Below are 110,802 nucleotides of genomic sequence, written 5' to 3'. Positions count from 1 at the left end.
GTACCAGGGCCAGTGCGGCCAGCGATTTGCCGATGACAATGATGGCCACGACGGCGACCACCTGCCAGGGCTGTTCGACCAGGATGGCCGGATCGAAGAGCATGCCGACGGCCACAAAAAAGAGCACCGAGAAGGCGTCGCGCAAGGGCAGCGATTCCTCGGCGGCGCGGTGGCTGAACTCCGAGTTCCGCATCACGGTGCCGGCAAAGAAAGCGCCAAGCGCGAAGGAAACGCTGAACAGTTGCGCCGCGCCGTAGGCAATGCTGATCGCTGCAGTGATCACGGCCAGCGTGAACAGCTCGCGCGAGCCGGTGCGCGCCACCTGCCAGAGCAGCCAGGGCAGGGCGCGGCGGCCGCCAATCAGCATCAGGGCAATGAAGGCGGCCACTTCGAGCAAGGTCTTGCCGATGGCCTGCCAGAGCGGGTCACTGCCTTCCGCCGCAGCACTGCCGCCAAGCACCCCGGCGAGCGGTGGGAGCAGCACCAGAATCAGCACGGTGGCGAGATCCTCGACGACCAGCCAGCCGACGGCAATGCGGCCGTTCATCGTGGTCAGCAGGCCACGCGCTTCGAGTGCCTTGAGCAGGACCACGGTGCTGGCACAGGACAGCGACAGGCCGAAGATCAGCGACGGCCCGATAGCCCATTCCCACCAATGGCCAATGGCCATGCCGAGCAGGGTGGCCAGGCTCATCTGGACGATGGCGCCGGGCAGGGCGATGCGCTTGACGGAGAGCAGGTCGTCAATCGAGAAATGCAGGCCGACACCGAACATCAGCAACATGACGCCGATTTCGGAAAGCTGTGAAGCCGTGCTCAGGTCGGCGACAAAGCCCGGGGTGGCCGGGCCGATCAGGATGCCGGCAACAAGATAGCCGACCAGGGCGGGGGTTTTCAGGCGCTCGGCGACGAAGCCGAGGATCAGGGCAAAGCCGAAAGCGGCCGCGATGGTGGTGATCAGGGAAATATCGTGGGGCATTCAGTGCTCTGGGGATTATTGAATATCAAGGTTTGGCCGACTTGGAGTCCGCTTTGGCGGGAATAGTGCCGGTGCCTGGCAAAAAAAGAATATGAATCAGTTTGCCTGCTCCTGCGTTGTAGCGCTTGGCCAGCGTGCTTTCCAGATGAGCAACGGCAACCTGGTATTCGCCAAGCTGCTTTTCCCGCGCCCCGCTTCCCACCCGGCTCAACGGCCGCCACAGGGGTTCCGGGATGCCGGCCAGCGTGGCGTGCTTGCCGATCAGTTCGGTCGCCGGGATTGGGGTCAGATCCCCTGATGGCGTCAGCGCAGCCGCTTCGATGCCAACGTGAGCGGCCAACAGGAATAAATGGCGCAGCCGCAGAGAGCTGACCTTCTCGACGCGACCGGCAAGGCCGGCCGGGTCTTCTTCGATGCGCTGGGTCAGTTGGCTGAAATCGGCCGCCGTTCGCACCGGCAGGCGGGCCGCCGGGGCAACGCCGAGTTGTTCGGCCAGTTCGTTCAGGCGCTGGATGTGTGCGGAGACCGGGCGCGACAGTTGCTGCATGTCTGCCTCGGTCTGTTGTCCGTAGCCGCCCAGCCACTGGCTCAGGTAGCCGTATTCGTAACCCAATTGAAAAACGCGTAGGGGAACTTGTGGATTGAGGCTTGCCTCACGATGACGGGATTGTTCGGCCACTGTCGCAGCCTCGGCTGCGTAGGTTTCGGCGGGATCATTGAGTGTCCAGCCGATGTGGGCCAACTGGGCCGCACCCCACATCCAGACCGCCTGAATGCCGAGGTAGAGCAGGGTTATGGCCACCGTCGCCAGCAGGAATCGGCGTCGTTCGCGCCAGCGGGCCTGGCTGTTCGGGGCACTGATGTTCGGGCTGTTCAAAATCGGTCCCTGAGCATGATTTGGAGTAGGCTAGCATCATTCCGGTATGTCAGGAGCAAGCGATGAATGGCGGCGAGTTGAGTCTCCACTTCACGAACAGCGTGCTGGTCACTGTCGTTGTCGCCCTGTTTGTGCTCTGGCGTTACCGGCAGGCCATTCTCGGCGGCATGATGCAGGGGGACGACCTGGCGCTGCCGGTGCCGGTGCCGGCCGTAACTCTACACACGCCGAATGGGGGTGTGGCCGGCGATCCTGCGGCCTACGAACGATCAATACGCTGGCGGATTTCGGCGGCCTGGCTGCTGACGACGGCCATTTGCGGCCTGCCGATGGCAATCGCCTATCAGTGGGCGGGAAATTTCGGCTTTTCGCCGGCCTATTCGCTGGGGCTGACGCTTTGTTACATGATTGCCGCCCTCCCAATGATTGCCGTATCGCTGGCTTTGCCGCCACTGCGCATCGTTGGTGGCTTTATCGTCATGATGCTTGGGTTTGCGGTGACCTTCCTGATCGCGGGCATGGTGCAGCGGGCAATCATCGGGCGACCCTTCAGCTGGCAGATCTTCGGCATGCTGCCGCTGTTCTTCGAAATCGCCAGGAACCAGCTGTGGATGGCTGGCCTGTTCTGGCTGTTTTCGTGGCCGGTCCGCCTGCGCGGCGTCGTGCCGATCACCTTTGCCGCCTTGCTGGTCTTCGGCTTGGCGCCCTTGGCCGGGTCGCGCCTGACCGCGGCTCTCGCGGCGACCGATTTCGGGACGCCCTGGGTCATGACGCTGGGGCTGGATGGCGTATTCATGCTCATCGCCCTACCGGCTGGCTGGCTGGCCTGGTTGCGTTTGCGCCGACTGGCTGGCGACTATGAAGCCAAGCGTTTTTCCGATGCGCAACTGCTGGCCAGAACCTGGTGGCTGATGTTGGTGGTGACCATCGGCTTCGACATCTTCATCGCCAGAGAGCATCGGCTTTTGGCGCTACTGGTGGTGCTTGGCGAGATCGCGATCTTCGGGCCGGTCAATCATTGGGTCATGCAATGGCTCGGCGTGGTCCGCCTGGCAGTAAGCCGGCCTGCACCGACGCTATTGTTGCTCCGGATTTTTGGCTACACGGTACGTACCGAGCGACTGTTCGATCGGGTGGCGGCCCGTTGGCGGCTGATTGGCCCGGTCACGATGATCGCCGCGCCCGATGTGACCGCCCGGACCATCGATGCCGGCGATTACCTGCGTTGGCTGATCGGGCGGGTGGATGAACTCTTTGTCACCTCGCGCGACAGTCTCGATGCGCGGCTGGCCAGCCTCGATCTGCGCCCCGATCCGGATGGACGTTTTCGCATCAATGAGTTCTGCTGTCGGGATTCGAGCTGGCAGGCGACGGTGGTCGAGTTGATGTGTCGCGCCGACGTGGTGATCATGGATGTGCGTGGCATCACCGCAGCCCGGCGCGGCTGCGAGTTCGAATTGCAACAGTTGGCGCAGCGATTGCCGCCGCAGCGGCTGGTGTTGGTGGTCGATGTTCAGACCGATAAGTCGATCCTTCGGGCTGCTTTGGGCCCAGCCTTGAGCGAGGTGCGTATGGTCGAGGTGCGTCGTGGCTGGCAGGCAGACCGGGCGTTTAATGCCTTGCTTGAGGCGGTATCCGCCTGATCAGCAACCCCGGCCTGGACCTGACCGACTGAAGCCAAACCCGCCTTCCCCGGCCCGTGGTGGCAGGATGCAGATGCGCATGGTCAGTCCGCGCGCGGCCTTGTTGATGTCCTCCGGGAATGGCGAGAACGGGATCGAGCGTTCGACCACCGATTTGACGAAGGCGATTTCCTCGGCCTGATCGCCTTCGTTGACCACCTTGAAAAACTTCATCGTCCCGTCCGGATTGAGTTTGAACTCCACTGCGGCGGCGCGTATTCCCTTGTTCCGCGGATCGTTTTTGACGAAAGCGGCGCTCCGGTTCAGGCGCTTGACCAAACCGTCGACATACATTTCCAGGCTGAATGGATCGGGCGGGGCTGCATTGGGCCGAAGTTCGAGGCTGGCACCGTCGGCGGCTTCCTGGCGGGCTTGCTCTCTGGCCTGATCCCGGGCCATCGCCAGCGAGCGTTGGGCCAGCGTCGGTTTGGGGGCGGCCTTGGCCTGAGTGTCCAGTTCGTCGAGAAAGCGGTTCATGTCCGCCTTTTCGGCGGCGGACCATTTCGGGGTAGCCGCTACCGTTGTTTTTCCCGGTTTGTTGGTGGTCAGTATCCTGGCTCGCTCGGGTTTTGTTTTGGCCGCTTTGGCCGAACTGGCCGGTGCGCTCACGGCCTCGGGCGCAGCGGTTTTGGCCAGGCGGGCCTCCAGTCGAGGCGGGCTTGCCGTGCCGCTCGGATCATGCCGGGGGATCATCAGGACCAGGGCATGAATCAGGAGCGATACGGCGAAGGCAAAAACTTGTGCGCGCCGGGTGGCAGGAAGGGATTGCAGAAACATCGGCGGCATTCTAGATGGCAAAGCTGACGAATGTCTGTCCTGATGTGTTCTTTGCTACGGCTGTGCTGACTTATTTACCGCGTTCAGGCGGCTAGTCGGGGCGCGTTTGTCTGGCGACAATACGCTGCATCTGGCGCCGATGTGCCATGGTATGCATGGCGGCCAGCGCGTGCCAGCCGCGCAGATCGAGCTGGCCAAACCAGGGATGGGCGTGGCGCAGGGTGGTGCGCAAGCCACCCAGTCCGTCGATCAACCGGGCATAGTCATCGACCGCAGCTCGCAGCAAGGCGTGCTGTTCAAACCCGGCGCTTGGCACCGGCTTGACCTCGGCGATCCGCAGTTCTCGCCCAAAGGACGTGTCGTCCGATAGCGCTTCAGCCAGCTCCCGTATGCCGGTATCCACGATGACCAGATGCTGCAGCACCATGTTGGCCGACCAGCAACGGCTGCTGTCTTCCAGCCCGGTTACGCGCGGCAGCAATACCGGCTGACTGGCCAGCAATTCGGGCAGGCTGGCCGCCAGCGCAAGGGTGGCTTCGGTTTCCCGGCGTAGCCAGCGGGTCAGGGTATCTTTGCTCAAGAAAATGCTCAACGCCTTGAGCAGCGCGCTGGAAAACCAGCGTTCCAGCGTTGGTAGGCCGGCACCGGGAGGGGCAAGGTTAGTGGGTTTGGTCATGCTGAGTATTGACTGAGTCCCAGCAAATTAGGCTAGAAGCGCTCAAACCAAGGCTCGTCGAAACTTCGGAGGACATGAATTACTGCCCGCGTAGGAAAAGCTTGTCGAGCTGATCCATCGTCAGTTCCGTCCATGTCGGCCGACCGTGGTTGCATTGGCCGGCGCGTTCGGTTTCTTCCATCTGGCGGAGCAGGGCGTTCATTTCCGGCACGGTCAGCTGGCGGCGGGCGCGGACGGCGCCGTGGCAGGCCATGGTGGCCAGCAGTTCGTTGCGGCGGGCGGTGGCGAGCTGGGTGATGCCGTGTTCGCGCAGTTCGGCAATCAGGGATTTGGCCAGTGCAGCGGGGTCGCCGGACTGGAGCAGGGCGGGAACGGCGCGGACGCCCAATTGGTTGGGGCCGAGCGGAGTAATCTGGAAACCGAGGTCGGCCAGCGCGTCGGCGTGTTCTTCGACGGCGGCGATGTCGAGCGGGTCGGCCGAGAAAACGGCCGGGATCAGCAGCGCCTGGGTGGCGATCTGGCGGTTGTCGAAGGCAGTCTTCAGTTTTTCGTAGAGGATGCGCTCGTGCGCGGCATGCATGTCGATCAGGATCAGGCCGCGGGCATTCTGGGCGAGGATGTAGATGCCATGCAGCTGGGCAAGCGCATAGCCGAGCGGCGGGCCATCGCTGCCGGTGCTTTCAATGGGCTGGAATTGCGGGGCGACTTCACTGCGCGGGGCCGGTGACTGGCCGATGTCCTGCGCGGCACGGGCGAAGGCGAGATAGGCGGCAGCGGCCGGTTCGGCGACGCCGAGGCTGCCTTGATGGCGCAGCGGCGGGGCGTATTCGACATTTGGCCGATTTTCCGGGCTTAGTGCAGGCGCTTGGTATTCGCTGCTTGGCGTAGCGCGCTCGATCAGTGCGGGAGCAGCTTCTGCCTGCACCGGCGCGGCCAGCGTGCGCTGGATGGCGTGGAAGACGAACTGGTGCATGGCACGCGAATCGCGGAAGCGGACTTCGGTCTTGGCCGGGTGCACATTGACGTCGACCAGTGCCGGGTCGATATTGACGAACAGGCAGACGGCCGGCTGGCGGCTTCCATGCAGTACATCGCGATAGGCTTCACGCAGGGCGTGGCTGATGATCTTGTCACGGACGAAACGGCCATTGACGAAGACATACTGGCCGTCCTTGGCATCGGTAGCACGGGTCGGGTCGATGGCGAAGCCGCCAATCGACAGCGCGCCGGTACCGGCATCGACGGCGCGGGCTGCGCCGAGGAATTCGTCGCCGAGGATGTCGGCGATGCGCCGGGGGGCATCGGCCGGGGCGAGCTGGAACAGGTTGCGGCCGTTGTGGGTCAGACTGATCGCGACATCCGGGCGGGTCAGCGCCAGGCGCTTGACGGCGTCGGCGCAGTGGGCGAACTCGGTACTTTCCGATTTTAAAAACTTGCGGCGGGCCGGGGTGTTGAAATAGAGGTCGCGCATTTCGACGACGGTTCCGGCCATCAGGGCGGCCGGTTCCGGTTCGGCACCAGGTTCGCCGCGCAGTTTCCAGGCATGCGCCGCACCGCGTTCGCGGCTGGTGATGCTGAGGCGGGCGACGGAAGCGACCGAAGCCAGTGCCTCTCCGCGAAAACCGAGGGTGCCGACGCGCTCAAGATCGTCGAGGCTGGAAATCTTCGAGGTGGCATGGCGGGTCAGGGCCAGCGCCAGTTCATCCCTGGCAATGCCGCAACCGTCGTCGGTGATGCGGATCAACTTGACGCCGCCTTCCTCCAGATGGACCTGGATGGCCTTGCTGCCTGCATCGAGGCTGTTTTCGAGCAGTTCCTTGAGGACGGAGGCGGGTCTTTCGACCACTTCGCCAGCGGCAATCTGGCTGATCAGCAGGTCGGGGAGGCGGGCAATGGTCGGCATCGGCGCATTATAATGCGGCCACATTCAAAGCCCGGCGTCACACATGGAACTCCTGCCTCAATTCTTCGATATCGTTCTGCACCTCGACAAGCATCTGGCCATTCTGGTGCAGCAGCATGGGCTGTGGATCTACGGCATCCTGTTCTTTATTGTTTTTGCAGAAACCGGTTTTGTCGTGACGCCCTTCCTGCCTGGCGATTCGCTGCTCTTCGTGGCTGGCGCGCTGGCTGCCATCGGCGAGGGCGGCATGGATATCTTCACGCTGATCGGCGTACTGACGGCGGCGGCAGCGATTGGTAACACGGTCAATTACCAGATCGGCCGCTTCCTCGGGCCGAAGGTCTTTCACTGGGAAAACTCGCGTTTCTTCAACCGCGATGCGCTGGTCAAGACACACGCTTTCTACGAGAAACATGGCGGCAAGACGCTGGTCATCTCGCGCTTTCTACCGCTGTTCCGCACCTTCGCCCCCTTCGTGGCCGGCATCGGTTCGATGAGCTATACCCGCTTTACGCTGTTCAACCTGATCGGCGCGCTGGGTTGGGTCGTTTCGCTGTGCCTGGCCGGCTACTGGCTGGGCAACATGCCATGGGTGAAAGCCAATCTGTCGTTGATCATCGTCGGCATCATCGTGTCTTCATTGATTCCCATCGGCTGGGGTTACCTGAAGAGCAAGGAAGCCTGATGCGCTGGCTGGCCATCTTTTTCGCAGCCGTGGCGATGATGGCCTGCTCGACCAAACTGGGCAAGGACGGTCGGATCGAGTCCACGGTCGACGTCAAATATCTGGTCAAATCCGAAGTGGATCGCATCGCCGATACCAATCGGGGCGAGGTGGTGAATGGACTGCTGCTGATCGCCGACAAGCTCTACAAGCGCAATCCCAAGGAATGGAAAAAGAGCGGCGCAGCCAGCCGCGAGGCGGCGGTCGAACGCCTGCGTCAGCGCCAGTTCCGTAGCTGGCCGGAGTTCAACGGTCAGCGCGAGGGCGCGGTGGCCTCGCTGGCCTTCACCGAGGCTTATGCCGGTGACCGTGTCATGGCACTGGTTTTCGGGCTGCTGACCATGGTTGATGCGGCTTTCGAGCACAAGGAAGAGTTCTATATCCTCGACAGCCTGAACGAAATGAAGCTCTATAACAGCGCCCGCAACATGGATGTCGCGGTCTGGAAGCTCGGCCATGACCGTAACGCGGCGGGCGAACTGTTCCTGCTTTCCAACGAGCTGGACCCGGCCAACCGCAATCTGTCGTTCGAGCGCGAATTCGGCCGCGTCATGGGCTTGCTCGATTTCATGGCCCAGATCGTGGCCGACCGCAATGGGCGCGGTCTTTCCCGGCTGACCCATGCGGTGGTCAGCACTATTTTCTTACCGGTGAGTTTTTTGAAATGAAGAATATCGTCATCCTGATTTCCGGTCGTGGCAGCAACCTGGAGGCGCTGATTGCCGCCCGGGAGGCTGGAAGTCTGCCCGTCAACATCGCCGCCGTGATCAGCAACCGGCCTGAGGCCATGGGGCTGGAGACGGCAGCCAAAGCCGGGATTACCACCCACTTCATCAACCATAAGGCCTTCGCCGGGCGCGAGGCTTTTGATGCTGCGCTGGCCGAATGTATCGACACCTTCGCGCCCGATCTTGTGGTGCTGGCCGGCTTCATGCGCATCCTCAGTGATGGCTTCGTGCGCCACTACGAGGGGCGGTTGATGAACATCCACCCGTCGCTGCTGCCGTCCTTCCCCGGCCTGCACACGCATCAGCGGGCGCTGGAAGAAGGCGTGCGCATCCACGGCTGCACGGTCCATTTTGTGACGCCGACGCTGGATCACGGTCCGGTGATCATCCAGGCGGCCGTACCGGTACTCGACAACGACAGCGAAGAAAGCCTGTCGGCCCGTGTGTTGCGCCAGGAGCACCTGGTTTATCCGCAGGCGGTGCGCTGGTTTGCCGAGGACAAGTTGACGCTGGAAAACGGCCGTGTCCGGCTGGCGGCGGAACTGGCCGACCATGCGGTTTTGATCTCGCCCGAGATCCGCTAAGACGTCATGCCCCTGGCGTTCGTTCTCGCGCTGGCTGCTTCGCTGGGTATTCATGCCGCCGCGCTGTTCGGGACGGATATTGAACTGTTTGGTGGGGCAAGCGACGAGCCGGTTGTGCTGCGCGCCGAGTTGCAGCCGCCACCGGCAGTCGCTCCCAAGCCAGCGGCCGAGAGCAAACCGGTGGTCAAGCCTGTGGCAAAACATCGTCCAAAACCGGCCAGGCCCGGGCCGCTGACCAGCAGCAAGGACGTGGCCGATACGCCGGTAGCGCCGGCCACTGAAACGCTTCCCGAAACCGCGCCGGAAACGCCAGAGACGACTGCCGTGCCCGTCCCGGAGCCGGTCAAGCCGCTGCTGCCGGCCAAGGGCACCATCCGCTTCATGATCACCATGGGCGCGCAGGGCTTCCAGATTGGTCGAGCCGAGCACACCTGGGAGTTCACCGAAGACGGTCACTACCACCTGAGCGGCATGACTGAAACCAGCGGCTTGGTCGCCCTGTTCAAGTCGGTGCGCTTCGAGAACGAAAGTCGCGGCAAGCTGGTGGCCGGCGGCTTGCAACCCGAACAATATCTGACGCGCAAGAACGGCAAGGATGCCAACGAAAATGCCGATTTTGACTGGCCCAACGCCGCCGTTCGCCTCTCCCGTGACGGCAACGTGCGCCCATTGGCACCCGGCGCTCAGGACATCCTGTCGCTGAACTACCATCTGGCTTACATCAAGCAGCCGGAAGCCGGGGCCACCCTCGGCGTCGTGACCGGCAAGAAATATGACCGCTACGCCCTCGATTCGCTGGGCGAAGAGGAAATCGACACGCCGGCCGGCCATTTCCGCACGCTGCACCTGCGCGCCATGACCGATACCGTCACTGAAATCTGGATTGCACTCGATCGGCACCGCCTGCCGGTTAAAATCCGCTTTACCGACAAGAAGGGCGACATTTACGAACAAGTCGCCACCGAGATAGGAACACCATGAAAGCCCGTTTCACACCCGCCCTGTTTGCCCATGCCGAAGCTGTCCTCGGCCAGTTGCTGCGTTTCGATCATCCGGCCGATGCCGTGGTTTCACGCTATTTCCGCGATCATCGCGAACTTGGCCATGCCGACCGCGCCTTCGTCGCTGAAACGGTCTTCGCTGTGCTGCGCCGGGGGCGGAGCCTGGAAGCGCGCTGTGGTGGCCAGATGTCCGACCGTCACCGCCTGCTGGCGGCGCTGGCCGTGGCGCGTGGCTGGAGCCAGCGCGAACTGGCACCGGTCCTCAAGGCAAGCGAAGAGGAATGGTTGTCCGGGGTCAAGGCGGTGCGCGAAGAAGACTTGCCGCCAGCCGTTCGCTGTGATCTGCCGGACTGGCTCTACCAGCGCCTCGAAGCCCAGTTTGGTGCTGAAGAAACGCTGCTCCTGTCGAAAGCGCTGAATCAGCCGGCCCCGCTCGATCTGCGCGTCAATACGCTGAAAATGAACCGTGAGGTGCTGCTGGAAAAACTGGCAGCCGACGGTATTGCCGCTGAAGCCGCCCCCTTGTCGCCGATGGCCGTCCGCCTGCGCGACAAGCCGGCCCTGGCCAAGACCGCATTATTCCTCGAAGGCGCTTATGAAGTGCAGGACGAAGGCAGCCAGTTGCTCGGCTACCTGATGGAGCCCAAGCGCGGTGAAATGGTGGTCGATTTCTGCGCCGGTGCCGGCGGCAAGACGCTGCTGCTCGGCGCCTTGATGCGCAATACCGGGCGCCTCTACGCCTTTGATGTTTCTGACAAGCGCCTCGCCAACCTGAAGCCCCGACTGGCCCGTTCCGGCCTGTCCAACGTCCATCCGGCCCGCATCGAACACGAGCGCGACACCAAGATCAAGCGCCTGGCCGGCAAGGCTGACCGGGTGCTGGTCGATGCGCCGTGTTCCGGTCTCGGCACGCTGCGCCGCAATCCCGACCTGAAATGGCGGCAGAGCGAAACTTCGGTCGCCGAACTGACGGTCAAACAAGCCTCGATTCTCGAAGCGGCAGCCAAGCTGGTTCGCCCCGGCGGCCGTCTGGTCTATGCCACCTGCAGCCTGCTGAGTGCGGAAAACGACGAAATCATCGCCGCTTTCCTGGAAAAGCATCCCGATTTCACGCTGACTCCGGCTTCGGCCGTGCTCGCCAAGCAGGACATCGCCTACGAGGGTGACGTGCTGCGTTTGCTGCCGCATAAACACAATACCGACGGTTTCTTCGCGGCCATTCTGGATAAAAAGGCATGAGTGAAAAGAGTCCGGCCCTGCGCCTGATCAACGATCTGCTGGCAGATTTCCGCGACCCGGAATTCATCTGGCAGGTGGTCGCACTGGTTGCGTGTCTAGGCTTGGCTTTTCTGGTGGCGCGCTGGTGGCAGGGGCGCCATGCCGAAGGCGCCGGCCGTTTCTCCGACGCCGGTTCCCGACTGGCGTTTCCGATAAGCGGCATGGTGCTGGCCGGCCTGACCATCGCCACGCTGGGTACGCTGATTCACGTCAATCTGCTCAAACTGGCCATGCCGCTGCTCGGTTCGATGGCCTTGGTGCGCGGTGTCATTTTCGTGCTACGGCAGGCCTTTCCCCGGGCGACCTGGCTGACGGCGTGGGAGCGCATCATCGCCGCCACGGTCTGGGTCTGGCTGGCGCTGTACATCACCGATCTGGCGCCGTATGTCATTGATGCCATGGAAGGGGTGGAATTTCATGTCGGCAAGCAGCACGTCGATTTGTGGACCATCCTGCGGGCCGTGGCGACCATCTTCCTGACCGTGGTTTTCGCCCTGTGGATTGCTGGCGTGATCGAGGCGAAGCTGATGCGCCTGCATACGCTCGATGCCAATCTGCGCATCGTCGGTGTTCGGGTCGCCAAGGCTGGCCTGACGGTCATTGCCATCCTGACCAGTCTGGCCCTGGTCGGCATCGACATGACGGCGCTCTCGGTGTTCACCGGTGCCCTTGGTGTAGGACTCGGCCTGGGCTTGCAGAAGATCGCCAGCAATTACGTCTCCGGCTTCATCATCCTGCTTGATCGTTCCATCCGTATCGGCAATATCGTGCAGGTTGGCAGCGACAGCGGCGAAGTCACGCAAATCACCACACGCTACACTGTGCTCAAGCATTCGGGCGGCACCGAATTCATTGTGCCGAACGAAACGCTGATCGGCACCACGGTACAGAACCAGACCTACTCCAATACGCAAATCCGCCTGGCGACGACGCTTGGCGTCGCCTACGACAGTGATCTGGATCTTGCCTGCCGCCTGATGACTGACGCCGCCGCCGCCCATTCCCGCGTGCTGGTTGAGCCGGCACCCAAGGCCTTCCTGACCCAGTTCGCCGATAGCAGCATTAACCTCGAACTTGGCTTCTGGATTGGCGACCCGGAAGAGGGCAAGGGCAACATCGTTTCCGACGTCAATTTCGCCATCTGGCGGGCCTTCAAGGCGCATGGTATCGCCATTCCCTTCCCGCAACGGGAAGTGAGAATGCTGAACGAGACGAGGTAATACCCTAGGCGTCAGGGACGGAGGGGGAAGGTAAATCTTTGTTAAAATCCAGCCCTTCGCAATCGACAAGTCCTTGTTTTGTTTCAGCCTGGGTGAGTGTTTAGCCTCCTCGCTGGGTTGTTCTGGCAGAAGAGCTAAGTGAAAAAACCTGAAACGCGAATTCCGCTGTGCCTGCGACAGGCGACTTTGCTCGTCGCCACGGCGCTCGCCTTCCCCGCATGCGCCGAGGAAAACCTGTTTTTCAGCGAGATGCCGATCATCGCTTCGGTCAGTCGTTTGCCACAACAGCTGTCCGAAACACCGGCCTCGGTCACGGTGATCGATCAGGAAATGATCCGGGCTTCCGGTATGCGGACGGTTGAAGACCTGCTACGGCTGGTGCCCGGCTTTCAGGTGACTTCGCATAATCAGGATCCGGCCATCGTCGCCTATCACGGGCTGAACTATGGCTTGTCCAGCGAGGAGTACGGGCCGCGGGTCCAGGTGCTGGTCGATGGTCGTTCCCAGTACTCCCCACTCTTCAAGTCCGGGGTGAACTGGAATCTGTTGCCGGTGGCGCTGGAGAACATCGAACGTATCGAGGTCATTCGCGGTTCGAACACCGTTTCCTACGGTTCGAATGCCTTCATGGGGGTGATCAACATCATCACGATGGACCCTGCCCTGACCAAAGGCTGGATGGTTTCGGCCAACCACGGCAACAACGGAATTCGTGATGAAGTCTTGCGCTGGGGCGGCAGCCTCGGTGACGCCAATCTCCGCTTCACGGCGCGCTCATTTCAGGATGACGGTTTTCAGTATGGCTACTACAGCGGCCGATGGACTTATTCTCCGGATAACCGCCAATCGCAATTATTCGATCTGCGGGCAGATATTCCGCTGACTGATCGTGACGAACTGCAATTGACAGGAACCTTTGCGCGCGACATGTCGCAGTATGGCCGGCCCGGCAGTCCGGTCAACGACCCCATCCGTAATCTCGAACAGTATTCGGCAGCCTTCGGCATCCTGTGGCGCCGAACCCTCTCTGCAACCGAAGAAACCAAGCTGCGCTATGGCTATAACGATGATCGGGCACAGGGGCCATTCCGTACCAGGGTGAACTTCACGACCAATCGCGTTGCGCCGGCATCGGTCACCTTTTTTCCAGGCGTTGATCCGGGGGGGCGCTCGCAGCAGCATGAGCTTGAGTTCGAGCATCTGCTTTCCCCGCGTAAGGATCTGCGATTCATGTGGGGGCTTGGACTCAAATCCACTTCCGTGCAGTCGTACGAGCAGTTCTCGTCAACGGAGTGGAAGAGCCGGTTCGCCTATCGTGCATTCGGAAATCTCGAATACCGCCTGATGGACCCCCTGCTCTTCAATCTGGGGGGCAGTTACGAACACGACAATATCAGCGGCGATATGTTTGATCCGAGGGCGAGTGTGAGCTTTCACGTGATGCCCGGGCATACCATCCGCCTCGTTGCCTCGCGGGCGCATCGCAACCCCAGCCTGTATGAGGCGGCAGGGCACTCGGAGCGACGCGATATCGGCGGGACTGGCCTGGTCGACATTCTCTACTATGCCCAGGGCGTCAAACCCGAGCAGATCGACACACTTGAACTCGGCTATCTGGCCGAGTTGAAGGAATATCGGGCCACTGCGGATGTCAGGGTATTCAGCGAGAGGATTCCCAATTACATCCAGATATTGCCGCTGGCATTGCCCGCCAGCATGCCTGATGACAGAGAAACCTCCGCTCCGTTCGGAGGTCTGCGGATGAATGCGGTGAATTACGCCGTGTTTCCCAACGGCCGTGCCGACAGTGCCGTCAACCTGGAAAATGTCCGTATCCAGGGTTACGAATATCAGTTGAACTGGCGCCCCTTCGAAACGACCCGGTTGATGTACGGTAATTCACTGATTTGCGTGACAGCTGACTTTACCGATATTTCACGGATTGCCGATGACTTCAACAACGGACCCAAGATCATTCGCCAGACCCGCGATTCGGCACCCACCCACTCGCAAACGGCCATGCTGATTCAGAAGCTGCCCTACGACCTTACCGCGTCAATCATGTATTTCCGGGCTTCGCCCATGCGTTGGCGGCGGAACGACGATTATCCGATCGAAGCCAGCGAGCGGATCGACTGGCGCCTGGCCAAAGCCTTCCGTTTAGGCCCGATGGGCGGAGAACTCGCCTACATTGCGCAGATGGTCAATGAGCAGCAGCAGGGACGGACGATCAATCGTTTGGCGGATCGCGTTCACTGGTTGTCGCTGCGCCTCAATTTCTGATCGACAGCAAGCTCAGAACAACGTCGTTGCCTGCACCCAGGCATCAGGGAGCAGTGAAACGACCTGTGTTTCCAGCCACTTGTCAGCGCCGGAAAGAATGGCTAGCCCGGTCAGCAGGATCAGCACGCCAAACGCCTTCTTGATTCCGTCGATGCGGGCCAGTACCCAGCCACGTGCCGCACTGAAACCACGGCGGGATGCATAGGCGACGGCAATCAGCGGGATTGCCGCACCGATACCAAACAATCCGAGGACGGTGCCACCGCGCAGCGCACCGCCTTCGCTGGCCACCAGCGTCAGGGCCGAGGCGAGCAGTGGGCCTGAGCACGGGCTCCAGACCAGACCGAGCACACCACCCAGCAATAGTGCGCCGCTCAGTGAACCGCCGTCGAGCCTGGCTGAAGCGGCGTTGGCACTGGAGGCGATGGGCAGCATCCATTCCGTGAAGCGTCGATTCAGTGCCGGGACCAGCATGACCAGGCCGAAGGTGATCAACAGCCAGGCGCCGAACAGGCGCACGCTGTCGGAATCGATGCCAAGCGCCGGGCCGAGAGCGCCGAGTAGTACGCCGATCAGCGCGAAGGAAATGGCCATGCCGAGGCCCATCGCCAGCGGCGCCAGCCGGTTGGCCTGCACGGCACCACCGATGACCAGCGGCAGGATGGGGAAGACGCAGGGGGAGAGCGTCGTCAAGCTGCCGGCAACGAGGCTGAGGCCAAGGTGAGCAAGTGGGATGTCCATGATGCTTGTCCGGTACCTATTTGGTGCTGTCGAGCAGGGCGCGCAGCGCCTTGGGATCGGTCTCGCCGGCCAGCCTGGCCTTTTCGACAGCACCCTTGTAGGCGATCAGCGTCGATTGCGTGCGAACGCCGAGCTGACGCTTCAATTCGCGCTCCTTGTCGTAATCGACCAGCAGCAAGGTTCCCGGTACAGATGCATCACCCTTCCAGCTATTGAGCACTTTGTCCTGTGCCCTGCAGGTTGGGCACCAATCGGCATGAAAGTGCAGGGTGACCGACTCACCGGCTTTCTGCTTGGCGGCCAGGGTATCAGCCGAGTAGGGCTGGATGTCGAGCGCGAAAGCGAGATTCGCCGCAGCGGACAGGGCAAGGATGGCGATGGTTTTCATGATTATTCTCCGTTGGGATTGGGTAATCATTAGTCGCCAATGCAGCGAAAAACTTACAGCCCAACTGAGGTTTTTCAGGCGAGGCTGCCGAGAATGATCCCTTGCCGGCGCAGGTCGTCGAGCAGTGCGGCGCCGTGGGTCAGTAGTTGCTCAGGGGCGGGGTGTTGCAATTCGCCGGCGATCTGGCGGATCGCCGCCTCACCGCGGCTCGGCGCGGCGGCGAGCAGGCTGAGCAGGCGGCCGGTAACGGCGTTGATCTGGCTGAACTGCACCTTGTCGTCTCTATCGCGATAGACGACGAGGTGGGTCGCCTGCGGCTTGCGCGGTCGGTAATCCTGGCAGATGCGGTGCACCGGCCAGCCATAGGCCAGGTTGAGCATTGCCGGGTTGAGAGCGACAGTATTTCTCAGTAAATCCCCTGCTGGGTCATAGGCCGGTGTCGGGTGGTCCATCACGTCGACCGCCAGCTCAGCCCATTCGTAATGCGTCAGTTCGGCCAGCCAGGCCGGCCGCGGCTGGCTGATCTCGCCTTCGGCCAGGTAGCGGATGAATTCACGGGGGATTTCCCTGAACCAAGGCGTATGCAGCGGCCAGTCGCGATAGAAAGTCCGGATTAGCCGGCGCCAGCGTTTTTCGCCCAGCATCGTCCGGCTGACCGGGAAGCAGGCGTCGACAAAGCCACCAATGTTGTTGAACAGCAGTTCCGTATAAACTGCCATTCGCCTAGCCGGGATACCCGTCGGGCGCGGCGCATGATGCGGATCGCGCAGGTGGCGGGCGAATTCGCGCTGAAATTGCTGGAAGTCGGCGTTCATCAAGCGACTCTCCGGCCAATGGCGGCGGCCTGAAAACGGGTGATCTGCTCGACTTCTGCGGTCAAGGCCGACAAATCGGGAATGTTGAAGTCACGTTCCAGGCAGGTCGGCACTGTGCCGCCGATGCGGGTGTAGGCCGCTTCAAGCAGCGACCAGACCGGGTCGATGACTTCGGCGCCATGGGTGTCGATCAACAAGCCATCCGGTTCGACGTAATGGCCGGCAACATGCACGTAGCAGGTGCGTTCGAGCGGCAGGGAAGCCATGAAGGCCAGCGGGTCGAAGCCAAAATTCCGGCTGTTGACGTAGATGTTGTTGACGTCGAGATGCAGCAGGCAGTCGGCCTCACGGACGATGGCATTGATAAATTCTGCCTCGGTCATTTCGGCCCCCGGCGGCGAGAGGTAGTAGGAGGCGTTCTCGATGCCGATCCGCATGCCGAGAATGTCCTGAGCCCGCTTGATGCGGTCGGCCGTCCATTCGACCGCTTTTTCCGTCAGTGGAATCGGTAGCAGGTCGTAGAGGTGGCTATCGTCCGCACACCACGACAGATGTTCGGTGTACAGCGTCATGCCGTGTTCGGTCATGAAGGCCTTGATGCGCCGGAGCAGGCTTTCGTCCAAAGGCCCCGGTCCGCCGAGCGATAGCGACAGGCCGTGGCAGACGAAGGGGTAGCGTTCAGTGAATTGGCGCAGATCCTTGGTGGAGCGCCCGCCCATGCCGGCCCAGTTTTCCGGGGCGATCTCGAAAAAGCGGATGGCCTCCGGCACGCCGGCTTTCAGTGCTGCGATCAGTTCGCGGCGAAAGCCGAGACCGGCACCGTGAGCGTGGCGTGGCAACATTCGATTGATTCCCATTGAGCAGAAAAGCGGGCAGGGCGAACCCTGCGCCGCAGCCGATCAGCGCAGCCTTATTTGTTGGCGCCGCAGGAGGCGTCTTTTTTCTTGTCCGCGCCGCATTTGGCTTCAGTCGATTTCTTGGCTGCGCCACAGGAGGCATCCTTCTTTTTGTCGGCGCCACACTTCGCTTCGGCTGCCTTTTTTTCGGCACCGCATTTGGCCTCCATTTTCTTGTCGCCGCCGCAGCTACCGTCCTTCATCTTGGTATCGGCCTGGGCCAGTTGATAGCCGGCTTCCAGCTTGGTGGCGCCAAACGGATTTTCGCCGGCGTGGGCAGCCGGACTCAGGGCAATGGCAGCAAAGGCGGAACCGACGGCCAGGGAAACGATATTTTGCTTTTTCATGATTTTCTCCGTTGTGATTGAGGTGCTTGGATCAGTCTTTTTGACTCATCCAGGCGCCCATTGCCTGACGCATGAACGCAAACTGTTTTTCAGCCCGTCGGCAGCCGACACACATCGCCAGGTGCAAACGATATTGGAGGCGCTCGCCAAAGCTGAGCTGGCGTTCCAGTTGAAGCGAGGCGAGGCGGGTGGCTTCCTTGCAGCTGATCATTTCAGTTCCTGTGTTACGTCGAGGCTTTGGGGGCCTGCTCAATTAGTCGGCGGAAGCATCAAAACCTTACAAAATATTTTCCAGTATGATCCCCGGCCAGCAACCTCATCGAGTGGACACGCCCTTGGACCCCCTGCACGACCCCGAGTTTCTCACAGACCTGCGTCGCGACATGCTGCGCTTTGCCGAGATGCAACTGCGCAATCGGGCACAAGCCGAAGACGCAGTTCAGGAGGCGCTGACCGGCGCCCTGCTGGGGCGGGAAAGCTTTGCCTCGCGGGCTTCCTTACGCACCTGGGTGCTCTCCATCCTAAAGAACAAGATCATCGATGTGCTGCGGGCCAAGGTTCGCGAAAATGTGGTCGCGGATGTCGAAAATGATGACGATCTGAACGCCTATTTCAATGATCGCCAGCACTGGGCCGAAGATACCCGGCCATCGGAATGGCAGACGCCGCAGCAGGCGATGGAGAACAAGCGTTTCTGGGAGGTTTTCGAGGCATGCCTCTACCGCCTGCCGGATGCCAGCGCCCGCATCTTCACCATGCGCGAAGTGCTTGGTTTCGATACCGACGAGATCTGCCAGACCCTGGCAATCACCAGCAACAACTGCTGGGTTCAGTTGCACCGTGCCCGGCTGGCGCTGCGCGCCTGTCTCGGCGCCAACTGGTTTGGCGAGGCAGCCTAAGCGGCTTCAGTCAATCGCCCACCGCAAGCAGCCACTTGTCTGAATGCGGCAGCCCGGTGAGAACGGCTTTGACTGCTGGTCTTTTTTTTCCACGGTCATTTCCCGGTAATGCCTGGCGTCGATAATCGGAAGATGACTTGGCGAAGATTTTTCATCCATGATTAGAAATGCCGTTGCATTGTGGCGCGGCTACGTCATGCTGGTGCGCCGCCTACCGCAGGCAACAGGCTTTATGTTCGCGGCACGCTCACGCTGGGGCCGCGCGTTCAAGGTTTTTCTCTTCGCGGTTGGCGTTGTCCTGCCCCTCGGATCTCTCATCTGGGTCTTGCTGTTCTGGCATGGCAACGGTGTTCTAGGCGCCTATGTTTCAGGGCTCGCCGGGAAACCGGCTGCCGTACATCACGCGCCTTCTCCATTGCCTGCCACGGCTGATTAGGCGGCTAAGGGCATCAATTCGGCCGGACAAAAAAGACCCCGCCACGAGGGCGGGGTAACAGGGAGGTCTCGAATCGGGGGGTATTCGAGAGGAGGGTAAACAGGTTCAGCGCTTGTTTGGGCGCTTCAACAGCTTCCGGGCAATGGCAATTATTGCCCCGGCGGCGATGGCGGCAACGGCTGCCTTGAGCGGTTCCGCCTGGCCTTCGGCCAGCCAGTCGAAGCCGGTGATGCCGACGAATACACCGAGCGATTCGCTGATCGGCAGGTTGTCGGCAAAGGCCATTAGCGATCCTCGCCGACGGTGGCGGTGGCCAACAGCGCTTGGGCTGGAGCCAACTCGAACAGGTACTGGCGGGTAGCTTCGATAAATTGTTTGATATTCATTTTGATCATTTCCTCGTTATCCTCTTGATGGGATTGCTTTTCTTCCATGCCTTGCATTCTAGAGGGGCGATGGCCAGCCGTCTGTTGCGCGAGCGTTGCGCCGAGGTAACGGGTTTTGATCTTCTGTAACGCTTTGTGACGAAGCGGGAAAGCCCTACTGCTGCGCCTTCCAGGACAGCGTAAAGCGGGCGCCGCCGAGAGGAGAAGCGTCGGCAATGGCGGTGCCGCCATGCAACTCCAGTACGCGACGGGCAATGGCCAGACCCAGGCCGTAGCCGCCCGTCGATCGGTCGCGTGAACGGTCGAGGCGGGTAAAGGCTGAAAAGATGTGTTCGCGCTCTTCCAGCGGAATGCCGATGCCATCGTCGTCGACGTGGATCTGTATATTTTCGCCAACCAGCTCCGCGTTGACCGAGATACGCTTGCTGGCGTATTTGAAGGCATTGCGCAGCAGGTTGCGCAGGGCGTAGGGCATCGCCTTGCGGTCAAGATCGACGAACAGGTTTTCTGGCAGTTTTCCGGTATCGACGACCACCTCAAGCTGACGGCCCAGCAGGCGGACCGCGTCGACTTCGTCGCTTAGCCACTCGGCGAATTTGACGCTGGAAAAGTGCGCTTGCGGCGCTTCGCGCTCGAAGCGGGCGTAGGTCAGACTGGTATCGATCAGCTGGTCGAGCTCGTCGAGGTCAGCTTCCATCATGGCCCACAGGCGTTCGCGCTCATCGCGTTGCTCGGTTTCGGACAGCATTTCCAGGGCAAAACGCATGCGGGCAATCGGCGTGCGCAGCTCGTGCGAGATACCGCAGGAAAGTTCGCGATGAGTGGCCAGCAGCTGTCGTATACGGTCTGCCATGCTGTTCATGGTGTCGGAAAGCGGGGCAAAGAGCTGCGTGCGGGCGGCCGGTGAGCGGGCATCGAAATGGCCGTCACCGAGATCGCGGGCCGTCTGGCGCAGCGCTTCAAGGTCACGCCAGATGGGGCGAATCCAGAACCAGAGAGCGATGGCGAAAATGACGCCAATCAGGCTCCAGGTCAGCAGGCGCAGCCGTAATTCGAGCGGCAGGCGGTCTTTTAGTTCGGGATTACGATTCGATGCCAGCGGGCCGACGACGAGAACCTGGCTCGATGTGCCGAGTCGGTGATACATGATGTCGCCATCATGGTCGATGGCGATATCGCCGGCGTCGAGCTTGATCACCTGAGAGGGGGTCAGTTTGCTATCGAGCGTGATCCGTTCGACGATGCCCAGGTTGTAGGAGAATTTCTCGTCGATATCCTTGATCTTTTTCTGCCATTCCCGGCGCGGATGGTGGAACAGTTCATCTTCAATCAGCGTAATCGTGCCGCGCATGAAGCGCCGCGCGTAATCATCGGTAATGCCGCGCTGGGCGGTAGAGATGACGAAGTCGGCGGTAAAGGCGATGGCGACGAAGGAGCCCATCGCCAGCAGGTAGAAATTGAAGAACAGCTTGGACAGGCTGTAGCGACTGCCACGCCAGCGCGGTAGCGAGACCCGGAATAGTGAGCGGGCCAGTCCCTGATTGTGCTCCTTGGCGCCTGAATCTTCAGGCGTCGGTTCAGTTCCAGTCATGCTTGCTGAACAGGTAACCCTTGCCACGGACGGTCTTGATGCGGGTCGGGTTTTCCGGGTCGTCGTTCAATTTCTTGCGCAGACGTGAAATTCGGGCGTCAATGGAGCGATCCAGGCCATCGAAACCGATACCGCGCAATTCCTGCAGCAGGTCGTCGCGTGACAGTACGTTGCCGGCGTGGGAGGCGAGTAGCCACAGCAGATCGAATTCGGCCGTGGTCAGGTCGATGGTCTGGCCGGCCAGTGCGGCGGTTCGCGTTGCCTGGCTGATCTTGAACTGGCCGAACAGCATGCTCTCCGATTCTCCGCTGCCGCCTTCGCCGGCCACAGGCAATCGACGCAGCAGGGCCTTGATGCGAGCAAGCAGGACGCGCGGCTGGACCGGCTTGGCAATGTAGTCGTCGGCACCCATCTCCAGGCCGAGAATCTGGTCGAAATCCTCATCACGGGCGGTCAGCATCAGGATCACGCCGCGGAATTGCGAGCGAACCGCCCGACAAACCTCGAAGCCGTCCTTGCCGGGCAACATCACGTCGAGAATCACCAGGTCGGGCTGTTCGGCGAGAATGCGCGCTTCGGCGGTGTCGCCGCGGGGCTCGATGCTCACTTCCAGATCGTTCTTGGTCAGATATTCGGCCGTCAGTTCGGCCAGGCGTTCGTCGTCTTCGACAAGCAGTATGCGTGTGTTCATCCGGTAATCTTAACGGGCTGCCGGGCGCCGGTCCAGAGTGCTATCGTCCGGAGTGCATGTTCTGTAGTCGCCGCCATGCGCGGCATCGCTTAGAATCTCGGCTGACTGTTCATTTGAAAGTGTCTTGATGATTTGCTCGAAAGTGCCCGTCAGGGCGTGGTTTGCGACGCTGGGGTTGGGATGCCTCGGTTTGGTTGCTGTTGGTATGGCGCTGCAAACTCTGTTGCACCTGGCGCCTTGCCCGCTCTGTATTTTTCAGCGCCTGCTCTATATCATGATTGGCTTTGTTGGCCTGCTTGGCTTCGTCTTGCCCGCAGGGCGGCTACTTTGGTCGACGCTGGCTGCCGGGCTTGGCGTTCTTGGCTTTGGCGTGGCTGCTTACCAGACCTGGATGCAGGCTTTTCCGGACCTGGCGCCGGAATGCGGCTTCACCGATCCCAATGCCATCGAGCGTCTGGTTGACTGGCTGGGCATGGAGTGGCCCTCAATGTTCCTGGCAACCGGTTTCTGTACCAGTCGCGATTGGGAGTTGTTGGGTTTGTCGATGGCCAACTGGTCGGTGCTGATCTTTGCTGGCATCGTGGCCTATGCGGTCTTGCTGTTTGTTCGTAAAGACCGGGCCTGAAAAAACAAAACCCGCCAGAAGGCGGGTTTGTCGAATGCTGGAGGTGGCTGAATTACTTCAGCTTAACTTCCTTGTAAGCAACGTGCTTACGTGCCTTCGGGTCGTACTTCATAAACTCCAGTTTTTCAGGCGTCGTGCGCTTGTTCTTGGAGGTGGTATAGAAGTGCCCGGTGCCAGCTGTAGATTCCAGCTTGATTTTTTCGCGACCGCCTTTAGCCATTTTATTTATCCTTCTTTATCAGACTTCGCCGCGAGCACGCAGATCGGCTAGGACGGCGTCGATGCCGTTCTTGTCGATGAGGCGCAGGCCGGCGTTGGAAACACGCAGACGCAGGAAGCGGTTTTCAGATTCGACCCAAAAACGACGGTACTGCAAGTTCGGCAGGAAGCGGCGTTTGGTTCTATTGTTGGCATGGGAAACCTTGTTCCCAACCATCGGGGCTTTACCCGTTACTTGGCAGACTCGCGCCATGATGGTGCTCCAGAATTCGCTAGAAGAGAGCCCACAAGTATAACTAAAATCCCTGGGGTATTTCAAGAGGTTTTATGAACTTTATAGCAAACCCCGTTCGGCAAAGGACAATGGCGGGGTGTTGCCGGCAACGATGAAGTGGTCGAGAACCTTGACGTCGACCATCGCCAGCGCCTCTTTCAGTGAACGTGTGAGCATTTCGTCAGCCCTTGACGGTTCGGCAATGCCGGACGGGTGATTATGGGCCAGGATGACTGCCGCTGCATTGTGGGCGAGTGCTGCCTTGACGACTTCACGCGGGTAGACCGAGGTCTGGGTCAAGGTGCCGGTGAATAACTCTTCTGCTTTCAGCAGTTGATTCTGGGCATCGAGCCATAGTGCCATGAACACTTCGTGGCCACGGCTCGCCAGTTTGAGGCGCAACCAGTCCCTTACCTTGCCGGGCGAGGTGAAGCTGTCACGGGTTGCCATCTCCTGTGACAACGCACGGCGGGTCAGTTCGAAGCTGGCTTTCAGCTGTGCCGCCTTGGCCATGCCGATGCCGGATACGCTGGCCAGTTCTTCGAGCGAAGCTTCGGCCAGTGTGCCGAGCCGACCATCGAAGCGGTGTAAGAGATCGCGTGCCAGATCGACGGCACTCTTGCCGCGCACGCCGACTCTTAGATAGATAGCCAGTAATTCGGCGTCGGACAGTGCGGCCGGGCCGTGTGCCAGCAGCCGCTCGCGTGGTCGCTCGCCTTCTGGCCAATCGGTAATCGCCATATTCTTTTCCAGTAGAATGTGCGGACACCAATTCTAATGGTAAGACAATGGAATTATTGGGAAAACGCATCGTTCTCGGCGTGACCGGCGGTATCGCTGCCTACAAGGCGGCTGAGCTAGTTCGCTTGTTGCGCAAGCAGGGTGCCGATGTACAGGTGGCGATGACCGAAGGGGCGACTCACTTCGTGACGGCGACCACCTTTCAGGCGCTGTCCGGCCAAGCGGTCTATCTCGATCAATGGGATGCCCGGATGCCGAACGCGATGGCTCACATCGACCTTTCGCGCTCGGCCGATTTGATTCTGGTTGCGCCGGCTTCGGCCGATTTTCTTGCCCGTATCGCCTGCGGCATGGCTGACGATCTGCTGGCGACCATGGTGCTGGCTCGCGATTGCCCCTTGCTGGTGGTGCCGGCAATGAACCGCCAGATGTGGGAAAACCCGGCGACGCAACGCAATGTCAGCCAATTGCAGGCCGACGGCGTGCAGGTGCTTGGCCCGGCCAGTGGTGAGCAGGCTTGTGGTGAAGTCGGCGCCGGGCGCATGCTGGAGCCGGAAGAAATTCTTGAAGAAGTGCTCACCTTCTTCATGCCCAAGGTGTTGCTCAGCCAGAAGCTGCTGATTACTGCCGGGCCGACTTTTGAGGCAATCGACCCGGTGCGTGGCATCACCAACCTGTCTTCCGGTCGCATGGGGTATGCCGTGGCGCGCGCCGCACGGCAGGCCGGAGCGGAGGTGACCCTGGTTTCGGGGCCGGTTGGCTTTGCCGCACCGCTGGGCGTTGAGCGCATCAATATCAGGAGCGCGCTGGAAATGCATGCGGCGGTGATGGCACGAGCGCCAGCAGCCGATATATTTATCGGCGTTGCTGCCGTGGCCGATTATCGCGTGGCTAATGCTGCCGAGCACAAACTGAAGAAGGACACTGGCGGCATTCCGCCGATCGAACTGATCGAGAATCCGGATATCCTGGCTGAAGTAGCTGCGCTGAAGGATGGCCCGTTCTGCGTTGGATTCGCAGCCGAAAGCCGTAGTCTGGAAGAGTATGCTCAGGCCAAGCGACGCAAGAAGAATATCCCGTTGATTGCCGGTAACCTGATCCAGGATGGTTTTGGTGGTGACGATAACCGACTGGTGTTGTTTGACGATGCCGGCACCCATCCGCTGACACCCGCACCCAAGTCGGTGCTGGCGCGGCAACTGATCGAACACATTGCCAAACTGACAGGAAGAAACTGATGCATCAGATCGACGTAAAAATCCTCGATAACCGCCTGCGTGAAACGCCCCCGCATTACGCGACGCCGGGATCAGCCGGGCTGGATCTGCGCGCCTGCATTGAAGCGCCGTTGCATGTCGAGCCGGGCCAGACGACGCTGGTGCCGACCGGCATGGCCATCCACCTCGCCGACCCGGGGCTGGCGGCGATGATCCTGCCGCGCTCCGGCCTTGGTCACAAGCACGGTATCGTGCTTGGCAACCTGGTCGGGTTGATCGACAGCGACTATCAGGGCGAACTGATGGTGTCGGTCTGGAATCGCGGGCATGCGAGCTTTACGCTGAATCCGCTGGATCGCATCGCTCAATTGATTATCGTGCCGGTCTTGCAGGTTGGCTTCAATATTGTCGATGACTTCGATGCCAGCCATCGTGGTGAAGGTGGTTTCGGCAGTACGGGGAAGGCATGATTCGACGTTTTGTCGTTGCCGCCGCGGCACTTTTTGCGGTGGCCGCGCAGGCCGTGGAGGATCAGGCGCTGATGCAGCGTGGCGAAGAGCAGGTCATGGGCAAATGTTTTCTGTGCCACGGTGCGACCGGTGACAGTTCCAGTCCGCTCTATCCGAAGCTGGCTGGCCAGAACGAGGCCTATCTGCTCAAGCAGTTACGTAACTTCAAGTCGGGCGAGCGCGAGAGTAGCGACATGCGCAAGATCGTGGCCGACATGGACGATAACGACATGCGGGCGGCGGCGCATTATTTCAGCCACCAGGAGCCGAGCCGGGGCAAGTCGGCTTACGGGGAGATGCGCGCTATCGGCGAGCAGATCTACAAGCAGGGCAACGCCGCCAAGGGGCTGACGCCCTGCCGCGAGTGCCACGGCGAGACCGGGACCGGATCGGACGTGCTGCCGCGCATCGCTGGCCAGCATACGCTCTATATCGAAACCCAATTGACGCTGTTCGAGGAGCGCAAGCGGACCAACGACAATGCACTGATGCAGGACATTGCCAAGCGTCTGACCACCGATGAAATTCGCGCCGTGGCCGAGTTTCTGCGCGCCCTGTGAGCTCGTTGCTTTTCGAATAGAAGAAAATTAATATTTGATTATTATCAAATATAAGGGGGTGGTGATGTTTCGGCTGGTTCAACGAGGTATTGCTTTGGGGCTGTTGGTTGGGTCAAGTGTCGTGCTGGCGGCCGATGCTGCACCTGTCGATCTGAAGCGGGCGGAAGAAATCGTCGGGGGACGTTGCTTCCTTTGTCATGGCCTGAATGGCGAGTCAGCCAGTGCGGTCTTTCCGCGTCTGGCCGGCCAGCACTCCGAATACATCGCCAAGCAACTGGGTGACTTCAAGTCCGGCAAACGGGCCAGCGACACCATGAAGCCGCAGGCGGAGGATCTGACGCCAGCCGAAATGCAAGCACTCGGTGCCTTCTTCCAGGCCAAGGTGGTCGGGCCGCGCCCGGCCAGGGATGCCGAATTACTGGCAGTCGGTAAGTTTATTTTCAATCGTGGCAACCAGTTTAGCGGCTTGCCGGCCTGTTCGACCTGCCACGGTGCCAAGGGGTTGGGGACGCCGCAGTTGCCGCGCCTGGCCGGCCAGCATCCGCGCTATATCGAGGACCAGCTCAAGCAGTTCAACAAGCGCGAGCGGACCAATGACAACGCAGTGATGCACACCATCGCGTCCAAGTTGTCCGAGCTGGAAACCCATGCCGTGGCTGAGTACATCGCAACGCTGGATTGAGCCATGAGCTCATTGAAATGACAAAAGGCCGCAAATGCGGCCTTTTGTCATTGCTGCAGATAAAAATCAGGTCAGCATGTCGGCCCAGATGTTCTTGGCCCAGCCCATGGCGACCTTGGCTTCCAGTTCGTTGCGAGCGACGGAGACCCCGCCGGCGCCCTTGACCGGTTGCACGGTCTTGGTGGCAGCATCGTACTGGTGCACCGACGACACGTGGATGACGTTCTTGCTATCGACGAAGCTGTAGCAGGTGTTCATGACCACCGGTTCCGGGTTCGGTTCCTGGCCGGAGAGCAGGTTCAGGATTGCAGCTGCGGCGAGCTTGCCGTGCTGGTTGGCCATGTGGCCGGACTTAGGCATGGTCGGCGCCGGGAAGACGGCGTCGCCCAGTACGTGGATGCCCGGTGTGCTGGTCGATTCCATCGACAGCCAGTTGATGTCCACCCAGCGGTTGTTGATCAGCTTGATGCCCGATTTGGCGGCGATGTCGCCGGCCCGGTGCGGCGGGATGACATTCAGCACATCGGCCTTGAACTTGTCGAATTCCAGCACGGCAGTGTTGGTGCCGACTTCGACATCCTTCACTTCGCTGTTGTTGCGGTATTCGATGATGCCCTTGTAGAGATCAGTCCATGCCTTGGTAAACAGGGCTTTCTTGGACATCACGTCTTCGTTGGCATCAAGGATGACGACCTTCGATTTCGGCTTGCTCTTCTTGAAGTAGTCGGCGACCAGACAGGCGCGCTCGTAAGGTCCGGGCGGGCAGCGATAGGGGGCCTTGGGGATGGAAATGGCGTAGGTGCCACCATCCTTCATCGACTCCAGTTGCTTGCGCAGGGCGACGGTCTGCGGGCCGGCCTTCCAGGCATGCAGAATCTTCGACTGGGCATCGGCGTTGTTCAGGCCGGGAATCTGGTCGAACATGAAATCGACGCCCGGCGACAGGACCAGACGGTCGTAGCTCAGGGCGCTGCCGCCCTTCAGGGCAATCGTTTTCTTGGCCGCATCGACCGAGACCACGTCGTCTTGGATAACGCGGACGCCCCATTTGCTGCGCAGGCCTTCGTAGCTGATCGTGATGTCTTCCATGGTCTTGGTGCCACCAATGACCAGGTTGGAGATCGGGCAGGAGATGAAGGTCGGGTTGCGCTCGATCAGCGTGACCTGCACGCCGCCTTCACTCCACATGCGCAGGTATTTGGCAACCGTCGCACCGCCGTAGCCGCCACCGACCACGACGACATGGCCGCTCGCCTTGTTGCCGCCGGCACAGCCGTAGAGGGAAGCCATCGCGCCGGCTGCCGCGCCCACTTTCAGGAAATCACGTCTTTTCATCAGGATCATGGTGGTCTCCCTTATTTTTGTGCGGCGAAATAGCCGGCGATCAGATCAAGTTGCGCTTCGGTGTAGCCCTTGGAGATCTGATGCATGATCGAGGCAGGCTTGTCGCCGCTCTTGTAGTCGGCCAGTTTCTGCAGGATCTTGGCTTTTTCCATGCCGGCCAGGGCATCCATGCCGGAGCCCTTGACGGCATTGCCGTTGGTGCCATGACAGTTGGCGCAAGTCGCAGCCAGGTTGCGGGCCAGATAGGGGTCAGCCGCCTGCGAGGTGCCGGCGGCAGCCAGCAGGCACACGGCTGCGATGGGAGCAAACAGTTTCATCGAGACATCTCCTCTAGTGTTGTCGATAGTTTATATAGCCGATTTTATGGGCGATCGGTCCAGATCAGCTTAGTACCAAGGGTATAAGCCTTTTGGATAAATTGCATGCTGCATTGCAACAATATTAGTGGTTGACTATATAAGTGAGCAGTTATACATTGATTCTTTGATTGAGGTCAAAGAGTGATATGGACGAAGCAGAACAGGTCTTTGCGCAGGTAGCTAGTTACTTCGGATTACTCGCTGATCCGACGCGCTTGCGCATTCTCTCCTGTTTGTGTGGCGAAGAGCGCCCTGTTCATGACGTCGTGGAAAGAATCGGCCTGACGCAAGCCAACATTTCGCGTCATCTGAACATCCTTTACCGGGCCGGCGTGGTTGATAGGCGGCGGGAGGGGAGTTCGGTCCTGTACAAGGTGGTCGATCCGAATTTTGTCGACATCTGCCGGACGGTCAGCATCACGGTGGCAAGCCGCGATCTGGGCGACGAGTTGGGTATCGGAAAGTGATTTGCAGTAATTGACTCAAATAGTGGAGGGGTGTTTCCAGATGGGTGATATCACTAAAAAGCCGGGGCGTTTGCGACCAGCGCCGGAGAACTTCCTGTCGGAAGATCAGGTCAAGGCCGTCGGCGCCGGGCGTCGCGATTTTTTGCGCAAGAGCTTCCTGGCGGCCGGCGCGGCGATGGCAGCACCGCTCGCCGTACGCGCCAGCGAAGGCGATCCGAATATTCTCAATCTGCCGGCCTGGAGCACGTCTCTCGGCATGCCGGTGGCAACCAATCCGTACGGTATGCCATCGAAATTCGAGAGCCAGTTGGTGCGTCGCGAGTCGCCGGGTCTGGCCCGTGTCGGCGGCGCCTCGGTGTCGTTTGCGCCGCTGCAGGGCCTGTTCGGCATCATCACGCCGTCCGGCCTGCACTTTGAGCGCCATCACCAGGGCTGGCAGGATGTCGATCCGACCAAGCATCGCCTGATGATCAACGGTTCGGACGACTCGCTGCTCAAGAAGCCCAAGGTCTACACGATGGACGAGTTGATGCGCCTGCCCTCGGTGTCGCGCATCCATTTCATCGAATGCGGCGCCAACACCGGTCTCGAATGGGGCAATGTCGCCGTGCCGACTGTGCAATACACGCACGGCATGCTGTCCTGCTCGGAATTTACCGGTGTACCGCTCAAGCTGCTTCTGGAAGACTGCGGGGTCGATTACAAGAAGGCCCGCTATGTGCTGGCCGAGGGGGCTGACGGCTCCTCGATGACACGTACCATTCCGATGGAAATGGTCGAGTCCGGGGAAGTGATCGTCGCCTACGGCCAGAACGGCGAAATGCTGCGCCCGGAAAACGGCTACCCGCTGCGCCTGGTCGTGCCGGGCGTGCAGGGCGTGTCGTGGGTCAAGTGGCTGCGTCGCATCGAAGTCGGTGACATGCCTTACGCCACCAAGGACGAGGCCGTGCATTACATCGACCTGCTGCCGAGTGGCCTGCACCGCCAGTACAGCTCGATTCAGGAGGCCAAGTCGGTCATCACCACGCCGTCCGGCGGCCAGACGTTGGTTGAAAAAGGCTTCTTCAACGTTTCCGGCCTCGCCTGGTCAGGTCGCGGCCGCATCAAACAGGTCGATGTCTCGTTTGATGGTGGCCTCAACTGGCAGACGGCCCGTCTCGAAGGTCCAGTCCAGAACAAGGCGCTGACCCGCTTCAATATCAACTGGGTATGGGACGGTTCGCCGGCCATCCTGCAGTCGCGGGCCACCGACGAAACCGGCTACGTGCAGCCGAGCTACGGCCAGTTGCGCAAGGTGCGCGGCACTAAGTCCATCTATCACAACAACGCCATCCAGTCCTGGAAAGTCGTCGAAAGCGGGGAGGTCACCAATGTCCAGGTTCTCTAAAACGATTCTGGTCCTGGCGCTACTGGGGGCGTCGAGCACCGGTTTTTCCTTTGAAAACTTCAAAGGTGTCGGTCGACAGGCGACCCCGGCCGAAGTGAAGGCCTGGGACATCGATGTTCGCCCCGACTTCAAGGGCCTGCCCAAGGGCAAGGGCAATGTCGAGCGCGGCAACGAGCTGTTCGAGGAGAAGTGTGCGTCCTGCCACGGCTCCTTCGGCGAGTCGAATGAAGTGTTCACCCCGCTGGCCGGCGGCACAACCAAGGACGACATCAAGACTGGCCGCGTCAAGGGCCTGTCCTCTGGTGAACTGCCGCAGCGTACGACCTTCACCAAGGTGGCGACGATTTCGACGGTCTTCGACTACATCCAGCGCGCCATGCCATGGACGGCGCCGAAGTCGCTGAAGCCGGACGATGTTTACGCCATCCTGGCCTACCTGCTCAATCTGCAGGAGATCGTGCCGGCCGACTTCGAACTGTCCGACAGGAACATTGCCGACGTCCAGAAGCTGCTGCCCAACCGCAACGGCATGACGACCGACCACGGTCTGTGGCCTGGCGCCTCGGCCAAGAAGGGTGGCATTGGCAACGGCGGCATTCCAGACGTGAAGAACGTGGCGTGCATGAAGAACTGCAAGCCGGAAGTGCAGATCGGTTCGACCCTGCCTGAGTACGCCCGCACCGCGCATGGCGAGCTGGCTGACCAGAACCGCAATTTCGGCGCTGTACGCGGTACCCGTACGCTCGGCCCGGAAGCAGCGAAGAAGGCGGCCGATGCCGGCACGCTGGAACTGGCCACGAAGAGCGGCTGCATGGCCTGTCACGGCATGAAGAGCAAGATCGTCGGCCCCGGCTACAGCGAAGTCGTTGCCCGCTACCAGGGGCAGCCCGACGCCGAATCCCGCCTGATCGCCAAGGTCAAGGCCGGTGGTCAGGGCGTCTGGGGCTCGATCCCGATGCCGCCGAACGCTCACGTCAAGGATGAAGACCTGAAGACACTGGTCCAGTGGATTCTGGCTGGTTCCAAGTAATTCCCATTTCTACAGAGGAGAAGTCATGAACAATCAACGTCGCACCGTACTCAAATCCGGCTCCGGCGCCGCCCTGCTGGGCATGCTGGCTGCTGCCGGCATCATCACCCCGGGCATGGCCCTGGCCGACTGGAACAAGGCTGCCTTCGACGCCAAGAGCATGGCCGACACGCTGAAGGCACTCGGTGCCGGTTCGCCGGCCGACAGCAAGGACGTTCAGGTCACCGGTCCGGATATCGCCGAAAACGGTGCCGTGGTGCCGGTCGGCGTCGCTTCCTCGCTGCCCAACATCAGCATGGTCGCCATCCTGATCGAGAAGAACCCGAACGCGCTGGCCGCCACCTTCGTGCTGCCGGAAGGCACCGAAGCTAACGTCCAGACCCGCGTCAAGATGGGCCAGACCTCCAACATCTACGCGCTGGTCAAGTCGGATGGCAAGTTCTTCATGGCGACCAAGGAAATCAAGGTCACCCTGGGCGGCTGCGGCGGCTAAAACGGGGTTATGGCTACTGCGCTCGGCATAGCTGCGTTGCGCCCGGTCGCCGTGCAATTTGCACTGTCTCCCGGTCGCGCCTTGCTCTGCCATCGCTCGCTACGCCATCCCTCCCGTTTTCATACACACAGAATTTAGGAGAAATACTCATGGGCAATCCAATGAAAATCCGCGCCGCCAACAAGGACGGCGTTACCGAAGTGAAGGTTCTGGTCAGCCACGAAATGGAAACCGGCCAGCGCAAGGATGCGGCTGGCGCCATCGTGCCGGCCTGGTTCATCACCGAACTGATCGCCAAGCATGGCGACAAGGTCGTGCTGAGCAGCGAATTCGGACCATCCGTGTCCAAGAACCCCTACCTGGCGTTCAAGTTCAAGGGCGGCGCCAAGGGTGAAAAGATCACGGTCAGCTGGAAGGACAACAAGGGCGACAGCCGCAGCGACGAAGCCACCATCGGCTGATTTGCCGATGAATTGCGGCAGCTAGGCGGCACAGACCGCCGCTGTCGCCGCAACACGTACCCCGTGGAGGAGTAATTCATGATCCAACGTTTGTTGAAAACGCTGGTTGGCGTGGCCACCATTGCCGCTTTTGCCGGCAGCGTCCTGGCTCAGGACAGCAAGGTGGCCGACGAACTGGCCAAATACCGCGAAGCGCTGGCTGATGGCAATCCAGCCGATCTGCTCGAAGTGAAGGGCGAAGGCTTGTGGTCCGAAAAGCGCGGGCCGAAGCAGGTGTCGCTCGAACAGTGCGACCTCGGCCTCGGGCCGGGCAAGCTGGAAGGCGCTTACGCCCAGTTGCCGAAGTATTTCAAGGACACCGGCAAGGTGATGGATGTCGAATCCCGCCTCGTACATTGCATGGTGACCTTGCAAGGCTTCAAGCAGGAGCAGGTGACCCGCCAATGGTTCTCGAAGCCGGGCCAGGATTCGGATATCGAGGCGTTGGTCACCTTCATCGGTGCCAAGTCGAATGGCAAGCCGATCAATGTGCCGGCAAGCCACCCGGAAGAAGCCAAGATGGCCAAGATGGGCGAGTACATTTTCTATCGCCGCTCCGGCCCGCAGGACTTTTCCTGCGCCATCTGCCACGGCCAGGAGGGCAAACGCATCCGCCTGCAGGATCTCGGCAACCTGACGACCAAGGACGGTGCCGGCACGGCGATGAAGACCTGGCCATCCTACCGGGTGTCGCAAGGCGCCGTGTGGACCATGCAGCGTCGCCTGATCGACTGCATGCGCCAGGCTCGCTGGCCTGAACCGAACTATCTGGCCGATTCGATCATCGCGCTGGAAACCTACCTGCAAAAAAATGCGACCGGCACCGTGATGGAAACGCCGGGGATCAAACGCTGAAAAGGGAGATGACCATGAAATTGAAATTTGCCCTTTTCTTCGCGCTGAGCGCAGCTTTCGGTGCTTCGGCCCAGGCCGACAAGCCGGTCGATGCGCCGGGCGGAAAATTTGCCAAGGACGCCGAGCAGATGTTTCGTTCCTCGTTCCGGACCGACAATTCGAAATACTGGATGGCGCGTCTGGACCAGGATGAAACGATGAAGACCTGTGGCCTCTATCGTGACAACCCGCCGCGCAAGCTTGGCGAAAAACTGGAAAAGCTGAACGCGGCGACCATCCGCTACCCGGTCGAAGGCAAGCTGATCGGCGACTGGAAGGAAGGAGAGAAGTTGGCGGCGGTCGGCACCGGCGGCCATATCGGCTTCATCCAGCCCGACCCGGCCGGCAAGCTGCGTGGTGGCAACTGCTACGCCTGCCACCAGCTCGCCAAACAGGAAGTTGCCTACGGCACGATCGGACCGAGCCTGCAGCATTTCGGCAAAATCCGCGGCAATTCGGAAGAGATCATCAAGTACGCCTACGACAAGATCTACAACTCCAACGCTTTTACCGCCTGTACCAACATGCCGCGTTTCGGCCTGCACAGCTGGCTGACGCCGGAGCAGATCACCCACATCGTGGCTTTTCTGATCGATCCGGAATCGCCGGTCAACAAAGACTAGAACTTGCGTGATTAGCCCGGCCGGGAAACTGGTCGGGCATTTTTTGGCTTCGCCGAAATACCGTTTTCAAGGATTAAAAAATGAGCATGAATCGTCGTGAATTCCTTCAGGTCATGGCCGTTGCCGCAGCCGGCGGCATGTCCCTGCACAGCGAGCTGGCCATGGCCGAAAAAGGCGCCGCCAAGCTGTACGACCTGCCCAAATTCGGCAATGTCAGCCTGTTGCATATCACCGACTGTCATGCCCAGTTGCTGCCCATCTACTTCCGCGAACCGAACGTCAATCTCGGTTTCGGCGACCAGTTCGGCAAGGTGCCGCACCTGGTGGGTGACAACCTGCTCAAGCATTTCGGTTTCAAACCGAACACCATCGAGGCGCACGCCTATACCTATCTGAATTTCGAGCAGGCCGCCAAGACCTACGGCAAGGTCGGCGGCTTTGCCCACCTCGCCACGCTGGTCAAGCGCATGAAAGCCAATCGGCCCGGCGCGCTGCTGCTCGACGGCGGCGACACCTGGCAAGGCTCCGGCACGGCGCTGTGGTCGAACGCGCAGGACATGGTCGACGCCTGCAAGGCGCTCGGCGTCAATGTCATGACCCTGCACTGGGAATCGACCTACGGCGAGGCCCGGGTCAAGGAAATCGAGGAAAAGGATTTCGCCGGCCAGATCGACATCGTCGCCCAGAACGTCAAGACCACCGATTTCGGCGATGCCGTCTTCAAGCCCTTCGTGATGAAGAACATGAACGGCGTGCCGGTCGCCATCATCGGCCAGGCCTTCCCCTACACGCCGATTGCCAACCCGCGCTGGCAGACGCCGAACTGGAGCTTCGGCATCCAGGAAGAGAACATGCAGAAGACCGTCGACGAAGCCCGCGCCGCCGGTGCGCAGGTCGTTGTCGTGCTGTCGCACAACGGCATGGACGTGGACCTCAAGATGGCTTCGCGCATCAAGGGTATCGACGCCATCCTCGGCGGCCACACCCACGACGGCATGCCGGCACCGGTCGTTGTCAAGAATGCCGGTGGCCAGACTCTGGTCACCAATGCCGGCTCCAACGGCAAGTACCTCGGTGTGCTCGATTTCGACGTCAAGAATGGCAAGATCGCCGACTTCCGCTACAAACTGCTGCCGGTCTTCGCCAACCTGCTGCCGGCCGACAAGGACATGCAGACGTTGATCGACAAGGCGCGTGCACCGTACCTGTCCAAGCTCAACGAAAAGTTGGCCATCTCCGAAGGCACGCTGTATCGCCGCGGCAATTTCAACGGCACCTTCGATCAGGTCATTCTCGATGCGCTGATGAAGGTCAAGGACGCCGAAATCGCCTTCTCGCCCGGCTTCCGCTGGGGCACCTCGCTGCTGCCCGGCCAGCCCATCCTGATGGAACACGTGCTCGACCAGACCGCGATCACTTACCCATGGACGACGGTGACCAACATGAGCGGCGAGATGATCAAAACGGTGCTCGAAGATGTCTGCGACAACCTGTTCAATCCGGACCCGTACTACCAGCAAGGGGGCGACATGGTGCGCGTTGGCGGCCTGCAATGGACCTGCGAGCCGACCGCCAGGATGGGCCAGCGCATCCAGAACATGATGCTCAAGGGCAAGCCCATTGACCCAGCCAAGACCTACAAGGTCGCGGGCTGGGCGCCGGTATCCGAGGAGGCCAAGGGGTCTGGCGCGCCGATTTGGGACGTTGTGGCCGAATACCTCCGCGACATCAAGACCGTCAAACCGGTGAGTCTCAACCTGCCGACCCTGAAGGGCGCGGCGAACAACCCGGGGATTGCATGATGGACAAACGTCAGTTTTTCAAGCGTACGTTGGCCGTTGCCTTGCTGGCAGTATCCTCGCTGAGCTTGGCGGCCGACTGGGCGCCGGGCAGTACGGACTGGGACAAGCTGCCGGAGGCCAAGAAATCCAAACTCGGCCTCTATCTGACTCCGCAACAGGCCTACGACATGAAGAAGAAAGACCCGAAAGGCGTTGCCTTCTTCGATGTCCGGACCCGGGCCGAAGCGATGTACGTCGGCTGGCCGAGCGATGCCGATGCGCTGGTGCCCTATGTTGAACATCCTGAACTGATGACCGAATGGGACGACAAGCGCTTCATGTACAAGCTGGAGCCGAATCAGGACTTCGTGCCGGAAGCGGAGCGTCGTTTGAAGGAAATGGGCCTGGGCAAGGACGCCACCATCATCCTGATCTGCCGCTCCGGCGACCGCAGTTCAAAGGCGCAGGATCGTTTGCAGATGGCCGGTTACAGCAAGGTCTACAGCGTTGCCGAAGGCTTTGAAGGCGATACCGTCAAGGATGGCCCGAAAAACGGGCAGCGTGCGGTCAATGGCTGGAAAAACGCCAATCTGCCATGGACCTACAAGCTGGATAAAGCGAAGATGTATTTCGCCAAGTAAGGCACAAATTCAGGTGAAGGCCCGCCGCAGTTGTTCTGCTGGCGGGCTTTTTCCCTTTTGGGCCAATCCACTGCTCAAGGTTGATAGGCAGTAGGGATAGACGTGCTGGCTTTCGGGCGGTCGATCAAGGCATTGGTCAGCCCGGCGCCGACCCACATGCCGATCAGCGAAATCCAGGCGGTCAGCGCGAAGATGGCCGCACCGGAGACGCCGGCACCCACGGCACAGCCGCCGGCCAGCATGCCGCCAAAGCCCATGCAGACAGCGCCTGCAATATAGCGGCGCATGCTGTGCCCATCCTTGAAGCCTTCAAGTTTCAATTCACGCCCCCAAAGCGCAGCGAGGAATGAACCGAGAACGACGCCCGGGACCAGGCCGATATTGAAATCCCAGGGTTGCCCCGGCGGCGATAGCACCAGCATCAGTGTGTCCGCCGAGGGACCGGTGAAACTCAAGCTCTGGACCGGGATGATCTCGAAGGATTGGGTGCCAATCTGGTAGGTGACCAGCCAGGCCAGCCCGACCATGATGCCGACGCCGGTGGCGCCGAGGCATTCGCGGGCGCCAAGCCTGGCTCGCCGGGCAAAGATGATGGCCGCAGCAAGCCAGATCAGACCGAACAGCAGCCCGCCGGAATGCCCCATGTGCAGCGTGGCGAGAAGGTCTCTGGTTCCGCCGCCCTGAATCGTCCACCAGCCGGAAATCCAGGTTCGCACCGGGGAAAGCAGGCCGTTCAGCGAAGCCTGGGCGGCGACGGCGAAAATCAGTCCAGTCAGCAAGGCGCGCAGGTTGCCATTGGCGGCGAGGACCAGCATGCGCGATGAACAGCCCCGGGCCAGGATCATGCCGATACCGAACAATAGCCCTCCGACCAGCGCGCCCGAAATGCTGCCGGTGGCGGCCAGTTGGCGGGCCTGCGAAACGTCCAGCCAGCCCTGGGTAATGAACAGTTGTGTTGCGATGACGGCAGCCGAAAAGGCAAAGAGCCAGACGGCCAATCTGCCACTGCCAGCACGATTCCAGAATTCGACCACGGCGGAGCGCAGGCAGAAGCGGGAACGCTGGGCAAACAGGCCGAAGAGTAGTCCGATCAGCAACCCGGCCAGCGTGACTGTAGTCTTTTCACCGAGGGTTTCGATCAGACTGTTCAGATCCATCATTCATGCTTCAAATTACAGCGTTACATGCCGAGCGGATTAGAATAGCTCGATTTCTCCATCGCTGCTCGATTTGGCATGGCTGGCAGCGTTGGTCGAGTGGATCGCATCACTCTTGACGTGGGAATTGACCAGCAACTCGACCAGTTTCTGGCTGCGCTTGCGGAAACGCTGGAGGCCATCGGATTCGTTGTCGTGCTGCAGGGCGAGGAAGGCATGCATGTATTCACCCACATTGACGGTACGCTGACTGATGCGTCCCATCATCTGCGTCACGATGTCTTCGAACTGCATGGCCATCACGCCTTCCTGCGTCAGATTGTGCATCTGCTCGGTGACTGCCGTGATGTGGTCGGAGTGTTCGCGCGCCTTGCCGGTCAGTTCCAGTAACTCGCTGCCCAATTCGTGCAGGGTTGTGCGGGACTTCTCGGCGATACTCATGTCGATGTTGGTCGCATCGGCGATGCGGACGCCCACCGCCTGAAGTGATTTCAGGATGTCGTTCAGGCCAACGCGAATATCGACGTTGAATTCGCCGGTACGGGCGGCGAGATTGCGCACTTCATCGGCGACCACGGCGAAGCCACGGCCAGCTTCGCCGGCACGAGCGGCTTCGATGGCCGCATTGAGGGCCAGCAGGTCGGTCTGCTTGGTGATGCCGGCGATATCGTTGAGTGAGCCGGTGATGTTCTTCACCTGATTCTGCATCTGATCGAAGCTCTGCGCGATACCCTGGCTGGTTGTTTGCAGTTGGGTCATCTTGCTGACGAATTCCGCAATCAGTGCATTGGTTTCGTCGAAGAAGCGTTGCAGGCTGACCTGCGAATTGGCCTGGCTGTGATCCGAGTCGGTCATTTGCAGCATCTGATCGATCAGCGAACGCAGTACCTGGCGCTGATCGGATGACTGCGATTCAAGACCGGTCAGGCTGCCGGAGATCTTGTTGACCGACGCGCGAATAACTTCCTGCGCTTCCTGCATGTCCTTTTCCAACGAGGTGAACTGCAATTCGGCATGGGCCATAGCCTCGTTGGAAAGCACATGGTATTCGGACATCACGTCATTTAGTTCATTAACGTGATTCTGCTGGTGCGCTTTCCAGCGTTTCCGCTCACGAAATGAAAACAGGATCGAGGCAATGACAAGCCCGGCAAGCAGCAGGAAGAAGTGTGCCGAGATCGGTCCGCTGACCGCTGACCAGACCCACAACAGGAGGCATGTTGCTGCGGTAAGCCAGATCAGCAGGTCGTCGATTCTTTTCATTGGTGAGATCCTGAAATGCAATAACGAGCGATTGTAAGGTTTCTGATATTTTTGGTATAGCTAAAGAAGTTGCTCACCCCATCGTCTTCAGGTTCTGAATGATCTCGCCGGCCATGGGTTGTGCATCGCCATAGAGCATGCGGCAGTTGTCGGTGAAGAACAGCGCGTTCTCCACGCCGGAGTAACCGGTGCCCTTGCCGCGCTTGATCACTATCACGTTCTGCGCCATGTCGGCATTGAGGATCGGCATGCCGTAGATCGGGCTGGACTTGTCGGTGCGGGCGCTTGGATTCACCACATCGTTCGCTCCGATGATCAGCGCCACATCGGCCTGACCGAACTCGCCGTTGATTTCCTCGAGGTCGAAGATCTTGTCGTACGGCACCCCGGCCTCGGCCAGCAACACGTTCATGTGGCCCGGCATTCGCCCGGCCACCGGGTGGATGGCGAACTTCACCTCGACCCCGACTTCCTCGAGCATCTCGGTCATTTCCCAGACCTTGTGCTGGGCATGGGCCACGGCCATGCCGTAGCCCGGCACGATGATGACCTTGCTGGCGTAACGCATCATCGCCGCCGCATCAAGCGCACTCAGTTCCTTCATCGTGCCGCTGATCGCTTCACCACTCGAAGCCGCCACCATCGGCGTGAAGAGAATGTTCGAGATCGGCCGGTTCATCGCCTTGGCCATTAGCTGCGTCAGCAGCGTACCAGCGGCACCAACCACGATGCCGGCGATGATCAGTGCCGGGTTCCCCAGCACGTAGCCTTCAAAGCCCACCGCCAGGCCGGTGAAGGCATTGAACAGCGAGATCACGACCGGCATGTCGGCCCCGCCGATCGGCAGGGTGACGATCAGGCCGAGGATCAGCGAGATGGCGAAGAAGAAGTAGATCAGTTCCGGCTGGGCCGGGGCCATCACCACCATGGCGATCCCCAGGCCGACGGCGTTGAGGGCGAGGATGACATTGACCGCATTCTGGGCTGGCAGGCGGATGGCTTTCTTCAGCACGCCTTGCAGTTTCGCCCAGGCGACACAAGAGCCGGTGAAGGAGACCGCACCGATCAGCGCGCCGATCACGGCGAGGATGGTCGTGATGGTGCTGTGCGTATCGCCGCGGGCGAACTCGATGGCGGCAATCGCCGCGGCGGCACCGCCGCCCATGCCGTTGTAGATGGCAACCATCTGCGGCATGTCGGTCATCTTGACCTTCTGGCCGGAGATCCAGGCGGCGGCGCCACCGAGACCGAGGGCGAGGATCATCAGGCCGATGTTCTTTAATCCCGGAACGAGGAAGGTGCCGGCAATGGCGATCAGCATGCCGTAACCGGCGATAACGATACCCTTGCGGGCGGAGGCCGGGGAACTCATGCCCTTGAGGCCGAAGATGAACAGGGCGGCGCCGAGGAACCAGGCGCCTTGAACGTAGAGGGGCAGACTCATCATGCTTCCTTCTTCTTGAACATGGCGAGCATGCGTTCGGTCACGACATAACCGCCGGCGGCATTGGCCGCCCCGAGGGCGACGGCGAAGAAGCCGATGGCCTGTTCGACGACGGTATCGGCATTGCCCAGCGCAATCATGGCGCCGACGACGACCACGCCATGAATGAAGTTGGAGCCGGACATCAGCGGGGTGTGCAGGATGACCGGCACCTTGGCGATGATCTCGTAGCCGGTGAAGGCGGCGAGCATGAAGATGTAGAGGGCGAGCAGACCGTCCATTACGCATTTCCTCCCGTGGGTTCACCCATCACTTGTTTGACCACCGGATGCACGGTGGCGCCATCGCGGCACAGCACGGTGCCGGCCAGTACTTCGTCGCTCCAGTCGAACTGGAGACTGCCGTCCTTGATCCACGGCGACAGGAAGTTGTAGAGGTTCTTGGCGTAGAGTTCGGAGGCGTGGGTGGGCATGCGCGAGGGAAGATTCAGGGGGCCGTGGATGTTCACGTCGTTGGCGATGACGTGTTCGCCCGGCTGGGTGAGTTCGCAGTTGCCGCCGGATTCGGCGGCCATGTCGACGATGATGGCGCCGTATTTCATGCGACCGACCATCTCGCGGGTGATGATGACCGGGGCTTTTTTGCCGGGGATGGCGGCGGTGGTGATCACGACATCGGCCATGGCAATCACTTTGGTCAGCTTCTCGACCTGCGCGGCTTTCTCATCCAAGGTGAGTTCGCGGGCGTAACCGCCGGTGCCATCGGCGGAGACGCCGGTGTCGACGAACTTGGCGCCGAGGGATTCGATCTGCTCCTTGGCAGCGGCCCGGACGTCGTAGGCTTCGACCATGGCACCCAAACGTTTGCAGGTGGCGATGGCTTGCAGGCCGGCGACGCCAGCTCCGATGATCAACACGCGGGCCGGACGGATGGTGCCGGCGGCGGTGGTCAGCATGGGGAAAAACTTGGTGCAGCGGGCGGCGGCAATCAGGCCGCACTGGTAGCCGGCGCAGGCGCCCTGGCTGGACAGGGCATCCATGCTCTGGGCGCGCGAGATGCGCGGCAGCAGTTCGAGCGAGAAGGCGGTGATCTTCTTCGCGTTCAGGGCGGCCAGGCGTTCCTTGGACTCGAAGGGCTTGAGCAGACCGATCAGCACCGAGCCTTCGGGCAGGGCGGCAATCTCGCCCAGGCTCGGCGGAGTCACGCGCAGGATCAGGTCGGCTTGGGCGTAGGCTTCACTGGGGCCTGGCAGGAAGTCGATGTCGGTGTAATCCGAATCGAGAAAGTGGCTCTGGATGCCCGAACTTTGTTCCATGCGTAGTCGGGCGCCGAGGGCGGCAAATTTCTTGGCTGTCTCGGGCGAGAGGGCGGTGCGGCTTTCGCCATCCGTACTTTCGCGAGCAACCGCCAGGGTCAGCGGCATTGAAGTTCTCCTAGAGGTACTAATTTGAATATTTGGCGTATTGGTGCCGATACCCTGGGTATCGGTCATTGTTGTATTAATGCTGTTGCGCGAAAGATAAGTGATTTGTTATGACGTGAGTAGTCAGGATTTCTGACCGCTCATTCAGCAATTCTTTAACTATTGCTCCTCCGTCAGGTCTGTCTGGCGATTGATGAAGCGCAGTTCTTGCGGGTAGGGGAAAAAGTCTTCGACGTAGCCGCTGCGGATTTTCTCCTGCGCCTCTAGCCAGAACCTGGGGCTCAACAAATCCTTGTGGTACTTAATGAAAATCTTGCGGACCTGCGGCGAAGTGAGCAGGAAGGTCGCGAATTCTTCCGGGAAAACGTCGTTTCTGGACACCGCATACCAGACCTCGCCGGACATTTCCGTTTCAAAGTCCGGCGCTGGCGGGATCTGGCGGAATTTGATGTCGGTCATGTATTCGATTTCGTCGTAGTCGTAGAAAACGACCCGGCCGAAGCGGGTGACGCCGAAGTTCTTCCACAGCATGTCGCCCGGGAAGATGTTGGCCTGGGCCATTTCGCGGATGGCGCTGCCGTATTCGCGGATCACGTGCTCCAGCCTTTCGACATTGTTGGCGCGCTCCATCCGGTCGAGGTGGATGTTAAGCGGTTCCATGCGGCGCTCGATGTACAGGTGCTTGATGATCAGCTGGTCGCCATCGACTTCGAAGCAGGAGGGGGCCAGTTGTTGCAGTTCGGCCAGCACCTCGTCGTTGAAGCGCTTCAACGGGAACATCACGTTGGAGAATTCCAGCGTGTCGGCCATCCGCCCGACGCGGTCGACCTGTTTGACCATCATGAACTTCTTCTTGACCGTGGCGCGGTCCATCTCCTTGGAGCTGCCGAAGACATCCTTGATCAGCTTGAAGACGTAGGGATAGGAGGGCAGCGTGAAGACCAGCATGACCAGTCCGCGGATGCCGGGGGCCATGATGAATTTGTCTTCCGAGTGGTGGAGATGATAGATGAGGTCGCGGAAGAACATGGTTTTGCCCTGCTTGCCGAGGCCGAGCATGATGTACAGCTCGGAGCGTGGCTTGGCGGGCAGGATGGAGCGCAGGAACTGCACATAACCGGAAGGTACTTCCATGTCGACCATGAAATAGGCCCGCGACAGCGAGAAGAGCAGGCCGATCCGCCAGGCATCGAGCAGGATGGTGTCGAGGTAGAGCTGTCCGGCCTCGTTTTGCAGCACCGGAATGGTGAAGGGATATTCGGTCGCTCCGTTGATTGCCTTGCCGATGATGTAGGCGGCCTTGTTGCGGTAGAAGGCTGAGCCGAGTACCTGTATCTGGAAATTCACCTCGCGGGGTGGCATGCCGTTCAAGAAGTGACGAACAGCGTGATAAACATGCTCGACGTCGTGCTCAAGATCGACAAATGGCCGATGCCAGTCGAAGTCCTTGACGATCTTGAGGACCGTGCCACGCAAGCCATCCTCCTTGGCGTAGTAACTGCGGTAGGTCTGGGTGTCGTCGCCCTCTATGTTTTCCGTGGAAATGCTTGGTCGGACGAAGATGAAATCGTTGTGGAAATAATTGCGGTGCAGGATTTTGGTCGTCACCGAGTTGAAGAAGGTTTCGGCCAACTCCGGCTGCTTGTGATTGAGCAGCAGCCCGATGTAGAGCAGCTTGACCTGCTGCCACGTCGTGTCGTCGATCGAGGCGGCATCGAATTGGTTGCGCAGGCGCTCGACGCATTCGTCGACGCGATCATCGTAGAAGCGGATGCGCTCCTTGACGGCCTTGTGCACACCCAGCCAGTCAGCCTGCTCGAACCGTGTCTTGGCCTCGCGGCTGGTCTGGCGGAACAGGGTGTAGTGCTTGTTGAAGCCCTGGATCATGGCCAGGGCGATCTGGTGCGCGTTGGTGCCGTAGAGGCCGACGGATATTTTCATGGTCGAAAAAGCCTGGGTTCAGCGGTAAATATTAGCACCAGCGAATAGCGTCGATGTCCATGAATTTTCAGCGAAATCGCAATGTGAAAAGGCATTTCGTTGACTGAGATGCAATGGGGGCCGATACTCTCAATGTTTTGCTTCAGCAAACCGGTTCACAAAGGGCTGAGCGTGACCCTCAGCTCCAAAAATTCAATCCAACGCAAGGGGATATTCATGGCTGGTGGAAAGTCGAAAATCATTTACACACTGACTGACGAGGCGCCGCTGCTGGCGACTTGCGCATTTTTGCCGATCATCCGCACCTTTACCGGTCCGGCCGGCATCGAGATCGAAAAGGCCGACATTTCTGTGTCCGCCCGTGTCCTCTCCGAATTCTCCGAGTTTCTGACTGACGAGCAGAAGGTTCCCAATACGCTGGGCGAACTGGGCAAAAAGTGCCTGCTGCCGGAAACCAATATCATCAAGCTGCCGAACATCTCTGCTTCCGTTGCCCAGCTCAAGGCTTGCGTCAAGGAGCTGCAGGAAAAGGGCTACAAGATTCCCGATTACCCGGAAACGGCCAATACCGACGAAGACAAGGCCCTCAAGGCCCGCTTTGGCAAGTGCCTCGGTTCCGCCGTCAACCCGGTCCTGCGCGAAGGCAACTCCGATCGCCGCGCCCCGGGCGCCGTCAAGAATTACGCCAAGAAGCGTCCGCACTCCATGGGTGAATGGAAGCAATGGTCGCAGACCCACGTTTCCCACATGGAACACGGCGACTTCTACCACGGTGAAAAGTCGATGACCCTCGACAAGCCGCGCGAAGTGCGCATGGAACTGATCGCCAAGGGCGGCAAGACCACTGTGCTGAAGCCGAAGCTCTCGCTGCTCGAAGGCGAGATCATCGACTCGATGTTCATGAGCAAGAAGGCCTTGTGCGATTTCTACGAAGCCCAGCTGGAAGACTGTCGTGAAGCCGGCATCCTGTTCTCGCTGCACGTCAAGGCGACGATGATGAAGGTCTCGCACCCGATCGTTTTCGGCCACTGCGTCAAGATCTATTACAAGGAAGCCTTCGAGAAGCACGCCAAGACTTTCGATGAGCTCGGCATCAACGTCAATAACGGCATGGTCGATCTGTACGACAAGATCAAGAACCTGCCGGAATCCAAGCGCGATGAAATCATCCGCGACCTGCACGCCTGTCAGGAACACCGTCCGCGTCTGGCGATGGTCGATTCGGCCAAGGGCATCACCAACTTCCACTCGCCGAACGACATCATCGTCGACGCCTCCATGCCGGCCATGATCCGTCAGGGCGGCAAGATGTGGGGTGCTGACGGCAAGCAGTACGACAGCAAGTGTGTCATGCCGGAATCGACCTTTGCCCGCATTTACCAGGAGATGATCAACTTCGTCAAATGGCACGGCAACTTCGATCCGCGGACCATGGGCACCGTGCCGAACGTCGGCCTGATGGCCCAGCAGGCCGAGGAATACGGTTCGCATGACAAGACCTTCGAAATCGCCGAAGACGGCATCGCCAACATCGTCGACAACGCCACCGGCGAAGTGCTGCTGACGCAGAACGTCGAAGCTGGCGACATCTGGCGCATGTGCCAGGTCAAGGACGCGCCGATCCGCGACTGGGTCAAGCTGGCCGTTACCCGTGCCCGCCAGTCCGGCATGCCGGCCATTTTCTGGCTGGATGCCTACCGTCCGCACGAGAACGAACTGATCAAGAAGGTTCAGAAGTACCTCAAGGATCACGACACCAGCGGTCTCGACATCCAGATCATGTCGCAGGTCCGTGCCATGCGCTTCACGCTGGAACGCGTCGCCCGCGGTCTGGACACCATCTCGGTGACCGGCAACATCCTGCGCGACTACCTGACCGACCTCTTCCCGATCATGGAACTGGGTACCTCGGCCAAGATGCTGTCCATCGTTCCGCTGATGAACGGCGGCGGCATGTACGAAACCGGTGCCGGCGGCTCGGCCCCGAAGCACGTCCAGCAGCTGACCCAGGAAAACCACCTGCGCTGGGATTCGCTCGGCGAGTTCCTGGCCCTGGCCGTCTCACTCGAAGAGCAGGGCATCAAGGATGGCAACAAGCGTGCCGTTCTGCTGGCCAAGACGCTGGACGCTGCGACCGGCAAGCTGCTTGACAACAACAAGTCGCCATCGCCGAAGACCGGTGAGCTGGACAACCGCGGCTCGCAGTTCTACCTCGCCATGTACTGGGCGCAGGAACTGGCTGCGCAGAAGGAGGACGCCGAACTGGCTGCCCATTTTGCCAAGCTGGCCAAGGCGCTGTCCGACAACGAAGGCCAGATCGTTGCCGAAATGAAGTCGGTGCAGGGCCGGCCGGTCGATATCGGTGGCTATTACAAGGCCGATGCGGAAAAGTGCAAGGCCGTCATGCGTCCGAGCCCGACGCTGAACGCTGCGCTGAAGGCTGCCCGCATCTAAGCTCCGGCTGAGACTTGCGGCCCGGCAGACCCCGAGGGGTTTGCCGGGCCGTTTTCTTTGGCGGGTCGAGCATGGCTGACATCAGCCAGCGTTTTGCCGCATAATCAAAAATGCTGCCGGCCCAAGGAAGCATCGGGCCAGGTGTTCCCGTCGAGGGGTGTCCGAGGCGAAAGCGCTCGTCCGATAACAAAGCATGGAGTGGATATGACTTCTCACATCAAGGTTCCGCAAGGTGGTTCGAAAATCGTTCCGGGTCAGGCGATTCCGGATAACCCGATCATCCCGTTCATCGAAGGCGATGGCATCGGCATCGACATCACGCCGGTCATGATCAAGGTCATCGATGCGGCAGTTGAGAAGGCCTATGGCGGCAAGAAGAAAATCCACTGGATGGAAGTCTATGCCGGCGAAAAGTCTACCCGCCTGTACGGTTCGGACGAATGGCTGCCCAAGGAAACCTTCGATGCCCTGAAGGAATACTCCGTCTCCATCAAGGGGCCGATGACGACGCCGGTTGGTGGCGGCATCCGTTCCCTGAACGTGGCGCTGCGCCAGGAACTGGATCTCTACCAGTGCGTCCGGCCGGTGCGGTATTTCAAGGGCGTGCCATCCCCGCTGAAGCACCCGGAACTGACCAATATGGTCATCTTCCGCGAGAATACCGAAGACATCTACGCTGGTATCGAATGGGCCTGTGGCTCTGAAGGCGTCAAGAAAGTCGTCAAGTTCCTGCAGGAGGAAATGGGCGTCAAGAAAATCCGGTTTCCGGAGACTTCCGGTATTGGCATCAAGCCGATTTCCATCGAAGGAACGTCGCGCCTGGTCCGTGCTGCGATCAAATACGCCATCGACAATGATCGCAAGTCGGTGACCATCGTGCACAAGGGCAATATCATGAAGTTCACGGAAGGGCTGTTCCGTGATGCCTGCTACAAGCTGGCTCAGGATGAATTCGGGGCCGAACTGATCGACGGTGGCCCGTGGTGCAGGATCAAGAACCCGAAGAACGGTCGTGAGATCATCATCAAGGATTCCATTGCCGATGCCTTCCTGCAACAGATCCTGCTGCGTCCGGCCGAGTACGACGTGATCGCTACTACCAACCTGAACGGCGACTACATCTCCGATGCGCTGGCGGCCCAGGTCGGTGGCATCGGTATCGCGCCAGGGGCCAACATCTCCGACCGGTACGCCTGCTTCGAGGCCACCCACGGCACGGCGCCGAAGTACGCCGGCCTGGACAAGGTCAATCCGGGTTCCTTGATCCTCTCGGCCGAAATGATGCTGCGCCACCTCGGCTGGGGCGACGCCGCCAATCTGGTGCTCAAGGCCATGGAAGCGGCGATTGGCGACAAGCAGGTGACCTACGACTTCGCCCGCCAGATGGAAGGCGCCAACGAGTTGTCCTGCTCCGAATTCGGCGATGCGATGATTGCCCGCATGTAATCTCGCCGGGAGATTTCACCTGAATGAAGCCCCCGCCTGGGGGCTTCTGTCTTTTTTGGGCACGCAAAGTCAGAGGGAGGCGTATGCTGTGCTCAGCCAATTGGCCATGCAGTCGTCGCCGTCAGGCGCGAATGAAAGGATAGCCCTGTGAGCCCAGCAAAAATTGAAGAACTCTTTGAACTCCTCCGTGCGGCCTGTGCCCGCCAGTTCCGCTTCAATCCCCGACGGGTCACCGCCGGCATGCGCTATGTTGGCAAGGAAGGGCATGGCAAGGACATGGTCCATGTTTTCCGTGATGCCTCGACGCATTCGCAGATCGCACTGGACAGCACCTTCGCCACCCTGCGCGAAAAGCATGGTGAAAAACCGCACTGGACCGAGGCCGAGAAGGCCCATTACCAGAATACCGACGCCGAGATCGACGCCGAGATTGCTGCCAAGCAGGCCGAACTCGAGTTTGTACAGAATTCCGCGCTTTATCAGGACCACAAGGCCGAGCTGCTGACACACTACAAGGACTGGCCCGGCTACGTGCCCGGCGGGACGAATCCGCGTGAAGCGGCACGGCTGCTGATCGCCGCGCTGGCCGAGGCGAACGATGCCCGGCTTGCCACATTTGTCGAACGCTTCCATTCGGCTGATCCGGAAAATCTGGTCCATCTACTGCTGTCCCCGTGTCATCTTGAAATCGAAGCGAGCCGGGCCGCCGCTACGCCGTAATCCAACGCTTCGGCAAGCGGCTGCCCCTCGGCGGGCAGTACAATTCGGGCATGACATCCAATGTAATGAATGAGGCCATAGAGCCCGAAGAATCCGCTGACATCAACGAGCCACGATTGTGGCGCAGCAACGGCTGGACTGCCCGCGTCATCAAGAACGAAGAGGACGAAGGCTGGGCCGTCGAAATGATCAAGGACGGCGAGTCCGAGCCGGCCTTGGTCGGCCCATGGACCATGGGGCGCGACAAGAAAAGCCCCAAGCCGCTTGATGTTTCGGCTTTCCAGACCCTGATCAAGACCGCTTCCGAAGTCCTGCGTCGCCACGAACATCAGCTGCACGCGATGCTCCACAAGAAACTCACGGTCGACCGGGAAAACGGACCAGTGTTGATCAGTCTCGACATCGTTCCCGACGAGGACGACCCCTACGCCACGCTCTCCGCCAAAGATGTCGACGGTGAACAACTGGCCAGCGTCCGCGTCGGGCCGAACTTCAAGCTCAGCGCTGCCAGCGCCAACGCCTGGATAGACGACGAATTCCGCCAGCCCGAATAAGGCCAACGATGAGCATCGAAACAATCACTAGAAAACAGGCCGTCCAGAGCTACACCGGCTACTCCTGCATCGGCCTCTACAACCCCAAAGGCCCGGAAAACGTCGGCTCCATCATGCGCGCCGCTGGCTGCTATGGTGTCAATACGGTGTTCTACACCGGCAAACGCTACGAGCGCGCCGTCGAGTTTCGCACCGATACCAAGCAGGTTCATTTGCAATTGCCGCTGATTGGTGTGGAAGACCTGCAGCAAGTCATCCCCTTTGGCTGCGTCCCGGTCGCCATCGAAGTCCACCCGGATGCCAAGCCGCTCACCGAATACCAGCACCCCGAACGCGCTTTCTACATCTTTGGCCCGGAAGACGGCAGCCTGAAAAAGAACGTCACCTCATGGTGCAAGGACATCGTTTACATACCGACCCATGGCTGCATGAATCTGGCGGCGACGGTCAACGTGGTGCTTTATGACCGGATGCTGAAGGCGGGGTGGCCGATTGCCAAATGATGCTGGCTCGTGTTGCGTTTTGGCGCTCGCACCAATGCATCGCTACTCGATGCCTTCGGTAACGATGATCGGATGCCTTTGATGCACGCACTACGGCGGGCCCAACGAGCCATCGCAAGGCGGTTTTTTTTTGCGTTAGAATTTGCGCCATTCCCCCATTTTCCGGTGTTTTACGATGAGTGCAGATTTGGAACCCGCCGCTTTGACCGCCCACGAGTTGTTGAAGCGGAAAAAGGAAGTTCGCAAATGGGTGTTGGTGCGCGGCTTCTTGTTGGGCGTGCTGGTTGCTGCCTGGTGGATTCTGTTCGTGCCGGAATCCATCGTCGCTTCGACCCTGAAATACGTGCTCGGCGTTGTCGTCGGCTTGGTGGCAACGGGCGGCTATCTCTACCAGTTGCGCAGCGTATTCCAGCCACCGGCCAGGGATTGAGCACGAGCGCCCGGCAACGATGCCTGCGCCCCGGGGAATCCTTCTGAACAACCAGCCCATCGCCGTTTTCGACTCCGGCCTCGGCGGCCTGACGGTATTGCGCGCTTTGCGCGATCGATTGCCGCAGGAAGACTTTTTCTATTTTGCCGATACCCGGTTTTTGCCTTATGGCGACCGGCCGGAGGTGTTTCTTCGCGAGCGTGGGGTCTTGATTGCCAAGGCGCTGGCCAAGCAAGGGGCAAAAGCCCTAGTCATTGCCTGCAACACGGCGACAGCGGCTGCCGCGGAGGCGATTCGCGCGGCGATTGATTTACCGGTGGTGGCGCTGGAGCCGGGGGTTAAGCCGGCGGTGGCGCTGACCAGGAGTGGTGTCATTGGCGTGCTGGCGACGACACGGACTTTGGCGAGCGAGCGCTTTCAGCGGCTGGTTGGCAATCATGCCAATCATCTGCGCGTGATCGCCCAGGCTTGCCCTGGGCTGGCCGAGGCGATTGAGGCACAGGGGCCGGATAGCCCACAGGTAGCGGCCTTGCTTGATGCTTTTGTGACGCCCCTGGCTGCGGCGGACGCTGATGTCGTGGTGCTCGGTTGCACCCATTACCCGTGGGTCGCTGGGGCGATTGCCCGGCGCATGCCGGTCGGGACAAGCTTGCTCGATACCGGCGAGCCGGTGGCCCGCCAGCTGGAACGACTGCTGGCGGCCAGTCATCTGCTCGGTGGCGGACATGGTCGGCTGACGGTAGCGACGAGCGGCGCGCCGGCCGCGGTGAGTGCCACGGTTGAGCGTCTGTGGGGGGCGAACCTTCACGTTGAACACTGGGAGCCCTGAAATGAGCGAAGTGCAACGACCGCTGTCCGGACTCAAGGTAATCGAGCTAGGTACGTTGATTGCCGGGCCGTTCTGTACGCGCATCATGGCCGAGTTTGGGGCCGAGGTGATCAAGGTGGAGTCGCCCGACGGTGGCGACCCGCTGCGCAAGTGGCGCAAGCTTTATGAAGGCACCTCCCTGTGGTGGTATGTCCAGGCTCGCAACAAGAAATCGGTGACGGCCAACCTGAAGCATCCGGAGGGCCGTGAATTTGTCCGCAAGCTGATTGCCGAGGCGGATATCCTGGTTGAAAACTTTCGCCCTGGCGTCCTGGAAAAGCTTGGCTTGGGCTGGGAGACCTTGAAGGCAGATAATCCCGGGCTGGTCATGGTTCGCTTGTCCGGCTTCGGTCAGACCGGGCCATACAAGGATCAGCCTGGCTTTGGCGCAGTCGGCGAGTCGATGGGTGGTTTGCGCTACATCACGGGCTTTCCCGACCGGCCGCCGGTACGCACCGGCATTTCCATCGGTGATTCGATTGCCGCGCTGTGGGGAGCGATTGGTGCGCTGATGGCGCTGCGTCACAAGGAGGTCAATGGCGGGGCCGGTCAGGTGGTCGATGTCGCGCTCTACGAGGCGGTGTTCGCGATGATGGAGTCGATGGTGCCGGAGTTCGATGTTTTCGGATTCGTCCGCGAACGCACCGGCAACATCATGCCCGGCATCACGCCGTCGAGTACGCATACCACCCGGGATGGCAAACATGTGACCATTGGCGCCAATGGCGATGCAATCTTCAAGCGTTTCATGCTCGCCATTGGTCGCTCGGACCTGGCCAATGATCCGACTTTGGCCGATAACACCGGCCGCGATGCGCGACGCGACGAAATCTATGCCCTGATCGACCGCTGGTGTGCCGAACACGATGAGGCTGATGTGCTGGCGATACTGGCTGCAGCAGAAGTCCCGTCATCACGTGTGTATTCGGTGGTCGACATGTTTGCCGATCCGCAATTCATTGCCCGTCAAATGTTCGAAGCAGCAAAGTTGCCGGATGGCAAGGAATTCTGCGTCCCCGGCATCGTGCCAAAATTATCTGAAACGCCGGGCGCAACCCAATGGCTCGGCCCCGAACTCGGCGCGCACACCGATGAGTTGCTGGCCAATCTAGGGTATCGGCCTGAGCGGATTGCCGAATTGAGAGCAGCCGGCGCGGTCTGAATGTTGCCTCGCCGGCCGCCCCTGGTTTCAGGTCTTGAACTGGCTGATCAGTTCTTTCAGATTGCCGGCAATGTCTTCGAGTTCGTGTGCCGACTCCGCTGTGCCGCGAATGGTCGCCGTGGTTTCCTCGACCATGTTGGCAATTTGTTCGACGCGTTGAGCAATGGAAGTGCTGGCCGTGCTTTGCTCCTTGGTGGCGTCGGCAACCTCCCCAACACGCTCCAGGGTCCGCCGCGAGCCGTCCTCAATCGCCTGCAGTGACTCGGATGCCGATGTTGCGAGTGCAACGCCTTCCTGTACCTCAGGCAGGGCCGCGTTCATGGCTTCAACCGCGCCAACCGTGTCTTGCTGGATGCCGCTGATCATCTGCTCGATTTCCAGGGTCGCCGAGGAGGTGCGTTCAGCCAGCTTGCGAACTTCATCGGCCACGACAGCGAAGCCTCGGCCCTGTTCGCCAGCGCGTGCTGCTTCAATGGCGGCATTGAGCGCGAGCAGATTGGTTTGCCCGGCAATATCCTTGATGACGCTGGCGATGGTCGATACCTGATTGGCACGTTCTTCCAGGGCGTGAATGCGGCCAGATGCATCGGTGACCGTGTCGGCAATTTTCTGGATGGCCATACTCGCCTGATTGACTCGCTCAGTGCCGCGTCCTGCCAGTTCTGCGGCCTCTGAGGTTTCGCGGGCTGTTTCACGGGCACTGTCGGAAATGTGGTTGGAACTGACCGTCAGTTCTTCGATGGCGGCAGCCATGGCCGAGGTAGAGTCAGCCTGATGCTCGGCCGCCTTGGCGACCTCGTCAGAGGCGCGCGCGATGTGGTCGGCATTGGCCACCAGTTTGTTGGCATCGACGTTGATGGCAGTGACCATTTGCCGCAGCGAGCCGACCATGGTGCCAAGTGCATGGAGCAGGCTGCCGGCGGGGGCGTTGTCGAGGCGTGCAGTAAGGTCGCCACCGGCAACCCGCTGCATGATCTCGGTCGCTGCCTGCGGTTCTCCGCCCAATTGACGCAGGATGCTGACGCTGATTTGCCAGCCGATCAGGCTGAGGAGCACGAGCAGGGCGGCCGAGATGCCGCCGAGCAGCATGGCCCCTTCCTTGTATTCGCGGTCGATATCATCAATATAGATGCCTGTGCCGATTGCCCAGCCCCAAGGCGTGAAAAGTGCGGCATAGGAAAGCTTCGGCTCGGACTTTTGTTGACCGGCCCGGGGAAACCAGTAATCGACAAAGCCGCCACCAGACTGGGCAGCGCCGATCAGTTCCTTGATAATCAGTTTGCCGTTGGTGTCCTTGAGGTCGATCTTGTTCTGACCTTCGGCTGCCGGATTGGCGCCATGCAGGACATAAACCCCGTTGGTCTCAATACCGAAGAAGTACTCCTCCTTGTTGAAGCGTAAGCCGCGGAGGATGTCGCGAGCGGATTTCTTTGCCTCTTCGTCGCTCAGCTTGCCATCAATGGCCAGCTTGTGCTGCTGGTCGACCACGCCGACAGCGACCTCGACGAGGTTGCGCAGCTTCATCTTACGATCCTCCATCATGCTGCCCTTGAGCTGATAGAGAGAGGTTAAACAGAGTGTCAGCAGACCAAGCAAGGTGAGCCCGATGAGCAGATATATTCGAGTCGATACACGAGCGCTGGAGAGTCCCATGATTATTCCCCCAATAAAACTATGGTTATTTTATCCGTTCATGATAACGCCAAAAATAACAAAATAGCAAATTGATTATTGTTTGAGACGGAAGCGTAACCACAATAAAGTGTCGCGGGGGCTGTCGGCGGGAATGCTGCTCAGGGAGCGGACGGCCTTGAGCGCGGCATCGTCAAGCAAGGCGTGGCCGCTGCTTTGCTCGACGCGGGCGGCGACAACCTTGCCTGATTCGTCCAGGACCAGCAAAACCTGGACATCGCCTTCCAGACCGCGGGCAATGGCTTCGGCCGGATAAAACTGCCCGGCCGCATCCAGTCTCTTCAGGTGTTCGCGAACCGCCTGGCTCAGTGTTTTTGGGGGGGCTGCCGGCGCCGGCTTCTGCGGGCGTGGCTTTGCATTCTCGGCGGGCTTGGGCGGCTCGGGCAGCTTCAATGGAGGCGATGGCTGATCAGCTGGCGGTGGATTGCGAAGTTCCGCTTGCAGCGGTCGGGCACTTTCGGGCTGGGCTGGATGGGTGATGAAATATGGCAAAAGTGGCAACAAATGCAGCGTGACGGACAGCGCCAGCGCCGCAAAAAGCCGGTAATCGGTCCGTGTCATGAGAAAATGAGGGCTGGCCTGTGGCAATGGAAACGCAATGAGACTAACTGCAAGACGACGGCTTGCCATGATAATCGGGATGGGACTGTTGCTAACAGCAACGACCCCGGTATTTTCAGAGGATAGGGCGAGATTGCCTGATCCGGTAGCCTTCACCAACAGTATGGAACTTGGTGACGTGCGCCAGGCCGAGGCATGGCTTGATGCCGGAATGTCGCCGGATTTCATGGGTAGTCGGGTTGGATCCGGTCTGATGATCGGCGCCTGGGAGGGCAAGATTGACCTGATGCGCCTGTTTATTTCGCGCGGGGCCGATATCAACAAGCTGAATGCCAATGGCGAAACGGCCATTGCCCTGGCCGCGTGGCGCGGCAATCTGGAGGCGGTGAAATGGCTGCTGGAACGGGGGGCAAGAATCAATGCCCCGAAGCGCCAGTGGTCGGCACTGCATTACGCCGTGTTTGCCGGGCATGCCGAGGTGGCGGATTACCTGATCGAGCAGGGAGCGGATATTGATGCTCAAAGCACCAACGGTTCCAGCGTGCTGATGATGGCTGTCTATGAAGGGCATCAGCAACTGGCGCGCAAACTGATCGAGAAGGGGGCTGACCGGACTCCGAAGAACGAGTGGGGGGATGGTGCCCTGGATTGGGCAATGCGGCACAACCGCCTGGAAATCGCCCGCATGGTCAGCAACCCGGACGAGTTCAATATTGCGGTCAGCCAGCCGAAGGAGAAGTGGGGCGAGCCGACCCGTTCGCTGCGGACCTCGAAGGATCTGGAGAGTTTGCTCAATATTCGCGAGACGCTCGTCAAGCGGGGCATGGATACCGCCGCGGTCGACAAGCGGATTTCCGTCGAGCGCATGCGTATCGTCCGGGCCGAACTGGATCGCCAGTCCCCATCCCGGGCGGCGACCATGGAAATCACGGCCAGCCGCAAGAAGCCGCAGGAACAATCAGCGCAGATCATCTACGATGACAAGGGCAAGGCGGCAGGCTACAAGGCGCCGGCAGCCACCTATTTCGGCACGCCAAAAATGCCGCCCAAGGGGCCGGTGAAGAACTACTGAGCCGCGACTGGACGGAGGTCCAATTGCCAAGCCAGGTGGGCTGATGCAGACTGCCTGGAACGACAGAAAGAGGAGCCGGCATGCTTTATGTGACGAGGGATGGCAACGGGCGGATCAGCGAGCTGCATTCGATGTCCGTTGGCGAAAATCAGGAGGCGCTGCCGGCCGATCATCCGGAAGTTCTGCAGTTTCTGCATGACCGCTGGCGGCAGAGCGAACTGGATCAGCTCGACCGCAATTTCGTTCGGGCCATCGAAGATCTGATCGAACTGCTGATCAACCGGGAGGTGATCATGTTCACCGACCTGCCGGCCAAGGTGCAGGAAAAGTTGCTACGCCGCAAGGAGGTGCGCCAGCAGACGCACTATCTGGGCGACATCGGGGTTGGCGGCGACGACATCATCCCGATCTGAGCCGCGCCGGCCGGCGCGGCTTTGGATTCAATTCACCATCATGACCGCCTTGACCAGTTCGGCCAGGGTTCGGACGCCCATTTTTTCCATGACTCTGGCCCGATGCGCTTCGACGGTTTTCATGCTGATGTTCAGCTCGTCGGCGATCTGTTTGTTCAGCTTGCCGGCGACGACCAGTTGCATGACCTCTCGCTCGCGTTGAGTGAGCTGATCCAGTCGATGCGAAATGACGCCATCGCGCTGGCGGCGGGCTGATAGCTGATTGTCCAGTTCAAGTGCACGCTGGATGCGTGACAGCAGGTCTTCGTTGTGGAACGGCTTTTCGATGAAATCGCAGGCGCCCCGTTGCAGGGCTGAAACGGCCATCGGCACATCGCCGTGGCCAGTGACGAAGATGACCGGGAGCTGCGAGCCAAGGGCGTCCAGCTTTTCCTGTAATTCCAGGCCGCTCATCTCCGGCATCCGGACATCAAGCACCAGGCAACCGCGCATATCATCGCGCCGGGCTTTCAGGAAGTTCTCTGCCGAGTCGAAGCAGGCGACGCGATAGCCTTCGCCTTCGAGTAGCCAGGTCATCGAGTCGCGCATGGCCTCGTCGTCGTCGACGACAAAAATGGTTTGCGTCGGATTACTCATGGGTCACCTCGACAGTTTCCTCGATTGGTACGGTGAAATGGAACACGGTGCCGCCTTCTCGTCGTGGTTCGACCCACAGCCGCCCCTGATGGAATTCGATAATAGAACGGCAGATGGCCAGGCCGATGCCCATGCCTTCCGGCTTGGTGGTGTAGAAGGGGGCAAAAATCTTTTCAATGTCTTCCTCGGCAAGTCCGTGTCCCTGGTCGGTTACTGAGATTTCCAGCATTCGTTCGTCGACCACCTTGGCCTGCAGGGACAGCTGGCGGCGTTCGAACGGCACATCGCTCATGGCCTCAATGCCGTTCTTGACCAGATTGAGCAGCACCTGCTCGATCATGATGCGGTCGACGACAATCCGCGGCAAGTTCTCCGGGAGGTCGACGATGATCTGTGTGCCGGTGCGCTGAGCCTCGATGTCGGCGAAGGCGCGGGCTTCGTCGACCAGTTCTTCGAGGGCGATTGGTTGCCGGTTCGGATCGCCTTTTTTAACCATGTCACGCATCCGGCGGATGATCTTGCCGGCCCGCTCGGCCTGACTGGAGGCCTTCTGCATGGCAGCCAGCAGGTCATCCAGCCGGTAGTTGCCGGCCTGCATGCGTTTGACGCAGCCGGCGCAATAATTGGCGATGGCTGACAGCGGCTGGTTCAGTTCGTGGGCCAGCGATGAAGCCATTTCGCCCATGGTGATCAGGCGCGAGGTCTGTTCGAGGCGCTTTTGCTGTTGCAGATTGACTTCCTCGATGTGCTTCTTGTCGGTGATGTCGGCGCCGATCTGGACGCGCACGGTGCGGCCGTCAACCCAGCGGATGGCGCGTTCGTGCAGGTGGTACCAGTGGCCGGACAGGGTGTGCTGGATTTCGCCATCGAACAGTTCGCAAGGCAATTCCTCGGCGCTGATCTGTAGCGGGTCGCGGGCCAACCATTCCGGATTGGGGCGGCAGGGGGCAGTGACCTGGGCCGAATTGCGGCCAACGGTATCGAAGCCGAAAATATTCTGGAAAGCCCGGTTGGCAAAGAGAATTTCACCGGTTTGCACATCGGCGACGTGGACCGCCGAGTCGAGGCCGTCGATCACGGTGACGAAACGTTCATGGGCCCGTTCGAGTTCGACGCGGACTCGCTTGGGCTCGGTAATGTCGTTCATCGAGGCCATCCAGCCCATCTGCTGGCCATCGGTGCCGATCAGCGGCGAGAAGTAGAGGCGGACGTCGAAACGATCACCGTTCTTGCGCATGATACGCATCTCGAAGCCGCTGGCCGGAGCCTTCCCGGCCAGCGCAGTGTCGATGTTGTGCTGCAGGCGGTTGAACTCTTCCGGCGGCCAGTAGGGATAGGGTGGCTTGATGCCGACCAGTTCGCTTTCGTCGAAGCCGGTCATCCGGCAGAAGGCGGCGTTGACGAAGGTGATCCGACCTTCGAGGTCGATGGCGCGCAGGCCGGTGATCAGCGATTCGGACATGGCTTGCCGGAAGGCGTAGGCGGCGCGCAACTCTTCTTCCGTTGCAGCCCGGTGTCTGGCGTGCTGGCGCAACTTGATCAGGGTGATCGTGGCGATCACGGTCAGGATGATGATCAGGCCGGCCGGGACGAAGGGGAGCCAGGCACCGCCGACCCGATAGGCCACGATATTCAGGCCGAGGCGATTGTTCGGCAGTTCGAGGCTGATGGTGCCTGAAAGCTGGCGGTCGGTGGGTTTGACCGACGAGTTGCTGAGCACCTCCCGGTTGGCTGCATCGAGCACGGTCAGGCTGTAGCGGGCTGTGAAGACGGTGGGCAGCGTGGCGCGGAGCAGGGTCTCCAGGGATTGCAGGGCAATGAAGGCGCCGATGTCGGCACTACCCCGCTGGACTGGCAGGATGATGTCGTGGGTGGGGCGTTGCGTATCATCCCGATAGTCGGGCGAGACGACCGTACGCCGTACGCGCAGGGCTTCCTGCAGGGCAGCCAGGCGGACGCCGCTGAGTTGTTCGCCGACGAAGGTGGCCGTCGATTCATTGGGGGCGACCCATTCCACTTTGCCATCGGTATCGACCCAGATGATGGCCTGGATTTCGGGGGCATCGCGCACATAGCGCGTGGCCTTGACCTGGAACGATTCATAGGTCAGTTGCTTGAATTCCTGTTCGCGGCCAAGCTCGCTGAGCAGATCCTGATGGGCGTGCAGGCGGTTTTCGATGGTCCGTTCCGCCCAGTGCATGTCGCCTTCCAGCGCGGAGCGAGCCGTGTCCAGTTCACGCCATTGCAGCAGCCCGGTCAGGATCAGCATGGCCATGGCGAAAATGCCAATCGCAACATACGGTGCAAGCCATAACCAATTCTGGCGGGGGGCGGCATTGGGGAGGAGCGGGAACATGAGCCAATTCTTGGTGGTAGGCGTGCGCTCGGCCATTGGTACTTACCCTAAGTGCATTGGGTATTGGCACAAATCAACCCGGATTTGGGGGGATTTATGCCGTTGGCCGAGGTGGCGGGGCAACGAGCTTAGCGCAGCAGCGGCAATAAGATGGGCAGGCAGATTGCCGTGACAACCGCATTCATGCCCATGGCCAGCGCGGCAAAGGCGCCGCTCTGCTCATTGACCTGAAAAGCCCGGGCCGTCCCGATGCCATGCGAAGCGATGCCGATGGCGAAGCCGCGGATGGCCGGGTCGCGTACCTTGATGGCATCGAAGACATAGCGTGCGCCAACCGCGCCGAGGATGCCGGTGACAATGACCAGCACGGCTGTCAGCGATGGGATGCCGCCGATCCGCTCGGCAATGCCCATGGCGATCGGTGTGGTGACCGACTTGGGGGCGAGGGAGAGTTGCGTCGAGATGCTGGCACCGAGCAGGCGGGCCACCATCACGGCCGAGATGATGGCGGTCAGGCTACCGGCGAAGAGGCCGGCAATGACCGGCAGAAGCATCGAGCGCACTCGCTTGAATTGCGTGTAGAGCGGGATGGCCAGTGCCACGGTGGCGGGGCCGAGCAGGAAGTGTACGAACTGCGCCCCGGCGAAATAGGTTTCGTAGCTGGTTCCGGTCAGGGTCAGGAACAGGACCAGAGCCAGCACCGCGATCAGCACGGGGTTGGCCAGCGGGTTGTTGCCCGTGCGCTGGTAGATCCAGAAGGCGCCCTGGTAGGCGAGTAGCGTGATGGTCAGCCCGAGCAGTGGCGAGGCTGAAAGATAGATCCAGATCTGGGCGATGTCCGGCGTCATTGCGCTTCTCCCGTGGCAGCCGGCGCGCGCTGGCAGAGCTTCATGACCAGTGCGGTGACGACCAGTGTGGCCAGTGTGCTGATCAGCAACGACAGCACGAGCGGCAGCCATTCGTCGGCCACCCTGTGCAGATGGACCATGATGCCGGTGCCGGCGGGCACGAACAGCAAGGAGAGGTGTTGCAGCAGGTTCTGGCTGGTTGTCTGCAATTCGCGTTCCGGGCCGCCGCGGAGCATCAGCGCGACGAACAGGAAGAGCATGCCGAGCACCGGGCCGGGAACCGGCAGGGCCAGGCCGCGGGCGATAACCTCGCCAGCCAGTTGATAGATGAGCAGTTGGGTGAGTGCGGACAACATGGGGGCAAAGCTCCAGAGAAGAGACCTGAAGTCTATTGCTTAGCGCAGGTCTTTAATAGATGGCAAAACGTCTATGGATTGTTTATAAAAAGTATCGACTTGGCGTTTCAGGCGAGCAGCGCGTGCCCGAGCGTGCGCAGGGCAATGCCGACACAGGCACCAATGGCGGCTGGTTTCCAGACGGCAGCGACCCGCCGGCCGGCGGAGATCAGCACGGCAACACCGGGCAGGTCGAAGGGCGAAATCAGGAAGCCGGCGCTGGCGTTGAGCAATTCGACACTGACCTGGCCGGCCCGGCGCATGTCATCCATCACCCCCATCATCGCCGTGCCGCCGGCCAGATATTTGGTCAGGGCGGGCAGGATCAGGATCGGGTCGATGCCGGCCAGCGCCAGTAAAGGCGTCAGCCATTGGGTGATCAGGTCAATGGCGCCGAAGCGCTTGAGGGCGGTGACGGCGACCAGTGACAGCACCAGCATCGGGATGGCGCCGACGGCGATCTTGAAGGCCTCGGCACCCGCTCGGTTGATCACGTCGAGTACGCCCTTGGCACTCTCGGCGACCGGGTGGTGCAGGGTTTCGTCGAGTTGAGCTTCGTCGGCCGACAGATGGCGGCCGAACAGGTAGTAGGTGGCCGCGGCTGCCGCCAGGCCGCCGAGTAGCGAAAAGATTAGTAGCGGGCCGAACTGCAGGCCCATGGTCAGCATCGGAAAAGCGGCATTGGCCTGAGCCATGGCAAAGACCATGGCCAGCGTGGCGGCGAGGTGGCGATCTGAGGTGCCACGCTGGTCCATCATGGTCAGCGTAGCCATCGGCGCGGCGAAGCTGACGAAATTGATCTGCAGGGCCGCGAACACGCCGAGGCCGGTCAGTCCGAACGGGCGCAGCAGGGGGGCGAGCAGCGCAACGAGCCGATCCAGCGCCCCGCGCGCTTCGAGCAGCCGCATCAATGACAGCATGACGACCATCACCGGCAGCAGCACAAACAGTGAAAGCTCGACCGCCGAGCGGCCGGCCTTGAGGATGATGTCGATCAGTATTTCCATGATTCTTTTGACTCTGAGGCGCTTTGGGGGGGAACTGTCCGGTCTGTCGGGACTCTATCTTTTCAGGCAGGCCCTAGCTTGTCGGCATTCTGAACGGAGAGCAATCATGGATTTCCATTACCACAGCCTTCCTGACCTGTTCGAGCAACTTGGCTTGCCCGCCGAGATGCCGGCGGTGGAGCATTTCATCGAACGCCACCATCCTCTGCCTGCAGCGATGCTGTTGGCTGATGCCTCGTTCTGGTCACCGAGCCAGGCCAGTTTCCTGCGCGAGGAAGTGCTGGGAGATGCCGATTGGGCTGAGGTGGTCGATGACCTGAATTCCCGTTTACACCACTGAAGCGGCTGCCCCGAGGCAGCCACCATGCACTTTCAGCGGGGAGCCGGATGAATTCCGGCGGTTGCCGTGTTACATGCCCAGCGACTTGAGCAGATCGTCGTGTTCGTCAGAGGTCGTTGGCTGCGAAACCGGGGCGGCCGCCGCATTGACTTGGGCAATCAGTTCATCCGGATCCGGTGCCTCGCGAGCCTCGAAATCATTCAGCTTGATGAATTCGGTCCGGTCGATGGCCAGTTCGAGATAGAAAATGTTGTTGCGGCCGGTGAAGAAGGTGACGCGGCGGGCTTCGGGCTGGTCGAGATTGGTATCGACACTGAGCATCACCTGCTTGTTGATGACCAGCATCTTCGGCTGGTTCTGCGTGATATGGGTCTGTAATTCACGTGCCACCGTGCCGGTGAAGTCGCCGACGATCTGGTTCATCAGTTCGCCCATCACATTGCTGACTTCATCTGCCGTGTGGGAACTGGCCAGTTCATTCTTGGCCATGCCCATGTGCAGCATGTAGCTCTCGTAGAGTTCCATCGCAGCCTGGGCCGAAAAGTTGATCACGACAAGTCCTGAGAATCCGCCGTCGAACAGCACGAAACAGCCGATGTCCGGCTTCAGGCAGGTTTTGGTAATGCGCTGGACCATGCCGGAATAGTGAATGTTGCTCTGGGTGGCGATGGTCAGGACCTTGGTCACTGAATTACACAGGCTGCGCAGGATATCTTCGGTGCCGAAGACGGCGGGGGTTTCATGTTTACTCATGGTTTCGCGATGGTAATGACGTATACGATTGCCGATATGTATCACAAAGTCTTCGATTGGCGCTGGAATTTGGTACCAATCGGGGTGTGGACGCTTTCTCGATGCCAATAAAAAACGCCGGGATGTCCCGGCGCTTTCGTGTTGCCTTTACTTCCAGTGCTGCTTAGGCCATTGCTTCGTACAGCGGCAGGGTCAGGAACTCCGGATATTCCGGGGTCAGCGACATTTCGTCGAAAATCACGGCAGCCTTGTCGTAGCTGGCGGTGTCTTCGCCCTGGGCGGTGACAGCGGCCTTCACCTTGGCCAGTTCCTCGGCGATCATCGGGCGGACCATTTCAACGGTGACCTTACGGCCGTCGTCGAGGATGCCCTTCGGCGAAACTACCCACTGCCAGACCTGCGAGCGGGAGATTTCGGCGGTGGCGGCATCTTCCATCAGGTTGTGGATGGGCACGCAGCCGTTGCCGGCCAGCCAGGAGCCGAGGTAATGGATACCGACGTTGATGTTGTTACGCAGACCGGCTTCGGTGATCGGAGTGGTCGGGCGGAAGTCCAGCCACTGTTCCGGGCCAAACTTGCCTTCGACCTGCTTCTCGAACTGGTTCGGCTTGTCGCCCAGTACCTTGACGAACTCTTCCATGGCGATCGGTACCAGGCCCGGGTGGGCTACCCAGCCGCCGTCAAAGCCGTCGTTGGCGTCGCGGGTCTTATCGTGACGGATGCCGGCCAGCGCCTTTTCGTTGGCAACCGGATCGTTCTTGATCGGGATCAGGGCCGACATGCCGCCCATGGCCGGGGCGCCGCGCTTGTGGCAAGCCTGCACCAGTGCCAGGGCGTAGCCGCGCATGAACGGTACTTCCATCGTGATGGCGCTGCGCTGGGCCAGGCAGAAATCCTTGTTCTTCTTGAACTTCTTGATGCAGGAGAAGATGTAGTCCCAGCGACCGGCGTTCAAGCCAGCGGAGTGATCGCGCAGTTCGTAGAGGATTTCTTCCATCTCGAAGGTGGCGAGGATGGTTTCAATCAGTACCGTGGCTTTGATGGTGCCCTGCGGAATGCCGCAGTGGTCCTGGGCCATCACGAAGGCGTCGTTCCACAGGCGGGCTTCGAGGTGGCTTTCCATCTTCGGCAGGTAGAAGAAGGGGCCGGCGCCACGAGCAATCTGTTCCTTGGCGTTGTGGAAGAAGACCAGACCGAAGTCGAACAGGCCACCGGAAACGCGCTGACCGTCGACCAGCATGTGTTTTTCGTCAAGGTGCCAACCGCGCGGACGAATCTGCAGGGTGGCGATCTTGTCGTTCAGCTTGTATTCCTTGCCGGCTTCGTTCTTGAACGACAGTTCGCGGCGGATGGCCTTGTACAGGTTCATTTGGCCAACGATCTGGTTTTCCCAGTTCGGGGAATTCGAATCCTCGAAGTCGGTCATGTAGGAGTCAGCGCCCGAGTTGAAGGCGTTGATGATCATCTTGGCTTCGACCGGGCCGGTGATTTCCACGCGGCGGCATTGCAGGGCGGCCGGGATCGGGGCGACCTTCCAGTCGCCGCTGCGGATGTGGGCGGTTTCCGGCAGGAAATCCGGCATTTCGCCGGCATCGATGCGGGCCTGGCGGGCAACGCGGGCCTTCAGCAGTTCCTGGCGACGACCTTCGAAAGCGCGGTGCAGCTTGGCGACCAGCGCCAGCGCATCATGGGTGAGGATGGTTTCGTAACCCGGCTTGATATCGCCGGTGATTTGCACGCCTTGCGGAAGGTTGAGGGCCATGAGGAACTCCTGAGTGAAGGATGAATGGATGTTGCGCTGTAGCGAATTCTATGACTCTTCTATAAGACTTGAAAGCCGGATAGAATCAATTCATCTTTTACTTAAAGTATGAAATGGACCGCCTAAAACAGATCGAAGCCTTCGTTTCGGCCGCTACTCGGGGCAGTCTCTCTGCCGCGGCGCGAGTCGAGGGCGTGACGCCAGCGATTATCGGCCGGCGGCTCGACGCGCTGGAAACGCGCTTGGGCGTCAAATTATTGCTGCGTACCACGCGCAAGCTGACCATTACTTTTGAAGGGCAGGCCTTTCTTGAGGATTGCCAGAAGACACTGAACGATCTGGCCAATGCCGAGGCGGCGGTGTCGCTGGGCAGTGTTCGGGCGAGTGGTCAGTTGCGCGTCTCGGCACCGTCGGGCTTCGGGCGGCAGCATGTCGCGCCGCTGGTGGGTGATTTCATGCTGGCCAACCCGGAGGTTCGGGTCAATCTGAACCTGAGCGATCGTCTGGTCGATCTGGTTAACGAGAACATCGACTGTGCCGTCCGGATCGGGGAACTGACCGATTCCAGTCTGGTCAGCGTCCGTCTCGGTGAAATGCGCCGCATGGTCGTGGCCAGCCCGGCGTATCTGGTTACTCACGGCGTGCCGCGCGAACCGGCCGATTTGTCCGGGCACAATTGTCTGTCGTTGGGCCAGCAGCGCGGCTGGCTGTTTCGCGATCCGGCCAGCGGCGAAGTCGATGCCTTGAAAGTCAATGGCAGCTTCGAGTGCAATGATGGCGCGGTCCTGCATGAATGGGCGTTGGCCGGGCGCGGCCTGGCCTGGCGTTCATTGTGGGAGGTCGGGCAGGATCTGAAGGAGGGGCGGCTGACCTCCGTGCTCGATGCCTGGCAGGCCCCGCCGATGGGCATCTACGCCGTATTTCCGCAGCGTCGGCATTTGCCGCTGCGCGTGCGGCTGTTCATCGATCTGCTCAAAGAAACCTATAGCCGGCCCAGTTACTGGGAATTGCGCTGAGGCGGCCGGCAGGCGGGGAAAGCGTCAATCGGGCCGGGGCGTCCGAACAGATAGCCCTGGAAAGTCAGGCAGCCCCGTGCGATCAACGCATCCCGCTGCTCAATGGTTTCCACTCCCTCGGCGATGACGTTCAGCGAGAAGGAGCGGCCAAGTGCAATGACGGCCTCGGCAATCGCGGCATCGTTCGGGTTGCAATGAATATCCTTGACGAAACTGCGATCAATCTTGATTTGATCAAGCGGCAGCTGTTTCAGGTAGCTCAGCGAGGAATAGCCTGTTCCGAAATCGTCAAGTGACAGGCCGACGCCCAGCTGATTCTTCAGCACCTGCATGCGTTCGATGGTGCCGTCAATATCTTCGAGCAATAGTGATTCAGTGATTTCAAGTTTCAAGCGGCTGGCCAGGGCGCCTGATTCATGGATGGCTCGCGCCACATCATCGACAAAATCCGGGTTACGGAACTGCAAGGCGCTGACGTTGATGGCCAGTGTCAGATGCGCCGTATCAGGATTTTTCTGCCAGATAACCAGCTGTTTGCAAGCTTCCTCCAGAACCCATTGGCCGATGGGCAGGATGAGTCGTGTTTCTTCGGCGACATGGGTAAATTCGCCCGGCAAGATCAGTCCGTGGGTCGGGTGCTGCCAGCGAATCAATGCCTCCGCGCCAGAAACATGGCCGGATTGGTCAACCTGGGGTTGCAGATAGAGAACAAACTGCTTTTCACGCTGTGCTTGCCGCAAGTCACGCTCAAGTGCAGCGCGGGCTTCGACCTCCGTCTGCATCGCCGGATCGAAGAAGAAGAGTCTGTTCTTGCCCGCCGCCTTGGCTTTGTACATGGCCATATCCGCAGATTTCAACAGGCTCTCGATGGTTTCCGTGGCATCCATGAACGGAATTGCCCCGATGCTGGCGGTGCAATGGTGGGAAAACTCGCCAAATTTGTAAGGCTGCACCAGCGAGTCAAGCATCTTCTGCGCGATGTGCTCGATCTGGGTGGTGGCATCGTGAATGTTCGGGCTTAGTTCTTCGAGAAGGATCACGAACTCGTCACCACCCAGACGGGAAACCGTATCGTTGCTGCGCACCGATTCCCGCAGCCGCAGGGCAACCTGACGAAGGAGCAGGTCACCGATGTCGTGGCCCATTGAATCGTTGATCATCTTGAAATTATCGAGGTCGATGAAAAGCAGGGCCGCATGGCGCCGTTGCCGACCGCTTGAGGTCAGTGCCTTGCTCAGGCGCTCATTGAGCAGGCGGCGATTGGGAAGATGGGTGAGTGGGTCGTACAGTGCCAGGAACTGAATCTGCTCCTCGGCTTCCTTCCGCTTGGTGATGTCAAGAAAAGAGGAAACGAAGTGGGTGATTTCGCCGTGCTGTCCACGTACGGCTGAAATGGTCAGCCATTCGGGATAGATTTCGCCATTTTTCCGGCGATTCCATATCTCGCCACGCCAGAGGCCGTTTTCCTTCAGCGATGTCCAAAGATCCTTATAGAAACTGTCCTCGTGATAACCGGATTTCAGTAGCGCAGGCGTCTGGCCAATGGCCTCGGCAGCGCTGTAGCCGGTGACCTCGGTAAAGGCCCGGTTGACCCTGAGAATCTGGCTCTTGGCATCGGTGACCAACATTGCTTCCTGGGTTTCGAAAGCAATGGCCGCGATGCGCATCAACTCGTCGGCCTTGCGGGCTTCCGAGATGTCACGGAAAGTGACAACGGCACCTTCCTTGTCTTCTTGTCTTGAGATTGGCGTGACTGAATATTGAACCGGGAAGCCTCGGCCATCTTTATTGAAAAACCATTCCTCGCCCTGGCGCCGCTGGCCATCGCGCAGGGTTTGATAGACTGGGCAGTCGGCACTTGGATAGATCGATCCATCTGGCCGGTGATGGTGGAAGCGGGCGTGCTGATCGGAGCCGATGACTTCATCCGCTGTCCAGCCAAGCATTTCCAGTGCTTTCGGATTAATGAAGGTGCACTGACCATTCTGATCAATGCCGTACACGCCTTCACCCAAACTATCGAGCAGGCTGGCTCGTTCGCGCAGAGCCGCGCCGACCAGGCGCTTTGAGCGGATCAGGTAGGCCACGGCGAGCATGCTCAGGATCAGTAGCGTACTCAGCCCGCCAACGACCTGAGTCGAGTATTTATCGACGATGTCCTGTGCATCGAAATGCTCAAGTCGGTCCGGGTGAGCTCTTAGCTCAAGCATCACCGACTCCAGGCCACTGTAATCGGCTGGGGGCGAAAAACCATGAAACTTGCCTTTGGTCGCTACCGGATGGTCCGGGGGAATTTTCAGCAAGGCCAGCGTAACCGCCTTGATCAGCGGCTCCGGGACGTCACGAACCGCCGAGAATGGCCATTCCGGGAACAGTTCTGTGGAGAGCAACAGGGGGAAGCCTTTCACCTGCTGTGGGTTGATCAGCTTCAAGCGGCTCGGATCCAGGTGCCCTTCACTTGCCAGTGCTTCGATCAGGCCTGTACGGATGAACCCGGCATCGGCCTTGCCATCCAGCACCATTTCAATCACGTTGTCTTGAGGTGGGCCGGTGAAAATCGGCTGTTTCAGGTCGCCCGGGAGCCTCAGTCCGGCCTGCAACAGGGTCCATTGCTGGATTCGGTAGCTGCCGAAGGAATTCGGGTGTGTGGCCACCACCACCTTGCCGCGCAGGTTGGCCAGGCTATTGATGTCGCTTCTGTCTGCCCGAGTAAAAATGACGCCACCAAATTTTGAAACCGGCTGCCCTCCGGCGAGGGTCGTCAGCGTTGTGACAGCCGCCAAGCCATGGCGCGCCCGGAGCAGCACATAATGTTCGGGCTGGGTCAGAACGAAATCGACTTCTCCGCTCGCTGCCGCCGCACTGAGATCATCTAGGTACATCGGTACGACGATGAAGCGATGGTCACCGATTGCTTCAGTGAGATAAGCGCCCAGCGCAGACCATTGTTGTTCCGTGGCCTGAACGTCGCGGAACGCCAGTACGCCGATACGTACGGTATTGCTGTCGCTGGCGTAGGCAGGCTGAAACAGCCAAAGGCCAAACGCGATACAAAGTCGAATTAATGTAACAAGGGTGACCTGTTTTGCCGAACGCATTGACAAGAATCTGTTCTCTTTTCATCTGTCATGGCTTGTGACGCGTTGGGGTGCGAAGCGATGACCTTATTAGTGTGTCAACATTTTAAACGATGTGTCGGGCCGGAAATTCACCGATTGAATCGATTCTGACACCGGTGGCAAATAAAAAGGCCGGCACCTTGTGAGTGCCGGCCTTCGCTGCTGCCGGGTGGGGCAGCAATCTAAAGCGATAAGCTTCTTAGTGGAACTGTTCTTCTTCGGTCGAGCCGGTCAGCGCGGTGACGCTGGACTTGCCACCCTGGATCACGGTGGTGACGTCGTCGAAGTAACCGGTACCGACTTCCTGCTGGTGCGACACGAAGGTGTAGCCACGGTCGCGGGCAGCGAATTCCGGCTCCTGAACCTTCTCGACGTAGGCCGACATACCGCGGGCGGCGTAGTCCTGGGCCAGATCGAACATGTTGTACCACATGGAGTGGATGCCAGCCAGGGTGATGAACTGGTACTTGTAGCCCATGGCGCCCAGTTCCTTCTGGAACTTGGCAATGGTGGCGTCGTCCAGGTTCTTCTTCCAGTTGAAGGAAGGCGAGCAGTTGTAGGCCAGCATCTTGCCCGGATGAACCTTATGCACGGCTTCGGCGAACTTGCGGGCGTATTCCAGATCCGGCGTGCCGGTTTCGCACCACACCAGATCGGCGTAGTCAGCGTAGGCGATGGCGCGGGAGATGGCTTGATCCAGGCCCTTGCGGGTCTTGTAGAAGCCTTCGGCGGTGCGCTCGCCGGTCAAGAACGGCTTGTCGTTCTCGTCGTAGTCGGAGGTCAGCAGGTCAGCAGCTTCGGCATCGGTACGGGCGATGACCAGGGTCGGCACGCCGTAGACGTCGGCAGCCATACGGGCAGCGATCAGCTTCTGAACAGCTTCGGTGGTCGGAACCAGAACCTTGCCGCCCATGTGGCCGCACTTCTTGACGGAAGCCAGCTGGTCTTCCCAATGCACGCCAGCAGCGCCAGCGCGGATCATGGCCTTCATCAGTTCGTAGGCGTTCAGCACGCCGCCGAAACCGGCTTCAGCGTCAGCAACGATCGGCAGGTGGTATTCGACGTGACCGGCATCGCCAGCGTTGATGTTCTTGGACCACTGGATTTCGTCGGCGCGGTTGAAGGAGTTGTTGATGCGTTCGACAACCTTCGGCACGGAGTCAACCGGGTACAGGGACTGATCCGGGTACATGGCAGCGTATTCGTTGTTGTCAGCAGCAACTTGCCAGCCGGACAGGTAGATGGCCTTGATGCCAGCCTTGGCTTGCTGAACGGCTTGACCGCCGGTCAGGGCGCCCAGGCAGTTGACGTAGGGGGTGTTGTTGACCAGATCCCACAGCTTTTCGGCGCCACGGCGGGCCAAGGTGTGCTCGACCTGGAAAGAACCACGCAGACGGACGACGTCAGCAGCGGAATAACCGCGCTTGATGCCTTTCCAGCGGGGGTTTTCAGCCCAGTCTTTTTCGAGGGCGGCGATTTGCTGTTCGCGAGTGCTCATTGTGAATTCCTCAGAGATTTGGTTTGGGGGGGACGGCGTTGGGCCGGGTGCTTATGCTGCAACGTCGATGGGTGAAAGTATAGTTATTTTTTTGCAGGGCAGCAATAGTCTTATATAAGACATAAGACAATATTTTTCATCGCAAAAACAATGTATTGTGTTTAATTTTTCACGATGTAAAACGCCGTGCGTGGTTGTGAAATGCGATGCACCATTTTTCCTGGCTTCAATTTACGGATCGCGTAATGAACTACGTATTCAGTCATATTGACGGCTCTCAAGAAGAGGTGTTGAATTCGTCAAATTTTGTAATTTATGGCGAAAAAAATGGAAATTATTCGAAAGCTTTACGACTGGAACGAGCGGACCTTCTGGAATTCTCTGACCAAGAAGCTAATGAGCTTTCTGCTGCTCTTCTTCATCGATGTCGGGTACCTTGGAATATATATCCACCAGAAAGGCGTGATCGCCGCCGAAGTCAGTAAGGCTGGCGTGGCAAGCGAGGTGTTGCAACGGATTTCGGATAGTCTGGATCAGGGCTTGCTGCTGATGATCGCCTTGACGGCCGTTGCCCTGTGTTGGAATGTGCTACAGATTGTCTATATCCGCCACCTGATTCTGCGGCCGGTTCGCATCATTTCGACGATCTTCGACGAAATTGCCCGGGGTGAGGGTGATTTTTCCCGGAATCTACCGACCATTACCCATGATGAGTTGCGCACGCTGGCTGAGGCCTATAACCGCTTCGCCGACAAAATGCGGGAAATCATCAGCGAAGTGCGCAAGATGAGCGTCAACATCGCCCGCGAGGCAGTCGTGGTGAAAAGAACCGTCTCGTCGACGGCGGAGCGTGCAGGTCGGCAGGGTGAAATTGCCAGCGCAGTTTTTGGTGCAAGCACCGAAGCCATGCAGGCCATCCAGGAAGTATCGAGCTCAACCGAGCTGATTTCCCATTCGACCGATGCCAATCTGGCGACCGCGCGTTTGTCCCTGAATGAAATGCATGAAATCGTCAGCAAGGTTCATCTGGTCAGCGACAAGCTGTCGACTTTCAACGCTACGGTCGATCATCTGGCGCAGCGCTCCGACAGCATCCGGCAGATTGCCGGGCTGATCAAGGATATTGCTGACCAGACCAACCTGCTGGCCTTGAATGCAGCGATCGAGGCAGCGCGGGCTGGTGAGATGGGGCGTGGCTTTGCTGTGGTAGCCGATGAGGTGCGCAAACTGGCCGAACGAGTGAACGTAGCGACGCAAGAGATCGGTGAGAACATCGGCAGCATGATCTCGTTGGTTCGTGAAACACAGAGTGAAAACGAGAGCATCAATCACGACATCAAGCAGACGCGTGTGGTGGTCGAGCGCTCTTCGACCGAATTCCAGCGTATGGTCGGCGATTTTGAGCGGACAGGCGACCAGCTGAATCAGATTGCGGCAGCAATGGAGCAACTCACCGCAACCAATGGCCAGGTCCATGAGGCAGTAACTCAGGTCCATGACTTGTCGCTTGAGGTTTCGGGGAGCATGCAGGCTTCCGAGCAATCAGCGCAGACCCTTAGTCGGGCGACGGAAAGCGTTCAGGAACTGGTTTCTCGGTTCAAGATCGGCCGTGGCGCCTTTGATTTCAATGTCGATCAGGCGCGCAATTTCCGCGATGCGATCCAGCAACGCCTTGAGCAAATGGCCAATGAAGGCGTCAATATCTGGGATCAGAATTATCAGCCGCAGCCAAGAACCAATCCACAGAAGTACGAAGTCAGTTATTGCCGTGCCTTCGAGCAGCAGATCCAGCCGATGCTGGAGAATACGCTGACAGGGCTGCAGGGAGGTGTGTACGCGCTGATTATCGATACACGCGGCTATGGCGCCATCCACAACCAGAAGTATTCACGCCCGCTGACTGGCAATTACGACTCAGACCTGGTGGGTAACCGGACTCGCCGGATTTGGGATGATGTAACCGGGCAGCGTGGGGCAAAAAATACCTTGCCGCTGCTGGTTCAGACCTACGCCCGTGATACGGGAGAAATCCTCTCCGAGATCAACATGCCGATCATGGTGGCAGGCCGGCACTGGGGAGCGGTCAGAGTCGGCTGCGAAAGCTCGGTATTGCTGCAGGGCTAATCGCTACAACGAAAAAACCGGGGAATTCCCCGGTTTTGTTTTTTAGGTCAGCGCTTTGCCTGAAACGAGGACGCCATCTTCGTCGGCGTAGAGATATTCACCCGGGTTGAAAGTGACCCCGCCGAAGGTGACGGCCACGTTCTTGTCGCCAACGCCCTTCTTCAGCGTTTTCTGCGGATGGGTATTCAGGGCGCGGACGCCGATGTCGATGCCATTGATATCGCCCGAGTCGCGGATGCAGCCATAGACGACGACGCCTTCCCAGCCGTTCTTGTTGGCCAGAATGGCCAGCTGGTCACCGACCAGCGCGCAGCGCAGCGAGCCGCCACCATCAATGACCAGGACCTTGCCTTTGCCGTCTTCGCCGAAAACTTCGCGGACCAGCGAGTTGTCCTCAAAAATCTTCAGCGTCACGATCTGGCCTGAAAAGCTGGTGCGGCCGCCGTAGCGCTGGAACATCGGGGTGACGACACGAACGGTTTTGCCAAGTTCGGATTCGAATTCATCGCACAGGTCAGGGGTCTTGAAGGTCATGCTGGAGTCCTCGAAATAAAAAAGCCGTGCAATGTTGCACGGCTTTTAGGGGGAATGGCAATCATTCAGACGACGGCTTCTGTTTTTTCTTCCTCGAAATCGAGTCTGATCTTGCCTTCCTTATCGAGATCGACGGTGACGCGTCCGCCGCTGGCCAGTTTGCCGAACAGTAGTTCGTCGGCCAGTGCCGAGCGGATGGTGTCCTGAATCAGGCGTGCCATCGGACGGGCGCCCATCAGGGGGTCGAAACCCTTTTCGGCCAGCATTTTCTTCACTGCCTCGCTGAAATGTGCCTCAACCTTCTTCTCGTGCAACTGCTCCTCAAGCTGCATCAGGAACTTGTCGACGACGCGCAGGATGACCTCGTGATCGAGGGGGGCAAATGAGATCGTTGCGTCTAGCCGGTTGCGGAACTCCGGCGTGAACAGGCGCTTGATCTCGGCCATTTCGTCACCGGTCTGCTTGTTTACGGTGAAACCCATACTCGATTTCTGCAAGTCGGCAGCGCCGGCGTTGGTGGTCATGATGATCACCACGTTACGGAAATCTGCTTTGCGCCCGTTATTGTCGGTCAGTGTCCCGTGGTCCATGACCTGCAGCAGAATGTTGAAGATGTCAGGGTGAGCTTTCTCGATCTCGTCGAGTAGCAGCACGCAATATGGCTTCTTGGTGATCGCTTCAGTCAGCAGCCCGCCCTGGTCAAAACCGACGTAGCCAGGAGGTGCCCCAATCAGGCGCGAAACCGCATGCCGTTCCATGTATTCAGACATGTCGAAGCGCTGCAGTTCAACACCAAGGCAATAGGCCAGTTGCTTGGCAACCTCGGTCTTGCCAACGCCAGTTGGGCCACTGAACAGGAAGGAGCCGATTGGCTTGCCTGGATTGCCAAGGCCGGAACGCGCCATCTTGATCGCTTTGGCCAGCGCGTCGATCGCCTTTTCCTGGCCGAAGACGGTTGCCTTCAGGTCGCGGTCGAGGTTCTTCAGGGCGCCACGGTCGTCCAGCGAAACGTGCTGTGACGGGATGCGGGCGATCTTGGCGACGATCTCCTCGATATCCGTCTTGTTGATCACCTTCTTTTGCTTCGACTTGGGCAGGATGCGCTGGGCTGCGCCGGCCTCATCGATCACGTCGATGGCTTTGTCCGGCAGGTGGCGGTCAGTGATATAGCGGGCCGACAGCTCGGCGGCAGAAGAAATGGCTGTCGCCGAGTACTTGATACCGTGGTGGGCCTCGAAGCGCGCTTTCAGGCCCTTGAGGATTTCCACGGTTTCGGCAACCGACGGCTCATTGACATCAATCTTCTGAAAACGACGGGACAGGGCGCTGTCCTTCTCGAAAATGCCACGGAATTCAGTGTAAGTGGTCGCACCGATGCATTTCAGCTGCCCTGATGAGAGGGCCGGTTTGAGCAGGTTGGAGGCATCCAGCGTGCCGCCGGATGCCGAGCCGGCACCGATCAGAGTGTGAATTTCATCGATGAACAGGATCGCGTTCGGATTGTCCTGCAAGGCCTTCAGAACGCCCTTCAGGCGCTGCTCGAAGTCGCCACGATATTTGGTGCCAGCCAGCAGTGAGCCCATGTCCAGCGCGTAAACATTGGCCTTGGCCAAAATCTCCGGCACTTCGCCTTCGACGACCTTGCGGGCAAGGCCTTCGGCGATGGCAGTTTTGCCAACACCGGCCTCGCCAACCAGCAGCGGGTTGTTCTTGCGGCGGCGGCACAAGGTCTGGATGACGCGCTCCAGTTCCTTGTCGCGGCCAATCAGCGGATCGATCTTGCCCTGCAGGGCCAAGGCATTGAGGTTGATCGTGTATTGGTCGAGCGGGCCGGCTTCGGCTTTTTCACCTTCAGTCTCGACTTCGCCTTCCTGTGTGGCCTTTGCTTGTTGCGGGACCTTGCTGATGCCATGCGAAATGAAGTTCACGACATCCAGCCGGGTGACCCCCTGTTTTTGCAGAAAATAGACGGCGTGCGAATCCTTTTCGCCATAAATTGCGACCAGGACGTTGGCACCGTTGACTTCTTTCTTGCCCGAGGACTGCACGTGCAGGATGGCACGTTGGATGACGCGCTGGAAGCCAAGTGTCGGCTGCGTATCGATATCGTCCTCGCCGGAAACGGTCGGCGTGTGCTCGTCGATAAAATTGGTCAGGTCTTTCCGCAGCGTGTCCGGTTTTGCGCCACAGGCGCGCAGGGCATCTGCGGCAGAGGGGTTGTCGATCAGTGCCAGCAGGAGATGTTCGACGGTGATGAATTCGTGGCGCTTCTGGCGCGCCTCTACGAAGGCCATGTGCAGGCTGACTTCGAGTTCCTGGGCAATCATCAATTTTCCTCCATGATGCAGGCAAGTGGGTGTTGGTGCTGGCGAGCGAATGCAGAGACTTGTTCAACCTTGGTCGCAGCAATGTCGCGCGGGAAAACTCCGCACACGCCACGGCCTTCGTTGTGAACTTTGAGCATGATTCGCGTCGCTTGTTCAGTGTCCAGAGAAAAAAAACGCTGCAGAACGGTAATGACGAAATCCATCGGCGTGTAATCGTCGTTCAGCAACACCACCTTGTACATCTTTGGCGGCCCCAGCCTGCTGCGCTGTGCCTCAAGCTGCCCGCCTTCCTGAAACTTCGTAGCCATGCGTTCGATTCTATACAGTCCTTCTCATTCTGCAATACCAAATATGGGGGGGAATTGCCGGATATCCAGATCACCACAGGCTATTTTGTTGTCGGAATATTGCTGCGCTGCGACATCGAAATTTGTTGACGACATAATTCAACGGGCGTAGAAAGCCATTGTGTTTGAATTCAAGCTGCATTAAAGGTTGCCCTGCGCGACGTGGCGTTGAGATTCAGACAGGGCGTCGGGGAGACCCGTAAATTTGTTAGTTTTTTGTATGAAAGTTGCAAACATGGCAATCGGTACTGTCAAGTGGTTCAATGATTCCAAGGGTTTCGGTTTTATCACTCCTGATGATGGCAGCGAAGATCTCTTCGCGCATTTCTCCGCCATCAACATGAATGGTTTCAAGACCTTGAAGGAAGGCCAGAAGGTCTCCTTCGACGTCGTGCAAGGCCCTAAGGGCAAGCAGGCTTCCAACATCCAGAGTGCCTAAGCACCGGATAAAAATATCAAAGCCCGCCTGGGTTCAGGCGGGCTTTTTTTATTTGGAGTGCCAGAGATGATCAGGCGACGATAATTTCGTCCTGGCGCCGGTCACCCGTGTTGTCGATCCAGGAGACAGAGAGTTTGTCACCGGTTTTGATACCGCGCGCCTTGAAGGTGAACAGCGGATTCTTGGAGATCGACGTATTCAACTGGCCGTCGATGATTGGCTTGCCGTTCAGGTGAACCGTAAACGTCTGGATGAAGTTCATTGCAAAGGTTTGCCCCTTGTCATCCTTGCGTTGTCCGGTTTCCATCGGATGCTGCATCAGGATGCGGATGTCGGTAACTTCGCCCTGACTCTGTGCGCGAATCTTGATTTGCTCAGCCATCGTTAGCCTCCACACCCGCCAAGCGTGACCTTGATCTCGCGAAAGGCCACGTAGGATTTTCCGTCACTGGTCTTTGCCACGGCACGGATGCGCGTGGTTTCGGAGAGTTTGAGTTGTGCCCGGACATACGGCTGCACCGGGCCGAAAAAATCAATAGTCGAACACATCGGCATCGGGTTTTTATCCGCAAATATCGCCAGGCTGCGGGTGTTGGCGATATTGCTGGTGATTTCCACTTCGACCTTGGCGCCGTTTTCCGCAATTTCGGGTGCATTGATCGTGATGTCACGTGATTCGGCTGCATTGGTGCTGCCATAGGCTTTCAGTGCATCATTGACGTTGCGGGCAGTAAAGGCGTTCTTGTTCCAGTCGGCAGCGAGCACACTGGTCGGGATCAGTAGTCCCGTGCCCAGCAGCGGCGAAAGCAGGGCAGCGGAGACGCCGCCTTTGAGAAATTTTCTGCGCAGTTCGATCATGTCGTTTAGAGGGCGTTATTCGGCGATCCAGTGCCCGGATTTTCCACCGGTCTTTTCCAACAGGCGGATGTTTTCGATACGCATGCCGCGATCCACGGCTTTTGCCATATCGTAAATGGTCAGCAGTCCAACCGAGGTTGCGGTCAGTGCTTCCATTTCGACCCCGGTACGGCCGAAGCATTCGGCAGTCACTTCGCAATGGACGGCGCTGTTTTCCTCATCGATGGTGAATTCGGCAGCGACGCGGGTCAGGGCAATCGGGTGGCACAGCGGAATCAGGTCGCCGGTGCGCTTTGAGGCTTGGATGGCGGCTATCCGCGCGATGCCCAGCACGTCGCCCTTTTTGGCGGAGCCTGAGCGAATCAACGCCAGTGTTTCCGGCTTCATGAAAATGGTTCCGGCGGCACGGGCAACACGGGCGGTTTCCGCCTTGCTGCCGACGTCGACCATGTGCGCCTGGCCGGCGTTGTCGAAATGAGTCAGGGTCTGGTTATTCACTGGAGTTACGATTGGTTACGATCCGCCGGATGGCGTTTTTCGAGGCTGCGTTATCATAGCACCATGCTTATAAACCAACGATTCATCGCTGCCATCCTGGCCTGCGCGCTGGCCATTCAGCCATTGCGTGCCGACGAATTGCCGGAATTGGGCGACGTGGCGAGCAACGATTTTTCGATTGCTACTGAGAAGAAGATCGGCCAGCAGATCATGCATGAAATCCGCTGGCGCGAGCCTTCCTACCTGGATGATGCCGATATCGAGGCCTATCTGAACCAATTGGGCGGGCGACTGGCGGCGGTGAGCAATGACCCCGGGTTCGGTTTCTACTTCTTTCCGATTAACGATCCGAACATCAATGCCTTTGCAATGCCTGGGGGCTATATCGGCGTTCATACCGGCCTGATCGCCTCGGCGCAGACGGAATCCGAGTTGGCCGGCGTTCTTGGGCATGAGATTTCACATGTGACACAGCGGCATATCGCGCGCCAGGTTTTTCAGTCCAAGCAGGTTGGCATGGCCTCGATGGTCGCCATGGCGCTGGCGCTGTTGGCGGCGCGCTCCAGCGGTCAGGTCGCTGGTGCAGCGATTGCGACGACGCAGGCCGGGGCGATTTCTGCCCAGTTGGCGTTTTCCCGGGATTTCGAGCGCGAAGCGGACCGGCAGGGCTTCGATGTCCTGCGCAAGGCGGGCTTTGATGTACGCGGAATGGGCGTTTTCTTCGAACGCCTGCAAAAATCAGTACGTCTGTATGAGAACAATGCGACCGCCTATTTGCGCACCCATCCTCTGACCGGTGAGCGCCTGACCGACATGCAGAACCGCGAGCAGGCGGTGCCCTATCACCAAGTCGCAGATAGCGTCGATTTCCAGTTGGTTCGTGCCAAGGTACGAGCCCTGCAGGGAACGCCGGGTGACGCGATCAAGGATCTGGAAAACCTGCTGCGCGAAAAGAAATTTGCCTCCGAAGCGGCGGTTCGCTACGGCCTGGCATTTGCCCGTTATCGGTCGCGCGACTGGGCGGGAGCCGAGCGGGAAATCGAGGCTGTCCGTCGCTTGAAAGTTTCGGCGGCCATGCTGGAACACCTGCGGGCCGACGTGCGAATTGCCCAAGGGGACGTGACGTCCGGGCTGACAATCTATCGTGATGCAATGGTTCGTTTTCCGCTGAACCAGGGTTTGTCGTACGGTTACGGGTCGGCTTTGATCGGCGCCCGCCGTTTCGATGATTCGCTGCGTTATTCCGAAAACCAGTTGCGCAATTATCCGGACGATATTCGCTTTCACAAGATGCGGGCGGAGAGCTATGCCGGGCTGGGGCGCAGGGCTATGCAGCATCTGGCACTGTCGGAAGTGTTTGCCTTGCAGGGCCAGACTGCCGGTGCCGTTGAGCAGCTACAACTGGCCCAGAAGGCCGGGGATGCAAACTTCTACGAATTGTCCTCGATCGAAGCGCGTTTGCGCGAGATGAAGCAGAGACAGATCGAGGAGCTCAAGGAAAAACGCAATTTTTAAGGGTAAAATCGCTTTTCTGATCCATTAGCTGAATGACCATGGAATTTGATCGCGATCTCGATGTAAAAGGGCTGAACTGCCCATTGCCTATCCTGCGTACCAAGAAGGCGCTGGCCGAAATGGAATCAGGCCAGGTTTTGCGTGTGCAGGCGACCGATCCCGGCTCGCTGAAAGATTTTCCTGCCTTTGCCAAGCAGACCGGTAATGAACTGGTCGAGCAAAAGGAAGAAAATCGCGTCTTCGAGTATTACTTGAAGCGCAAATAAGCACCGAACTGATCGCATTTTTCGAGGATAGGCGGGCGCCGGCAGGCGAACCCGCCGCGTGGTATTTCGAAGAGTTGATTGAATGCCTCGAGGTCCGCGATAACGCCTCGCTTGCAGAGGCATTGCAACGTCTGGAAGATGAGCCAGCGTGGTCGGTCGCCGCTCTCGACTACGAATTGGGTTACCTGTTGGAGCCAAAGTCTGCGCCGCCAGACTGGGTGCCAGGCGAGAAGCCGCTGGCCCGTTTCTGGCGATTCGCCAGACGGCAGCCCCTGATGGCCGATGCCGTCGAGGCTTGGCTGAACAAACAGACGGGCAAGGCGATTGCAGGTGTGGGTGACCTGCATCCCATCATTAGCGAACAACATTATGTTGCTGCGGTGGAGCGGATCAAGCAGTTGATATTTGCTGGCGACTGCTACCAGGTAAATCTTACCTTCCCGCTCGAATTCGACTGGTTTGGTTCGCCGCTGGCGCTCTATGCCAGATTGCGCGAACGACAGCCGGTACGTTACGGTGGTTTTGTCGGGGATGCTTCACAGGGCCTGGTTTCCCTTTCCCCCGAGCTCTTTCTCGAGCGCCTGGGCGACAGGTTGCTGACCCGGCCGATGAAGGGGACGGCGCCACGTGGCGTGCCCGCCGAGCAACTGCGCAATTCCGCAAAGGATTGTGCCGAAAACCTGATGATCGTGGATTTGCTGCGTAACGATCTTGGCCGGGTGGCTGACAACGGTAGCGTGGTGGTAGATCGTCTATTCGAGATTGAGGATTACCCGACAGTCTGGCAGATGGTCTCCGAGGTCTCTGCACGCGCAGGTCGCAGTAGTTTTGGCGAAATACTGCGGGCGCTTTTCCCATGTGGATCAATAACGGGTGCGCCAAAGATTCGTGCCATGCAGATTGCCGCCGAACTTGAAGGCGCGCTGCGGGGCATCTATACCGGGGCTTTTGGCTGGATCGCGCCGGATGGCGACTTTCGATTGAACGTCGCGATTCGAACGCTGGCGTTGCAAGCGGGTGGTCGGGGCAAGCTGGGCATCGGCAGCGGTATCGTGGCCGATTCTCAGCCGCTGGCGGAGTGGCAGGAGTGTCAGCTCAAGGCCAGGTTCCTGCGTGAATGCGATCCGGGCGTGTTGCTGATCGAGACGCTGCGTCGCGAGGAAGGCAGTTATCCGCGTCTGGCTGGGCATCTGGCTCGCCTGCGCCAGTCGGCGGCTTGGCTGGGCTTTCCTTATGACGAACAGCGAGTCAAGGATCTACTGGCCGAACAGCCGGAGATCGGCTTCTGGCGGGTGCGTCTGACGCTGGCTAAAGATGGCCGGCTAGATGTGCAGTCGTTTCCTCTGGCGGGTGAGCCTGATGTTCTACGCCAAGCATTGTTGGCACCGGAGCCGATTTGTTCGACTTACCCCTTGCGCCGACACAAGACGACTGATCGTGCGGTATACGATGAAGCGATCCGTGCTCTGGCGGGCGATCAGCAATTGTTCGACGTGGTTTTTCTGAACGAGCGTGGTGAGGTCGCCGAAGGGGCGCGTAGCAACGTATTTGTCGAACGGGATGGCGTGTTCCTGACGCCACCTCTGGCGAGTGGCGCCTTGCCCGGTGTGTTGCGGGCTGAACTGCTGGCCGATGGGCGGGCACGTGAAGCCGTCTTGTGGCCGGAAGATCTCGACAGGGGATTCTACTTGGGCAATGCCTTGCGCGGCCTGATTTGGGTATCCCTACGGACCGACGCCTGAAAATCGGGGATTTTCAGGCGTCAGAATGTTGCATCCGCAATGTGTCTGGTTTCCGGAAAGCCTGAAACCAGAAGCGACTAGGGTTGGCTAATCAGCCCCGCAGCCTACGCAGATAAAGTCCGAGCAGTGAGAAGAGGCCTGCTGCGATGCCGTAGTAGAAAGCATTGGCGCCAACATCCTGATATTCAACCAGGACCGGCGTGTCGTTTTCCACCTTGTAGCGAATCGTGGTCTGGAAGTGCCAAGACGATGCCTTGACTTCATAAATGCCGTTTTCCTTCTTCCATCTCAGCCAGTTCTGCTTTTCCTCTACGTCACCAGCCGGCTCGGGCATCTCCAGCGAGGTATAGAGCCCCTTGGCCTTGGCATCGGCCAGTTCGCCATAGGCAAAACCACAGGGTTCCTTGTCGACGGCACAAACGGCGACGAGACGGAATTCGGGCTTCCAGACCGGATTTTTCTTTTCCCATGGCCAGGAAATGATGAAGGCGACTGTCCATACCCAGACCAGGCCAGTGAAGATCATCAGGGCGATGAATACCTTGGCAAAAAAACCGCGTTTGTCTTCCATATGTCTCTCTATGCCTGGCCGAGCTTGGCCAGTTGTGGTTTAAGTTGTTCCAGCGTTGCCGTGAAATCGGCGACGCGCTGCTTTTCCTGATCGATGACCGCTGCCGGGGCGCGGGCGACGAAACCTTCGTTGGCCAGCTTGCCTTGGGCAATCGAAATCTGCTTTTCCAGCTTTTCGATTTCCTTGGCCAGACGAATGCGTTCGGCGGCAACGTCGATCTCCACCTTCAGCATCAGTCGGGTTTCACCGACCACGGCTACCGGCGCCATCGCATCGGCCGGCATGTCGTCTACGATTTGTACCTCGGAGAGCTTACCCAGAGCTTGCAGGATGGCTGCGAACTCGGAAATTTCAGCGCCGCCACCAGCAACCAGCAGGGGCATGCGCAGGGCCGGGGAGACGTTCATCTCGCCGCGCAGGTTGCGGCAGGCATAGGCCAGGGCCTTCAGGCGCTCGACTTTTGCTTCCGAAGCGGCGTCGATCTTGTATTCCTCGGCACGCGGGTAGGCGGCCAGCATGATCGAGTCGTGCGTCTTGCGGCCGGCGATCGGGGCGACGGTTTGCCACAGTTCTTCGGTGATGAACGGAATCAGCGGGTGAGCCAGACGCAGCACAGCTTCCAGCGTACGCACCAGCGTCCGGCGGGCGCCGCGCTGCTGGGCGTCGTTGCCGGTCTGGATCTCGACCTTGGCGATTTCCAGATACCAGTCGCAGAACTCGTCCCAGATGAACTTGTAGATGGCCTGAGCGATCAGGTCGAAACGGTAGTCGGTGAAGTGCTGTTCGACTTCCTGCTCGACGCGTTGCAACTGGCTGACGATCCAGCGGTCGGCGAAGGAGAATTCGAGCGGAGCCGAACCGCCACAGGCTGGGCCGTTCTGTTGGTGTTCGAGGGCCAGATCGTGGCCTTCGACGTTCATCAGTACGAAGCGCGTGGCGTTCCACAGCTTGTTGCAGAAGTTGCGGTAGCCGTCGCAGCGGTTGAGGTCGAACTTGATGTCGCGGCCGGGCGAGGCGAGGCTGGCGAAGGTGAAGCGCAGCGCATCGGTACCGAACGAGGCGATGCCTTCCGGGAACTCCTTCTTCGTCTTCTTGGCGATGCTTTCCGCCTGCTTTGGGTTCATCAGGCCGGTTGTACGCTTCTCGATCAGCGCTTCGAGGCCGATGCCATCGATCAGGTCGATCGGATCGAGCACGTTGCCCTTGGACTTGGACATCTTCTGGCCTTCGCCATCACGGATCAGGCCGTGCACATAAACGTGCTTGAACGGAATCTGGCCAGTGATCTGCTTGGTCATCATGACCATGCGGGCGACCCAGAAAAAGATGATGTCGAAACCGGTGACCAGCACCGAGGAGGGCAGGTATTGCTTGAGCAGCGGGTTGGCGGCATCGATCGCCTCATCGCCCGTCCAGTCCAGTGTCGAGAACGGCCACAAGGCTGAAGAGAACCAGGTGTCGAGAACGTCTTCGTCACGCTTGAGAGTGCCGGTGTAACCCTGCTTGGCAGCTTCGGCCTTGGCTTCGGCTTCGCTGTGGGCAACGAAAATCTGGCCATTATCACCGTACCACGCCGGAATCTGGTGGCCCCACCACAGCTGGCGGGAGATGCACCAGTCCTGGATGTTGTTCAGCCACTGGTTGTAGGTATTGACCCAGTTTTCCGGATAGAACTTGATCTCGCCGGAATGGACGACGTCGAGTGCCTTCTCGGTGATCGACTTGCCGTCGTCGCCCGGCTTGCTCATCGCGACGAACCACTGGTCGGTCAGCATCGGCTCGATCACGACATTGGTCCGGTCACCGCGCGGCACCTTGAGCTTGTGCTTGTCGGTTTTTTCCAGGATGCCGAGTGCTTCGAGGTCGGCGACGACAGCCTTGCGGGCATCGAAACGATCCAGGCCGCGGTATTTCTCGGGGGCGTTCTCGTTGACCTTGGCATCCAGCGTCAGAATGGAAATCATCGGCAGGCCGTGGCGCTGGCCGACGGCGTAGTCGTTGAAGTCGTGCGCCGGCGTGACCTTGACGCAACCGGTGCCGAATTCGAGATCGACGTAGCTGTCAGCGATGATCGGTATTTCTCTATCGGTCAGCGGCAGCTTCACCATCTGGCCGATCATGTGCTTGTAACGCTCGTCTTCCGGATGCACCATCACGGCGGTGTCGCCGAGCATGGTTTCCGGCCGTGTCGTGGCGACCACCAGGCTATCACTGCCATCAGCCAGCGGATAGCGGATATGCCACATGAAGCCGTCTTCTTCCTCCTGCACCACTTCGAGGTCGGAAACGGCAGTATTCAGCTTCGGGTCCCAGTTCACCAGGCGCTTGCCACGGTAGATCAGGCCTTCATTAAACAGGCGGACGAAGGTTTCGGTGACAACCTTGTTGAGACCGGCATCCATCGTGAAGCGCTCGCGCTTCCAGTCCGGGCTGGTGCCCATGCGGCGCATCTGCTTGGTGATGGTGTTGCCGGAGTATTCTTTCCATTCCCAGACCTTTTCCAGGAACTTCTCGCGGCCGAGATCGTGGCGCGAAATGCCCTGGGCGTCCAGCTGGCGTTCGACGACGATCTGCGTCGCGATACCGGCGTGGTCGGTACCGGGTTGCCACAGCGTGTTGTGGCCGCGCATCCGGTAATAGCGGGTCAGCGCGTCCATGATCGTCTGGTTGAAGCCATGACCCATGTGCAGCGTGCCGGTAACATTCGGCGGTGGCAGCAGGATGCAGAAATTGTCGGCCTTGCTGGCGTCTACGCCGGCGGCGAAATAATTCTGGGTTTCCCACTCGGGATACCAGCGGCGTTCGATATCGGCTGGTTCAAAGGCTTTGGCGAGTTCCATGGGCTTGTCGGAAAAGGGGAAAACCCATGATTATACCGGACCGCAGCACCGGTATCGGCGCGATCTCAGTCGTCTGCGGGCTGGGAGGCAATCATGGCCTGCTCGGCCAGGAAATCGCGGACGGTTGATGCGATGATGTGCGGCAATTCAGCGCTCAAGCGCTGTTCGATGCGACGAGCCAGTTCGTGGATCAATTGGTCGCGTAGTGTCGGATCGATTAGCGGAGCCGGCGGTGTTGGCTCCAGCATCTCAATATCTGGCTCGGCGATGGCTTCAGCGGGAGGAACGAACGCCGTATCCTTCATCGCCGGAACCTCCGCACTCATGGATACCTCGGCATCCAGCAAAACCGGGATATCGTCTTCGTCGATGGCATCGGTCAGCACCGGGAGATCGTCGAACTCAGTATCGTTCTGGCGTTTTCGATGCATCAGCGCGTCGGCGCGGGCGAGGATCGGACTGGGCACTTGGTTTCCTTAACGGTTGCTGAGGTCGAAGTAGCGTACTTCGTAGCCGCGATCCTTGTAGAACTTGACGCGATCCCTGGCGGCAAGGCGGTCGCTTTCGTCCTGGCCGACGACCTCGATCAGACTGTGAAAACGTGAGAAACCGGGCGGGATTTCCTGGCTCAGATTCATCAGGCGCTCATCTTGCGGGATTGTTTCCAGCGTGTCGGCAATCAGAATCGGCGTTTCGGCCGCTAGTGGCGAATCAGCCCGGCAGTGCGGCACAAAGCTGAGTGCTGCGTTTGTCCAAAGCATGCGATCGATGCCGCTGGCGACCTCGGGTTCGAGGGTGTAGACCAACATCGGCTTTTTCTTGGCGTAAGCGCCGCTCAGCAAGGCGCAGGCAGCGGCAATCTTGTCGGATGCGCCGTGGTAGAAAAATACCTCAGTCAATTGAGCTTGCCTGCCCGTTGCAGCAGGTAATACGCCAGCATGGGTACCGGGCGACCGGTGGCGCCTTTGTCGGCCCCGGATTTCCAGGCGGTACCGGCAATGTCGAGGTGTGCCCAGTCGAATTTTTTGGTGAACCGTGACAGGAAGCAGGCGGCGGAAATGGCGCCGCCCCAGCGACCGCCGATATTGGCCATGTCGGCGAACGGGCTTTTCAGCAATTCCTGATAGTCATCCCACAGGGGCATGTGCCAGCCACGGTCATTGGCGTCTTCGCCAGCATCGAGCAGATCGCGAGCCAGCGCATCCTTGTTGGCGAACAGGCCGGTGGCGATGCTGCCCAGTGCGACGACGCAGGCGCCGGTCAGCGTAGCGACGTCAATCACCGTATCGGGCTCAAATCTTTCGGCATAAGTCAGCGCATCGCACAGGATCAGGCGGCCTTCGGCATCGGTGTTCAGGATTTCAATGGTCTGGCCCGACATGGAGGTGACGATATCGCCGGGGCGGGTGGCGTTGCCGCCGGGCATGTTCTCGGTCGCGGGAACGACGACCGTCAAATTGATCGGCAACGCCATGCGGGCCACGGCCTGCATGGTGCCCAGCACGCTGGCCGCGCCACACATGTCGTACTTCATTTCGTCCATTTCGGCACCGGGTTTCAGGGAAATTCCACCGGTGTCAAAAGTGACGCCCTTGCCCACCAATACGATGGGTTTTTCACTGGCTCTGGCGCCTTTGTAGGTCAATACGATCAATTTCGGCGGCTGGTGTGATCCACGAGCCACCGATAGCAGCGAGTGCATTCCCAGTTTTTCCATCTCGGCACGATCGAGAATTTCGCAGCCCAGCTTGAATTCCTCGGCCATGGCCTGGGCCTGTTCGGCCAGGTAGGTCGGATGGCAGATATTGGGCGGCAGATTGCCCAGTGTTTTGGCCATGGCCATGCCCTCGGCAATGGCGAGACCTTGGGCCAGCGCTTCTTCAGCTGGTGCCAACTCGTTGCGCCGCTCGACACTGATCGTCAGCTTGCGCAAGGGGCGACGAATTTCTTCCTTCTTGCTCTTGAACTGGTCGAACTTGTAGGTAGCGTCCAGTGCAATCATGGCCGTCTGGCGAACGCGCCAGGCGATACTGCGTTTCCTGACGGGAAGTTCCGTCAGAAAAATCGAGGCATCGAAGGCGCCGGTTTCGTTCAAGACCTTGACGGCCGTGCGGATGGCGCTGGCGAATTCCTTCTCCCGGAAATCCTTTTCCTTGCCTAGCCCCACTAGCAGAATTCGATCGCAGAGCGTGGAAGGTACGCTGTGCAGCAGCAAGGTGCTGCCTGCCTTTCCTTCCATGTCGCCACGCCGGACGATGTCGGAGATGTAGCCGCCGGATGCCTTGTCGAGCAACTCGGCCGGAAGCGTCATTTTCCTTGATTCGAAAACACCCACAACGACGCAGGCGCTACGCTGTTTTTCCGGGCTACCGCTTTTTATGCTAAATTCCACAAGCTGCTCCTGATCAAGGAAATATCAGTATTTGAGGGATTATCCTCGTATTTTTTCGGTTTCGTCAAAGCATGATATTCGAGCGCGCCGCCCGGCGCGAATTTGCCCAGGCAGCTGCCGGCATCAGCGTTGCGCTGCTGGCTATTCTGACCTCCACTAATCTGATTCGTCTGCTCAAGGAAGCGGCCGGCGGCCGAATCGCGCCTGAAGCGGTCGCTTCTCTGCTGGGATTCTCGGCGCTGAACTTCATGCCGGTGCTTCTCTCGCTGACGCTTTTTGTCTCCGTTCTGCTGAGTTTGTCTCGGGTTTACCGGGATTCGGAGATGGTGGTCTGGTTCTCTTCCGGTCTGCCTCTGACAGGGTGGGTTTCCCCCGTCTTGAGATTTGCTGCACCGATCGTTATTGCGATTGCCGTGGTTTCAGGTTTTCTGGCGCCATGGGCCAATTCCAGTTCTGCGGAGTACCGGGAAAAGCTTTCTGCCCGAAGCGAACTGTCTCAGGTTTCCCCTGGCGCCTTCCGTGAGGTCAAGAAAGGACAGCGCGTATTTTTTGTTGAGGGCGTCGAGGGGGATGGTAGCCACGTTGGTAACGTCTTTGTTGCGTCTTATCAGGAAGGCAAGCTTGGGGTCATCATGTCGGACTCCGGCTACCAGGAGGCTTCAGGAAATGGCGACCGCTTCGTGGTTCTTGAGCACGGGCGCCGCTATGAAGTTGAGCCGGGTACCCCTGCCTTCAAGGTGATGGAATTCGAGCGTTATCGAGCCCGGGTCGAGGATGGGGAGCCTTCTCCTTCCGACGTGTCGCCAAAAGGAATGCCGATTACCCGACTGGTGCTTGAAGATAGCAATCCGGCTCGGGGTGAATTGCTTTGGCGGGTTGGCCTGCCGGTATCTGCATTGGTCCTCTGCTTGCTGGCAATCCCGCTTTCCTATGTCAATCCGCGGGCCGGTCGTTCCGCCAATATGCTGATAGCCATCCTGGTCTACGCCATTTACAACAATCTGTTGTCGGTCAGTCAGGCCTGGGTGGCGCAGGGCAAGATGTCGTTCTGGGTTGGCCTCTGGGCTGCGCATGTCTTGATGCTGTTGCCGCTGGTGTTGCTCTTTTACCGGCGAATAGCCGTTCGTATGCCGTGGCAGAGGTGGGGCGCATGATTTCTCGTTTGAACCTTTATCAGCGCTACCTGATTCGCGAGACATTTGCCTCGGTATTCCTCGTTCTGGCAGCTTTTTTGGCACTGTTTGCCTTCTTTAATTTCATTGACGAACTACGTACGGTCGGCAAGGCAGGTTACAGCGTTGTCCATGCGGCCCTTTTTGTCGCGCTCAGCATGCCTGGGCTGGTCTATGAGCTGATACCGATCGCAACCTTGATCGGCACACTGTACGCCCTGTCCACCTTGGCGCGGCACTCCGAAATTACCGTCCTGCGGGCCTCGGGTCTGGCGACGAGTGATCTGCTGATGACCTTGTTCCGGGCTGCCTTGCTCTTGGCCTTGCTTACCTTTGTGATTGGTGAAGCGGTGGTTCCATTCAGCGAGCGCTTGGGGAAGGAAATCCGGGCCAAGGCATTGAGCACGGTGATTGCGCAAAGTGGCTTCGACAGTGGTTTGTGGGTCAAGGATGGGCGTAGCTTCATCAATATCCGAAAAGCCGCTCCTGATGAGCCTCTTGAGGGGGTTCGCATCTACCATTTCAGTCAGCAGAACCTGCTTGAATCGGTGACGGATGCCCAGGCGGCTGATTTTGAGGATCCTGACCTCTGGCGCTTGAGGGGCGTGGTAAGAACGGTGCTTGAGGGGGATACCTCGCGTGTTGAAAGTACTCAAACGGGTGAGTGGCGGTCCACTGTTACCCCGACGCTTCTCGCTGCACTGATGGTTTCCCCGGAGCGCATGTCGCTTTTCGGGCTTCTGAATTACACCAAGCATTTGACTGAAAACAAGCAGAAGACCGAGCGCTACGAAATAGCCCTCTGGAAGAAGGTGGTCTACCCCTTGGCCGCACTCGTTATGGTGGCGCTGGCACTGCCTTTCGGCTACTCGCACAACCGGGTCGGCGGTGTCAGTCTGAAAATTTTTGCCGGCGTAATGCTGGGTATTCTGTTCTATGCCCTGAACGGGCTATCGTCGAATCTGGGGGCGATCAACTCGTGGTCCCCGATCATCAGCGCGACAGCGCCTTCAGGCTTATTTCTTCTTGTTGCGACCGGGATGCTCTGGTGGGTCGAGCGTCGCTGATCAGCTGGCGGCAATAATCATTGTTCCGGCAAGCCGGTCGTGCAGGAATTGCTGATCCTTGTCGAACATGGCCCAGAAGATGCCAATGCCAAATAGTAATATGCTGGGCCACGCGATCAGGTAACGCAGCACTGCCTGCATCGGGCGCAATGGCGAGCCATCGGCATTGATGATGCGGAGCTTCCATGTCTTCATCGGTAGCGTCTGGCCGCCATTGAGCCAGCACCAGACGAAGTAGATCATCAGCAGGACCAGAATGTGAATCCACAGGGCTCTTGGGTTGATCGTCCAGCCAAACCCGGAAAGAACGATCTGTGGGAGCAGGAAGCCGATCAGCAGAATCGAAAAGACAACGAGCCCCTCATAAAGCAGGCTGACTAGGCGTCGCCGGATGCCCGGCAATTGATTCGCCATTATTGTGACGCGCCACCGACCGCCGACGGTTGAACAGGGGTTCCTGTTGCTCCGGTCGAAGTATCGGTTGTGCTGGTCGCTGTTGAGTTGGCGGGCGGGACTGCCGCTGGCTGGGCCAGCAGTTTTGATGACTTGCTGGTCTCGCGAATGCGCTGCTTCTCATCCGGGGGCAGGTTTGAGTAGGCCTCCCATTTTTGTTTGACAACCTGCTTCTGCTCGGGAGGGAGTTGCTTGAAGTCTTTGTAGGTATCCCGGACCTTCGTGCGCTCTGTCGGCGATAGATTTGCCCATTCGCGCATGCGATCCTGCATTCGCTGTTGCTCGTCCGGCTTCATGCTTGGGTAGCGTTCTGCGATACCCAACCACTTCTTCTTCCGGATGTTCTCCATCCCATCCCAGTCTTTTGCAAGCGGGGCGAGCGTATTTTGTTGTTGTCCGCTCAGTTGGCTCCACACCGGTTGAGGAGGCGTGCCAATGACTACCGTCGTCGGAGGTTCTCCGGCAATCGTCAAATTGAGGGCAAAACTGAGGATCAATCCTCCGAGGAGTCGTCTACTAGCCATTCGAAGAAATCGTTATCCAGGAAAGCATCGGGTGGGAGGTCGTCAGTGAGCAGTGCGCTATCCACTTCTTCCAGCGCATTGACGTACTGGACGCTGTGCCAGTAAAAGGATATCCACATGCCGAGCAGCAATGCCAGTACGGCGAGAATCTGTTTAAGGTAGGGAATGTGGGAGCCGGTTCGGAATACATGCGACCCGAAACCGGCCACTGCCATCTGCGGGGCGGCTTGCTTCTGGTGCGCCAGGGCCAGATGGCGAGCCGCTTCCAGCCTCCGGGATGCGGCCGGCGGGATATCTTTTAGTCCGTAGTTCAGCGCTTGCCGAACGCGATGTGCATAACGTTCTTCATTCATAGCTTTATACCTTTTGCCGACAGGGCGGTTGCCAGCGTGTGGGTGGCACGCGAGCAATGGGTCTTGACACTGCCTTCTGAGCAGCCCATCGCAGCCGCGGTCTCGGCTACGTCCATGTCCTCCCAATAACGCATGAGGAAGGCTTCTCGTTGACGCGCCGGCAATTTTTTTATTTCATCTTCGATGAGGTTGAGCGTTTGTGCTTGTTGCAGCTTGCTTTCCGGGGTTTTGGGGCCGGCATCGTCTTCGTCGGCAGCCAGTGTTTCGAGCGGGTCGTGGTCCTCGTCGTCATCCGGAGTGAACGCCGATAGCAGCGTTGTCCACATCGAGCGCACCTTGCTGCGCCGGTAATAATCACGGATCGTGTTCTGCAAAATACGCTGGAAGAGCATCGGAAACTCTTCGTCTGGGCGGTCACCATATTTTTCGGCGAGCTTGAGCATGGCATCCTGAACGATGTCCAGTGCCGCCTCTTCATCGCGGACGGCAAACATCGCCTGTTTGAAGGCTCGGCGTTCGACAGATTCAAGGAAACAGGAAAGTTGTTGGGGTGATGCCAGGGTCGTCTCTTTCAATAGGCCTTGAGCATTATAGGGGAATGCCGGGAAACCTTGACCGAAAAGGGGCGGTCGATTAAGGTTACGCCCTTTTAGGCAACAGCTTTTTTGGGCTCAAGAATGATGATCAGCGGTGCAGAAATTGTAATCAGGTGCCTGCAAGAAGAAAAGGTCGAATATGTGTTCGGTTACCCTGGGGGTTCCGTTTTGCACATTTATGATGCCCTTTTCAAGCAGGATCAGGTCAAGCACATTCTCGTTCGCCACGAGCAGGCTGCTGTCCACGCAGCAGACGCTTTTTCGCGTTCCTCGCAGAGGGTCGGCGTCGCGCTGGTGACCTCGGGTCCTGGTGTGACCAACACGGTGACGGGCATTGCCACTGCTTACATGGACTCAATCCCGATGGTGGTCATCTGCGGTCAGGTGCCGACCCAGTATATCGGGCAAGATGCTTTCCAGGAGTGCGATACCGTCGGTATTACCCGTCCCTGTGTCAAACACAATTTCCTGGTCAAGGACGTCAAGGATTTGGCCTTGACGATCAAGAAAGCCTTCCATATCGCTGCCACAGGCCGCCCCGGTCCGGTCGTTGTTGATGTTCCGAAGGACATCACGGCTCAGATGTGTGAGTTCGACTATCCGAAAACGGTCCAGATGCGCTCCTACAACCCCGTGGTCAAGGGGCATTTGGGTCAGATCAAGAAAGCCGTCCAGATTCTGCAGGAAGCCAAGCGCCCGATCATTTATACGGGTGGTGGCGTGATTCTTTCGGATGCCGCAGAAAAGCTGACCCAGCTGGCGCGCAAGCTGAACTTCCCGGTGACCAACACGCTGATGGGTTTGGGCGGCTACCCGGCCACCGATCGTCAGTTTGTCGGCATGCTCGGTATGCATGGCACGTTTGAAGCCAATAATGCGATGCACTACGCCGATGTGATCCTGGCGATTGGTGCACGTTTCGATGATCGCGTTATTGGTAACCCCGATCACTTCGGCAGCGAGAAGCGTCGGGTTATTCATATCGATATCGACCCGTCGTCGATTTCCAAGCGGGTCAAGGTTGATGTCCCTATTGTTGGCAATGTGACCGATGTGCTGGATGAAATCCTGAAGTTGCTCGACGGCGGATTCAAGACCGATCCGGAAGTCGCCGACTGGTGGAAACAGATCGACGAGTGGCGTGGTCGTGATTCTCTGCGTTACAAGCAGGGCGAGCACATCATGCCGCAGTACGTCGTTGAGAAACTGTACGAAGTGACTGGGGGCGATGCCTTCATTACTTCCGACGTCGGCCAGCACCAGATGTTTGCTGCGCAGTACTACAAGTTCGATAAGCCGCGTCGCTGGATCAATTCCGGCGGTCTGGGCACCATGGGTGTTGGCCTGCCTTACGGCATGGGGGTTCTGCTGGCCAATCCGGGGGCGCAGGTGGCTTGCGTGACCGGCGAAGGCTCGATCCAGATGTGTATTCAGGAGATGTCGACCTGCAAGCAGTACGAACTGCCGGTCAAGATCATCAATCTGAACAACGGCATGCTCGGCATGGTCCGTCAGTGGCAGGAGATGTTCTACTCCAAGCGCTATTCACAGTCCTACGTCACTTCGCTGCCAGATTTCGTCAAGTTGGCTGAAGCCTATGGCCACGTCGGCATGCGCATTGAAAAGCCGGAAGACGTCGAACCAGCACTGCGCAAGGCCTTCACCGAACACAAGAACGATCTGGTCTTCATGGACTTCATCATCGACCCGGGCGCCAATGTGTTCCCGATGGTCGCGGCAGGCAAGGGCCTGACCGAAATGATCCTCGCTGAAGATCTGTAAGCGGGGGAGGAAAAGAATATGCGACACATCATTTCCATCCTGATTGAAAACGAATCGGGCGCATTGTCCCGAGTGGCAGGACTGTTCTCTGCCCGTGGTTACAACATTGATACGCTCACCGTGGCACCGACGGAAGATCCCTCGTTGTCACGGATGACCATCCTGACCAGGGGTTCCGACGAGGTCCTCGAACAGATCACCAAGCAGCTCAACAAGCTGGTTGATGTGGTCAAGGTGGTTGATCTCTCCGAGGCTGCTCATGTCGAGCGCGAACTGATGCTGATCAAGGTTCGCGCCACCGGCAAGGACCGCGAAGAGATGAAGCGCATGGCCGATATTTTCCGTGGTCGCATCATCGACGTCACGGAATCGACCTATGTCATCGAGTTGACTGGTGCAAGCTCCAAGCTCGACTCCTTCATTGCCGCGCTCGATGCCGGCCTGATTCTCGAAACCGTCCGTACCGGTGTCTGTGGCATCGGCCGTGGCGATCGTATTCTTAAAGTCTAACTATCTGTCTATAAAGAGGATTTCATGAAAGTTTATTACGACAAGGACGCCGATCTCTCCCTCATCAAGGGCAAGAAGGTCACCATCGTTGGTTACGGCTCGCAGGGCCACGCCCACGCCCAGAACCTGAAGGATTCCGGCGTCAAGGTCACGGTTGGCCTGCGCAAGGATGGCGCTTCCTGGAAGAAGGCTGAAGCCGCTGGCTTGAAGGTCGAAGAAATCGCCAAGGCCGTCAAGGGTGCCGACGTGGTCATGATCCTGTTGCCGGACGAGAACATTCCGCAGGTTTACAACGAAGAAGTTGCGCCGAACCTGAAGAAGGGCGCTGCACTGGCGTTCGCCCACGGTTTCAACGTGCATTACAACCAGGTCGTGCCGCGTGCCGACGTGGACGTGATCATGGTCGCCCCGAAGGGTCCTGGTCATACCGTGCGTTCCGAGTACCTTAAGGGTGGCGGCGTGCCGTCCCTGATCGCCGTCTACCAGGATGTGACCAAGAAGGCCAAGGACATCGCTCTGTCTTACGCTGCTGCCAACGGCGGCACCAAGGGGGGCGTCATTGAAACCAACTTCCGCGAAGAAACTGAAACCGACCTGTTCGGTGAGCAGGCTGTTCTGTGCGGCGGCGCTGTCGAACTAGTCAAGATGGGCTTCGAAACCCTGACCGAAGCGGGTTACGCTCCGGAAATGGCCTACTTCGAGTGCCTGCACGAACTGAAGCTGATCGTCGACCTGATGTACGAAGGCGGCATCGCCAACATGAACTACTCCATCTCCAACAATGCGGAGTATGGCGAGTACGTGACCGGCACCGAGGTCATCAACGAGCAGTCCCGTGTCGCTATGCGCAATGCACTGAAGCGCATCCAGACCGGTGAATACGCCAAGATGTTCATTCAGGAAGGCAAGACCAACTATCCTTCGATGACGGCCCGTCGTCGCCTGAATGCCGTGCATCCGATCGAGACCGTTGGTGGTCAGCTGCGCGACATGATGCCGTGGATTCGCAAGAACAAGCTGGTCGACCAGACCAAGAACTAATTTGGTCGCGGCTCGATAGCGTCTGCTTCAATGGCTGACGCTATCTTCGCTTCGGGCGGTGCGGGAGACTGCACCGCCCTTGTTGTTTGTGGCTTTTCGCGGTGTCCGGTGTATCCTTTTCCGGTTGCCCATTCAATTGTGACCCATGACAGAACTCAAGCCCCGTAAGACCCTGTTCAATCCAGAGCTAAAGCGGCGTGGCATTTATGTGCTGCCCAACCTGTTCACCACGGCAGCGCTGTTCGCCGGCTTCTTCGCCATTGTGCAGGCGATGCAGGGGGATTTCGAGCGGGCGGCGATGGCGATCTTTATCGCGATGGTCCTCGATGGCCTGGATGGCCGTGTGGCCCGATTGACGCATACACAATCGGCTTTTGGTGCCGAGTATGACTCGCTTTCGGACATGGTCAGCTTCGGCGCGGCGCCGGCATTGGTCATGTACGAGTGGGCATTGCGCGATCTCGGCCGGATTGGCTGGATCGCTGCGTTCATCTATTGCGCCGGTGCGGCATTGCGCCTGGCGCGTTTCAATACAACGCTGGAAGTGATGGACAAGCGTTTCTTCCAGGGCTTGCCCTCGCCTGCAGCGGCGGCGCTGGTCGCTGGTCTGGTCTGGGTGATGATTGTTTCTGGTGTCCCGGGCAGTGATGTGCGCTGGCTGGCCTGTGTGCTGACCATCTTTGCCGGAATTACCATGGTCTCCAATATCCGCTATTACAGTTTCAAGGACGTCAATCTCAAGAAGAGCGTGCCCTTCTTCGTGATTGCCGCCATTGCGCTTGGCTTTGCGCTGGTGGCCTACAGCCCTGAAATTGCCCTGTTTGGGTTCTTTGTCTTTTATGGTTTGTCCGGTTACGTGCTGGCCGCTCTCGGCCTGTTGAAGCGTAAGGCACAGTGATTTCTCGGAGCAGCATATGAAACAGCACCTGGTTATTTTCGATACTACCCTGCGCGACGGCGAGCAAAGCCCCGGCGCATCAATGACCAAAGAAGAAAAAATCCGCGTTGCCCGCCAGCTTGAGAAAATGCGGGTTGATGTCATCGAAGCAGGTTTTGCGGCAGCTTCGCCAGGCGATTTTGACGCCATTCACTCCATTGCACAGACCATCAAGGATTCGACGGTCTGCTCGCTGGCACGGGCCAACGAGAACGATATTCGCCGGGCTGGTGAGGCAATCAAACCAGCGCAATCGGGTCGTATTCATACTTTTATCGCCACTTCTCCCATTCACATGGAGAAGAAGTTGCGGATGACGCCCGATCAAGTGGTCGAGCAGGCGGTTAAAGCGATTGGCTGGGCGCGCGAATATACGGACGATATTGAATTTTCGGCCGAGGATGCCGGGCGTTCTGATCTGGATTTTCTCTGTCGCATTTTCGAGGAGGTCATCAAGGCCGGAGCAACGACCATCAATGTGCCGGATACGGTTGGCTACAACATTCCATCGCAGTATGCGGAAACCATGCGCCAGTTGATCGAACGGGTGCCTAATTCCGACAAGGTGGTCTGGTCAGTCCACTGTCACAACGACCTCGGGCTGGCTGTCTCCAACTCGCTGGCGGCGGTCCTTTGCGGGGCGCGCCAGGTTGAATGCACGATCAACGGCCTTGGCGAGCGGGCCGGCAATGCGGCGCTGGAAGAAATCGTCATGGCGGTGCGTACCCGGGCCGATGTCTTTCCGGTCGAGACGCGTATCGATACGACCCAGATCGTGCCGGCTTCAAAGCTGGTGTCGCAGATTACAGGTTATCCCGTGCAGCCGAACAAGGCCGTGGTCGGCGCTAATGCTTTTGCCCACGAGTCGGGCATCCATCAGGATGGCGTGCTGAAGCATCGCGAAACCTATGAGATCATGCGGGCGCAGGATGTGGGCTGGACGCAGAACAAGCTGGTGCTTGGCAAGCATTCCGGTCGCAATGCCTTCAAGAATCGCCTGCAGGAGTTGGGTATTGAGCTGGAAAGCGACGAGGCGTTGAATGCTGCTTTTGCCCGTTTCAAGGAATTGGCCGACAAGAAGCATGAAATCTTCGACGAAGACCTGCATGCCTTGGTATCCGACGATCTGGTGACGCCGGATCAGGAGTACTACAAGCTGGTTTATTCCCGCGTCTGTTCAGAGACCGGCGAGATGCCGCGGGCTTCAGTGATTCTTAATATCGGCGGAGTCGAGCACAAGGCCGAAGCCGATGGCGGTGGTCCGGTCGATGCGACCTTCAAGGCCATCGAGAGCATTGCTGGTAGTGGTGCCGAATTGCTGCTTTATTCAGTCAATGCGATTACGACCGGGACCGATGCGCAGGGCGAGGTGACAACCCGTCTTTCCAAGGGCGACCGTATCGTCAATGGCAATGGTGCGGATACGGATATCGTGATCGCTTCAGCGCGTTCCTATCTGAATGCGCTGAACAAGCTGCATTCGACGCTCGATAAGGTCAAGGCGCAAGGCGGCGTCTGATTCCCGCAGGTTCGCAGAGAAGCCGCTTCAGTTTGACTGGGCAGCTTTTTCTTCTTTGGGGGCGCGTGTTGCCCTGACGTAAAGAATGGTTGAGATAAACAGGATGGCAGCCAGCAGTGTTTCACCGGTCGCCAGCTTCTGGGAAAGCCCGCTGTCGCTGGTGGCACGCAGGAGGCCTTCCATCAGATAGAACTGAATGAACAGTGACAGCCATTTGTAGGTGTAACGCTTGCCACGCAGGATGCCGAACAGCGGGAAGAGCAGGAATGCCGCCTTCAGCGTCATCCACGAGCCACCAGGCTTGAGTGGCGCCAGCCAGCCCTCCCAGGCCAGGCAAAGGAAAATCAGCGCGATGAGGCTGGCGCTGGCGGTGATCTGGTAACGGGTAGGTGTCAAGGTTGACTCAGTTTTTTGACCAAAAGAGCAAGGCGTTGTCCCTGGGTAAAGGCCAGCTTGCTCTCGGCGTCGGAGAGTGTCGGGCTGCCATGCGGGCCGGCGACATGGCTGGCGCCGTAGGGCGTGCCACCGGTGTGGGTGGAGGATAGCTCGGGCTCGGTGAAGGGAAGTCCCATGATCAGCATGCCGTGATGCAGTAGCGGTAGCGTCATTGAGAGCAGAGTTACCTCGTTGCCGCCGTGCTGGCTGCCGCTGGAGGTGAAGACGCAGGCCGGCTTGCCGGACAGCGTGCCATTTTGCCAGGCGGCAATGGTGCCATCCCAGAAGTATTTCATCGGGGCGGCCATGTTGCCGAAGCGAACCGGGCTGCCGAGAGCAAGACCAGCACATTCTTCAAGATCTGACAGTTCCACATAAGGCGCGCCGGCATCGGGAACGGTTGGTTCGACGGTCTCGCAGGTCGTCGAAATACGGGGGACGGTTCGCAGTCGGGCCTGGATGTCGGGAACCGACTCGATGCCGAGCGCAATCCGTTCGGCCAGTGCTCGAACCGAGCCGCGATGGCTGTAGTAGAGAATGAGAATGTCTTGCATGGTCGACTATTATACGGCCCCATGCAAATGCGCTCCCGAAATCGCCGTAATCCCCGCAAGCCTCCAGGTGCAGGTGGTGTCTTTCATCGCTTCTATGGCGAGAACATGATGCAGACCAGTGCGGCGCTGGCTTTTACGACATTGATGGCGTTGGTGCCACTGGTCACAGTCGTCCTGTCGGTGGCTCATGCCGTCCCCTATCTCGATCTGGTCGTGGCTCGCCTTGACTTGATGGTGCGCGAGGCGTTGTTGCCAGTCGGGGCCGCGGGAGCGATTGTCGGCAATATCGGCAAGTTTTCGCAGAAGGCCCAGAATCTGACCCTGGTTGGCCTTGGGGGGCTCAGTGTGACGGCCTTTCTGCTGATGAATACCATCGAGCGGGCTTTCAACCATTTGTGGCGGGTAAGTCCGCGCCCCATCCTGGCGCGTTTGCGGCTCTATGCCTTCGTTATGGCGGTATGGCCATTTGTGCTGGGCGCGGTGGCAGGGGTAATGTCATTTGCCATCACGTCCTCGCTTGGGCTCTTTGATGAACCGATGTGGTTTCGTCGTATCGCCCTCAAGGTGCTTGCGACCGTGCTGCTTGGCTTGTTTTTTTCGTTTTTGTATTACGCGGTACCAAATGCCGAGGTTTCAAGGCGGGCGGCGCTGGTCGGTGGCGTTTTTGCTGCGCTGGCGTTTGCGGCCATGCAGAAAGTTTTCGAGTTGTTTCTGGTCAGTTCGGCCATGCTGAAAAGCATCTACGGTGCTTTCGCTGCCTTTCCCGTATTTCTGGTCTGGCTGCATCTCTCTTGGGCGGTGGTGCTTTTTGGTGGCTTGCTTGCGGCTAGCGTGAACCGTCCGGGGAAAGGCTGAAAATTTCGATGCTGCTGGTTTGTTCGTTGAGACCTGTTGCTTGAAGTTCTTGGATTTTCAGGTTTTCGTCTTCGAGCAGGACGATGATTTTTCGGGTATTTTCATTAATTAGCCCCGTCGGTACGACCAGCGACCGGGTCGGTCTTAGCGGCGGCGTTGGGGGAAGAATCAGTGCCGCCACCTTGCTTGATTCCAACTCGTAAGGGGATGCGATTTCCACTGCAATAGCCTTGGGTGCCAGCATCTGCAGGCCGAGTTCGATGTGTTCCGGGTTTTCAGAAATGGCCCAGCGGATAATGCAGATGTGCCATGCGGTCGGCGTGCCTGAATGTTCTTCTGTGGCCTGCAGCGCAACAATGTCGCCGACTCTGATATCTGCCGTGTGGCCGGACATGTGCATCAGTGCGTAACCGTCCGGGCTTTCGTTGGTGACCATCCACTCGCTCAGTTCTGTGCCTGCCTCGGGGGATCTAATCAGGCGCCAAAGATTATCGAGGCCGGTGCACAGATTGGCGCGATAGGATTGTCGTCGTCGGGGGAATCTCCGTTTGCTCGGGTGGCCCCATAGTTGGCTCAGGCGCAACAGCACACCGGGGCCGGTATGCGTATCGGCAAAGGCCGGTAATCTCAAGAAATCGGCAGGGATGCCCTGGCTGAGTTCTGCATGGTGCTTGAGCGCTTGCTCGGCAACGGCGTCCGACGAGAAGTAGAGGACTTGTGCGTCAGGGCCGGGAATGCGGCGAATAAGCGCATGGGCCGGAAAGTCCTTGTCTGCATCAATCCAGAAGACGCCATGGCTGTCGAGTGGCGGATTTTCAAGTAACTCCACTTCCGGTGTGCAGTTGGCGATGTACTCGCCAATGAATTCGAGTTCGGCCGAAGAGAATGAGGCTGGCTGGGCGATGGCAGCGAGCAGGATGGAAGTGTAGATGCGCCGTATGCTTGGGCCGCCGTTCGGGCCGGGGAAGTCTTCCAGGCCAAGTCGGCGCGCAGTGCGAAATGCGGCGTGCAGTTGTTGCCAGAGCCCGATGGGGGTTGGTGCTGCAATCAGCTGTGTGATGCGGACTTGCCAGGCAATGGCGTACATCGCACGGCGCAGTGAGGTGTGTGGTGTGCGTGATGTGCTAAGCCCTTCCGGGTCGAACAGCTCGGCCAGTGTGTTGAAATAATCTTGCGTCAGCGTTTCCAGCAAATCGAGAAGAATCCTGACCTTCTGCCGCAGTTTTCGGGAAATCGGCAAGCTGACTTCATGTAGCCCAGGGGCTTCCGCCTTGGCAATCCGCTCAGCCTGGCTGAATAGCAAGTCAAGTATCTTGAGGCGTTGGGTGCTGGGGGCGGCAGCTTCGCGCAGCAACAGAAGCTGGCGGTGCAACTGATCTGCATCTTCCGCGCCAGAGCGCCCGTGTGCCAGCGCCAACCATTCAAGAATGCTCTTGACGTTGGCTTCGGAGCTCGTTGGCAAGAGGTGTTCCGGAAGGCTATTCATAGTTTTGGGAGCATAACAAAAATTTACGTTTTCGCCATCGATGCGGCGCCTTTGCTGAGCGTTGTTCTTTGATCCGGTGCTATTTCCAAGTCCTAAGTGGCTTGTTTTTCCTTGATAAAGCGCTATAATCTGCGGTCTTTTTTCCAGCTAACGAAAGTATTCCCATGGTTGTTATCCGTCTTGCCCGTGGTGGCGCCAAGAAGCGTCCGTTCTACAACATGGTTGTTACCGATTCCCGCAATCGTCGTGACGGCCGTTTCGTCGAGCGTATCGGCTTCTACAACCCGGTAGCTTCCGGCAATGCAGAAGCACTGCGCGTTTCCGTTGATCGTCTGGCCTACTGGCAGAGCAACGGCGCCCAGTTGTCGCCGACCGTCGCTCGTCTGGTCAAGCAACACGCCGCCCAGCAAGCTGCCTAAGTTTTTGTTTTGACCGGCAACGATATCGTCGTACTGGGTCGGCTGGCCGACCCCTACGGGATTCAGGGCTGGCTTTGGTTGTACCCCTTTGGGGATGATCCGCTGGCGTGGGCAGAAATGCCCGTCTGGTGGATTGCCAGAGAAGGCGAGCCGTGGCGCGAATGCAGGCTGAAAAGCCTGAAAGCCCACGGCAACGGTGTGGTGGTGCTGTTGGATGGCGTCGCTGATCGTACTGCCGCTGAGTCCATGAAGGGTGTTTTGGTCGGGGCGCCGCGCGAAGCGCTGCCCACGACTGAAAAAAACGAGTTTTACTGGACTGATCTGATAGGTCTGGATGTCATCAATACCGCTGATGAGCGGATCGGCAAGGTTGTCGGGTTGATCGAAACCGGAGCCAATTCTGTTTTGCGCGTCATGGGTGATGACAAGGTCGAGCGCCTTTTGCCGTTTGTTTCGGCCGTGGTGCTGGCCGTAGAGAAGGAAGCGGGACAGATTCGAGTGGAGTGGGGCAGCGACTGGTGATCCGGTTTGACTGCATTACCCTCTTTCCGGAGATGTTTGCGGCGGTAACGGAAAGTGGCATTACCCGTCGGGCGCTGGAAGAGCAGCGCTGGCAGTGGCAGGGTTGGAATCCTCGGGATTTCGCCGAGAATGCCTGGCGGCGGGTCGATGATCGCCCCTTTGGCGGCGGGCCGGGCATGGTTATGCAACCGGGGCCGCTGGAGAAGGCGATTGCCGCGGCCAAGTCGCAGCAGCGTGAGGCAGGGCTGGCGAAGAGCCGGGTTATTTACCTCTCGCCGCAGGGGGCGCCGCTTACCCATGAACGGGTGATGCAGCTGGCGACGGGCGATGAGGGGCTAATCCTTCTTTGTGGTCGTTATGAAGGAATTGACGAGCGTTTGATCGAGCGCTGTGTCGATGAGGAAATTTCGATCGGGGATTTTGTGCTTTCCGGTGGCGAGTTGCCGGCGATGGTGTTGATTGATGCCGTTGTCCGCCAGTTACCGGGGGTGCTTGGAGATGCCGCTTCGGCGGTGGAAGATTCGTTTGTCGGTGGTTTGCTTGATTGTCCGCACTACACTCGCCCGGAGGTCTATGAGGGCGTGTCGGTGCCGGAGACCTTGATGTCCGGCGATCACAAAAGAATTCGTCGCTGGCGGCTGAAACAGTCGCTGGCCCGAACCCGGAAGCGCCGGCCGGATTTGCTGGCGCACCGCGTGTTGAGCGCGGAGGAAACGCAACTCCTCACGGAAATTTCCGGAGAGGAGCAATGCGGTGAGTAAGTGTTTATAAAATTTAAGGATCTCACATGAACCTGATTGAACAGTTGGAACAAGAAGAAATTGCCCGTCTGGGCAAGACCATTCCTGAATTCGCACCGGGCGACACCGTTGTCGTGCAAGTGAAGGTCAAGGAAGGTAACCGCGAGCGTCTGCAGGCTTACGAAGGCGTTGTTATCGCCAAGCGTAACCGCGGTCTGAACTCCGGCTTTACCGTTCGCAAGATTTCTTCCGGCGAAGGCGTCGAGCGTACTTTCCAGACCTACTCCCCGCTGGTCGCTTCCATCGAAGTGAAGCGTCGTGGTGATGTCCGCCGCGCCAAGCTGTACTACCTGCGCGAGCGTTCTGGCAAGTCGGCTCGTATCAAGGAAAAGCTGGTTCGCAAGGAAAAGCCGGTCGTCGCTGCTTAAGCGATTTCTCCGGATTGAAAAAAGGGCGCCTTGGCGCCCTTTTTCTTTGTTCGGTTTTTGCCTGAAATTAGGCGTGAGCTAAAGGATTCTTCTTATCGTTTTCGATCAGGGCATAGGCTGAGTGATTGTGAATCGATTCGAAGTTTTCTGATTCAACAACGTAGGCATCGACACGTGCTTCTGCGTTGAGGCGGGCTGCCACATCACGAACCATGTCTTCGACAAACTTGGGGTTGTCGTAGGCGCGTTCGGTGACGTATTTTTCGTCAGGGCGCTTGAGCAGGCCAAAAAGCTCGCAGGAGGCTTCCTGTTCGACGAGTTGGACGATTTCCTCGATCCACATGAAATCGTTCGTCTTGGCTGTGACGGTGACGTGGGAGCGCTGGTTGTGGGCGCCGTACTCGGAGATCTTCTTGGAGCAGGGGCACAGGCTGGTCACCGGCACGACGACCTTGACCGAGGTGGCGATTTCGCCATGGCAGATGTCGCCGATGAAGGTGACGTCGTAATCCATCAGGCTCTGCACGCCGGAAACCGGTGCCGTCTTGTTGATGAAGTACGGGAAGTTCATCTCGATATGGCCGGTTTCGGCCTCGAGTTTGACGACCATATCGCGCAGCATGGTCGGGAAGTTTTCGACTGAAATCTCACGTTCGTGGCTATTCAGGATCTCCACGAAACGGGACATGTGGGTGCCCTTGAAGTTGTGCGGCAGACCAACGTACATGTTGAACATGGCGATGGTGTGCTGGATGCCGGCCGATTTGTCTTGAACCTTGATCGGGTGACGGATGGATTTGATACCGACCTTGTTGATGGCGATGTGGCGCGTGTCGGCGGAGTTCTGAACGTCGGGAATGTTGGAGGTCGGGGTGCTCATGAGCTGTTCTTTGATGAATTATTGTGGGTTGGTTCGGGCACGCACGGCGCGCACGATGCCTTCCTTGTCGAGGCCAAGTTCGGCCAGCAACTGGCCTTGTTCGCCGTGGTCGATGAAGCGGTCCGGCAAGCCGAGGCGCAATACCGGCACCTGAAGCCCGCGTTCCGCCAGCACCCGCTCGATTTCCGAGCCGGCGCCACCGATTACGGCATTCTCTTCGATACTGACCAGCAGGGAATGGTTCCCGGCCAGTTCAACAATCAGGTCTGCATCGAGCGGTTTGATGAAGCGCATGTTGGCGACGGTGGCATCGAGTTCTTCACCAGCAGCAACGGCGGCGGCGACAAGGCTACCGAAGGCGAGCAGGGCGATATCCTTGCCGCGGCGGCGGATATCGCCCTTGCCGACCGGCAGGGTATCGAGCTTTGCTTCCGGGATGGTGCCGGTGCCGCTCCCACGCGGATAGCGGACCATGCTCGGGCCATCGATGGTCATGGCAGTCGACAGCATCTTGCGGCATTCCGCTTCGTCAGCCGGGGCCATGACTGTCATGTTCGGAATGCAGGTCACGAAGGACAGATCGAAGGTGCCGTGGTGTGTCGGTCCATCGGCGCCAACCAGGCCGCCACGGTCAACGGCGAAGATGACCGGCAGGTTTTGCAGGGCTACGTCGTGAACCAGCTGGTCGTAGCCGCGCTGCAGGAAGGTCGAATAGATGGCGACGACCGGCTTCAGACCTTCGCAGGCCAGACCGGCGGCGAACGTAACGGCGTGCTGTTCGGCGATGCCAACATCGAAGTAGCGGTCGGCATGCTCAGCCGAGAAGCGCACCATGCCCGAGCCTTCGCGCATGGCCGGGGTGATGCCGACGAGGCGGGAATCGGCCTTGGCCATGTCGCACAGCCAGTCGCCGAAAACTTGCGTGTAGGTCAGTTTGGCCGGGCCCTTGGCCGACTGGATGCCATCGCAGGCGGCAAACTTGCCGACGCCGTGATAAAGAATCGGGTCGTTCTCGGCCAGCTTGTAGCCCTGGCCCTTCTTGGTAATGACGTGCAGGAACTTCGGGCCCTTGAGCTTCTTGAGGTTTTCCAGCGTCGGGATCAGGGCGTCGAGGTCGTGGCCGTCGATCGGGCCGTAGTAATGGAAGCCGAATTCCTCGAACAGTGTCCCCGGCGCGATCATGCCCTTGACGTGCTCTTCGGCGCGGCGGGCCAGCTCGAGCAGTGGCGGGGCGAAGCCTAGCATGTGACGACCGGCTTCGCGGGCGACGTTGTAGGTCTTGCTGGAAGTCAGGCGGGTCAGGATATTGTTCAGTGCGCCGACCGGCGGCGAGATGGACATCTCGTTGTCGTTCAGGATGACCAGCATGTCGGCGTCGGCAACGCCGGCATTGTTCATGGCCTCGAAGGCCATGCCGGCGGACATCGCACCATCGCCGATGATGGCGATAGCCTTTCGGTCTTCGCCCTTGTGCTTGGCGGCCAGCGCCATGCCCAGCGCGGCGGAGATCGAGGTCGACGAGTGGCCAACGCCGAAGGTGTCGTAGGGGCTTTCGGCGCGCTTTGGAAAGCCGGAAACGCCGCCGTGCATGCGCAGCGTGCTCATGCCTTCGCGGCGGCCGGTCAGCACCTTGTGGGCGTAACACTGGTGGCCGACGTCCCAGACCAGGCGGTCTTCCGGTGTGTTGAAGACGGCGTGCAAGGCGATGGTCAGTTCGACCGTGCCAAGGTTGGACGACAGGTGGCCGCCGGTCTTCGAGACCGAGTCGATCAGGAAGGCGCGCAGTTCGCTTGCCAGTTGTGGCAACTGCTTGCGGTCCAGTCGGCGCAGGTCGGCCGGGCTGTTGATGGTTTCGAGCAGGCGTGAGGCGGTCATCAGAATTGCCGGTGGCAGATGAAGTCGGCCAACTGATTGAGGCGGCTGGCACGCTCGCCGAAGATGCTCAGGGCGTCGCGGGCGTCGGCGCGCAGTTCGTCGGCGTAGGTGCGGGCCGCGTCAAGGCCGAGCAGGGCGACGTAGGTCGGTTTGTCGGCCGCCTCGTCCTTGCCGGCAGTCTTGCCCAGCGTAGCGGTGCTGGCGGTGCAGTCGAGGATGTCATCGACCACCTGAAAGAGCAGGCCGGCGCGCTTGGCGAAACGGTCGAGGCTGGTTCGTTCGTCGGCCGAAAGGGGCTGGCCAGCCAGGGCGCCAAGCAACACGGCGGCGCGGATCAGGGCGCCGGTTTTCAGCGCGTGCATCAGTTCGAGTTCGGGCTGGGTCAGCGGTTTGCCGACCGAGGCGAGGTCGATGGCCTGGCCGCCGGCCATGCCGCGCGAACCGCTGGCGTGGGCGAGCAGGGCGATTATTTCGAGTTGTTGCTTCGGTTCGCCAAGCGGCTGGCTGGCGAGCAGTTCGAAGGCCATGGTCTGCAGGCTGTCACCGACGAGCAGCGCGGTCGGTTCGTCGAATTCGACGTGGCAGGTCGGACGGCCGCGGCGCAGCACGTCATCGTCCATGCACGGCAGGTCGTCATGGACCAGCGAATAGGCGTGGATCATTTCGACGGCGCAGCCGACGATGTCGAGGGCCTCCGGCGTCGCACCGGTCAATTCGCCGGCGGCGTGGGCGAGCAGCGGACGGACGCGCTTGCCGCCGCCGAGGGTGGCGTAGCGCATGGCTTCGTGCAGGCGGGCGGGAATGCAGTCGGGGCCGGGCAAAAAGCGGCCGAGCGCGGATTCTGCGCGGTCCTGGGTGACCGCCATCCATTCGGCGAAGGGCTTGATGCTCACTGGGCCTCCAGAGTGCTGCGGTCGACATCCTTGAACTGGCCGTTTTCGAGCACGCGAATCTGCGCTTCGGCATCGGCGAGCTGGTTCTGGCAGTGCTTCATCAGCTCCATGCCGCGCTTGTAGGCGGCGATGGAAGCTTCGAGTTCAAGCTTGCCGCCTTCCATGCTGGCGACGATGTCCTCGAGTTCGGCGAGCGCCGTCTCGAATTTCATGTCGGCGATGGGCGTTTGGTCCATGTCAGGGGCGTTCGGGGAAACAGGCGAAAATACTCTATCAAGGGGCTTCAGGTCAAATGCGCGGCGGGGTAAAATCCTGCTTTTTAACCCGCTGGAGGCGTGGAATGTCCGACGTGGCGAATTTGTCCCGTTTGGCCCCAGCAGTTTCCCAACTGCCGGTGGACTGGTACTTCGATGAATCGGTGTATGAGCTGGAGAAAAAGCTCATCTTCGATGCCGGTCCGGGCTATGTTGGGCACCAGTTGATGGTGCCGGAAGCGGGTGACTACCGTTCGCTGGAGTGGAAGGACCACGGCCAGATGCTGCTCAACGGCGGCAGTGAGGGCAAGAACGCCGGGGTCTGGCAGATGTCCAATGTCTGCCGTCACCGTCAGGCGATCATGCTGCAGGGCGCCGGCAAGCTGAACGGGCCGATTGTCTGCCCGATCCACCGCTGGACATACGATCATGGCGGCGACCTGATTGGCGCGCCGCATTTTCCGCAGAACCCTTGCCTGAACCTGAACAAGGCGAAGCTGGAGAACTGGAACGGCCTGCTCTTTAAGGGCCCGCGTTCGGCCAATGTTGATCTCGGCGGCATGAGTGTTGCCCGCGACCTCGATTTCACCGGCTACAAGCTCGACCACGTCGAGATGCACGAGTGCAACTACAATTGGAAGACCTTCATCGAGGTCTATCTCGAGGACTACCACGTCGTGCCCTACCACCCGGGCCTGGGAAACTTCGTTACCTGCGACGATCTGGCCTGGCAGTTTGGCGACTGGTATTCGGTGCAAAAGGTTGGCATCACTTCGCTGATGAAGTCGGGGTCCGCCGCCTATGACCGCTGGCAGAAGGTGGTTCGGGAGTATTACGGCGACCGGGGCGAGAAACCGCCGCAAGGGGCGATCTGGTTGACCTACTACCCGAACATCATGGTTGAGTGGTATCCGCACGTGCTGGTCGTGTCGACGCTGATTCCGCAGGGGCCGCACAAGACGATCAATGTCGTCGAGTTCTACTACCCCGAGGAAATCGTCGATTTCGAACGCGAATTCATCGAGGCCGAACGCGCTGCCTACATGGAAACCGCCGTTGAGGATGACGATATCGGTGAGCGTATGGATCGCGGTCGGATGGCGCTACTGGCCGAAGGGCGCAACGAGGTCGGCCCTTACCAGAGCCCGATGGAAGATGGCATGCAGCATTTCCACGAGTTTTACCGGCGGATCATGCAGAAGGATATCGAGGCGCGCTGAGCCTTTACCGCACTGCAAGAGGGCGTCGGGGTAAAATCCGGCGCCCTTTGTCTTTTTGAGTTCCCCCTGATGCAGTCTTTGTGGATGATCGCCGCCAGCTTCCTGTTCGCCTGCATGGGCGTTTGCGTCAAGCTGGCTGCCGAGACGCATTCGGCGGTCGAAATTACCTTCTATCGCAGCTTCATTTCGCTGCTTCTGATGTTCGGGCTGGTGCGCCTGCGCGGCGTCTCGTTGAAAACCCCTCATTGGCGTTGGCAGGTAACGCGTGGCGCGGTCGGTTTCTCGGCCCTGTTCGCCTATTTTTACGCCATTACCTTGTTGCCGCTGGCGACTGCGGTGACGCTGAACTACACCTCGGCGATCTTTCTGGCCCTCTATCTCGGCTTTGCTGGCATGCAACTACGCAAGGGGATACTCGGGGCGCTATTGCTTGGCTTGGTTGGTGTGGTCATGCTGCTGAAGCCAACCTTCCATGCGGACCAACTGCTAGGCGGCCTGATCGGCCTTGGTTCCGGCGTGCTGGCTGGCATGGCCTATTTCAGCGTGCGTGAGCTTGGGGCACGTGGCGAACCGGAAATGCGCACGGTATTCTACTTTTCGCTGGTGTCGTCGGTGGGGGCCGGACTGTGGCTGCTCTTCAGTCAGATGCACGCGGTCGATCAGCGGAGCGGATTGCTCCTGCTCGGTGTCGCCTGTTTTGCCACGGTAGCCCAGTTGGCCATGACAAGGGCCTACACGCGCGGCAAGACGCTGATGTCGGCAGCGCTGGCCTACAGCACGGTGATCTTTTCCAGCCTGTTCGGCATGCTGATCTGGGGGGAGGTGCTGGATGCCTCGGCCTGGGCGGCGATCGGCCTGATTATCCTGTCTGGCATCGCAGCCACGCACTTTTCGCGTGCCAGTCCGGTCGAGCAGGATTAGACTAGCTGTTAGTTATTGGTCGTTAGCGCTTAGCCCGTCAGGGAGGGCATTCCAGCTACTAGCGACTAACAAATAGCAACCAACAACATCAGGAGCCAAACCATGATCGTCATCGACCACCAAGCCAGCCGCGTTAACGTGTCTGTTTTCGGCGAATTTACGCTGGCCGACTACAAGGAATTCGAAGAGGTCGTCAATTTCAAGGTCAAGTTCGAAGGTCCGGTTGACCTCTATTTCGATCTTTCCCAGATGGCTGGCTTGACACTGGACGTGGCCTGGGAAGAGGTCAAGTTCTCGCGGGCTCACGCCAACGACTTCAAGCGTGTCGCTGTCGTCACCGACAGCCAGTGGGTGACGTGGAGCGCCTGGATCTCGCAGACCTTCGTCAATGCCGATGTCGAAGTCTTCGATAACGCCGATGAAGCCAAGGCCTGGCTGGCCTGATCTGCCATGAGCTACACCACGCTGGTTGATGTGGCGACGCTGCAGGCGCATCTCGACGACCCTAATTGGCTGGTGGTCGACGTTCGTCACCAGCTTTCCGATACCGGCTACGGCGAACGTGTCTATGCCGAGAGCCATATTCCCGGCGCTGTCTTCCTGCATTGCGACCGCGATCTGTCCGGGGCGATGACCGGCTGCAACGGACGCCATCCCTTACCTGATCCGGAAAAACTGGCGCAACGGCTGGGCGAAATCGGCATCGGGGCGATGACGCAGGTTGTCGTCTATGATGACGCACAAGGCATGATTGCCGGGCGTCTGTGGTGGTTGCTGCGCTGGCTGGGGCACGACGCAGTGGCTCTGCTTGATGGCGGTCTGCAGACTTGGCAGGCCATGGGCGGGGCGATGACGGATGTGCTGCCGACCCAGGTGCCTCGGGTTTTCGTTCCTTTGTCACAGGAACTGCTGGTTCAAGCAGATTACGTGCTGGAGCGTATCGAAACGCCACAGATGCATCTGGTTGATGCGCGTGGCCCGGACCGTTTTCGCGGTGAGAACGAAACTATCGATCCGGTCGGTGGCCATATTCCTGGCGCGGTCAATCGTTTCTTCAAGGACAATCTGCTGCCGGACGGTCGTTTCAAGCCGGCGGCCCAGTTACGCGCCGAATGGCTAGCCGTGCTGGCCGGTTCAACCCCCGAGCAAGTCATCCACCAGTGCGGTTCTGGCGTATCGGCCTGTCTGAACATGGTTGCCATGGAAATTGCCGGCCTGCCAGGATCCCGTCTGTATGCCGGTTCGTGGAGTGAGTGGTGTGCAGATCCGGGGCGGCCGACTGCATGCTGACAGAAGCTTTTTTACACGAACGGCGGCTTGACCTCAGGCAAGAAGAGGACGTACGTTCGGCGTAGCGTAGTGCGGATGTCATTTCTGCTTGGGGTTGTCGCGTGAGATTCCGCAAACTGTTTTTGGTTTTTTCTCGATTTCCATGCTGAGTGCGGCATCGGCTGACTTCGGCTTTCTTGCCGGTCTGAATCCGGCTGGTGTGCCAGTAATCACCGGTTTCGAGCAAAACGAGGCCTGGAAGGCTCAGGTGCTCAGCGGTATTCACGAACAGCGGACCGGGGTGGGGTTCCTGAAAGACCAGGGGGCCAGGTACACCCAGTTCAACCGCCAGAACCCGCTCGGTCGCTACGATATTCGTGGCTTGTACGACACGGATTACAAAAAGGAATGATCATGGAAAGCCCTAAGACTGGCATCCTGATCCTGACCATGCTGGCCGTCACTACGCTCGCTGGCGGCTTTCTTGGCTGGACCGTTCGTCCGCAAGGAGCAAGCCCGCCAAGCGCCGTGGCGCTACCAGTCGGTCGCCCGAGCACCGACCTCCTGCGCGCCACCGACGATCCGATTCACTTCAAGCCGGCCATCGACAGCCCTACCGACGACCAGAGCCTGGCCTGCCACCGCGAGGTGCTTGAAGATAAAGTGCGTGAAACCACGCCGGCCGGCGTCCAGGTCGCTACCAGCAAGGTCTGGTATCGCATCAGCTACCTCTATCCGCGTCACGCCCGGGAAGGCATGGCCCCCGAGGTCACCGACTGGGCCACGGGGCGCCCGCTAGAGTCCGAAATCCGCTTCCAGTTGCCGGCCAAAGAATAAGAGGAGCGACCGTGGACAAAAACGCACTTGGCTCGACCTCCTCAACCCCAATTGCCACAATTTTCTGAAGGCCGCCGGCGCCGCCATCACCACCTCCCGCGACTATTCGTGGCCCGGAGGTGGGGTAGCTACGACAGTGTTGCCGGGTCGCCGCCCGGCGTTGACACCATGTTCCGCCCCATTTTCTTCGCTTGATACATGGCCTGGTCGGCGGCTCGACGTATTGCATCGAGGCTCGTGCCATGCTCTGGGTATATGGCGACACCGATGCTGCCGGTGAGTCGCAACTGCCCCGCGCTGGTCTTCATCGGTGTCGAAATTGCTGCCAGCAGCTTCTCGCCAACTGTTTGTGCATCGTCGACGTTAAGCGTATTGGCCAGAAGGATCACGAATTCATCACCACCATGGCGGGCCACCGTATCGCACGCCCGAATCTCGGCCGTCATGCGTTTTGCGGTTTCGACCAATACCTCGTCGCCGACCTCGTGGCCGTAGCTGTCGTTGATCTCCTTGAAGTGATCAAGATCGATTAGGAGTAACGCAAATGAATTGGCGTTTCGCACATGTTGCTGGACGGCCTGCTCAAAGCGATCAAGGAACAGGAAACGGTTCGGTAGCCCGGTCAGCAGATCGTGCGTTGCCAGGTAGGCCGATCGTTCATGTTCACGGACGCCGCGTTCCAGTGCCTTGTAGTGACGAAGGGTGAGCGTGGGAATGCTGACCAGGGCGCAGGCCAGCAGTGCAAAGATGGTGACAAGCTCTCTCGTCAGTAGATCGCGCCAACGTAACTGTTGTTCGAACTGTATGAGCGTTGGTTGCGAGGCGTTATCGATCAGTATTTGGCGGTTGAAGCGTGGCAAGAAGAATTCGTCCAATGTTCCAGTGGCTTCAGCATGTCTGGCGAACAACGTGCTCCCAGGATTGGTATCGGAAGTCATCGATGCCAGGTAAGCAAGCGTCGCCACATCGTGCGCGAGGCCTTTGCCGGGGAGCATGGACTCGGTCTTGATAAGCAGTAGTGCAGTCATGGTATTCCCGAACAAGCTTTGCCCGGCCGAGCTGGACGCTTGTTCAGAGCGGTCAACTTCCTTGAGCAATATGTAGGCGCTTCCTCCCTCGAACATCTTGAAAATCGGAGAAGCGACCGGTCGTGAACTTTTGTGGGCCAGCGCCAAGGAATGGCCAAGGTAGTCGACCGTTTCCAGTCGCACACCAAAAATCTCCTCTGCTTCAGGTAAGGGTGGGTACATGAACAGGATTGGCCAGGTGTAGTTCTGCATGCGCAGCTTTTGGGAGGGCCGCTGGGTGATTGTCGGAAAATCCTTCAGCGTAAAACTGGGCAGCCATTCCCGGCGCAAGGTGGACTGGAATTCAGCTTGCTCGGCGAGTGGGACCTGGCGCGCCACCTCCAGCATGTAGATGTGCGGGTAGGAGGCCATTGCTGAAGCCGCATACCGGGTGGCCGAGGCCATGTCGTTGCGTTCGACCGCTTGCAGAAAGGCAGCAAAGCCCGACAGGACGGCTTCATTCATGTCCAGCTTGTTTTTGACTTCGCTGCTCAGGCGCAGAATTTCCGAATCGAAATTACGCTCCCAGCGCCCGATTTCGGCCGAGAGCAGGAGGTGGGTTGCGAATGCAATGACTCCCAGCCAGGCGCTCATCAGCGCAAGCAGGGTGGGGCGGTAGCGAAGTGATGGCATGAACGGCAGCTCCGAGTGTCTCCTAT

At 59.2% G+C, this 110,802-nt stretch carries 118 protein-coding genes and 1 pseudogene (1 of these 119 only partly in view); 59 read left to right on the top strand and 60 right to left on the bottom strand.

What is annotated here, in order from left to right; translation table 11 throughout:
* Positions 1-979, bottom strand: the 5' portion of a protein-coding gene (locus DARO_RS16210; protein WP_011288895.1) for a cation:proton antiporter domain-containing protein. It extends 725 nt beyond the left edge of the window; the window shows 979 of its 1,704 coding nt (coding positions 1-979); it begins with the start codon at positions 977-979; its stop codon lies off the left edge, out of view.
* A 25-nt stretch (positions 980-1,004) separates the two neighbouring features.
* Positions 1,005-1,856, bottom strand: coding sequence for a hypothetical protein (locus tag DARO_RS16205; RefSeq protein ID WP_011288894.1), 852 nt, complete (start codon positions 1,854-1,856; stop codon positions 1,005-1,007).
* Between the two features lie 62 nt (positions 1,857-1,918).
* On the opposite strand from DARO_RS16205, the gene DARO_RS21890 reads away from it, so the two are divergent.
* Positions 1,919-3,499 carry a hypothetical protein gene (locus tag DARO_RS21890; RefSeq protein ID WP_011288893.1) on the top strand — a complete coding sequence of 527 codons (1,581 nt, stop codon included), beginning with the start codon at positions 1,919-1,921 and terminating at the stop codon, positions 3,497-3,499.
* Here the strand turns inward: DARO_RS21890 and DARO_RS16195 are convergent, their stop codons facing one another.
* From DARO_RS16195 to mutL, 3 genes are all read right to left on the bottom strand, one after another.
* Positions 3,500-4,315, bottom strand: coding sequence for a hypothetical protein (locus DARO_RS16195; protein WP_198134059.1), 816 nt, complete (start codon positions 4,313-4,315; stop codon positions 3,500-3,502).
* A 91-nt stretch (positions 4,316-4,406) separates the two neighbouring features.
* Positions 4,407-4,991, bottom strand: coding sequence for a DinB family protein (locus tag DARO_RS16190; RefSeq protein ID WP_011288891.1), 585 nt, complete (start codon positions 4,989-4,991; stop codon positions 4,407-4,409).
* A gap of 79 nt (positions 4,992-5,070) precedes the next feature.
* A complete protein-coding gene (gene mutL, locus DARO_RS16185) occupies positions 5,071-6,894 on the bottom strand; it encodes a DNA mismatch repair endonuclease MutL (protein ID WP_041225128.1) in 1,824 nt (607 codons plus the stop codon).
* Positions 6,895-6,937: 43 nt separating this feature from the next.
* Between mutL and DARO_RS16180 the strand changes: the two genes are divergently transcribed.
* The 7 genes from DARO_RS16180 (at position 6,938) to DARO_RS16150 (ending at position 14,712) form a co-directional block, all read left to right on the top strand.
* Positions 6,938-7,579: a DedA family protein gene (locus DARO_RS16180; RefSeq protein WP_011288889.1), complete on the top strand. Its 642-nt coding sequence runs from the start codon at positions 6,938-6,940 to the stop codon at positions 7,577-7,579.
* A complete protein-coding gene (locus DARO_RS16175) occupies positions 7,579-8,286 on the top strand; it encodes a hypothetical protein (RefSeq protein ID WP_011288888.1) in 708 nt (235 codons plus the stop codon). Before DARO_RS16180 ends, DARO_RS16175 begins: the two co-directional genes overlap by 1 nt.
* Positions 8,283-8,930, top strand: coding sequence for a phosphoribosylglycinamide formyltransferase (gene purN, locus DARO_RS16170; RefSeq protein ID WP_011288887.1), 648 nt, complete (start codon positions 8,283-8,285; stop codon positions 8,928-8,930). Before DARO_RS16175 ends, purN begins: the two co-directional genes overlap by 4 nt.
* Before the next feature lie 6 nt (positions 8,931-8,936).
* The gene (locus DARO_RS16165; protein ID WP_011288886.1) at positions 8,937-9,911 is read left to right on the top strand and encodes a DUF3108 domain-containing protein; all 975 of its coding nucleotides are present in this window, start codon (positions 8,937-8,939) and stop codon (positions 9,909-9,911) included.
* Positions 9,908-11,170, top strand: a complete 1,263-nt coding sequence (locus DARO_RS16160; RefSeq protein WP_011288885.1) for an RsmB/NOP family class I SAM-dependent RNA methyltransferase — start codon at positions 9,908-9,910, stop codon at positions 11,168-11,170. Before DARO_RS16165 ends, DARO_RS16160 begins: the two co-directional genes overlap by 4 nt.
* The gene (locus DARO_RS16155; protein ID WP_011288884.1) at positions 11,167-12,429 is read left to right on the top strand and encodes a mechanosensitive ion channel domain-containing protein; all 1,263 of its coding nucleotides are present in this window, start codon (positions 11,167-11,169) and stop codon (positions 12,427-12,429) included. Before DARO_RS16160 ends, DARO_RS16155 begins: the two co-directional genes overlap by 4 nt.
* A 138-nt stretch (positions 12,430-12,567) precedes the next feature.
* Positions 12,568-14,712 (top strand): TonB-dependent receptor domain-containing protein, encoded by a 2,145-nt coding sequence (locus DARO_RS16150; protein WP_011288883.1) that lies wholly within the window; start codon positions 12,568-12,570, stop codon positions 14,710-14,712.
* A gap of 12 nt (positions 14,713-14,724) precedes the next feature.
* Here DARO_RS16150 and DARO_RS16145 read toward each other — a convergent pair whose 3' ends face one another.
* The 6 genes from DARO_RS16145 to DARO_RS16120 all read right to left on the bottom strand — a co-directional run bounded on the left by DARO_RS16145 (position 14,725) and on the right by DARO_RS16120 (position 18,110).
* The gene (locus DARO_RS16145; RefSeq protein WP_011288882.1) at positions 14,725-15,453 is read right to left on the bottom strand and encodes a cytochrome c biogenesis CcdA family protein; all 729 of its coding nucleotides are present in this window, start codon (positions 15,451-15,453) and stop codon (positions 14,725-14,727) included.
* A 16-nt stretch (positions 15,454-15,469) separates the two neighbouring features.
* Positions 15,470-15,841 (bottom strand): thioredoxin family protein, encoded by a 372-nt coding sequence (locus DARO_RS16140; protein ID WP_011288881.1) that lies wholly within the window; start codon positions 15,839-15,841, stop codon positions 15,470-15,472.
* A gap of 74 nt (positions 15,842-15,915) precedes the next feature.
* Positions 15,916-16,656, bottom strand: a complete 741-nt coding sequence (locus DARO_RS16135; RefSeq protein ID WP_011288880.1) for an HvfC family RiPP maturation protein — start codon at positions 16,654-16,656, stop codon at positions 15,916-15,918.
* Positions 16,656-17,498 carry an HvfB family MNIO-type RiPP peptide maturase gene (locus DARO_RS16130; protein ID WP_011288879.1) on the bottom strand — a complete coding sequence of 281 codons (843 nt, stop codon included), beginning with the start codon at positions 17,496-17,498 and terminating at the stop codon, positions 16,656-16,658. The genes DARO_RS16135 and DARO_RS16130 overlap by 1 nt, the downstream gene beginning before the upstream one ends.
* A gap of 68 nt (positions 17,499-17,566) precedes the next feature.
* Positions 17,567-17,899: a hypothetical protein gene (locus DARO_RS16125; protein WP_011288878.1), complete on the bottom strand. Its 333-nt coding sequence runs from the start codon at positions 17,897-17,899 to the stop codon at positions 17,567-17,569.
* Positions 17,900-17,930: 31 nt separating this feature from the next.
* A complete protein-coding gene (locus DARO_RS16120) occupies positions 17,931-18,110 on the bottom strand; it encodes a zf-HC2 domain-containing protein (protein WP_041224458.1) in 180 nt (59 codons plus the stop codon).
* Between the two features lie 124 nt (positions 18,111-18,234).
* Between DARO_RS16120 and DARO_RS16115 the strand changes: the two genes are divergently transcribed.
* Both DARO_RS16115 and DARO_RS16110 read left to right on the top strand, forming a co-directional pair.
* Positions 18,235-18,798 (top strand): sigma-70 family RNA polymerase sigma factor, encoded by a 564-nt coding sequence (locus tag DARO_RS16115; RefSeq protein ID WP_041224456.1) that lies wholly within the window; start codon positions 18,235-18,237, stop codon positions 18,796-18,798.
* A gap of 157 nt (positions 18,799-18,955) precedes the next feature.
* Complete coding sequence (locus DARO_RS16110; protein ID WP_011288875.1) at positions 18,956-19,234, top strand: hypothetical protein; 279 nt, start codon at positions 18,956-18,958, stop codon at positions 19,232-19,234.
* 105 nt (positions 19,235-19,339) lie between these two features.
* Here the strand turns inward: DARO_RS16110 and DARO_RS16105 are convergent, their stop codons facing one another.
* From DARO_RS16105 to DARO_RS16095, 4 genes are all read right to left on the bottom strand, one after another.
* Positions 19,340-19,519, bottom strand: coding sequence for a hypothetical protein (locus tag DARO_RS16105; RefSeq protein ID WP_011288874.1), 180 nt, complete (start codon positions 19,517-19,519; stop codon positions 19,340-19,342).
* A complete protein-coding gene (locus DARO_RS23165; RefSeq protein WP_198134058.1) occupies positions 19,519-19,668 on the bottom strand; it encodes a hypothetical protein in 150 nt (49 codons plus the stop codon). Before DARO_RS23165 ends, DARO_RS16105 begins: the two co-directional genes overlap by 1 nt.
* Positions 19,669-19,774: 106 nt before the next feature.
* Positions 19,775-21,211 carry an ATP-binding protein gene (locus DARO_RS16100; protein WP_011288873.1) on the bottom strand — a complete coding sequence of 479 codons (1,437 nt, stop codon included), beginning with the start codon at positions 21,209-21,211 and terminating at the stop codon, positions 19,775-19,777.
* On the bottom strand, positions 21,198-21,902 hold the full coding sequence (locus DARO_RS16095; RefSeq protein WP_011288872.1) for a winged helix-turn-helix domain-containing protein: 705 nt from the start codon (positions 21,900-21,902) through the stop codon (positions 21,198-21,200). The genes DARO_RS16100 and DARO_RS16095 overlap by 14 nt, the downstream gene beginning before the upstream one ends.
* 127 nt (positions 21,903-22,029) lie before the next feature.
* Between DARO_RS16095 and DARO_RS16090 the strand changes: the two genes are divergently transcribed.
* Positions 22,030-22,527, top strand: a complete 498-nt coding sequence (locus DARO_RS16090) for a disulfide bond formation protein B (protein WP_011288871.1) — start codon at positions 22,030-22,032, stop codon at positions 22,525-22,527.
* Between the two features lie 52 nt (positions 22,528-22,579).
* Here the strand turns inward: DARO_RS16090 and rpmG are convergent, their stop codons facing one another.
* The 3 genes from rpmG to radC all read right to left on the bottom strand — a co-directional run bounded on the left by rpmG (position 22,580) and on the right by radC (position 23,761).
* On the bottom strand, positions 22,580-22,747 hold the full coding sequence (rpmG, locus tag DARO_RS16085; RefSeq protein WP_011288870.1) for a 50S ribosomal protein L33: 168 nt from the start codon (positions 22,745-22,747) through the stop codon (positions 22,580-22,582).
* An 18-nt stretch (positions 22,748-22,765) separates the two neighbouring features.
* Positions 22,766-22,999 (bottom strand): 50S ribosomal protein L28, encoded by a 234-nt coding sequence (gene rpmB / locus DARO_RS16080; RefSeq protein WP_011288869.1) that lies wholly within the window; start codon positions 22,997-22,999, stop codon positions 22,766-22,768.
* An 81-nt stretch (positions 23,000-23,080) separates the two neighbouring features.
* Positions 23,081-23,761, bottom strand: a complete 681-nt coding sequence (gene radC, locus DARO_RS16075; RefSeq protein ID WP_011288868.1) for a RadC family protein — start codon at positions 23,759-23,761, stop codon at positions 23,081-23,083.
* A gap of 47 nt (positions 23,762-23,808) precedes the next feature.
* On the opposite strand from radC, the gene coaBC reads away from it, so the two are divergent.
* From coaBC to DARO_RS16055, 4 genes are all read left to right on the top strand, one after another.
* Positions 23,809-24,999: a bifunctional phosphopantothenoylcysteine decarboxylase/phosphopantothenate--cysteine ligase CoaBC gene (coaBC, locus tag DARO_RS16070; RefSeq protein WP_011288867.1), complete on the top strand. Its 1,191-nt coding sequence runs from the start codon at positions 23,809-23,811 to the stop codon at positions 24,997-24,999.
* Positions 24,999-25,448, top strand: a complete 450-nt coding sequence (gene dut, locus DARO_RS16065) for a dUTP diphosphatase (protein ID WP_011288866.1) — start codon at positions 24,999-25,001, stop codon at positions 25,446-25,448. Before coaBC ends, dut begins: the two co-directional genes overlap by 1 nt.
* Positions 25,445-26,047, top strand: a complete 603-nt coding sequence (locus DARO_RS16060) for a cytochrome c4 (RefSeq protein ID WP_011288865.1) — start codon at positions 25,445-25,447, stop codon at positions 26,045-26,047. Before dut ends, DARO_RS16060 begins: the two co-directional genes overlap by 4 nt.
* A gap of 64 nt (positions 26,048-26,111) precedes the next feature.
* Positions 26,112-26,729: a cytochrome c4 gene (locus DARO_RS16055; RefSeq protein WP_011288864.1), complete on the top strand. Its 618-nt coding sequence runs from the start codon at positions 26,112-26,114 to the stop codon at positions 26,727-26,729.
* A 66-nt stretch (positions 26,730-26,795) separates the two neighbouring features.
* Here the strand turns inward: DARO_RS16055 and DARO_RS16050 are convergent, their stop codons facing one another.
* Both DARO_RS16050 and DARO_RS16045 read right to left on the bottom strand, forming a co-directional pair.
* Positions 26,796-28,073 (bottom strand): FCSD flavin-binding domain-containing protein, encoded by a 1,278-nt coding sequence (locus DARO_RS16050; protein WP_011288863.1) that lies wholly within the window; start codon positions 28,071-28,073, stop codon positions 26,796-26,798.
* Positions 28,074-28,084: 11 nt separating this feature from the next.
* Positions 28,085-28,390 carry a c-type cytochrome gene (locus DARO_RS16045; protein WP_011288862.1) on the bottom strand — a complete coding sequence of 102 codons (306 nt, stop codon included), beginning with the start codon at positions 28,388-28,390 and terminating at the stop codon, positions 28,085-28,087.
* Positions 28,391-28,578: 188 nt separating this feature from the next.
* Between DARO_RS16045 and DARO_RS16040 the strand changes: the two genes are divergently transcribed.
* From DARO_RS16040 to DARO_RS16000, 9 genes are all read left to right on the top strand, one after another.
* Complete coding sequence (locus tag DARO_RS16040) at positions 28,579-28,899, top strand: metalloregulator ArsR/SmtB family transcription factor (protein ID WP_011288861.1); 321 nt, start codon at positions 28,579-28,581, stop codon at positions 28,897-28,899.
* Between the two features lie 40 nt (positions 28,900-28,939).
* Positions 28,940-30,286 carry a sulfite dehydrogenase gene (gene soxC, locus DARO_RS16035; protein WP_011288860.1) on the top strand — a complete coding sequence of 449 codons (1,347 nt, stop codon included), beginning with the start codon at positions 28,940-28,942 and terminating at the stop codon, positions 30,284-30,286.
* Positions 30,270-31,316 (top strand): c-type cytochrome, encoded by a 1,047-nt coding sequence (locus DARO_RS16030; protein ID WP_011288859.1) that lies wholly within the window; start codon positions 30,270-30,272, stop codon positions 31,314-31,316. The genes soxC and DARO_RS16030 overlap by 17 nt, the downstream gene beginning before the upstream one ends.
* 25 nt (positions 31,317-31,341) lie before the next feature.
* Positions 31,342-31,809, top strand: coding sequence for a thiosulfate oxidation carrier protein SoxY (gene soxY / locus DARO_RS16025; RefSeq protein WP_011288858.1), 468 nt, complete (start codon positions 31,342-31,344; stop codon positions 31,807-31,809).
* Between the two features lie 149 nt (positions 31,810-31,958).
* On the top strand, positions 31,959-32,270 hold the full coding sequence (gene soxZ, locus DARO_RS16020) for a thiosulfate oxidation carrier complex protein SoxZ (RefSeq protein WP_011288857.1): 312 nt from the start codon (positions 31,959-31,961) through the stop codon (positions 32,268-32,270).
* A 78-nt stretch (positions 32,271-32,348) separates the two neighbouring features.
* Complete coding sequence (gene soxA, locus DARO_RS16015; RefSeq protein WP_011288856.1) at positions 32,349-33,164, top strand: sulfur oxidation c-type cytochrome SoxA; 816 nt, start codon at positions 32,349-32,351, stop codon at positions 33,162-33,164.
* Positions 33,165-33,178: 14 nt separating this feature from the next.
* Positions 33,179-33,826 carry a sulfur oxidation c-type cytochrome SoxX gene (gene soxX / locus DARO_RS16010; protein ID WP_011288855.1) on the top strand — a complete coding sequence of 216 codons (648 nt, stop codon included), beginning with the start codon at positions 33,179-33,181 and terminating at the stop codon, positions 33,824-33,826.
* 80 nt (positions 33,827-33,906) lie between these two features.
* Positions 33,907-35,628: a thiosulfohydrolase SoxB gene (soxB, locus tag DARO_RS16005; RefSeq protein ID WP_011288854.1), complete on the top strand. Its 1,722-nt coding sequence runs from the start codon at positions 33,907-33,909 to the stop codon at positions 35,626-35,628.
* Positions 35,625-36,248: a rhodanese-like domain-containing protein gene (locus DARO_RS16000; RefSeq protein WP_011288853.1), complete on the top strand. Its 624-nt coding sequence runs from the start codon at positions 35,625-35,627 to the stop codon at positions 36,246-36,248. The genes soxB and DARO_RS16000 overlap by 4 nt, the downstream gene beginning before the upstream one ends.
* A 74-nt stretch (positions 36,249-36,322) precedes the next feature.
* Here DARO_RS16000 and DARO_RS15995 read toward each other — a convergent pair whose 3' ends face one another.
* From DARO_RS15995 to aceK, 6 genes and pseudogenes are all read right to left on the bottom strand, one after another.
* Positions 36,323-37,408 carry a YeeE/YedE thiosulfate transporter family protein gene (locus DARO_RS15995; protein WP_011288852.1) on the bottom strand — a complete coding sequence of 362 codons (1,086 nt, stop codon included), beginning with the start codon at positions 37,406-37,408 and terminating at the stop codon, positions 36,323-36,325.
* A gap of 363 nt (positions 37,409-37,771) precedes the next feature.
* A pseudogene (locus tag DARO_RS23370) lies at positions 37,772-38,140 on the bottom strand (methyl-accepting chemotaxis protein); the annotation flags it as partial.
* Positions 38,141-38,741: 601 nt separating this feature from the next.
* The gene (locus DARO_RS15985) at positions 38,742-40,112 is read right to left on the bottom strand and encodes an NAD(P)(+) transhydrogenase (Re/Si-specific) subunit beta (protein WP_011287257.1); all 1,371 of its coding nucleotides are present in this window, start codon (positions 40,110-40,112) and stop codon (positions 38,742-38,744) included.
* Positions 40,112-40,393 (bottom strand): NAD(P) transhydrogenase subunit alpha part 2, encoded by a 282-nt coding sequence (locus DARO_RS15980; protein ID WP_011287256.1) that lies wholly within the window; start codon positions 40,391-40,393, stop codon positions 40,112-40,114. The genes DARO_RS15985 and DARO_RS15980 overlap by 1 nt, the downstream gene beginning before the upstream one ends.
* The gene (locus DARO_RS15975) at positions 40,393-41,535 is read right to left on the bottom strand and encodes an NAD(P) transhydrogenase subunit alpha (RefSeq protein WP_011288850.1); all 1,143 of its coding nucleotides are present in this window, start codon (positions 41,533-41,535) and stop codon (positions 40,393-40,395) included. Before DARO_RS15975 ends, DARO_RS15980 begins: the two co-directional genes overlap by 1 nt.
* Positions 41,536-41,694: 159 nt before the next feature.
* Positions 41,695-43,476: a bifunctional isocitrate dehydrogenase kinase/phosphatase gene (aceK, locus tag DARO_RS15970; protein ID WP_011288849.1), complete on the bottom strand. Its 1,782-nt coding sequence runs from the start codon at positions 43,474-43,476 to the stop codon at positions 41,695-41,697.
* Between the two features lie 216 nt (positions 43,477-43,692).
* On the opposite strand from aceK, the gene DARO_RS15965 reads away from it, so the two are divergent.
* From DARO_RS15965 to DARO_RS15930, 8 genes are all read left to right on the top strand, one after another.
* Complete coding sequence (locus DARO_RS15965; RefSeq protein WP_011288848.1) at positions 43,693-45,930, top strand: NADP-dependent isocitrate dehydrogenase; 2,238 nt, start codon at positions 43,693-43,695, stop codon at positions 45,928-45,930.
* A gap of 204 nt (positions 45,931-46,134) precedes the next feature.
* Positions 46,135-47,376 (top strand): NADP-dependent isocitrate dehydrogenase, encoded by a 1,242-nt coding sequence (icd, locus tag DARO_RS15960; RefSeq protein ID WP_011288847.1) that lies wholly within the window; start codon positions 46,135-46,137, stop codon positions 47,374-47,376.
* A gap of 147 nt (positions 47,377-47,523) precedes the next feature.
* A complete protein-coding gene (locus DARO_RS15955) occupies positions 47,524-48,096 on the top strand; it encodes a hypothetical protein (RefSeq protein WP_011288846.1) in 573 nt (190 codons plus the stop codon).
* A gap of 50 nt (positions 48,097-48,146) precedes the next feature.
* A complete protein-coding gene (locus DARO_RS15950) occupies positions 48,147-48,650 on the top strand; it encodes a hypothetical protein (protein ID WP_011288845.1) in 504 nt (167 codons plus the stop codon).
* Between the two features lie 8 nt (positions 48,651-48,658).
* Positions 48,659-49,153: an RNA methyltransferase gene (locus DARO_RS15945; protein WP_011288844.1), complete on the top strand. Its 495-nt coding sequence runs from the start codon at positions 48,659-48,661 to the stop codon at positions 49,151-49,153.
* A 175-nt stretch (positions 49,154-49,328) separates the two neighbouring features.
* A complete protein-coding gene (locus DARO_RS15940; protein ID WP_011288843.1) occupies positions 49,329-49,583 on the top strand; it encodes a hypothetical protein in 255 nt (84 codons plus the stop codon).
* A 19-nt stretch (positions 49,584-49,602) separates the two neighbouring features.
* The gene (gene murI / locus DARO_RS15935; RefSeq protein WP_011288842.1) at positions 49,603-50,412 is read left to right on the top strand and encodes a glutamate racemase; all 810 of its coding nucleotides are present in this window, start codon (positions 49,603-49,605) and stop codon (positions 50,410-50,412) included.
* Position 50,413: 1 nt separating this feature from the next.
* Complete coding sequence (locus DARO_RS15930; RefSeq protein ID WP_011288841.1) at positions 50,414-51,613, top strand: CaiB/BaiF CoA transferase family protein; 1,200 nt, start codon at positions 50,414-50,416, stop codon at positions 51,611-51,613.
* A 27-nt stretch (positions 51,614-51,640) separates the two neighbouring features.
* Here DARO_RS15930 and DARO_RS15925 read toward each other — a convergent pair whose 3' ends face one another.
* Both DARO_RS15925 and DARO_RS23160 read right to left on the bottom strand, forming a co-directional pair.
* Positions 51,641-53,266: a methyl-accepting chemotaxis protein gene (locus tag DARO_RS15925; RefSeq protein ID WP_011288840.1), complete on the bottom strand. Its 1,626-nt coding sequence runs from the start codon at positions 53,264-53,266 to the stop codon at positions 51,641-51,643.
* Positions 53,267-53,341: 75 nt separating this feature from the next.
* A complete protein-coding gene (locus tag DARO_RS23160) occupies positions 53,342-53,866 on the bottom strand; it encodes an energy transducer TonB (protein ID WP_011288839.1) in 525 nt (174 codons plus the stop codon).
* A 133-nt stretch (positions 53,867-53,999) separates the two neighbouring features.
* On the opposite strand from DARO_RS23160, the gene DARO_RS21885 reads away from it, so the two are divergent.
* Both DARO_RS21885 and DARO_RS15910 read left to right on the top strand, forming a co-directional pair.
* A complete protein-coding gene (locus tag DARO_RS21885) occupies positions 54,000-54,938 on the top strand; it encodes an ankyrin repeat domain-containing protein (protein WP_198134057.1) in 939 nt (312 codons plus the stop codon).
* A gap of 80 nt (positions 54,939-55,018) precedes the next feature.
* Positions 55,019-55,351, top strand: coding sequence for a hypothetical protein (locus DARO_RS15910; protein ID WP_011288837.1), 333 nt, complete (start codon positions 55,019-55,021; stop codon positions 55,349-55,351).
* Between the two features lie 27 nt (positions 55,352-55,378).
* Here the strand turns inward: DARO_RS15910 and DARO_RS15905 are convergent, their stop codons facing one another.
* The 5 genes from DARO_RS15905 to DARO_RS15885 all read right to left on the bottom strand — a co-directional run bounded on the left by DARO_RS15905 (position 55,379) and on the right by DARO_RS15885 (position 60,593).
* Positions 55,379-55,987 carry a response regulator transcription factor gene (locus tag DARO_RS15905; RefSeq protein ID WP_011288836.1) on the bottom strand — a complete coding sequence of 203 codons (609 nt, stop codon included), beginning with the start codon at positions 55,985-55,987 and terminating at the stop codon, positions 55,379-55,381.
* Entirely contained in the window at positions 55,980-58,262 is a 2,283-nt protein-coding gene (locus DARO_RS15900) for a PAS domain S-box protein (protein WP_497462987.1), read from the bottom strand. Before DARO_RS15900 ends, DARO_RS15905 begins: the two co-directional genes overlap by 8 nt.
* 209 nt (positions 58,263-58,471) lie before the next feature.
* Positions 58,472-59,191: an LrgB family protein gene (locus DARO_RS15895; RefSeq protein ID WP_011288834.1), complete on the bottom strand. Its 720-nt coding sequence runs from the start codon at positions 59,189-59,191 to the stop codon at positions 58,472-58,474.
* Positions 59,188-59,547: a CidA/LrgA family protein gene (locus DARO_RS15890; protein ID WP_011288833.1), complete on the bottom strand. Its 360-nt coding sequence runs from the start codon at positions 59,545-59,547 to the stop codon at positions 59,188-59,190. The genes DARO_RS15895 and DARO_RS15890 overlap by 4 nt, the downstream gene beginning before the upstream one ends.
* A gap of 107 nt (positions 59,548-59,654) precedes the next feature.
* Positions 59,655-60,593, bottom strand: a complete 939-nt coding sequence (locus tag DARO_RS15885; protein ID WP_011288832.1) for a nucleoside recognition domain-containing protein — start codon at positions 60,591-60,593, stop codon at positions 59,655-59,657.
* 106 nt (positions 60,594-60,699) lie between these two features.
* On the opposite strand from DARO_RS15885, the gene DARO_RS15880 reads away from it, so the two are divergent.
* A complete protein-coding gene (locus DARO_RS15880) occupies positions 60,700-60,933 on the top strand; it encodes a DUF2789 domain-containing protein (protein ID WP_011288831.1) in 234 nt (77 codons plus the stop codon).
* A gap of 69 nt (positions 60,934-61,002) precedes the next feature.
* On the opposite strand, the gene DARO_RS15875 is transcribed toward DARO_RS15880, so the two are convergent.
* Positions 61,003-61,686, bottom strand: coding sequence for a DUF3334 family protein (locus tag DARO_RS15875; RefSeq protein ID WP_041224454.1), 684 nt, complete (start codon positions 61,684-61,686; stop codon positions 61,003-61,005).
* Between the two features lie 163 nt (positions 61,687-61,849).
* Positions 61,850-63,448, bottom strand: a complete 1,599-nt coding sequence (aceB, locus tag DARO_RS15870) for a malate synthase A (RefSeq protein WP_011288829.1) — start codon at positions 63,446-63,448, stop codon at positions 61,850-61,852.
* A gap of 113 nt (positions 63,449-63,561) precedes the next feature.
* On the opposite strand from aceB, the gene DARO_RS15865 reads away from it, so the two are divergent.
* Positions 63,562-64,464 (top strand): LysR family transcriptional regulator, encoded by a 903-nt coding sequence (locus tag DARO_RS15865; protein WP_011288828.1) that lies wholly within the window; start codon positions 63,562-63,564, stop codon positions 64,462-64,464.
* On the opposite strand, the gene DARO_RS15860 is transcribed toward DARO_RS15865, so the two are convergent.
* Both DARO_RS15860 and aceA read right to left on the bottom strand, forming a co-directional pair.
* Positions 64,446-67,562 (bottom strand): EAL domain-containing protein, encoded by a 3,117-nt coding sequence (locus DARO_RS15860; protein ID WP_011288827.1) that lies wholly within the window; start codon positions 67,560-67,562, stop codon positions 64,446-64,448. The two genes, DARO_RS15865 and DARO_RS15860, sit on opposite strands and share 19 nt — an antisense overlap.
* Before the next feature lie 220 nt (positions 67,563-67,782).
* Positions 67,783-69,081 (bottom strand): isocitrate lyase, encoded by a 1,299-nt coding sequence (gene aceA / locus DARO_RS15855; RefSeq protein WP_011288826.1) that lies wholly within the window; start codon positions 69,079-69,081, stop codon positions 67,783-67,785.
* Between the two features lie 327 nt (positions 69,082-69,408).
* Here aceA and DARO_RS15850 point away from each other — a divergent pair, with 327 nt between their 5' ends.
* Positions 69,409-71,205 carry a methyl-accepting chemotaxis protein gene (locus DARO_RS15850; RefSeq protein WP_041224453.1) on the top strand — a complete coding sequence of 599 codons (1,797 nt, stop codon included), beginning with the start codon at positions 69,409-69,411 and terminating at the stop codon, positions 71,203-71,205.
* A 42-nt stretch (positions 71,206-71,247) separates the two neighbouring features.
* Here the strand turns inward: DARO_RS15850 and rraA are convergent, their stop codons facing one another.
* From rraA to clpS, 3 genes are all read right to left on the bottom strand, one after another.
* Positions 71,248-71,739, bottom strand: a complete 492-nt coding sequence (gene rraA / locus DARO_RS15845; RefSeq protein ID WP_011288824.1) for a ribonuclease E activity regulator RraA — start codon at positions 71,737-71,739, stop codon at positions 71,248-71,250.
* Between the two features lie 65 nt (positions 71,740-71,804).
* Entirely contained in the window at positions 71,805-74,066 is a 2,262-nt protein-coding gene (clpA, locus tag DARO_RS15840; protein ID WP_011288823.1) for an ATP-dependent Clp protease ATP-binding subunit ClpA, read from the bottom strand.
* Positions 74,066-74,374 (bottom strand): ATP-dependent Clp protease adapter ClpS, encoded by a 309-nt coding sequence (gene clpS / locus DARO_RS15835; RefSeq protein WP_011288822.1) that lies wholly within the window; start codon positions 74,372-74,374, stop codon positions 74,066-74,068. Before clpS ends, clpA begins: the two co-directional genes overlap by 1 nt.
* A 274-nt stretch (positions 74,375-74,648) precedes the next feature.
* Here clpS and DARO_RS15830 point away from each other — a divergent pair, with 274 nt between their 5' ends.
* Complete coding sequence (locus DARO_RS15830; RefSeq protein WP_041225119.1) at positions 74,649-74,852, top strand: cold-shock protein; 204 nt, start codon at positions 74,649-74,651, stop codon at positions 74,850-74,852.
* Positions 74,853-74,922: 70 nt separating this feature from the next.
* Here DARO_RS15830 and soxZ (DARO_RS15825) read toward each other — a convergent pair whose 3' ends face one another.
* Genes soxZ (DARO_RS15825) through moaC form a run of 3 tightly spaced genes read right to left on the bottom strand, consistent with a single transcriptional unit; the run spans position 74,923 to position 76,208 of the window.
* Positions 74,923-75,234: a thiosulfate oxidation carrier complex protein SoxZ gene (gene soxZ, locus DARO_RS15825; protein ID WP_011288820.1), complete on the bottom strand. Its 312-nt coding sequence runs from the start codon at positions 75,232-75,234 to the stop codon at positions 74,923-74,925.
* 2 nt (positions 75,235-75,236) lie between these two features.
* Positions 75,237-75,710, bottom strand: coding sequence for a thiosulfate oxidation carrier protein SoxY (soxY, locus tag DARO_RS15820; RefSeq protein ID WP_011288819.1), 474 nt, complete (start codon positions 75,708-75,710; stop codon positions 75,237-75,239).
* Positions 75,711-75,725: 15 nt separating this feature from the next.
* Positions 75,726-76,208, bottom strand: coding sequence for a cyclic pyranopterin monophosphate synthase MoaC (gene moaC / locus DARO_RS15815; RefSeq protein ID WP_011288818.1), 483 nt, complete (start codon positions 76,206-76,208; stop codon positions 75,726-75,728).
* Positions 76,209-76,271: 63 nt separating this feature from the next.
* Between moaC and DARO_RS15810 the strand changes: the two genes are divergently transcribed.
* The 3 genes from DARO_RS15810 to pabB all read left to right on the top strand — a co-directional run bounded on the left by DARO_RS15810 (position 76,272) and on the right by pabB (position 79,731).
* Complete coding sequence (locus DARO_RS15810; protein ID WP_011288817.1) at positions 76,272-77,723, top strand: M48 family metalloprotease; 1,452 nt, start codon at positions 76,272-76,274, stop codon at positions 77,721-77,723.
* 38 nt (positions 77,724-77,761) lie between these two features.
* A complete protein-coding gene (locus DARO_RS15805; RefSeq protein ID WP_011288816.1) occupies positions 77,762-77,989 on the top strand; it encodes a sulfurtransferase TusA family protein in 228 nt (75 codons plus the stop codon).
* Positions 77,990-78,063: 74 nt separating this feature from the next.
* Positions 78,064-79,731 (top strand): aminodeoxychorismate synthase component I, encoded by a 1,668-nt coding sequence (pabB, locus tag DARO_RS23365; protein ID WP_011288815.1) that lies wholly within the window; start codon positions 78,064-78,066, stop codon positions 79,729-79,731.
* 91 nt (positions 79,732-79,822) lie between these two features.
* Here pabB and DARO_RS15795 read toward each other — a convergent pair whose 3' ends face one another.
* The 5 genes from DARO_RS15795 to DARO_RS15775 all read right to left on the bottom strand — a co-directional run bounded on the left by DARO_RS15795 (position 79,823) and on the right by DARO_RS15775 (position 85,534).
* Positions 79,823-80,302, bottom strand: coding sequence for a hypothetical protein (locus DARO_RS15795; protein WP_011288814.1), 480 nt, complete (start codon positions 80,300-80,302; stop codon positions 79,823-79,825).
* An 8-nt stretch (positions 80,303-80,310) separates the two neighbouring features.
* A complete protein-coding gene (locus DARO_RS15790; RefSeq protein ID WP_011288813.1) occupies positions 80,311-83,142 on the bottom strand; it encodes a valine--tRNA ligase in 2,832 nt (943 codons plus the stop codon).
* Between the two features lie 65 nt (positions 83,143-83,207).
* Entirely contained in the window at positions 83,208-83,609 is a 402-nt protein-coding gene (locus DARO_RS15785) for a hypothetical protein (RefSeq protein ID WP_011288812.1), read from the bottom strand.
* Between the two features lie 9 nt (positions 83,610-83,618).
* Positions 83,619-84,041, bottom strand: coding sequence for a DNA polymerase III subunit chi (locus DARO_RS15780; RefSeq protein WP_011288811.1), 423 nt, complete (start codon positions 84,039-84,041; stop codon positions 83,619-83,621).
* The gene (locus DARO_RS15775) at positions 84,038-85,534 is read right to left on the bottom strand and encodes a leucyl aminopeptidase (RefSeq protein WP_011288810.1); all 1,497 of its coding nucleotides are present in this window, start codon (positions 85,532-85,534) and stop codon (positions 84,038-84,040) included. The genes DARO_RS15780 and DARO_RS15775 overlap by 4 nt, the downstream gene beginning before the upstream one ends.
* 71 nt (positions 85,535-85,605) lie before the next feature.
* Between DARO_RS15775 and lptF the strand changes: the two genes are divergently transcribed.
* Positions 85,606-86,688, top strand: coding sequence for an LPS export ABC transporter permease LptF (lptF, locus tag DARO_RS15770; protein WP_011288809.1), 1,083 nt, complete (start codon positions 85,606-85,608; stop codon positions 86,686-86,688).
* Positions 86,685-87,773: an LPS export ABC transporter permease LptG gene (gene lptG / locus DARO_RS15765; protein WP_011288808.1), complete on the top strand. Its 1,089-nt coding sequence runs from the start codon at positions 86,685-86,687 to the stop codon at positions 87,771-87,773. The genes lptF and lptG overlap by 4 nt, the downstream gene beginning before the upstream one ends.
* Here lptG and DARO_RS15760 read toward each other — a convergent pair whose 3' ends face one another.
* Genes DARO_RS15760 through DARO_RS15745 form a run of 4 tightly spaced genes read right to left on the bottom strand, consistent with a single transcriptional unit; the run spans position 87,774 to position 89,678 of the window.
* Positions 87,774-88,187 carry an RDD family protein gene (locus DARO_RS15760; protein ID WP_011288807.1) on the bottom strand — a complete coding sequence of 138 codons (414 nt, stop codon included), beginning with the start codon at positions 88,185-88,187 and terminating at the stop codon, positions 87,774-87,776.
* Positions 88,187-88,723 (bottom strand): DUF3106 domain-containing protein, encoded by a 537-nt coding sequence (locus DARO_RS22455; RefSeq protein WP_198134056.1) that lies wholly within the window; start codon positions 88,721-88,723, stop codon positions 88,187-88,189. Before DARO_RS22455 ends, DARO_RS15760 begins: the two co-directional genes overlap by 1 nt.
* A complete protein-coding gene (locus tag DARO_RS15750) occupies positions 88,720-89,103 on the bottom strand; it encodes a DUF3619 family protein (RefSeq protein ID WP_011288805.1) in 384 nt (127 codons plus the stop codon). Before DARO_RS15750 ends, DARO_RS22455 begins: the two co-directional genes overlap by 4 nt.
* Positions 89,100-89,678 (bottom strand): RNA polymerase sigma factor, encoded by a 579-nt coding sequence (locus DARO_RS15745; RefSeq protein WP_011288804.1) that lies wholly within the window; start codon positions 89,676-89,678, stop codon positions 89,100-89,102. The genes DARO_RS15750 and DARO_RS15745 overlap by 4 nt, the downstream gene beginning before the upstream one ends.
* Positions 89,679-89,780: 102 nt before the next feature.
* On the opposite strand from DARO_RS15745, the gene ilvB reads away from it, so the two are divergent.
* The 5 genes from ilvB to DARO_RS15720 all read left to right on the top strand — a co-directional run bounded on the left by ilvB (position 89,781) and on the right by DARO_RS15720 (position 95,488).
* Complete coding sequence (gene ilvB / locus DARO_RS15740) at positions 89,781-91,481, top strand: biosynthetic-type acetolactate synthase large subunit (protein ID WP_011288803.1); 1,701 nt, start codon at positions 89,781-89,783, stop codon at positions 91,479-91,481.
* An 18-nt stretch (positions 91,482-91,499) separates the two neighbouring features.
* On the top strand, positions 91,500-91,991 hold the full coding sequence (gene ilvN / locus DARO_RS15735) for an acetolactate synthase small subunit (RefSeq protein ID WP_011288802.1): 492 nt from the start codon (positions 91,500-91,502) through the stop codon (positions 91,989-91,991).
* A 24-nt stretch (positions 91,992-92,015) separates the two neighbouring features.
* Positions 92,016-93,032 carry a ketol-acid reductoisomerase gene (gene ilvC / locus DARO_RS15730; RefSeq protein WP_011288801.1) on the top strand — a complete coding sequence of 339 codons (1,017 nt, stop codon included), beginning with the start codon at positions 92,016-92,018 and terminating at the stop codon, positions 93,030-93,032.
* 145 nt (positions 93,033-93,177) lie between these two features.
* Positions 93,178-93,930: a CDP-diacylglycerol--serine O-phosphatidyltransferase gene (gene pssA, locus DARO_RS15725; protein ID WP_011288800.1), complete on the top strand. Its 753-nt coding sequence runs from the start codon at positions 93,178-93,180 to the stop codon at positions 93,928-93,930.
* Positions 93,931-93,946: 16 nt separating this feature from the next.
* On the top strand, positions 93,947-95,488 hold the full coding sequence (locus DARO_RS15720) for a 2-isopropylmalate synthase (protein WP_011288799.1): 1,542 nt from the start codon (positions 93,947-93,949) through the stop codon (positions 95,486-95,488).
* A gap of 27 nt (positions 95,489-95,515) precedes the next feature.
* Here the strand turns inward: DARO_RS15720 and DARO_RS15715 are convergent, their stop codons facing one another.
* Together DARO_RS15715 and wrbA are read right to left on the bottom strand one after the other, a co-directional pair.
* Positions 95,516-95,884: a DUF2069 domain-containing protein gene (locus DARO_RS15715; protein ID WP_011288798.1), complete on the bottom strand. Its 369-nt coding sequence runs from the start codon at positions 95,882-95,884 to the stop codon at positions 95,516-95,518.
* Positions 95,881-96,477, bottom strand: a complete 597-nt coding sequence (wrbA, locus tag DARO_RS15710) for an NAD(P)H:quinone oxidoreductase (RefSeq protein ID WP_011288797.1) — start codon at positions 96,475-96,477, stop codon at positions 95,881-95,883. The genes DARO_RS15715 and wrbA overlap by 4 nt, the downstream gene beginning before the upstream one ends.
* A 21-nt stretch (positions 96,478-96,498) precedes the next feature.
* Here wrbA and DARO_RS15705 point away from each other — a divergent pair, with 21 nt between their 5' ends.
* Positions 96,499-97,332: a YihY family inner membrane protein gene (locus DARO_RS15705; RefSeq protein ID WP_198134055.1), complete on the top strand. Its 834-nt coding sequence runs from the start codon at positions 96,499-96,501 to the stop codon at positions 97,330-97,332.
* On the opposite strand, the gene DARO_RS15700 is transcribed toward DARO_RS15705, so the two are convergent.
* On the bottom strand, positions 97,304-98,818 hold the full coding sequence (locus DARO_RS15700; RefSeq protein WP_011288795.1) for a cyclic-di-GMP receptor FimW-related protein: 1,515 nt from the start codon (positions 98,816-98,818) through the stop codon (positions 97,304-97,306). The genes DARO_RS15705 and DARO_RS15700 overlap by 29 nt on opposite strands.
* A 164-nt stretch (positions 98,819-98,982) precedes the next feature.
* On the opposite strand from DARO_RS15700, the gene rpsP reads away from it, so the two are divergent.
* Genes rpsP through rplS form a run of 4 tightly spaced genes read left to right on the top strand, consistent with a single transcriptional unit; the run spans position 98,983 to position 100,927 of the window.
* Positions 98,983-99,237 (top strand): 30S ribosomal protein S16, encoded by a 255-nt coding sequence (gene rpsP / locus DARO_RS15695; RefSeq protein ID WP_011288794.1) that lies wholly within the window; start codon positions 98,983-98,985, stop codon positions 99,235-99,237.
* 9 nt (positions 99,238-99,246) lie between these two features.
* Complete coding sequence (gene rimM / locus DARO_RS15690; protein WP_011288793.1) at positions 99,247-99,759, top strand: ribosome maturation factor RimM; 513 nt, start codon at positions 99,247-99,249, stop codon at positions 99,757-99,759.
* Entirely contained in the window at positions 99,756-100,520 is a 765-nt protein-coding gene (trmD, locus tag DARO_RS15685; RefSeq protein ID WP_011288792.1) for a tRNA (guanosine(37)-N1)-methyltransferase TrmD, read from the top strand. Before rimM ends, trmD begins: the two co-directional genes overlap by 4 nt.
* Before the next feature lie 26 nt (positions 100,521-100,546).
* Positions 100,547-100,927, top strand: a complete 381-nt coding sequence (gene rplS / locus DARO_RS15680; protein WP_011288791.1) for a 50S ribosomal protein L19 — start codon at positions 100,547-100,549, stop codon at positions 100,925-100,927.
* Positions 100,928-100,994: 67 nt separating this feature from the next.
* On the opposite strand, the gene folE2 is transcribed toward rplS, so the two are convergent.
* Genes folE2 through DARO_RS15660 form a run of 4 tightly spaced genes read right to left on the bottom strand, consistent with a single transcriptional unit; the run spans position 100,995 to position 104,811 of the window.
* Positions 100,995-101,807 carry a GTP cyclohydrolase FolE2 gene (folE2, locus tag DARO_RS15675; protein ID WP_011288790.1) on the bottom strand — a complete coding sequence of 271 codons (813 nt, stop codon included), beginning with the start codon at positions 101,805-101,807 and terminating at the stop codon, positions 100,995-100,997.
* A gap of 18 nt (positions 101,808-101,825) precedes the next feature.
* On the bottom strand, positions 101,826-103,682 hold the full coding sequence (dxs, locus tag DARO_RS15670) for a 1-deoxy-D-xylulose-5-phosphate synthase (protein WP_011288789.1): 1,857 nt from the start codon (positions 103,680-103,682) through the stop codon (positions 101,826-101,828).
* On the bottom strand, positions 103,682-104,575 hold the full coding sequence (locus tag DARO_RS15665; protein ID WP_011288788.1) for a farnesyl diphosphate synthase: 894 nt from the start codon (positions 104,573-104,575) through the stop codon (positions 103,682-103,684). The genes dxs and DARO_RS15665 overlap by 1 nt, the downstream gene beginning before the upstream one ends.
* On the bottom strand, positions 104,572-104,811 hold the full coding sequence (locus tag DARO_RS15660) for an exodeoxyribonuclease VII small subunit (protein ID WP_011288787.1): 240 nt from the start codon (positions 104,809-104,811) through the stop codon (positions 104,572-104,574). The genes DARO_RS15665 and DARO_RS15660 overlap by 4 nt, the downstream gene beginning before the upstream one ends.
* A gap of 104 nt (positions 104,812-104,915) precedes the next feature.
* Here DARO_RS15660 and DARO_RS15655 point away from each other — a divergent pair, with 104 nt between their 5' ends.
* The 6 genes from DARO_RS15655 to DARO_RS15630 all read left to right on the top strand — a co-directional run bounded on the left by DARO_RS15655 (position 104,916) and on the right by DARO_RS15630 (position 109,076).
* Complete coding sequence (locus tag DARO_RS15655; RefSeq protein WP_041224450.1) at positions 104,916-106,049, top strand: aromatic ring-hydroxylating oxygenase subunit alpha; 1,134 nt, start codon at positions 104,916-104,918, stop codon at positions 106,047-106,049.
* Between the two features lie 69 nt (positions 106,050-106,118).
* Positions 106,119-106,970, top strand: a complete 852-nt coding sequence (locus tag DARO_RS15650) for a DMT family transporter (protein WP_011288785.1) — start codon at positions 106,119-106,121, stop codon at positions 106,968-106,970.
* Positions 106,971-107,072: 102 nt separating this feature from the next.
* A complete protein-coding gene (locus DARO_RS15645) occupies positions 107,073-107,414 on the top strand; it encodes a SpoIIAA family protein (protein ID WP_011288784.1) in 342 nt (113 codons plus the stop codon).
* Between the two features lie 6 nt (positions 107,415-107,420).
* A complete protein-coding gene (locus DARO_RS15640; protein ID WP_011288783.1) occupies positions 107,421-108,260 on the top strand; it encodes a sulfurtransferase in 840 nt (279 codons plus the stop codon).
* 142 nt (positions 108,261-108,402) lie between these two features.
* Entirely contained in the window at positions 108,403-108,651 is a 249-nt protein-coding gene (locus DARO_RS15635) for a hypothetical protein (protein ID WP_011288782.1), read from the top strand.
* 2 nt (positions 108,652-108,653) lie between these two features.
* A complete protein-coding gene (locus DARO_RS15630) occupies positions 108,654-109,076 on the top strand; it encodes a hypothetical protein (RefSeq protein ID WP_011288781.1) in 423 nt (140 codons plus the stop codon).
* 128 nt (positions 109,077-109,204) lie between these two features.
* On the opposite strand, the gene DARO_RS15625 is transcribed toward DARO_RS15630, so the two are convergent.
* Positions 109,205-110,776 carry a sensor domain-containing diguanylate cyclase gene (locus tag DARO_RS15625; RefSeq protein ID WP_011288780.1) on the bottom strand — a complete coding sequence of 524 codons (1,572 nt, stop codon included), beginning with the start codon at positions 110,774-110,776 and terminating at the stop codon, positions 109,205-109,207.
* Positions 110,777-110,802: the final 26 nt, after the last annotated feature.

The sequence above is a fragment of the Dechloromonas aromatica RCB genome (genome assembly GCF_000012425.1).
The sequence above is the reverse complement of the archived record's forward strand: the minus strand, read 5'-3'. Positions and strand labels throughout refer to the sequence as shown.

Excerpts from the sequence above, each read along its gene's own strand:
- DARO_RS16125 (WP_011288878.1), bottom strand. The coding sequence starts at position 17,899 with ATGAAAAAGCAAAATATCGTTTCCCTGGCCGTCGGTTCCGCCTTTGCT.
- DARO_RS16180 (WP_011288889.1), top strand. The coding sequence starts at position 6,938 with ATGGAACTCCTGCCTCAATTCTTCGATATCGTTCTGCACCTCGACAAG.
- DARO_RS16105 (WP_011288874.1), bottom strand. The coding sequence starts at position 19,519 with ATGGCCTTTGCCGACAACCTGCCGATCAGCGAATCGCTCGGTGTATTC.
- soxX (WP_011288855.1), top strand. The coding sequence starts at position 33,179 with ATGAAATTGAAATTTGCCCTTTTCTTCGCGCTGAGCGCAGCTTTCGGT.
- DARO_RS16095 (WP_011288872.1), bottom strand. The coding sequence starts at position 21,902 with ATGAACACACGCATACTGCTTGTCGAAGACGACGAACGCCTGGCCGAA.
- DARO_RS15945 (WP_011288844.1), top strand. The coding sequence starts at position 48,659 with ATGAGCATCGAAACAATCACTAGAAAACAGGCCGTCCAGAGCTACACC.
- mutL (WP_041225128.1), bottom strand. The coding sequence starts at position 6,894 with ATGCCGACCATTGCCCGCCTCCCCGACCTGCTGATCAGCCAGATTGCC.
- DARO_RS15980 (WP_011287256.1), bottom strand. The coding sequence starts at position 40,393 with ATGGACGGTCTGCTCGCCCTCTACATCTTCATGCTCGCCGCCTTCACC.
- soxZ (WP_011288820.1), bottom strand. The coding sequence starts at position 75,234 with ATGGCTGAGCAAATCAAGATTCGCGCACAGAGTCAGGGCGAAGTTACC.
- DARO_RS15940 (WP_011288843.1), top strand. The coding sequence starts at position 49,329 with ATGAGTGCAGATTTGGAACCCGCCGCTTTGACCGCCCACGAGTTGTTG.
- DARO_RS15750 (WP_011288805.1), bottom strand. The coding sequence starts at position 89,103 with ATGAATGAAGAACGTTATGCACATCGCGTTCGGCAAGCGCTGAACTAC.
- DARO_RS16195 (WP_198134059.1), bottom strand. The coding sequence starts at position 4,315 with ATGTTTCTGCAATCCCTTCCTGCCACCCGGCGCGCACAAGTTTTTGCC.
- DARO_RS15640 (WP_011288783.1), top strand. The coding sequence starts at position 107,421 with ATGAGCTACACCACGCTGGTTGATGTGGCGACGCTGCAGGCGCATCTC.
- DARO_RS16045 (WP_011288862.1), bottom strand. The coding sequence starts at position 28,390 with ATGAAACTGTTTGCTCCCATCGCAGCCGTGTGCCTGCTGGCTGCCGCC.
- DARO_RS15930 (WP_011288841.1), top strand. The coding sequence starts at position 50,414 with ATGAGCGAAGTGCAACGACCGCTGTCCGGACTCAAGGTAATCGAGCTA.
- DARO_RS15790 (WP_011288813.1), bottom strand. The coding sequence starts at position 83,142 with ATGGAACTCGCCAAAGCCTTTGAACCAGCCGATATCGAACGCCGCTGG.
- DARO_RS15635 (WP_011288782.1), top strand. The coding sequence starts at position 108,403 with ATGCTGAGTGCGGCATCGGCTGACTTCGGCTTTCTTGCCGGTCTGAAT.
- DARO_RS15630 (WP_011288781.1), top strand. The coding sequence starts at position 108,654 with ATGGAAAGCCCTAAGACTGGCATCCTGATCCTGACCATGCTGGCCGTC.
- DARO_RS16135 (WP_011288880.1), bottom strand. The coding sequence starts at position 16,656 with ATGAACGCCGACTTCCAGCAATTTCAGCGCGAATTCGCCCGCCACCTG.
- DARO_RS15810 (WP_011288817.1), top strand. The coding sequence starts at position 76,272 with ATGCTTATAAACCAACGATTCATCGCTGCCATCCTGGCCTGCGCGCTG.
- DARO_RS15660 (WP_011288787.1), bottom strand. The coding sequence starts at position 104,811 with ATGGACCAAACGCCCATCGCCGACATGAAATTCGAGACGGCGCTCGCC.
- DARO_RS15625 (WP_011288780.1), bottom strand. The coding sequence starts at position 110,776 with ATGCCATCACTTCGCTACCGCCCCACCCTGCTTGCGCTGATGAGCGCC.
- DARO_RS23165 (WP_198134058.1), bottom strand. The coding sequence starts at position 19,668 with ATGGAAGAAAAGCAATCCCATCAAGAGGATAACGAGGAAATGATCAAA.
- rpmG (WP_011288870.1), bottom strand. The coding sequence starts at position 22,747 with ATGGCTAAAGGCGGTCGCGAAAAAATCAAGCTGGAATCTACAGCTGGC.
- soxY (WP_011288858.1), top strand. The coding sequence starts at position 31,342 with ATGAACAATCAACGTCGCACCGTACTCAAATCCGGCTCCGGCGCCGCC.
- ilvN (WP_011288802.1), top strand. The coding sequence starts at position 91,500 with ATGCGACACATCATTTCCATCCTGATTGAAAACGAATCGGGCGCATTG.
- DARO_RS21890 (WP_011288893.1), top strand. The coding sequence starts at position 1,919 with ATGAATGGCGGCGAGTTGAGTCTCCACTTCACGAACAGCGTGCTGGTC.
- DARO_RS16155 (WP_011288884.1), top strand. The coding sequence starts at position 11,167 with ATGAGTGAAAAGAGTCCGGCCCTGCGCCTGATCAACGATCTGCTGGCA.
- soxY (WP_011288819.1), bottom strand. The coding sequence starts at position 75,710 with ATGATCGAACTGCGCAGAAAATTTCTCAAAGGCGGCGTCTCCGCTGCC.
- DARO_RS15650 (WP_011288785.1), top strand. The coding sequence starts at position 106,119 with ATGCAGTCTTTGTGGATGATCGCCGCCAGCTTCCTGTTCGCCTGCATG.
- DARO_RS16030 (WP_011288859.1), top strand. The coding sequence starts at position 30,270 with ATGTCCAGGTTCTCTAAAACGATTCTGGTCCTGGCGCTACTGGGGGCG.
- DARO_RS16040 (WP_011288861.1), top strand. The coding sequence starts at position 28,579 with ATGGACGAAGCAGAACAGGTCTTTGCGCAGGTAGCTAGTTACTTCGGA.
- aceB (WP_011288829.1), bottom strand. The coding sequence starts at position 63,448 with ATGGCCCTCAACCTTCCGCAAGGCGTGCAAATCACCGGCGATATCAAG.
- ilvB (WP_011288803.1), top strand. The coding sequence starts at position 89,781 with ATGATGATCAGCGGTGCAGAAATTGTAATCAGGTGCCTGCAAGAAGAA.
- DARO_RS16145 (WP_011288882.1), bottom strand. The coding sequence starts at position 15,453 with ATGGACATCCCACTTGCTCACCTTGGCCTCAGCCTCGTTGCCGGCAGC.
- coaBC (WP_011288867.1), top strand. The coding sequence starts at position 23,809 with ATGGAATTATTGGGAAAACGCATCGTTCTCGGCGTGACCGGCGGTATC.
- rpmB (WP_011288869.1), bottom strand. The coding sequence starts at position 22,999 with ATGGCGCGAGTCTGCCAAGTAACGGGTAAAGCCCCGATGGTTGGGAAC.
- DARO_RS16110 (WP_011288875.1), top strand. The coding sequence starts at position 18,956 with ATGATTAGAAATGCCGTTGCATTGTGGCGCGGCTACGTCATGCTGGTG.
- DARO_RS15875 (WP_041224454.1), bottom strand. The coding sequence starts at position 61,686 with ATGAGTAAACATGAAACCCCCGCCGTCTTCGGCACCGAAGATATCCTG.
- DARO_RS16050 (WP_011288863.1), bottom strand. The coding sequence starts at position 28,073 with ATGATCCTGATGAAAAGACGTGATTTCCTGAAAGTGGGCGCGGCAGCC.
- DARO_RS15985 (WP_011287257.1), bottom strand. The coding sequence starts at position 40,112 with ATGAGTCTGCCCCTCTACGTTCAAGGCGCCTGGTTCCTCGGCGCCGCC.
- soxA (WP_011288856.1), top strand. The coding sequence starts at position 32,349 with ATGATCCAACGTTTGTTGAAAACGCTGGTTGGCGTGGCCACCATTGCC.
- rpsP (WP_011288794.1), top strand. The coding sequence starts at position 98,983 with ATGGTTGTTATCCGTCTTGCCCGTGGTGGCGCCAAGAAGCGTCCGTTC.
- DARO_RS16060 (WP_011288865.1), top strand. The coding sequence starts at position 25,445 with ATGATTCGACGTTTTGTCGTTGCCGCCGCGGCACTTTTTGCGGTGGCC.
- DARO_RS23160 (WP_011288839.1), bottom strand. The coding sequence starts at position 53,866 with ATGACACGGACCGATTACCGGCTTTTTGCGGCGCTGGCGCTGTCCGTC.
- murI (WP_011288842.1), top strand. The coding sequence starts at position 49,603 with ATGCCTGCGCCCCGGGGAATCCTTCTGAACAACCAGCCCATCGCCGTT.
- DARO_RS15865 (WP_011288828.1), top strand. The coding sequence starts at position 63,562 with ATGGACCGCCTAAAACAGATCGAAGCCTTCGTTTCGGCCGCTACTCGG.
- DARO_RS15900 (WP_497462987.1), bottom strand. The coding sequence starts at position 58,262 with ATGGCCATGCTGATCCTGACCGGGCTGCTGCAATGGCGTGAACTGGAC.
- soxZ (WP_011288857.1), top strand. The coding sequence starts at position 31,959 with ATGGGCAATCCAATGAAAATCCGCGCCGCCAACAAGGACGGCGTTACC.
- purN (WP_011288887.1), top strand. The coding sequence starts at position 8,283 with ATGAAGAATATCGTCATCCTGATTTCCGGTCGTGGCAGCAACCTGGAG.
- DARO_RS15975 (WP_011288850.1), bottom strand. The coding sequence starts at position 41,535 with ATGCCGCTGACCCTGGCGGTTGCTCGCGAAAGTACGGATGGCGAAAGC.
- DARO_RS16000 (WP_011288853.1), top strand. The coding sequence starts at position 35,625 with ATGATGGACAAACGTCAGTTTTTCAAGCGTACGTTGGCCGTTGCCTTG.
- DARO_RS16090 (WP_011288871.1), top strand. The coding sequence starts at position 22,030 with ATGATTTGCTCGAAAGTGCCCGTCAGGGCGTGGTTTGCGACGCTGGGG.
- icd (WP_011288847.1), top strand. The coding sequence starts at position 46,135 with ATGACTTCTCACATCAAGGTTCCGCAAGGTGGTTCGAAAATCGTTCCG.
- DARO_RS15645 (WP_011288784.1), top strand. The coding sequence starts at position 107,073 with ATGATCGTCATCGACCACCAAGCCAGCCGCGTTAACGTGTCTGTTTTC.
- DARO_RS15795 (WP_011288814.1), bottom strand. The coding sequence starts at position 80,302 with ATGGAAGACAAACGCGGTTTTTTTGCCAAGGTATTCATCGCCCTGATG.
- DARO_RS16160 (WP_011288885.1), top strand. The coding sequence starts at position 9,908 with ATGAAAGCCCGTTTCACACCCGCCCTGTTTGCCCATGCCGAAGCTGTC.
- DARO_RS16190 (WP_011288891.1), bottom strand. The coding sequence starts at position 4,991 with ATGACCAAACCCACTAACCTTGCCCCTCCCGGTGCCGGCCTACCAACG.
- DARO_RS15850 (WP_041224453.1), top strand. The coding sequence starts at position 69,409 with ATGGAAATTATTCGAAAGCTTTACGACTGGAACGAGCGGACCTTCTGG.
- wrbA (WP_011288797.1), bottom strand. The coding sequence starts at position 96,477 with ATGCAAGACATTCTCATTCTCTACTACAGCCATCGCGGCTCGGTTCGA.
- DARO_RS16140 (WP_011288881.1), bottom strand. The coding sequence starts at position 15,841 with ATGAAAACCATCGCCATCCTTGCCCTGTCCGCTGCGGCGAATCTCGCT.
- DARO_RS16165 (WP_011288886.1), top strand. The coding sequence starts at position 8,937 with ATGCCCCTGGCGTTCGTTCTCGCGCTGGCTGCTTCGCTGGGTATTCAT.
- DARO_RS16130 (WP_011288879.1), bottom strand. The coding sequence starts at position 17,498 with ATGTTGCCACGCCACGCTCACGGTGCCGGTCTCGGCTTTCGCCGCGAA.
- DARO_RS15830 (WP_041225119.1), top strand. The coding sequence starts at position 74,649 with ATGGCAATCGGTACTGTCAAGTGGTTCAATGATTCCAAGGGTTTCGGT.
- aceA (WP_011288826.1), bottom strand. The coding sequence starts at position 69,081 with ATGAGCACTCGCGAACAGCAAATCGCCGCCCTCGAAAAAGACTGGGCT.
- DARO_RS16055 (WP_011288864.1), top strand. The coding sequence starts at position 26,112 with ATGTTTCGGCTGGTTCAACGAGGTATTGCTTTGGGGCTGTTGGTTGGG.
- soxB (WP_011288854.1), top strand. The coding sequence starts at position 33,907 with ATGAGCATGAATCGTCGTGAATTCCTTCAGGTCATGGCCGTTGCCGCA.
- DARO_RS15705 (WP_198134055.1), top strand. The coding sequence starts at position 96,499 with ATGCAAATGCGCTCCCGAAATCGCCGTAATCCCCGCAAGCCTCCAGGT.
- aceK (WP_011288849.1), bottom strand. The coding sequence starts at position 43,476 with ATGAAAATATCCGTCGGCCTCTACGGCACCAACGCGCACCAGATCGCC.
- DARO_RS15760 (WP_011288807.1), bottom strand. The coding sequence starts at position 88,187 with ATGGCGAATCAATTGCCGGGCATCCGGCGACGCCTAGTCAGCCTGCTT.
- DARO_RS15890 (WP_011288833.1), bottom strand. The coding sequence starts at position 59,547 with ATGTTGTCCGCACTCACCCAACTGCTCATCTATCAACTGGCTGGCGAG.
- ilvC (WP_011288801.1), top strand. The coding sequence starts at position 92,016 with ATGAAAGTTTATTACGACAAGGACGCCGATCTCTCCCTCATCAAGGGC.
- DARO_RS16100 (WP_011288873.1), bottom strand. The coding sequence starts at position 21,211 with ATGACTGGAACTGAACCGACGCCTGAAGATTCAGGCGCCAAGGAGCAC.
- DARO_RS15965 (WP_011288848.1), top strand. The coding sequence starts at position 43,693 with ATGGCTGGTGGAAAGTCGAAAATCATTTACACACTGACTGACGAGGCG.
- dxs (WP_011288789.1), bottom strand. The coding sequence starts at position 103,682 with ATGACCGCCTCACGCCTGCTCGAAACCATCAACAGCCCGGCCGACCTG.
- soxC (WP_011288860.1), top strand. The coding sequence starts at position 28,940 with ATGGGTGATATCACTAAAAAGCCGGGGCGTTTGCGACCAGCGCCGGAG.
- DARO_RS16175 (WP_011288888.1), top strand. The coding sequence starts at position 7,579 with ATGCGCTGGCTGGCCATCTTTTTCGCAGCCGTGGCGATGATGGCCTGC.
- pssA (WP_011288800.1), top strand. The coding sequence starts at position 93,178 with ATGACAGAACTCAAGCCCCGTAAGACCCTGTTCAATCCAGAGCTAAAG.
- rraA (WP_011288824.1), bottom strand. The coding sequence starts at position 71,739 with ATGACCTTCAAGACCCCTGACCTGTGCGATGAATTCGAATCCGAACTT.
- DARO_RS16120 (WP_041224458.1), bottom strand. The coding sequence starts at position 18,110 with ATGATCAGCTGCAAGGAAGCCACCCGCCTCGCCTCGCTTCAACTGGAA.
- clpA (WP_011288823.1), bottom strand. The coding sequence starts at position 74,066 with ATGATTGCCCAGGAACTCGAAGTCAGCCTGCACATGGCCTTCGTAGAG.
- clpS (WP_011288822.1), bottom strand. The coding sequence starts at position 74,374 with ATGGCTACGAAGTTTCAGGAAGGCGGGCAGCTTGAGGCACAGCGCAGC.
- DARO_RS15995 (WP_011288852.1), bottom strand. The coding sequence starts at position 37,408 with ATGATGGATCTGAACAGTCTGATCGAAACCCTCGGTGAAAAGACTACA.
- DARO_RS15700 (WP_011288795.1), bottom strand. The coding sequence starts at position 98,818 with ATGAATAGCCTTCCGGAACACCTCTTGCCAACGAGCTCCGAAGCCAAC.
- rplS (WP_011288791.1), top strand. The coding sequence starts at position 100,547 with ATGAACCTGATTGAACAGTTGGAACAAGAAGAAATTGCCCGTCTGGGC.
- DARO_RS15895 (WP_011288834.1), bottom strand. The coding sequence starts at position 59,191 with ATGACGCCGGACATCGCCCAGATCTGGATCTATCTTTCAGCCTCGCCA.
- DARO_RS15880 (WP_011288831.1), top strand. The coding sequence starts at position 60,700 with ATGGATTTCCATTACCACAGCCTTCCTGACCTGTTCGAGCAACTTGGC.
- folE2 (WP_011288790.1), bottom strand. The coding sequence starts at position 101,807 with ATGAGCACCCCGACCTCCAACATTCCCGACGTTCAGAACTCCGCCGAC.
- DARO_RS15720 (WP_011288799.1), top strand. The coding sequence starts at position 93,947 with ATGAAACAGCACCTGGTTATTTTCGATACTACCCTGCGCGACGGCGAG.
- lptF (WP_011288809.1), top strand. The coding sequence starts at position 85,606 with ATGATATTCGAGCGCGCCGCCCGGCGCGAATTTGCCCAGGCAGCTGCC.
- DARO_RS15950 (WP_011288845.1), top strand. The coding sequence starts at position 48,147 with ATGACATCCAATGTAATGAATGAGGCCATAGAGCCCGAAGAATCCGCT.
- dut (WP_011288866.1), top strand. The coding sequence starts at position 24,999 with ATGCATCAGATCGACGTAAAAATCCTCGATAACCGCCTGCGTGAAACG.
- DARO_RS15655 (WP_041224450.1), top strand. The coding sequence starts at position 104,916 with ATGTCCGACGTGGCGAATTTGTCCCGTTTGGCCCCAGCAGTTTCCCAA.
- radC (WP_011288868.1), bottom strand. The coding sequence starts at position 23,761 with ATGGCGATTACCGATTGGCCAGAAGGCGAGCGACCACGCGAGCGGCTG.
- DARO_RS15925 (WP_011288840.1), bottom strand. The coding sequence starts at position 53,266 with ATGGGACTCTCCAGCGCTCGTGTATCGACTCGAATATATCTGCTCATC.
- DARO_RS15885 (WP_011288832.1), bottom strand. The coding sequence starts at position 60,593 with ATGGAAATACTGATCGACATCATCCTCAAGGCCGGCCGCTCGGCGGTC.
- lptG (WP_011288808.1), top strand. The coding sequence starts at position 86,685 with ATGATTTCTCGTTTGAACCTTTATCAGCGCTACCTGATTCGCGAGACA.
- DARO_RS15910 (WP_011288837.1), top strand. The coding sequence starts at position 55,019 with ATGCTTTATGTGACGAGGGATGGCAACGGGCGGATCAGCGAGCTGCAT.
- DARO_RS15860 (WP_011288827.1), bottom strand. The coding sequence starts at position 67,562 with ATGCGTTCGGCAAAACAGGTCACCCTTGTTACATTAATTCGACTTTGT.
- DARO_RS15805 (WP_011288816.1), top strand. The coding sequence starts at position 77,762 with ATGGAATTTGATCGCGATCTCGATGTAAAAGGGCTGAACTGCCCATTG.
- DARO_RS15905 (WP_011288836.1), bottom strand. The coding sequence starts at position 55,987 with ATGAGTAATCCGACGCAAACCATTTTTGTCGTCGACGACGACGAGGCC.